Below are 115343 nucleotides of genomic sequence, written 5' to 3' on the forward strand. Positions count from 1 at the left end.
ATCCCGAGCGGGAGGTGGCCTTCCCGCTGGTGCTGCGCGTGCCCGGCTGGGCACGATCGGCGAAGATTTCGATCAATGGTGCGCCAGCCCACGCCGCCTCGAGCCGAGGCTTCGTCACCATCCGTCGATCGTGGCGCGCAGGCGACCGGGTCGAGGCCTCGTTCGACGTCGCCACGCGCAGGGTCGAAACGGCGGACGGCGCGAGCACCGTCGAGCATGGCGCCCTGCTCTACGTGCTGCCGATCGAGGAGAATTGGGAGAAGTGGCGCCCGCGCGGGCTAACGGCGGACTGGCAGGTCTATCCGGCCAGCCCATGGAATGTCGGCCTCGCGCCCGATGCCTCTTTGCACCGGACCGAGCGCGCCGTCTCACCGACCCCATTCTCGCGCCGCAGCCCCGCCGCAGTCGTGACGACGTCGGGTCAGGCCGTTCCGGAATGGATCGAGGCGCACGGCGGCTATGCCGAGCCGCCGCCCAGGGGGCTGACAGGCAACGGGGATCAGCGCCCGTTGACGCTGATCCCGTACGGCGCAGCGAAGCTGCGGATCACTGCCTTTCCGACGCTGACTGTCTGAAAGCGGACGCCGCCCGGATGCCTTGGACATCCGGGCGGCGGGCACGATCAGAACGGATAGTAACGGAAGGTCACGAACGCCATGTTGTTGTGGGTCTGCGGCATACCGGCATAAGCGGGCAGACCAGCGCTGCTGCCGGAGCCGTCGAACAGCTGGCGCTGCGTGTAGCTCCACTGCAGGCCGATCTGCGCACGGCCGAACGAGCCGTTGTAGATCTTGTCCCAGGCGCCCAGCGTCAGCTGGCGGATGCGGCGGGTATTGCCGCCGCAGGCGTCGGTGGTGGCGGTGGTCGCGGTCTCGACGAAACAGCCCGAATTGTCGGCGGTCGCCACGCCGAGGCCGGCGGTGCCGCCGTCATACAGCTGGCGCTGCTCCTGCTCTTCGCCGGCGAAGGCGTAGAGGTCGAGCTTCGGGGTCGCGTGCAGCGTGGCACCGGCCAGCAGCATGAACTCCTTCAGCGGATGGAGATTGCCTTCCTTGTCCGACGTCACGTCGCCGAGGCCGGCGGAGCCGTAACGGCCGATGCCGCGACCGCCGATCCCCGAGAACTGCACGTCGAGGAATTTCGGCACGACGTTCAGGTTGATGCTGCCGCCATAACCCCAGGCCTGCGCGTCGCGGTTGGTCGGCGTGCCGTCCAGATGCTCGGAGAAGGTGCGGTGGATGGCGAAGGCCTCGATGTGCAGGGCGTGGCCGGCGATCTGGTCCTCATAGGCGACCTTGCCGATGAAGTCCGGCACGTGGCTGAGCGACAGCGAGGCACCCGCGCCGTTGTAGAATTGCTGGAAGGCGCCGGCCGGGTTGACCTGGTTGGCGCTGGTCGAGGTGCCCTGGCCGCTGATCGCGGCAACGATGCCCGCCGGAACGCCGGTGCCGGCGAAGGTCGTCTGCGGATTTTCGGCCGACAGACCCGCCCACAGGTGGTGATCCATGAAGTCGCCGACGACACGAATGCCGGGCTGGCGCGCCCAGGCGAAGCCGGGGACGTACTGCGCGTCGATCTGCGGCGGAGTGACTTCGGCGCGCGGGGTCATGCCCTTGCCCTGCATGGTGAGCAGCGACCAGTTCTGGCCGGCGAGAACGTGGATGCCGTAGCTGCCCTCATCCCAGTCGACCGTGCCGTAGAGGTTGCGGATGCGCGGCACATAGCTGTTCGACTGGTTCGAGTTCGATGTCTGGGCGCCACCCTGGAAATCGAACTCGCCGTACATGGCGAGGTTGGTGTGCGGGTTCGGCTTGCCCTGCGCCAGGAAGGACACGCGGCTCTGGCGGGCCGAGAAGCGGCCTTCCGACGCGTGCGAGGCGTGGCTCTGGCCGGGGAACGGCACGTTGAAGCTCGACGCGATGTCGTCGCCCTGGAAGCGGTCGCGATAGATGCCGGACAGTTCGAGGAAGCCGCCGGGCGTGATCGTGATACCCTTGAAATAGAACTTGTCGTTGTGATGCTCCTTGTCGATCGCGGAGGCGATCTGGGAGTTCACCTGATCCTTGGTGACCGGCGGCGTCGCGGCGACCTGCTGCTGCACGGCCTGAACCTGCGTCTGGGTGGTCTGGAGGGCGCTTTCCGTGGTGTCGACGCGCGCGGCGGTCGCGGTCTGCGCAGATTTCTGCGTCTCGACCTCGCCCCGCAGATTCTCAACTTCGGCCTTCAGCGCCTTCACCTGCGCCAGCAACTCGGCGTTGGCGGACGGCGCGGCGTGATGCGCCTTCTTGTGGACGGCGGCATCGGCCGCGCCCGCGATAACGAGATTAGCCGCCGCGGTTGCGAGCAGCGCAGTACGGATGTTCATGGTGTCTTGCCCCTTGGAAGGTTGGAACCCGCCAAGCGCCGCTAGGAAGATGCGGTGACACTTATGTTACACCCACAGTCACTGATGAGTAGATTGAGAGCGAAACATCGACATTTGGCCAAATCTCCCAAGTGAAATTAATTTCACTTTGTAATCACTCTAAATAATCATACCGATTTCCACAAACGCGTGAGGGCGGTTCGCGCGCGATTCATTGCGCCATGGCGCCAGCCCTCCGAGTCCACGATGATTCACGCCGAATCCGATGCTGGCTGACAGGCTGCGCATCCGCGACATCCGCAACACCAGCACCTTTCGGCTCACCCTGCTGTTCGGTGTGGTCTTTCTGGTGGGCGTCACCATCCTGCTCGGGCTGATCTACGGCCTGTCGGCGCGCGAACTGACCCGACGCAGCGATCACATTCTCCGCCAGGAGGCCGCGATGCTCGAGAAAGCTCCGGCCGCCGCCCTCCCCAGCCGCATCCGCAGCGAAATCGAACGCAGTGCCGGCGGCCTCAGCTATTTCGAGCTACGTTCGACCGACGGCGACCACGTTGCGGGCAATCTCCGCGTCGCGTCGATGCCCCCGCTCGATACGCCGGTGGAGCGCGAAGAGGGCGCCGTCGCAAAACCCGTACGGCTCCTGGCGGTCGAGACACCCTCTGAGGAGACGCTGCTGATCGGCCGCGACATCTCACCGGTGGTCGATCTTCGTAACCACGTGCTCATGATCCTGATCGCCAGCGGACTGCTGACGGCGATCGCGGTGCTGGTCTGCGGCATCTTGCTGAGCATCGCGCCGCTGCGCCGAGTGCGCGATCTGCAACGCGCGATCGAAACGATCTCGGCCGGAGACATGGAGGCGCGCATGCCACTTGCCGGGCGCCACGACGAGCTCGATCTGTTCGCCGGCACTGTCAACCAGATGATCGACGAGATCGAGCGCGCCATCGCGCAGGTGAAGGGCGTAACCGACGCCATCGCACACGATCTGCGCACCCCGCTCACGCGTGTGCGCAGCCAGCTTTATCGGTTGAGCCAGTCGCCCGACATGCAGTCCCCAGCCGCCCGCATGGTCGGGGCGGCGACCGCCGATCTCGACATCGTGCTCGATCGTTTCGCGGCGCTCCTGCGCATCTCCGAACTCGAGGCGAGCCGCCGCCGTGCCGGCTTCGCGCCGGTCGATCTTCACCTCCTGCTTGCCCGCACGCACGAGCTGTACGAGCCACTCGCCGAAGATCAGGACATCGCCTTGTCGATCGAGTCGACCGGCCCCGTGATCATCGCAGGCGACGAGAAGTTGCTGTTCGAGGCGCTCAGCAACCTCGTCGACAACGCGCTGAAGTTCACGCCTGCGGGCGGAACGGTCGAGCTGGCCCTGCTCGAAACGGTGCGTGGGCCAATGATGGAGGTGCGAGACAGCGGCCCCGGTATCGCGGCCGACGAGCGTCAGGCAGTGATCCGTCGCTTCCACCGCGGCAGCAACGCCGCCGACGTGCCGGGAACCGGCCTGGGGCTCAGCCTCGTCGTCGCCATCCTGCACCTGCACGGGTTCGAGCTGGCGTTTCGGGATCGCCGGCCGGGGCTTGTCGTCGAGATACGCTGCACCACGCCTGAGGAGGCGGGGGCGGTGAAATTCATTTCACTAGCCCCGTCAGGCCAACAGGCCCATCTCGACGACGCCGGCCAGAAAGCAGAAGCGGTTTAAGCCCCGCCCTCTGCTTGCGAGCTGGCCCCATATCATGGGTCGCCGACCCGCTCGTCGGCGAGAACTCGTCGCCGGCAGTCCGCTCGACTGCCGGCGACGAAACCTTTTCACGGAGTTTTCTTGTCATGAAGAAGGTTCTGCTTGCTCTCGCCTCGGCGGGAACCGTGATCGCGTGCGCCGGCGTGGCCACGGCCGCCCAGCCCGGCCTGAGCTTCGCGACGCTGGAATATCAGCAGCCGCGCGATCCGCTGCTGCCCTCCAACCAGTCCGCCGACATCGTCGAACACACCTCGGCCGATCGCCTTGCCCCGGCGCAGGCCGCCATCGCGCAGGCAATCCCCGCCGGCACGTCGCGCGCCACTGCGGAAGCCGTGCTGATCAGGGCCGGCGCGCATTGCCGTGCACAGGGTGCCGCCGCCGAGCGCTGCAGCTATTTCGATGTGAAGACGCGCGACCCCTATGTCGACGCCGTTCACTGGAACGTCGATCTCAGCCTCGCCAACGACTCGGTGAGCGGCGTGCAGGTGAACCGGACCTGGGTTCGCGACCTGTGATCCGGGACGGGCTTCGGCTCGGCTCGTTCTTGCAGCTCCCGCACCAGTCTCTATTCTAGATTCATGGCCCGCATATTGGTGATCGAGGACGATACTGCCACCGCGCAGGAGATCGTCACGGAATTGGGCGCCCACGGTCACGAGACGCTCCATGCCGACAATGGCGATCTGGGGCTCGAAAAGGCCACGCGTGAGCCGTTCGACCTTATCACGCTCGATCGTATGCTGCCGGGCATCGACGGGCTTACGCTGGTCGAACGGCTTCGTGAGCGACGCATCCATGTGCCCGTGCTGATGATCAGCGCGCTGTCCGACGTGGACGAGCGCATCGCCGGTCTGCGTGCCGGCGGCGACGATTATCTGACCAAGCCCTTTGCCTCCAACGAGATGGCGATGCGCGTCGAGGTGCTGCTTCGCCGCCAGGCCCAGCAGCCTGCCGAGGAGGCGGTCCTGCGGGTCGGCGAGATCGAGATCGACCTGATCCGCCGCAAGGTGAAGGTGGATGGCGAACCGGTCCGCCTGCTGCACATGGAATTGCGCCTGCTCGAATTCCTGGCGCGCAACGCGGGCGACATCGTCAGCCGCAAGATCATCTTCGAGAAGGTCTGGGGCTATTACTTCGATCCCGGCGCCAACCTGATCAATGTCCACATCGCGCGCTTGCGCAAGAAGCTGGATCGGCCCGGCAAGCCGTCTGCCATCGTCACCGTGAAAGGTGAAGGCTACCGCCTCGACGCGGTTTGACTATACGGGCCTGATGCGCCCCTCGCCGCGATCCAGAACACCGTACGAGCGGCTGCAGCTGCGGGATATTCGCAACACCAGCACCTTCCGGCTGACGCTGCTTCTCGGGCTGGTCGCACTGGTCGGCGTGGTGATGCTGACGGCACTGATCTACCTGCTCTCGGCCCGCGAGCTCAGCGCCCGCAGCGACAGCATCCTGCGCGCTCAGGCCGCACAGCTGATGACGAATCCGGTCGCATCGATGCCGGGCGCGGTCCGGTTGGCGATCGCGCGCAGCGGCGGCAGCGGGTTCAACTATTTCGGCCTGCTGGATGCCGACCGGCGACGCATCGCGGGGACGCTGAGCGGTGCCTCGGGCTTCCGCATCGACCATCCCAAGGAGATCCCGGCCCGTCCGGGTCATCACGGCCCGATCCGCGAACTCGCCGTGCGCCTGCCGACCGGGGAGATCCTGCTGGTGGGGCGCGATATTACACCAATCGTCGATCTGCGATGGCGGGTGACGCTGGTGCTGATCGCCAGCGCCGGCGTGATTGCCCTGTCGATCGTGACCGCCGCGATCCTGCTCAGCGTAGCACCCTTGCGCCGAGTCGCCACGCTGCAGCGCACGGCGCAGGAGATCGCGGCCGGTCATCTGGACCGACGCATGCCGGTCCTCGGTCGCGGCGACGAGCTCGATCTGCTGGCCGGTACGGTCAACTCAATGATCGACGAGGTCGGCCGCGTCATCGGACAGGTGAAATCGGTGACCGATGCCATCGCGCACGATCTGCGTACCCCGCTCACCCGGATGCGCAGCCACCTCGATCGCGCGCGCCGCAGTGATGACATCGCCTCTGCCACCGCCGAGCGGCTCGATCTCGCGATCGCCGATCTCGACACCGTGCTCGAACGCTTCACCGCGCTGCTGCGCATCTCCGAGATCGAGGCCGGCAGCCGCCGCGCCGGCTTTGCGGACATCGCGCTCGATCCGCTGCTGAAATCGCTGGTCGATCTCTACCGGCCGCTGGCCGAGGAACGCGGCATATCGATCGGACTGCAGCGCCTCCCCGGCCTCGCCGTCCACGGCGATCGGAGCCTGTTGTTCGAGGCGCTGAGCAACCTGATCGACAATGCCATCAAGTTCGCGCCGCAAAACGGCCATGTCGCGCTCTCCGTCACGTCCGAAAAGGGATCGGTGGCCATCGAGGTTCGCGACAACGGCACCGGCATTCCGACCGATCAGCGACAGTCGGTGCTTCGTCGTTTCGACCGGGGAAGCGCAGCCAACGAAATACCCGGATCGGGGCTTGGACTCAGTGTCGTGGCCGCCATCCTTCATCTTCACCAATTCACCTTGGCGCTGGATGACGCGGCCCCCGGCCTCATCGTGCGCATCCTCGTGCCGGATCAATCCAGGCCGCTGATTCAGCCGTGAAATTCATTTCACTAGCCTGATCCGGCCCCCCGGCCGATGAGGCCATGGTCGGTGGTGCGCCGCAGCGTAACCCTCTCGCATCCGCGCCGCCGATACTGTGTCCGCCATCGGGATGGCCATGCTTCAGCTCGTCAAACTTGCGCTCAGCAAGCCCTACACCTTCGTCGTTCTCGCGATCCTGATCCTGCTGTCGGGCTCGATCGCCTGGGAAGAGACGCCGACCGACATCTTTCCGGACATCAAGATCCCGGTGATTGCGGCGGTGTGGACCTATCGCGGCCTGCCGCCGCAGGACATGTCCGGCCGCGTCGTCTATTATTACGAGCGCCAGCTCTCCACGACTGTCAACGACATCGATCATATCGAGAGCCAGTCGCTGAACGGCATTGGCATCGTGAAGATATTCTTCCGGCCGAGCGTGGATATCCGCACCGCCACCGCGCAGGTGACATCCGCCAGTCAGACGGTGCTGAAGCAGATGCCGCCGGGCATCACCCCGCCGCTGATCCTGAACTACAACGCCTCGACAGTGCCGATCCTGCAGCTCGCGCTGTCCTCCGGCGATCTGTCCGAGCAGAAGATCTTCGATCTCGGGCAGAATTTCATCCGTCCCTCGCTCGCCTCGGTGCAGGGCGCCGCGATCCCCTCGCCCTATGGCGGCAAGGAGCGGCAGATCCAGATCGATCTCGATCCCGATCTCCTGCAGGCGCGCAAACTGTCGGCGGTCGATGTCGGCGCGGCGCTGGCGGCGCAGAACCAGATCGTGCCGGCCGGCACCACCAAGATCGGCCAGTATGAATATAACGTCCGCCTCAACAACTCGCCTGAGGTGGTGGACCAGCTCAACAACCTGCCGATCAAGACGGTGGACGGCACCACCGTCTATATGCGCGACGTCGCCCACGTCCGCGACGGATCGCCGCCCCAGCGCAACGAGGTGCGCGTCGACGGCCGCCGCGCAGTGCTGATGACGGTGCTGAAGGCGGGTTCCGCCTCCACCATCGCGATCGTCGATCAGGTGAAGGCGCTGCTGCCCAAGCTCAAGGAAACGCTGCCGGCGGGCCTCCATGTCCAGCCGCTGTCCGATCAGTCGCTGTTCGTGAAGGCGGCGGTGTCGGGCGTGGTGCGCGAGGGCGTGATTGCCGCGACCCTCACCAGCCTGATGATCCTGCTGTTCCTCGGATCGTGGCGATCGACGGTGATCATCGCCGCGTCGATCCCGCTCGCCATCCTCGCCGCCGTGGCGATGCTGTCGGTGACCGGCGAGACGCTCAACATCATGACGCTGGGTGGCCTCGCGCTCGCGGTCGGCATTCTCGTCGATGACGCGACCGTCACTATCGAGAACATCAACTGGCATCTGGAGCAGGGCAAGAACGTCCGCGATTCGATCCTCGACGGCGCGCGGCAGATCGTCGGCCCCGCATTCGTCTCGCTGCTGTGCATCTGCATCGCCTTCGTGCCGATGTTCTTCCTGCCCGGCATCGCCGGCTACCTGTTCGCGCCAATGGCCAAGGCGGTGGTGTTCGCGATGATCGCGAGCTTCGTCCTGTCGCGCACCCTGGTGCCGACGATGGGCAATTACCTGCTGCGCGACCACGGCACCGAGCATACCGCCGAGATCATGTCGAGCCACGACGCGATGGCCGGCCGGCCCAAGAGCCGAAATCCGCTGCGCCGCTTCCAGCAGGGTTTCGAGCATCAGTTCGAGAAGGTGCGGACCTACTACGTCGCGATCCTCGAATTCGCGCTGGCCCGTCGCAAGCTGTTCGTGCCGGCCTTCCTCGGCGTGGTGCTGATCTCCTTCGCGTTGATCCCGCTGCTCGGCCGCAACTTCTTCCCGACCGTCGATGCCGGGCAGATCAATCTTCACGTCCGCGCCCCGGTCGGCACGCGCCTGGAGGAGACAGCGGCGCTGTTCGATCATATCGAGGATCACATCCGCGGCACGATCCCGCCGGGCGAACTGGTCTCGATCGTCGACAATATCGGCCTGCCCGTCTCCGGCATCAACCGCGCTTACTCCAACACCGGTGGCGTCGGCCCGCAGGACGGCGACATCTTGATCACGCTCAGCAAGGATCACCATCCGACCGCCGGCTACGTGAAGGCGCTGCGCAAGGCGCTGCCCGATGCCTTCCCCGGATCGACCTTTTCCTTCCTGCCCGCCGACATCATCAGCCAGATCCTGAACTTTGGCGCGCCCGCCCCGATCGACGTGATGGTCACCGGTCCGAACGTGAAGGCCAACGAGGGCTATGCGCACGAACTGGTCGAGAAGATGGGCCATGTCGCCGGCATCGCCGACGTCCGGCTCCAGCAGGCGGACGACTATCCGGAGCTCGGCTTCGACGTCGATCGCACGCAGGCGAACCGCCTCGGCATCACCGAAAATGACGTGACCAAGAGCCTCGCGGTCAACCTCGCCGGCAGCTTCCAGGTGGCGCCCGCTTTCTGGCTGAACCCGAAGAACGGCGTCTCCTACCCGATCGTCGTCCAGACCCCGCAATACCGCACCGACACGATGGCCGACATGTCGAACATTCCGGTGACGGGATCGAAGCCCGGCGATTTCCAGGTGCTCGGCGCGCTCGGCACGATGCACCGCGAGCCTTCGCCGGCAGTGATCTCGCACTATGCGGTGCAGCCCGCCTACGACGTCTATGCGACCACCCAGGGGCGCGATCTCGGCGCCGTCTCGGGGGACATCCAGAAGATCCTCGACGCCACCAAGAGCGATCTGCCCAAGGGCGCGACCGTCAAGCTGCGCGGCCAGGTCGAGACGATGAACACCGCCTTCACCGGGCTGATCCTCGGGCTGCTCGGCGCGATCGTGCTGATCTACCTGCTGATCGTCGTGAACTTCCAGAGCTGGGTCGATCCCGCCGTGATCGTCTCGGCGCTGCCGGCGGCTCTCGCCGGGATCGTGTGGATGCTGTTCGCAACGCACACGCCGCTTTCGGTGCCGGCGCTCACCGGCGCGATCATGTGCATGGGCGTCGCCACCGCCAACTCGGTGCTGGTGACGAGCTTCGCCCGCGATCGCCTCGCGGAACTCGGCGACAGCGTGAAGGCGGCCGCCGAAGCCGGGGCCACCCGCTTCCGCCCGGTGCTGATGACCGCGCTCGCGATGATCATCGGCATGGCACCGATGGCGCTGGGCCTGGGCGAAGGCGGCGAGCAGAACGCCCCGCTCGGCCGCGCCGTCATCGGCGGGCTGATCTGCGCGACCATCGCCACGCTCGTCTTCGTGCCCGTCGTTTTCTCGATCGCGCACCGCAACCACGGCCGCAAGGCCGACCCCTCTCCCGATCTGCCCCAGGGAAATCTCGTTTATGCAGAGTGACACCATGGCCGAGACCCCGGCCGCTCCGAAAGGACTGAAAGTAGCCGGCGTCGTCGCGGCGGTCGTGGCCGTCGGCGTGGTCGTCGCGGGCACGATGAGCCGCGCCAGCGACACGCATGAGGCGCAAAACTGGTCCAATGCGCGATCGGTGCCTACCGTACACCTTGTCGACGTGAAGGATTCCGCTGCAACGGACGGGCTAACCCTGCCCGGAACGATGGCCGCATGGAACGCCGCCAAGCTCTACGCGCGGGTGGGAGGCTATGTGCAGGGCTGGTCCGAGGACATCGGCGCAGAGGTAAAGGGCGGTACATCGCTCGGCCGGATCGACACTCCTGAACTGGACCAGCAGATCGTCCAGGCGCGTGCTGCTCTGGCCAAGGCGAAGGCCGACGCCTCTCTCGCCAAATCGACGGCGGCGCGGTGGAACGACCTGCTCACCGATCACTCGGTATCCGAACAGGAAGCCGACGAGAAGAATGGCGATCTCGCCGCCAAGAATGCGTCGGTGCAAGAGGCCGAGGCCGATCTAGGCCGGCTGATGGCGCTCAAGTCCTACGCCACGGTGCGCGCGCCCTTCGCGGGCGTGGTAACGGCCCGCAACGTCGATATCGGCGATCTCGTCGGCCCCGGCGCCAGCACGCAGCAGCCGATGTTCTCCGTCGCCGACGTGCGCCGCATCCGTCTCTACGTCAGCGTACCGCAGACTTATGCGGCGGCGATGACGCCCGGCCTCGATGCGACATTGAGCGTGCCGGATCAGCCCGGCCGCACCTTCGACGCGAAAGTGATCGGCACGTCGGGATCGATCAACCCGCAGACCGGTACGCTGGAGGTCCAACTCGTTGCCGACAACCCCGGCGAGGTGCTCAAGCCCGGCGGCTATGCGCAGGTGAAGTTTTCCGTGCCGGGCCAGGCCGGCACGGTGACGATCCCGTCGAGCAGCCTCGTCTTCCGCGCAGCCGGCACGCAGGTCGCGATGGTCGACGCAGACGACCATATCCACATGCAGCCGGTGACGCTCGGTCGCGATCTCGGCGGCACCGTGGAGGTGGTCACCGGTCTCGGTCGCAACGCAAAGATCGTCGACAATCCGCCCGACTCGATCGCGCAGGGTGAACTCGTCCGGGTCGGCAACGATCATGGCTGAGGCGCGCCGGCTGCTGGCGCTGGCGGGGCTGTCGGCACTGGCCGGCTGTTCCTTCGCGCCGGCCTATCATCCGCCCGCGACGATCGCGCCTGTCGCATACAAGGAAGCCGGGCCGTGGCAACCGGCCGCGCCGGCCGACCTGTCGGCAGCGGGCGACTGGTGGACGCTCTACGACGATCCGACGCTGAACAGCCTCGCCGCAAAGATCGGCACCGACAATCCGACGCTCGCCGGCGCGCTCGGCCGCTATGACGAGGCGCGGGCCTATCTGGCGGAGGCGCGCTCCGGCCTGTTCCCGCATATCGGGCTCAGCACCGACATCACCGACAACCGCCAGTCAGACAACCGCCCGCTGCGCGGTTCCAACCAGCCCGATCTCTACCCGGCCGATACGGTGGGCGGGGACATCGGCTACGAGCTCGATCTGTGGGGCCGGGTCCGCAACTCGGTCGCCGCCGGCAAGGCCGAGGCGCAGGCGAGCGGCGACGATCTCGCCGAACTTCGCCTCAGCCTGCAGGCCAGGCTCGCGACAAGCTATTTCGCGCTGCGCGGCTACGACCGGCAGATCGATCTTCTCCAGAAGACGGTCGACGCCTTCTCCAAGGCCGACGCCATGACGCGGCGCCGCTTCCAGGGCGGCATCGCCAACGGCATCGCCACCGGCCAATCCGGCGCCGAACTGGCCGAGGCGCAGGCCCAGCTGGAAGACGTACGCAACGCCCGCGCGCTGACCGAGCACGCCATCGCGAGCCTCGTCGGCACGCCGGCTTCCACTTTCACGATCGCGCCCGAACCGGTCGACCTCGCCATTCCCGATGTGCCGGTCGGCCTCCCCTCCACGCTGCTCCAGCGCAGACCCGACGTGGCGGCAGCCGAGCGCCGCATGTATGCCGCCAACCGGGAGATCGGCGTGGCGAAGGCGGCCTTCTTCCCCTCCATCTCGCTGAGCGGACAGGGCGGCTTTCAGAATACCGGCCTGCCGAGCCTGTTCACCGCGCCCAACATCTTCTGGTCGGTCGGGCCGAGCGCGGTGCTCAACCTGTTCGACGGCGGACGCCGCCGCGCGCAGGTCGCAGTCGCGCGCGCCAGTTGGACGCAGGCCACGGCCGACTATCGCGGCCGGGTGCTCAAGGCCTTTCAGGATGTCGAGGACGGCCTTTCCGAGCTGCACCATCTCGGAGCCGAGAGTGCGGCAGAGGATCGCGCCGTCGATCAGGCAGCGCAAGCCGAGCGGCTGACGCTCAACCGCTACGTGAAAGGGGCGGTGAACTATCTCGACGTCGTGACTGCCCAAACCACCGCGCTGCGTGTCCGGCGCCAGGCGATCGCGCTCGATACCCAGCGGCTGCAGGCCAGCGTCGGGCTGATCCAGGCGATCGGCGGCGGCTGGACCGCACACAATCCGGCATCGCCCCCGACCAGCAAGGGATGAGGATATGACGAAGCGTTTTCCGGTTATCGGCGCAACCCTTGCCGCCGCTCTTGCCACGCCCGCACTGGCGTTGCCTCCGCTTCCCGACTGGCAGCAGCTCGAAGCCTATCATCAGCAGGATAAGGGCATCGAACTGGCACAGCGGAGTGTCGTCACGGCACTCCCGGTCGGAACGCCGGTCGAAACGGCCCGCGCGGCCTTGGCGGCGGACGGCGCGCGGTGCAGACCGGCCCGCCACCGGCCGAATGCCGAAACCTGTCTGATCCATCAATATTCCCTGCTCGACGGCGCTGCCGATGACGTGCGCTGGACGCTGACGTTGATCGAGGATCAGGGGCGGGTTTCCGGCATCCTCGTCGATCGCTCGATCGATCGCCACGGCTCCGCCTAGCGATCGCTATTTCGTCTGGCGTCGCGGCGACGTCCCGAACCGTCTCCGGAACCGGCGTGAGAAATGCGCGGGGCTACGGAAGCCCGATGCCATGGCGACCTCGGTGACGGACATGCCGGTCGATCGCAGCAATTCCATCGCCCGATCGAGCCGGATGGAAAGATAGGTTTCCGCAACGCTGGCGCCGAGATGGGCGCTACTCAGGCGCTCCAGTTGCCGGAGCGACACGCCCGCGCGCCGGGCGAGATGTTCGCGCTCGATCGGTTCCTCGATCGCCTGTTCCATCGCCTCGAGCATCAGCAGCAGGCGGGGATTGGTGCTGCCGTGGCGCGCCGCGAGATCGGTGCGCTGCGCCCGGTCGGGATCGCGCGGGCCTGCCCCGATGAACCATTCCCCGACACGCGCCGCCAATACCGAACCCTGATCGCGGGCGATCAGCCACATCGCGAGATCCAGCCCCGCCGTACCCCCGGCGCAGGTCATCCGGTCGCGATCGATCACGTAGAGACCCTGCTCCAGCATCAGATCCGGAAACTCGCTCTGGAGCGCGACGACATGCTCCCAGTGGATGGTGGCCCGCCGGTTGGCCAGCAGCCCGGCCCTCGCGAGCAGGAAGGGGCCGCCGGACACACCCCCGATCGGGACTCCGCGCCGCGCCATCGTGCGCAGCCAGGCGAAGCAGGCGTCGTCCCGAAAGGCGGCGGGATCACCGGCCGCGAAGACGAACAGCATGTCGCAGTCGATCGCCTCACCGATACCGGCATCCGCAACCAGCCGGGCGCCGTTCGACGCCAGGGCGCCTTCGCCACCCGGCGCGATATGCACCCACTCGTAGAGTGCTCTTCCCGCCAGGCTGTTCGCAGCACGAAACGGCTCGATGAAGGACGCATAGGACATCAGTGCGAAGCCGTCGATCAGCAGCAGGCCGATACGGGTCGTCACCGAAATGAGGTGATTGTCGTGCGTGGGCATGAAAACGTCGCATAGAGACGAGCCGATCAATTTTGAAGAAGCTAGTTTTCCTATCAGTCACCACGGATGCCCGACTCGACCATGCGTTATTCTCTCCTCTCTCTCGCCGCGAAAGCATTTGGCGGTCATCGCGGATGGGCACCAACCTGGCGCGATGCGGCGCCGGCCGAGGGCTATGACATCGTCATCGTCGGTGGCGGCGGGCATGGGCTGGCGACGGCTTATTATCTCGCGAAGGTGCATGGCATCCGCCGCGTCGCGGTGATCGAGAAGGGGTGGATCGGCGGCGGCAATGCCGGGCGCAACACCACGATCATCCGCTCCAATTACGGACTGCCGGGCAACGAGCCCTTCTACGAATGGTCGATGAAGCTGTGGGAGGGGCTGGAGCAGGAGCTGAACTACAACGCGATGGTCAGCCAGCGCGGCGTGCTCAACCTCTATCATTCGGATGGCCAGCGCGATGCCTATGCGCGCCGTGGCAACGCGATGCGGCTCCATGGCGTCGACGCAGAACTGCTCGATCAGGACGGGGTGCGCAAGCTGGCCCCTTTCCTAGCCTTCGATCATGCCCGCTTCCCGATCCAGGGCGGACTCTACCAGGGTCGCGGCGGCACCGCGCGGCACGATGCGGTGAACTGGGGCTATGCCCACGCCGCCTCCGCGCTCGGCGTCGACATCATCCAGAATTGCGAGCTGACCGGCTTCGTCCGCGATGCCTCCGGCGCCGTCACCGGGGTCGAGACGACGCGGGGCACCATCCGCACCGGCAAGGTCGGCGTCGCGGTGGCCGGCAACAGTTCGCGCGTCGCGGCGATGGCGGGGTTACGCCTGCCGATCGAGAGCCATGTGTTGCAGGCCTTCGTCAGCGAGGGGCTGAAGCCGGTCATCCCCGGCGTCGTCACCTTCGGCGCGGGCCATTTCTACATCAGCCAGTCGGACAAGGGCGGGCTGGTCTTCGGCGGCGATATAGACGGCTACAACAGCTACGCCCAGCGCGGGAACATGCCGGTGGTCGAGGATGTGTGCGAGGGCGGCATGGCGATCATGCCGATGATCGGCCGCGCGCGCCTGCTGCGTAGCTGGGGCGGCATCATGGACATGTCGATGGACGGTTCCCCGATCATCGACACCACGCCCGTTCCCGGCCTCTATCTCAATGCCGGCTGGTGCTATGGTGGCTTCAAGGCGACGCCGGCCTCGGGCTGGTGCTTCGCCCACCTGCTCGCCACAGACGGCCCGCACGAGACTGCGACCGCCTACCGGCTGGACCGGTTCCGCACCGGCCACCTGATCGACGAAAAGGGCGTCGGCGCCCAACCCAACCTGCACTGAGGCAGCACAGATGCGCATCCCCTGCCCCTATTGCGGCGACCGGGACTCCCAGGAGTTCGTGTATCGCGGCGACGCCAGCCTCCAGCGCCCGGACGGCGAGGACGGCTTCTTCGACTACGTCTATCTGCGCGACAATCCGGCCGGGCCGATCGCCGAGCATTGGTATCATGCGCAGGGCTGCCGCAGCTGGATCGTGGTGACGCGCGACACCCGCACGCACGCCATCCACGGCGCGGTGCTGGCGGCGGAGGCCGCGCGATGAGCCGCCGCGCAACAGGCGGCCTGATCGATCGATCGAAGCCGCTGGCCTTCGCCTTCGACGGCAAGCGCTACGCCGGCTTCGAGGGCGACACGCTCGCCTCGGCGCTGGTCGCCAACGACGTGAAGCTGGTCGGCCGCTCGTTCAAATATCACCGGCCGCGCGGCATCCTCACGGCGGGGAGCGAGGAACCCAACGCGCTCGTCACGCTGCGCACCGGCGCCCAGGCCGAGCCGAACACGCGCGCCACCGTTACCCCCCTGTTCGACGGGCTGGAGGCGACCAGCCAGAATCGCTGGCCGAACCTGCGCTTCGACATGATGGCGGTGAACCAGCTGTTCGCGCCGATCTTCGTCGCGGGCTTCTACTACAAGACCTTCATGTGGCCCGCCGCCTTCTGGGAGAAGCTGTACGAGCCGCTGATCCGCCGCGCCGCCGGCCTCGGCGAGCTTTCCATGCTGCCCGACCCGGACAGCTATGATCGCGAGCATGGCTTCTGCGACCTGCTGGTGATCGGCGGCGGCCCCGCCGGCATCGCCGCCGCACTCACCGCCGGTCGGGCCGGCCTGCGCGTGATCCTCGCCGACGAGGACGTCCGCCCCGGCGGCCGCCTGCTCGCCGAGCGCCACGAGATCGACGGCGTGCCGGGCGCAGTGTGGGCGGAGGATGCCGCCGCCGAGCTGGCGACGCTCCCCAATATTCGCGTGCTGAGCCGCACCGCCGTCTTCGGCGTCTATGACGGGCGGGAATATGCCGCCGTCGAGCGCGTATCGGATCATCTCGCGGTCACGCCCACGGGCCAGCCCCGCCAGCGGCTGTGGAAGATCGTGGCGAAGCGCGCCATCCTCGCCACCGGCGCGATCGAGCGGCCTTTGGTGTTCGGCGGCAACGATCGCCCCGGTGTGATGACCGCATCCGCCGTCTCCACCTACGTCAACCGCTTCGCCGCATTGCCGGGGCAGCGCGCGGTGGTGTTCGCCGCCAGCGACAGCGGCTGGCAGACCGCGATCGACCTGATCGACGCGGGCGTGGAGGTCGCCGCCGTGGTCGATCCGCGCGAGACGGCGCCGGCCCTAGCCGAGACGCTGCGCAAGGCGGGCACCGACATCCTGCTCGGCGCGGCGGTCCGCGACGCGATCGGCGCGCCGGTCCGCAAGGTGGGGATCCGCATCTCCGATGGACGCATGCGGGTCATCGCCTGCGACCTGCTCGCCATGGGTGGCGGCTGGAACCCCGCCATCGGCCTCGGCAGCAACATGGGTGCGCGCCCGGTCTGGTCCGAGGCGGCGCAGAGCTTCCTGCTCGATCAGACGCCTCCCGGCTTCGCGCCGGCCGGCGCTGCAGCGGGCCATTTCGCGCTGTTCGAAGCGCTTACGGACGGCGCCACGCAGGCGGTCGCCGCCGCCGAAGCGCTCGGCAAATCCGCCACCGCCCCGCGATTCACCGCCAGCGACGAGCCGGCCGGTGTCCGCCCGCTCTGGCACGTGCCGGGTCGCGGCAAGGCGTTCGTCGATTTCCAGCACGACGTCACCGACAAGGACGTTCAGCTCTCGGCGCGCGAGGGCTTCACCTCGATCGAGCATTTCAAGCGCTACACCACGCTCGGCATGGCGACCGATCAGGGCAAGACCAGCCAGATGAACGGCCATGCCCTGCTCGCCGCCGCCACCGGCAAGTCGATCGCCGAGGCCGGCACGATCCTGTCCCGCGCGCCCTACCAGCCGGTCGCGATCGGCGTGCTCGCCGGCCATCATCGCGAGGAGCATTTCCGCCCCGAACGTCGAACCGCCGGGCACGACTGGGCGGCGTCGCAGGGCGCCACCTTCGTCGATGCCGGCCAATGGAAGCGTGCGCAGTGGTTCACGCGCCCCGGCGAGAAGGACTGGCTGGAGACGGTCAACCGCGAAGTCACGATGACGCGGAACGGCGTCGGCATCTGCGATGTCTCGACGCTGGGCAAGATCGACGTCCACGGGCCGGACGCCGCCACCCTGCTCGACCGGCTCTACATCAACATGTTCTCCACACTGCCGGTCGGCAAGGCCCGCTACGGCGTGATGCTGCGCGAGGACGGCATGGTGATGGACGACGGCACCACCACCCGCTTCGCCGAGGACAGCTTCTTCGTCACGACGACGACGGTGAACGCCGCGCGGGTGATGCAGCATATCGACTATGCCCGCCACGTGCTGTGGCCGGAGCTGGACGTGCAGGCGACCTCCGTCACCGAGCAATGGGCGACCTACGCGGTGGCAGGGCCTCGTTCCCGAGCGCTGCTCCAGCAGGCGCTGCCGGAGATCGACCTATCCAACGAGGTCTTCCCCTTCATGGCGGCCGCGAAGCTCCGCTGGAACGGCGTGCCGGCGCGGATCTACCGCCTCTCCTTCTCCGGCGAGATGGCCTATGAGGTAAGCGTTCCGGCCAATCACGGCGACGCGCTCATCCGCCATCTGTTCGAGGTGGGCCGCGCCTTCGATGCCGTGCCCTATGGCACCGAGGCGCTGGGCGTGATGCGGATCGAGAAGGGCCACCCCGCCGGCAACGAGCTGAACGGCATGACGACCGCCGCCGATCTCGGCATGGGGCGGATGATGTCGAAGAAGAAGGATTATATCGGCCGGATCATGGCGGCACGGCCTGGCATCGCCGATCCGATGCGGCCGGCGCTGGTCGGCCTCAGGCCGGTCGATCCCGCGCACAAGATTCGGGCCGGCGCGCACCTGCTTGGCGTCGGGGCACCGCGCACCGCCGCGCACGACGAGGGATATGTCACCTCGGCCTGCTGGTCCCCTACGCTGGGCCACGCCATCGCGCTCGGCCTCTTGGTCGACGGGCCGAACCGCCATGGCGAGCGCATCGCCGTCCACGATCCGGTGCGCGGCGCCGATGTCGAGGCGGAGATCTGCAACCCCGTCTTCGTCGATCCCGAAGGAGTGCGCGTCCGTGGCTGACGGCCTCACCATCAACACGCGCGACGGGCTCGGTATCGCCAGCATCATGGCGCGCAAGGGCGTAGACACGGCCGCGATCGGCGCGGCGCTGGGCAGCGACATGCCCACCAGCCCGCGCGCGGTCTTCAGCGGCACCCGCACCGTGATCGGCACCGGACACGGTACGTGGCTGGTGATCGACGACGACGCCACGCCCGATTTCGCCGAGACGCTGGCGGAGCAGCTTGCCGGCATCGCCTCGGTATCGGATCAGTCGAGCGGCTATAGCGTCGTGCGCCTCTCCGGCCCCGACGCCCGCACGCTGATGCGGCGCGGCGCCGCGATCGATGTCGATCCATCCGTATTCGGCCCCGGATCGGCCGCGACCACGGTGATCGCGCATATCGGCGCCCTGTTCTGGCAGGTCGACGACCAGCCCACCTATGACGTGGCGACCTTCCGCAGCTATGCGGGCAGCTTCCGCCACTGGCTCGATCTCGGCGTCGCGGCGCTCTGATCTTCAACGCTTGCCCAAGAGGACATGATGACCGCCGCCTATCTGCTCACCCTTTCCTGCCCGAACCGGCCCGGCATCGTCACGCGCGTCACCGCCGCGCTGTTCCACCACGGCGCCGACATCAAGGAAGCCCATCAGTTCGACGATGTGGAGACCGGTCGCTTCTTCATGCGGATTGTAGCGACACTACCGTCTCCGGGTGCGTCGGAAGCCTTCCGTGAGGGGTTCGGCGCGCTCGCGGCCGATCTGGCGCTCGATTGGTCCTTCCGGCCGCGCGACGAACAGCGCAAGGTGCTGATCCTCGCCTCCAAGTTCGATCACTGCCTGGTCGACCTGCTCTATCGCAACCGCATCGGAGAGTTGAGCATGGAGGTGGTCGGCATCGTCTCCAACCATCCGCGCGAAACCTATGCGAGCACCGATTTCGGCACGATACCGTTCCACCACCTGCCGATAAACAAGGACACGAAGCCGCAACAGGAGGCGCAGATCAAGGCGCTGGTCGACGAGACCGGAGCCGAGCTGGTCGTGCTCGCCCGCTACATGCAGATCCTGTCGGACGACCTCGCCGCCTTTCTCTCCGGCCGCTGCATCAACATCCACCACAGCTTCCTGCCGGGCTTCAAGGGCGCCAAGCCCTATCACCAGGCCCATGCGCGCGGCGTGAAGCTGATCGGTGCGACAGCGCACTACGTCACCGCCGATCTCGACGAAGGCCCGATCATCGAGCAGGACGTCGAGCGGATCAGCCATCACGACAGCCCGGAAGACCTCGTCCGCAAGGGCCGCGACATCGAGCGCCGCGTGCTGGCGCGTGCTGTGGCCTTCCACCTCGATGGCCGTGCGCTCGCCAACGGTCACAAGACCGTGGTGTTCAGGGACTGATCCGATGGCGGTGCTGATCGACGGGGCCAAGATTGCAGCGGGCGTCCGCCAGCGCGTCGCCGACGAGGCAGCGCGGCTGGCGACGCAAGGCATCGTCCCCGGCCTCGCCGTGGTGCTGGTCGGCGAGGATCCGGCGAGCCAGATCTACGTCCGCTCCAAGATCCGCCAGACGAAGGCCGCCGGTCTCGCCTCGTTCGAGCATCGCCTGCCCGCCACCGCCGCGCAGGAGGAATTGCTGGATTTGGTCCGCGTGCTCAACGCGGACGATCGGGTGGACGGCATCCTCGTGCAGTTGCCGCTGCCCCGTCACATCGATTCCGATCGCGTGCTGGATGCGATCGATCCGGCCAAGGATGTGGACGGCTTCCATCCGGTGAACGTCGGGCGCCTCTCGTCCGGCACGGGCGGACTGATCCCCTGCACCCCGCTCGGCTGCATGATGCTGCTCGATACCGTGATCGACGACTATCGCGGGCTGAAGGCGGTGGTGATCGGCAAGTCCAACATCGTCGGCAAGCCGGTCGCCATGCTGCTGCTCGAACGCGAGTGCACCGTCACCGTCACCCACATCGCCACCCGCAACCTGCCCGACATCGTGCGGACAGCGGACATCCTGGTCGTCGCAGCCGGCGCGCCGGGGCTGGTGCGCGGCGACTGGATCAGGCCGGGCGCGATCGTGATCGACGTCGGCATCAACCGCATCCCCGATGGCGACGGGAGCCGCATCGTCGGCGACGTCGCCTTCGACGAGATGGATCTTGCCGGCGCGATCACCCCCGTGCCCGGCGGCGTCGGCCCGATGACGATCGCCTGCCTGCTCGAAAATACCGTGCGGGCGGCCGAGCGCAGGCGCGCGGTGGCGGGTGACTTTCAGCCCGTCCCCGCTTAGGCTCTGCCTGTATTCCGGCAATCGAGGGTCTCAGCCATTCCCCCCCGCACCCAGACCGCAGAAACCGAAGACGAACTGGCGACCGGATCGGCCGCGCCGGCCGTGCCCGAGCGCAGCCTCGAAAAGGCGCTCGGCAACCAGATCCGCACGATCCGCCGTCAGCACGATCTCTCGGTGGCGGATCTCGCCAGTGCGGCGGGTATCTCCAACGGCATGCTGTCCAAGATCGAGAATGGCGGCATCTCGCCCTCGCTCTCTACGCTACAGGCGATTTCGGGCGTGCTCCAGATCCCGCTCTCCTCGCTCTTCGCTTCGTTCGAGGAGCGGCAGGATTGCTCCTACGTGCCCGCTGGCAAGGGCCTGAGCATCGAGCGTCGCGGCACCAAAGTCGGCCATGTCTACCAGCTGCTCGGCCATGTGCTGCGCGGCGACGTGGCCGTGGAGCCTTATCTGATCACGCTGCGCGAGAACGCCGCGCCGCACACCAGCTTCCGCCATTCGGGTGTAGAGTTCCTCTACATGCTGAAGGGCGATGTCCATTACCGCCATGGCTCGGAGGTCTATCATCTGACGCCGGGCGACGCTTTGCTGTTCGACAGCGCCGCGCAGCATGGCCCGGAGAAACTGAGCGATCAGGAGACCAGCTATCTGTCGGTGATCGTCTATCCGCGCACCGAAGCCTGATATTTCTTCATAAGAAAAATTTGTTCCCATGGATTGACGATTCGAGACCCTCCTCATAAGACGGTGGAAACCCGATCACGGAAGGTTTCCCCCCGAAATGTGCGGAATCGTCGGACTGTTTCTGAAGGACAAAGCGCTGGAGCCGCAGCTGGGATCGCTGCTCGCCGGCATGCTCGAAGTGATGACCGATCGCGGGCCGGATAGCGCCGGTTTCGCCGTCTATGGCGGCGGCAACGCCGATCATGTGAAGCTCACCGTGCGCGGCGCGGGGCTGGACCGCATCGTCAACCAGTTCGGCAAGGCGGTGACGGTGACGGTGCGCGACACCCACGCCATTCTCTCCGTGCCAATCGATCTCGAAGAGCGGGTGCGCGGCTGGCTCGCCACCGAACGCCCCGATCTGGTGGTGATCGGCACCGGCCAGCGCATCGAGCTCTACAAGGAGGTCGGCCTGCCGGCGGACGTTGCCACCCGCTTCGGTCTGGCCGGCATGAGCGGCACGCACGGCATCGGCCACACCCGCATGGCGACCGAGAGCGCCGTCACCACCGATGGCGCCCACCCCTTCTCGACGGGCGCCGACCAGTGCCTCGTCCACAACGGCTCGCTTTCCAACCACCGCTCGCTGCGCCGGATGCTGGAGCCGCAGGGCATCCACTTCGCCACCGACAACGACAGCGAAGTGGCCGCCGGCTACCTCAGCTGGAAACTGCGCGAGGGCGCCACCTTGGCGCAGGCGCTGGAAGCGAGCCTCGACGATCTCGACGGCTTCTTCACCTTCGTCGTCGGCACCGAGAGCGGCTTTGCCGTCGTGCGCGATCCGATTTCCTGCAAGCCCGCCGTCATGGCCGAGACCGACCAATATGTCGCCTTCGGCTCGGAATATCGCGCGCTGGTCGGCCTGCCGGGCATCGAGAATGCCCGCGTGTTCGAGCCGGAACCCGCCCGCGTCTACGCCTGGGAGCGCAACTGATGGCCCCGTCTGATTATAACGTCGTCGACCTCGCCACCTCCACCAAGCGGGAGCTGAACCAGCAGCTTCACGCGCTGGCCGCCAACACCAACGAGACGCTGTGGCGCGTCGAGAACCCGCAGGGGCAGCATGCGCTGGCGGTCGGCCTCGACAGCCCCGTCACCGTCGAGATCGCCGGCCATGCGGGCTATTACTGCGCGGGCATGAACAAGCAGGCGACCATCGTGGTCGAGGGCAATGCCGGCGTCGGCGTCGCTGAGAACATGATGTCCGGCAAGGTGCATGTGAAGGGCGATGCCAGCCAGTCGGCCGGTGCCACCGCGCATGGCGGTCTGCTGGTGATCGACGGCGATGCGTCCGCCCGCTGCGGCATCTCGATGAAGGGCATCGACATCGTCGTGAAGGGCTCGATCGGGCCGATGAGCGCCTTCATGGGCCAGTCGGGCAATCTGGTCGTGCTGGGCGATGCCGGCGATGCGCTGGGCGACTCGATCTACGAGGCAAAGCTGTTCGTGCGTGGCAAAGTGAAAAGCCTCGGCGCGGACTGCATCGAGAAGGATCTGCGCGACGAGCACAAGGCGGACCTCCGCCGCCTGCTCGACGAGGCCGGCCTGCCTGACGTCCAGCCGGACGAGTTCAAGCGCTACGGCTCGGCCCGCACGCTCTACAATTTCCACGTCGACAACGCCGCGGCCTACTGAGGACTATTCCATGGATTTGGCGAACATCCCGCAGACCCTGCCGCGCCAGTCGGCGACCTTCGATCCCCATACCCTGTCCGAAATCCGCCGCGCGGCGGCGACCGGCATCTACGACATTCGCGGCGCCGGCACCAAGCGCGCGCTGCCGCATTTCGACGACCTGCTGTTCCTCGGCGCCTCGATCTCGCGTTATCCGCTGGAAGGCTATCGCGAGAAGTGCGCGACCGACGTGTGGCTCGGCACCCGCTTCGCCAAGAAGCCGATCCACCTGAAAATTCCCGTCACCATCGCAGGCATGAGCTTCGGCTCGCTCTCGGCGCAGGCGAAGGAAGCGCTGGGGCGTGGTGCGGGTGCGGCGGGCACCTCCACCACCACGGGCGACGGCGGCATGACGCCGGAGGAGCGTGGGCAGTCCAAGACGCTCGTCTACCAGTACCTCCCCTCGCGCTACGGCATGAACCCGGACGATCTGCGCAAGGCGGATGCCATCGAAGTAGTGATCGGCCAGGGCGCCAAGCCCGGCGGCGGCGGCATGCTGCTCGGCCAGAAGATCTCCGATCGTGTCGCTGCGATGCGCAACCTGCCCAAGGGCATCGACCAGCGCTCCGCCTGCCGCCACCCCGACTGGACCGGCCCCGACGACCTCGAGATCAAGATCGAGGAATTGCGCGAGATCACCGACTGGGAGAAGCCGATCTACGTCAAGGTCGGCGCCACGCGGCCCTATTACGACGTCGCGCTGGCGGTGAAGTCCGGCGCCGACGTGGTGGTGCTGGACGGCATGCAGGGCGGCACGGCGGCGACGCAGGACGTGTTCATCGAACATGTCGGCATCCCGATCCTCTCCGCGATCCGCCCGGCGGTGCAGGCGCTGCAGGATCTCGGCATGCACCGGAAGGTGCAGCTGATCGTCTCGGGCGGCATCCGCAACGGCGCGGACGTCGCCAAGGCGCTGGCGCTCGGCGCCGATGCTGTGGCGATCGGTACGGCGGCGCTCGTCGCGCTCGGCGACAACGATCCGGCACTGGAAGCCGAATATCAGAAGCTCGGCTCCACCGCCGGCGCCTATGACGACTGGCAGGAAGGTCGCGATCCGGCCGGCATCACCACGCAGGATCCGGAACTGGCCGCACGGCTGGATCCGGTGGCGGCGGGCCGGCGCCTCGCCAACTATCTCGCCGTGCTGACGCTGGAGGCGCAGACCATCGCGCGCGCCTGCGGCAAGAGCCACCTCCACAATCTCGAGCCTGAGGATCTTGTCGCGCTCACCATCGAGGCCGCCGCCATGGCGCGGGTGCCGCTGGCGGGCACCGGCTGGATACCGGGCCAGGGCACCTTCTAAGAGTCTCGCAAACCACCCAGACTCCCCTTCGCAGGCAGGACGAGTTTCACGAGGCGCGGCAGGTTCAAGAGGGCCGCCGCCCCTCACCGGGCAAGGACATCGACCATGACCATCGATCTCGCGGACGTCGCCCAGAAGAAGGGCATCAAATATTTCCTGATCTCCTACACCGATCTGTTCGGCAGCCAGCGCGCCAAGCTGGTGCCGGCCGCCGCGATCGGCGGCATGCAGAAGGCCGGCGCGGGCTTCGCCGGCTTCGCCACCTGGCTGGACATGACGCCCGCCGATCCGGACCTGTTCGCCAAGCCCGATCCGGAAAGCCTGATCCAACTGCCATGGAAGCCGGAAGTGGGCTGGCTCGCCGCCGATCTGTGGATGAACGACGCGCCCGTCGAGGCCTCTCCTCGCAACGCGCTCAAGGCCCAGATCGCACGCGCGGCCGAGCAGGGCCTCCAGATGAAGACCGGCGTGGAGTGCGAGTTCTTCCTGATTGCGCCCGATGGCTCCGGCATCGCCGATACCGCCGACACGCAGGTGAAGCCCTGCTACGACCAGCAGGCGCTGATGCGGCGCTACGAGGTGATCACCGAAATCTGCGACTGCATGCTCGCGCTCGGCTGGAAGCCCTATCAGAACGACCATGAGGACGCGAACGGCCAGTTCGAGATGAACTGGGAATATGACGACGCGCTCGTCACCGCCGATCGCCAGGCCTTCTTCAAGTACATGGTCAAGAGCATCGCCGAGAAGCACGGCCTGCGCGCGACCTTCATGCCCAAGCCGTTCGTCCACCTGACCGGCAATGGCTGCCACATGCACGTTTCGGTGTGGAAGGGTTCGGAGAACGCCTTCGTCGGCACCGACGGCGGCCTCTCCCCGCTGGGTCTCAGCTTCATCGGCGGCGTGATCCATTCGGCCGACGCGATGGCGGCGATCACCAACCCGACGGTGAACAGCTACAAGCGGATCAACGCGCCGCGCACGCTCTCCGGCGCGACCTGGGCGCCCAATTCGGTGACGTGGACGGGCAACAATCGCACCCACATGATCCGCGTGCCCGAGGGCGACCGCTTCGAGCTGCGCCTCGCCGACGGTGCCGCGAACCCGTACATGATGGCGGCGACGACGCTGGCGGCGGGCCTCGACGGCATCGCCAACGGGCGCGATCCGGGGCCGCGCCTCGACATCAACATGTATACCGAGGGCCATACGGTCGCCGACGCCAAGAAGCTGCCGCTCAACCTGCTCGATGCGCTGCGCGCGTTGGAAGCGTCGACGGTGCTGAAGGATGCGCTCGGCCCGCTGGTGCCGGCCTATCTCAAGCTCAAGCACGGCGAGTGGAACGATTACGCCCGCCATCTGACCCAGTGGGAGCGCGACACCACGCTCGACTGCTGAGGTCCGCCCCGATGTCCGCGTCCGTGCCATCCCCCTCATCCGGCACGGGCGCGGGCGCCTAATCGGCGAGGGTTCCCAGCGCCTTAGCCAATGGGTCCAGCGCCGCGCCGTAACGCCGCCATTTCTCGACCGAGTTCCGGTGGATCGGCTGGCGCACCTGCACCGCGCTGGCGCTCGAAACGCTACCCTCGCTTTCATGGAAAGCGAGGCACGCCGGATCCCACGCCAGCCCGCAATAATCGAGCAGTTTTCGTGTGTTTGCTTCCGGATCTGCGACCAGATCCTCGTAGCGCAACGTCAGCATCCGAGGGCCGAGCGTCTCCTGCCAGTGCGCCATCAGGCCGTGCCAGGCGACCATGTAGCGCCCGAGTTCGCCGAGATCGTAGCTGAACGGATAGGCCTGCGCGAACAAAGTCGAGAACATCGCGAAGCCGTTGGCCATCGGATCGCGCGTCACCAGCACGATCCTCGCTCCCGGCAGCGAACGCGCGATCAGCCCGACGTAGAGACCATTGATCGGTAGCTTGTCGGTGAAGCGCGGGGTCCGCCCCGCCCGTGCGCCCACATGATCGCCATAGGCCCGCGCCAGCGTTCCGGGTGGCACGGCCAGCGAGCGCGCGACGAACTCCTCCTTGCTGGACACCGGCCCCGTGGTCGCTACGGCGGCGCGGGGGAAGGCGTCGAGTTCCCCGCCGGCAGTCACGTCAGGGTGTGCCGCGAGGATGCGCTCGACCAATGTCGTACCGCTGCGCGGCAGGCCGACGATGAAGATGGGCGCATCGGCGTCCTCACCGCTCCGCAGGTCGAGCGAGGCCGTGTCATGCTGCGCCGCCAGCGCCTCCATCGTCGCGACATCGCCCGCGACATCGTAGCGGAACGTGGTGCGGCGCAGGCGTCCGCCCGCCTCGAAATGGTGGAAGGCCTCCTCGAAGCGGCCGATATCCTCCAGTTCCTTACCGAGCGCGAAATGGAGCGGCACGTCGGCGGGCGTCGCCCTGCCCCCGTGCCTCGCCAGCGCCGCCTGCAGTTCGCCGACATGGTTGCGCGCCTCGGTCTGGCGACGCAGGCCGGCGCGCAGATAATGCGCCTCGCCATCGTCGGGCCGCAGCAGGATGACGGCATCGATGCTGCGCTCGGCCTCATCGATCCGGCCGTTGGTGCGCTGCGCCGTCGCGAGATTGTAGAGGACCGACGGATCGCCGGGTGCCAGCGCGGCCGCCTGCTCGAACAAGGCCAGCGCCTCCTCGCCCGCGTCGCAATGGGCGAACACCGAACCGAGCTGGAGTAGCCCCGGCACGTCCCTGGGAGAGCGCTCGACAGCATCGCGCGCCGCCTTCAGCGCGCCGATGCTGTCGCCGGTCATCAGTCGGTGGTGCGCGAGGTGGATCAGCGGCGCCGGATTATCATGCCCATCCGCCGCCCGCTCGAAACACGCCGAGGCTTCGGCGATCCCGAGCCTCGCCCCCATCCGGCCGAGCGCGAACCAGCCGGAGACATCGGCGGCGCCTTGCACGAAGCATGCACGCCAAACCACCCGCGCCTCGTCGAGGCGGCGGGCGGCGATGAGCGCTTCGATTGGGTTCAGGTCCGGCATCGTCTCATTCCGACGCCGGACCCTGCCCGGATCAGAAGTGATAGTGCAAGCCCACACCGACGGTGCGCGGACGCTGCACGATCAGGCCGGTCCAGCTCGACGGCATGTTCTGGCGTCCGACGGAGGCCGAATAGCCGATCTCGTTCGTGATGTTGTTGACGAACAGGTCGGCGCTCCACGACTTGCCGCTGTCCAGCGTGATCCGGCCGTTCATCGTGAAGGCGGACGGGATGATCCAGAAGCTGGTGTCGGCCGGATTGATCGCGCCCAGTTCCTTGCTGTGATAGGCGCCGTCGACGTGGAACGACAGGCTCCGATCGCCCAGCGGCGTCGTGTAGTCGAGCGAGCCGTTGATCGTGTGCTTGGGCACGCCCGGCAGCTTGGCGCCCTTCTGCAGCGTCAGATAGACGTAGGGCGCCGCACCGGTGATCAGCGAATAGACCGGATAGTCGGTCAGCGAACTGGTCTTGCTCACCTTCGCATCGGTGTAGGTGTAGGCGAGCGAGGCGCTGAGGTTGCGGGTCAGCCGTGCGTGCAGCTCGATCTCGCCGCCCTTGGAGCGTGCCTGGTTACCGTTGAACACGCCGCTTTCATAGGATGGCGTGCTGGTGGTGAACTGGAAGTTGTCGAGGTTGATCAGGTAGAGATCGGCCGAATACTGGAGCTTCCGGTCGAGCAGGTTGCCCTTCACGCCCACTTCGTAGGTCTTGGCGAAATCGGGCTGGTAGGTCGTGTATTGCGGCAGCGAGCGGAAATAGCCGGCGATCGGAATGCCGTTGGCGCCGCCGCGACGGAAGCCTTCCGCATAGGTGGCATAGAATTTCAGCCCCGGCGTCACGTCGTAGGAGGTGTTCACCTTCACGATATGATCGTTGACCTTGCTGGTGTTGTTGGCCACCGCGATGCCGAGATGCGATGGCTCGGTCACGCCGTCACCGCACGACGCGCCGCAGAAGGGCGATTCCTGCACGAAGCCGCTATCGAAGGTCTGCCAGAAGAAGCGGACGCCGCCGGTCACCTGCCACTTGGGCGTGATGTGCCAGGTCAGTTCGCCGAACACCGCGCGATCCTTGAAGTTGGTGTGACGCGCGATGTAGTAGATCTGGTCGCCATTATCCGGACTCTGGCTCGGCTGCCCGATATAGGTGCCGAAGTCGGCGATGCCCGGCGCGACCTGATTGTAGATGTTGCTGGTCTTCTGGTGCTGGAAATAGCCACCGACGACATAGTCGATCGGCAGATCCCAGTGCGACACGAGCCGCAGCTCCTGCGTGAAGGCGCGATCCTTGTTGTCGCTGGTCGTCACCGCGATGAAGCGCGGATAATTGGCGTAATAGCTGATGAAGCCCTCGCGCCCGGTATAGCCACCATAATAATTGGAGGTATCCGAAACGCCGGACGTCTTGTTGTCGTAGTAGGAGGTAACCGAGGTCAGCGTCGCCAGGCCGAAGTCGACGCTCGCGGTGCCGCTCACCAGATCGATCGAGTTCTCGTATGGCTCGAGGATCGGGAAGGTGCTCTCATACTTGCCGGCGCTGCGCGTCTCGTAGGCGCTGTTCGGCAGACCGATCGCGGTGCCGAAATCGACCGAGGTGCCGGTGTAGCCCGCATTCGTCGCCTGGATATCGTCCACCTTGGTGTTCTGGTGGGTGTAATCCAGCTCGAAATCGAAGCGATCGCTCGGCTTCCAGCGCAGTTCGGCGCGCACGAAGCTCTGGTTCGAGGTGTTGGTGTCCTTCTTCACAGGCCCGATGACCGGCGCGCTCGCCGGGTCGGACGGGTTGGCGGATACGACGCCGGCATGAACGGCGCTGCTCGTCCGTTCCAGCAGGTCGACATCGTCGATGAAGCCGCCCTGATGATCGATGCCGCCGACCAGACGGAAAGCCAAAGTATCGCCCAGCGGAATGTTGAGCACCCCGTCGAAGCTGCCATTGGGCTTGCCCGAATGTTCGGTGATGCCGCCCGTCGCGTTGAATTCACCGGAGAGCTTGTCGAAGTTCGGGCGGTTCGGGATGAAGCGGATCGTGCCGCCCTCCGCGCCGCTGCCGTAGAGCGTGCCCTGCGGGCCGCGCAGCACCTCGACGCGGTCGATGTCCTTGAACACCATCGGGAAGAATACCGGCACGTCGCCCAGATAGGTGGAGACCGACGAGACGTTCTGCGGCGAACCGTCGCCGCCGCTCGGGCTGTCGGTACGCAGGCCGCGCAGCGTGTAGTTGTTGGCGCCGCCGCGCGAGGCGGGGCCGGCATCGATCGTCACGAGGCCGGGCACGACCTGCGACAGGCTGTTGGCGCTGACCCCCGCCTTGGCGAGATCGGCGCCGCGCACGGCGGTGATGTTGTAGGGGATCTGCTGGAGGTTCTGGCTGCGACGCTGCGCGGTGACGACGATCTCGCCGGGCTGCAGCGCGGACGCAGCGGCCTCGGGTGCCGGCGCGGCGGCTTCCGGAGCAGGTGCGGACTGGGCGAAAGCCGGCGCCACGCCGGCCAGCAACATGAGGGCGGCCGCCGAAGCACCGCCGCGCAATCCGGTCCGCAATGGCATCGTTCGTGTGATCATGTCATTCCCCGCATGTTGGACCCGATAGACGAAACGCCTTCAGGCTTTGCCAACTGGACCTCCCGATCCATTGATCGTAAGATTGTATTCCATCTTACAACATGTCAACATAGTTTCCTGAGAGTGATCGACCGATTTCACGAAGGTGACGCAATCATGGCTATCGTTCGGAGAATGTGGACTTTTCGGGCGATCGCCGCTTCCGCCCTGGCGCTGGGCGGTGCCACGATGGCGCAGGCGACGGCGCGAAACTTCGACGAAAGTTGCCATGCTCTGAGCGGCAAAACGATCGCCGGAGCGACCATTGGCGCGACATCCTCGGAACAGGGCCGATTCGCGGGTGGCGACCAGAGCTTCACCGACCTCCCCGCCTTCTGCCGCGTGCAGGCGCGGATCGCGCGGCCGGACGGCGGACATATCGAACTGGAGGTCTGGCTTCCCGAAGATTGGAACGGCCGCTATCTTCAGGCCGGCAATAGCGGCTTCGCGGGATCGATCGCCTATCGCGGCCTCGCCTCGGGCGTGCGCGACGGGTTCGCGGTGGCCAATTCGGATGGGGGGCACCAGTCGGTCGGTTCCGACATGCGCTGGGCGATCGACCGGCCCGGCCGCGTCGCCGATTTCGGCCACCTCGCGCTTCACGACACCGCCATCGCCGCCAAGGCGATCGTCACGCGCTATTATGGACGCGCCGCCGCCCACGCCTATTTTGCAGGCTGCTCCGATGGCGGACGCGAGGCACTGATGTCGCTGCAGCGCTATCCCGATCAGTTCGACGGCTGGCTGGTCGGGGCGCCGGAGAACGATTTCACGGGAGAGCTCACGGCCGAACTGGCGCTTGCGCAGGCGAGCCGGGGCCGCTTCAGCAGCATCACGCAAACGCAGCTCGACGCCGTATCGAAGCTGGCGCTCGCCAATTGCGATGCGCTGGATGGCGCGAAGGACGGGGTGATCGAAGATCCGAGACGTTGCGGCTCCAACCTCGCGGCACTCGCCTGCGACAACCCAACCGGCGCGGCCTGCCTCGATCCCGGCCAGATCGCCGCGATCGATCGCGCACGGAAGGATTGGCGCGATCCGTCCGGCACGCCGGATATTCCCGGTCTCGCCTGGTCCGTCGGCACCGAGGCGGCGCCCGGCCAGTGGAGCGGCTGGATGTCCCACATCGCCGGCGCCGGCATCGGCGGGCACGAGGATTATGCCCAGCAGTTCTTCGGCACCTTCCTGCACCGCGACGCCGCGCTCGACCTCGCCACGCTCGATCCGGGCGACGCGTGGCGTGATGCGCGGCAGAAGACCTCTGCGGATGTCGACGCGATCGATCCTGACCTGAGCCGCCAGCGCGCCCTGCACCGCAAGGTCATCCAATATCACGGCTGGGCCGATGTCGGCATACCGGCTCAGTTCACGCTCGCTTACTATGGAGCCGTGCAGAAGGCGATGGGCGGATCGGTCGAGGATTTCTACCGGCTGTTCATGGTGCCGGGCATGGGCCATTGCGGCGGCGGCACCGGCGCCAATGCGTTCGGCGGCTTCGGCGATCTCGCGACGCCGTTCGAGCCGGATCGCAACCTGCTGGCCGCGCTGGTCCGCTGGGTGGAACAGGGCAAGGCGCCGGACCGAGTCACCGCCACCCACTACCGCGACAACGATCCGGCGAAAGGCGCTGATCGTACCCACCCACTCTGTGTCTTCCCGCGCCAGGCGCGCTATGACGGCAAGGGCAAGATCGACCAAGCATCCAGCTACCATTGCAGCTAGACGATAAAACAGGGACTAGGGATCGCCGACACGCGGACGATCTCGCAAACGGGGACATTGAATGGCCGGCGCCGACGACATGCGCATCACCGAACTGCCCACCACGCTGCGCGAGATCGCGCTCGAACGGCTGCGCACCGCGATCATCGAGGCGCGCTTCAAGCCGGGCGAGCGGCTGACCGAGGCCTATCTGTGCGATCTGCTGGGCGTCAGCCGATCGGTGATCCGCGAGGTGCTGCGCCATCTGGAGGCCGAGCATCTGGTCGTCAGCGTGCCCCATCACGGCCCCACCGTCGCCAAGCTCGACCGCGACTCCGCCGTCCAGATCTACGATCTGCGCGCACTACTCGAAGGCGCGGCCGCGAAGGCCTGCGCCGAACACGCGACCAAGGCGCAGATCGACGCCATCGGCAAGGCGCTGGAAGCGATCCGCCGGGCCTATGAAGGGCACGATCCCCGCGCGGTGCTGACGGCCTCGCAGCGTTTCTATCAGGCGATCTTCACCGGCGCCGGCCACGGCATCGCCTGGGAGATCGTGCAGCGGATCAACGGCCGGATCAGCCAGTTGCGCGCGCTGACCATCGCCCAGCCCGGCCGTTCGACCTCCGGCCCCGTCCAGCTCGGCCGTATCTTCGAGGCGATCGAAGCCCGCGACGGCGATCGCGCCTCCGCCGCCTGCCACGATCATGTCCGCGCCGCAGCTGAGACCGCGCTCGCCAAGATCGCCGAGCTGGAGGCCGAGCTGGAAGAGGCGGCTCCTGCCAAGCCTGCCCGACAGGCCCGCCGCCCCCGCACCGCGCGGGCCTGATTTTCGCAAATCCGCGAAGGGCGCCCCAAGCCCACTTGCGTCACGTATTCTTGTATACCATAATACGAACAACGAAACGCCTTGGGGGTCTCATGCCGTTCACCGTCCGCAAGTTCGTCACCTATTCGGATGAGACGCTGATCGAGGGCGGCCGTGCCGCCGATACGCCGATCATGATGGTGTGCGTCGCCGCGATCCTGCCGAACCCGTGGGCCGGGCGCGGCTTCGTCGAGGACCTGTCGCCGGAGATCAAGGCGATCGCATCCGATCTCGGCGCCGAGATGGTCGCGCGGCTGACCAAGGCGATCGGCGGGGCGGAGCGGATCGAGGCTTACGGCAAGGCGGCGGTCGTCGGCGCCAATGGCGAGGTGGAACACGCCTCCGCGCTGATCCACACTTTGCGCTTCGGCAATCACTATCGTCGCGCGGTCGATGCCAAGTCGTACCTCAGCTTCACCAACAAGCGCGGTGGGCTCGGCACCTCGATCCAGGTGCCGATGATGCACAAGGACGACGAGGGCCTGCGCTCGCACTACATCACCGCGGAGTTCAGCATCTCCGATGCGCCGCTGGCCGACGAGATCGTCGTCGTTCTCGGCGCGGCGGACGGCGGTCGCGCCCACCCGCGCATCGGCAACCGCTATCTCGATCTGGAGGCGATCGCCGCCGAGGAACGGGGCGAGGCGTGATCCACCGCGAAGGCGTGGCGAGCGGCCGGACGTGATCACCTTCCATACCGATACCGGGAGCGGCGACGCGCTCGTGCTCATCCACGGCGTCGGCCTGTCGCACGCCATGTGGGCCGCGCAGGTGGAGGCGCTGGCGGAGAGCCACCGCGTCATCACCTACGACATGCTCGGCCACGGCGGCAGCTCCGCCCCGTCCCCCGACGCGACGCTAGGCGATTTCGCCTATCAGTTGCTCGATCTGCTCGATCGGCTCTCGATCGAGCGCGCGACGCTGGTCGGTTTTTCGATGGGGGCGCTCGTCGCCCGTGCCTTCGCGCTCGGCCATCCGGAGCGACTGGCCTCGCTGGTGCTGCTCAACGGCGTGTTCCGGCGCGACGCCGATCAGCGCCGCGCGGTGCTCGCCCGTGTCGCGGATGCGCAGAGCAAAGGTCCGGCCAGCAACGCCGACGCCGCGATCGAACGCTGGTTCAGCGCCGACTATCGCACCACCCATGCCGACGCGATGGTGGCATTGCGTCAGGCGATGGCCGCCAACAATCCCGCCGCCTATGCGATCTGCTATCGGCTGTTCGCGACGGAGGACGACTATGGCATCGACAGGCTCGCCGAGATCCGGACGCCGACGCTCGTCGCGACCGGCGAGCATGACGTCGGCTCGACCCCGGCGATGACGCGGGCGCTCGCCGATGCGATCCCCGGTGCCCGCGCCGTCGTGGTGCCGGACGCGCGGCATATGATGCCGGTGGAGTTGCCCGATGCGGTCAACCGGCTGCTGATCGATCATTGTTCGGCCGAAGCGGCCGTCTCATCAGGGGAAACCCGCGCATGACCCTCGAACGCCTCCACATGCTGATCGACGGCGACTGGACGGAGGCGGCCTCGGGCAGCGTCTTCACCTCGCTGAACCCCGCCAATGGTCAGGCATGGGCCGAGCTGCCCGATGCGGGCGAGGCCGATGTCGATCGCGCGGTGCGCGCGGCGCAGACGGCGTTCGATCGGCCAGAATGGCGCAACCTCCCCGCCGGCGCGCGCGGCAAGATGCTGCGCCGGCTCGGCGATCTGGTCGAGCAGAATCGCGAGCGGCTGGCGGTGCTGGAGACGCGCGACAATGGCAAGCTGATCCGCGAGACGCGCGGCCAGCTCGGCTACCTGCCCGAATTCTTCCACTATGCCGCCGGCCTCGCAGACAAGGTAGAGGGCAGCACGCTGCCGATCGACAAGACGGACATGTTCGCCTTCACCCGGCCCGAGCCGCTGGGCGTGGTCGCCGCGATCATCCCGTGGAACAGCCCGCTTTATCTCACCGCGATCAAGCTCGCCCCGGCGCTGGCCGCCGGCAATGCGATCGTGATCAAGCCGTCCGAACATGCCTCGGCCAGCATTCTCGAACTCGCGCGGCTGGCCGGCGAGGCGGGCTTCCCGGCGGGAATCGTCAACGTCGTCACCGGGCTCGGCCCGACGGCGGGCGCGGCGCTGACCAGGCACCCGCTGGTGCGCCGCATCGCCTTCACCGGCGGCCCCGAGACCGCGCGCCACGTCGTACGCGCCAGTGCCGAGAATTTCGCGCAACTCTCGCTCGAACTCGGCGGCAAGTCGGCAAACATTGTGTTCGACGATGCCGAACTGGAGAGCGCGGTGAACGGCGTGGTTGCCGGCATCTTCGCCGCATCGGGCCAGAGCTGCGTGGCGGGCGCCCGGCTGCTGGTGGAAGACGGCATATACGACCGCTTCGTCGCCGCGCTGACCGAGCGCATGGCGCGCATCCGCATCGGTGACCCCATCGACCCGGAATCGGACATGGGGCCGATGGCCACCGAAGCGCAGCTCGGCGTGGTCGAGCGGATGGTGGCCGAGGCGAAGGCCGAAGGCGCGACGGTGCTGGCCGGCGCCCAGCGCCCCGCCGGCCACGACGCGGGCTGGTATTACGAGCCGACTTTGCTCTCCTGCCCCAGCGCCGACCTGAGCGTGGTGCGCAACGAGGTGTTCGGGCCGGTCGCCGCGATCCTGCGCTTCAAGGGCGAGGCGCAGGCCGTCGCCATGGCCAATGACAGCGCCTATGCGCTCGCCGCCGGTATCTGGACCCGCGACATCGCGCGCGGCCACCGCATGGCCCGCGACGTGCGCGCCGGCATCGTCTGGGTGAACACCTATCGCGCCGTCTCCGCCATGGCGCCGATCGGCGGCTTCGGCCTCAGTGGCTACGGGCGCGAAGGCGGGATCGAGTCGGTGCTCGACTATACCGCTCTCAAGACCGTGTGGATCAACCTGTCGGAACAGCCGATGGGCGATCCCTTCGTAATGCGCTGAGGCTCCCCATGGACATCAGCCCGATCGACGGCGCGCTCTTCCGCCGCGCCATGGCATCCTTCGCGTCCGGCGTGACGGTGGTCACCACCTTCACCGAGGACGGCACCGTCGCCGGCCTCACCGCCAGCGCGTTCAGCTCGCTCTCGCTCGATCCGCCGCTGGTGCTGGTCTGCCCGGCGCTGACCTCGCGGACGCTGCCGCACATCCTCGCGCGCCGGCAGTTCGCGATCCACATCCTCGCCGACGGGCAATCCGGCCTCGCCACCACCTTCGCGCGCAGCGGCGCGGACCTGAGCGGCATCGGCTGGACCCGCAGCCTGCTCGGCAACCCGCTGCTGGAAGGGGCGGCCTGCATCATCGAGTGCAGCCTGTGGGCCAATCATGACGGCGGCGATCACGCCATCCTCGTCGGCCAGGTGCAGGCGATCGACCTGCCGGAGCCGGCGGCAGGAACACTGCTCTACCATCGCGGCGCGCTGACCGACCTGCCCGCCCCTGCCTTGGGGGCTGACCGATGATCCGCGACCTCTCCTGCTTCCGCGACAAGGCGTTCATCGATGGCGCATGGATCGATGGCGACGCTCGCGAGGCGGTCACCGATCCGGCCACCGGCGCAACGATCGCGGAAGTTCCCGTGCTGGGCGCCGACGCGACCCGCGCCGCCATAGCTGCTGCCTCTCGCGCGCTGGTCCAATGGCGTGCCCGACCCGCCGGCGAGCGCGCCGACATCCTGATGACTTGGTATCGCCTGATGCTCGACCATCAGGACGCGCTCGCCCGCATCCTCACCGCCGAGCAGGGCAAGCCACTGGCGGAGGCATCCGGCGAGATCATCTATGCCGCGAATTTCCTGCGCTGGTTTGCGGAAGAAGCCCGGCGCATCGATGGCGAGATCATCGCGGCACCCCGCACCAACCAGCGCATCCTCGTCTGGCGCGAGCCGGTGGGCGTCGTGGCGGCGATCACGCCGTGGAACTTCCCGGCGGCGATGATCACCCGCAAGGTCGGCCCCGCGCTCGCTGCCGGATGCACGATCATCGTCAAGCCCGCGCCCGAGACCCCGCTGACCGCGCTGGCGCTGGCCGCGCTCGCGCAGGAAGCCGGTGTGCCGGCAGGCGTACTGAACGTCGTCACCGGCGATGCCGCCGCGATCGGCGGGGCGCTGATGGAGAGTGCCGAGGTCCGCAAGCTCTCCTTCACCGGCTCCACCCCGGTCGGGCGGATGCTCTACGCGCAGTCGGCGCCGACGCTGAAGCGGCTCTCGCTGGAACTGGGCGGCAATGCCCCCTTCCTCCTGTTCGACGATGCCGATCTGGATGCCGCGATCGACGGCGCCATGCTCGGCAAGTTCCGCAATGCCGGGCAGACCTGCGTGTGCGTCAATCGATTCCTCGTGCAGGACGGCATATACGACGCGTTCGTCGAGCGCCTGAAGGCGCGGATCGAGGCATTGGTGATCGGACCCGGCACCGAAGCCGGCGTCACCACCGGCCCGCTGATCAATGCGAAGGCCGTCGCCAAGGTGGAGCAGCACGTCGCCGATGCGCTGGCCCATGGCGGGCGGCTGGTGACGGGCGGCGATCGTCCGGAAGGCCTGTTCCTCCGCCCCACGCTGATCGCCGACGTGCCGGCCGAGGCCCTCGTCGCGCGCGAGGAGACGTTCGGGCCGCTCGCCGCCGTGATCCGCTTCACCGATGAGGCGGAGGCGATCCGCATGGCCAACGACACCGAATTCGGCCTCGCCGCCTATCTCTACACGCGCGACATCGGCCGCGCGATGCGTGTCGCCGGGGCACTCGAATATGGCATGGTCGGCCTGAACGATGCCGCCATCTCGACCGAGGTAGCGCCGTTCGGCGGCATCAAGGCGTCCGGCATGGGCCGCGAGGGATCGCGGCACGGCATCGAGGATTATGTCGAGATGAAATACGTGATGATGGGCGGCCTCTGATCGGGATCAGCCCGCATCGATCTCCGCGAACACCTCGCGTGCCAGCCGGAAGCTGTCGACGCCCGCCGGAATACCGACATAGACCGCGATCTGGAGCAGGATCTCCTTGATTTCCTCCCGGCTGAGGCCGTTGGAGAGGGCACCGCGGATATGCGCCTTGAGCTCGTGCGGCCGGTTGAGCGCCGCCAGCATTCCAAGGTTGAGGATCGATCGGCTGCGGCGATCCAGCCCCGGCCGGTTCCAAATCGCATCCCAGCAGCTTTCCGTGGTGAGCTGCTGCATCGCCCAGCCGAAATCGTCCGCCGCGTTCAGCGCCCTGTCGACATAGGCATCGCCCAGCACCTCGCGACGGGTCGCGAGGCCCCGCTCGAAGGATTCGCTGCGCTCGCGGTCCGCCGCCATCAGTCCAGCCCTTCCACGATCAGGATCTCCACCTCGGCCGCACCGGCCCTTTTCTCGCGCGCGGCCCGATATTCGGGGGAATCGTGGCAGGCGAGCGCCGCCTCCATGCTGTCGAACTCGATCACGACGTTGCGCTGGCGCGGTTCGCCTCCCTCCAGCGCGACGGCACGGCCGCCGCGCGACAGCAGGCGCCCACCATTGCCGATCAGCGCGGCCGGACCCAGCGCCATATATTCGGCGTAGCGATCCGGGTCGGTCACGTCGACGCGGGCGATCCAATAGGCCTTGGGCATCAGAACCTCACGCGAAAGCCGGAGCGACATGATCGATGAAGAGGCGGATCGAATCCCGCTTGTCCTCGAAGCTCAGGCTGTTATCGACCCAGATGCTGTATTCGTCGACGCCCATCGCCTCGTAGCTCTTCAACCGCGCGATGATCTCGTCGGGCTTGCCGATCATCATGTTGCGGCGGACCGCATCGGGCGCGAGATCGGGGAACTTCTCCGTATCGAGCGGCGGCACATCCTTGTGGAAGCCGTTGACCGGCGGCTTTTTGTTGCCCGCCCAGGTGCCGAAGGCGCGGTAGAAGAAGGAGATGCCCTCCGCCGCGCGCTGCCAGTCGTCGTCTCCGGTGTGGACGTGGGCGTGCTGCAGCACCATCAGTTGCGGCCGATCGACCGTGGGGTTGGCGGTGCAAGCGTCCTCGAACTTGCGAACGAGATCGGCGACCTCGGCATCGCCCTTGAAGAGCGGCGTCACCATCACGCTGCATCCGTTGGCGACGGCGAAATTGTGCGAATCCGGATCGCGCGCGGCGATCCAGACGGTCGGTGCCGGCTGCTGGACGGGCTTGGGCACGCTGGTCGAGACCGGGAACTGCCAGATCTCGCCATCGTGCGCGTAGTCGCCTTCCCACAGCTTCTTCACCACCGGCACCATCTCGCGCAGATACTTGCCGCCGGCATTGGCGGATTCACCGCCCAGCATCCGGTCGAACTCGAACTGATAGGCACCGCGCGCCAGACCGATCTCGGCGCGGCCGTTGCTGATCACGTCGAGCATCGCGGCCTCACCCGCCAGCCGGATCGGATGCCAGAAGGGCGCGATGAAGGTGCCGGCGCCTAGACGGATGTTCTTGGTCCGCTCCGCCACCGCCGACAGCAGCGCGATCGGGTTGGGCGAGATGGTATATTCCATCGCATGATGTTCGCCGATCCAGACCTTGTGGAGACCGCCCTCCTCGGCAAGATCGCACAGCGCCAGCAACTCCTCGTAGAGCCGGCGATGCGATACCGTCTCGTCATAGCGCTCCATGTGCAGGAACAGCGAGAATTTCATGCCATAGACCTCCTGATCCGGGCCGGGGAGACACCGTAGGCAACGGTGATTCCACGGTTGCAAGACTCAAATATCGTCTTATTGTATACAGCATTGAAGCGGGCACAAGGGGGACTTGCATGGCGGCGGATCAGGATGGCGGCCAATGGGTCGAGTCCAGCAGCATCGAGGCCGTTCCCGCCTCCAAACGGCACGGCCACGTGCGCGATCTCTTCACACTCTGGTTCACCACCAACATCGCCCCCCTGCCGATCGTGACCGGTGCGATGGCGGTGCAGGATTTCGGGCTCCCCCTGCTCGGCGCGGCGAGCGCGATCGTGCTGGGGCATGGTGTCGGCGGCATCTTCCTCGCCGCCTGCTCGGCGCAGGGGCCGCGCCTCGGCCTACCGCAGATGATCCAGAGCCGCGGCCAGTTCGGCCGCTACGGCGCGCTGGTGATCGTGATCGTCGCCGCCCTGCTCTATATCGGCTTCTTCATCTCCAACATCGTGCTGGCCGGAAAGTCGATCGTCGGGCTCGCACCGGCCTTTCCGATGAGCGTCGCGGCGATCGCGGCGGCGATCGCGGCGGCGGCCATTGGCATCCTCGGCTACGACGTCATCCACCTGCTCAACCGGATCGGCATGTGGGCGATGGGCGCGGTGCTGATCGTTGCGCTGGCGATCATCGTAGACAAGATGCCCGCGCCCGCCTGGCACGCCGGCACAATCACCGCGATCGGCTGGTTCTCCACCTTCTCGCTCGCCGCCGTCTGGCAGATCTCCTACGCCTGCTACACGTCGGACTATTCGCGCTATCTGCCGGAGGATGTCGGCTTCGCGCGACCTTTCTGGGCGAGCTATTGCGGATCGGTGCTGGGCGCCTCCGCCTCCTTCCTGTTCGGCGCGCTAGCGGTGGCCGGTGCGGCGCACGGGGCGGATGCGATGACGACCGTCTCGGCCGTCACCGGCATCGTCGGACCGGTGGTGATGCTGCTGTTCGTGCTGAACATCATCAGCCACAACGCGCTCAACAATTATGGCGCCACCCTCTCGCTGATCACGATGGGCCAGACCTTCGCGGCACGCTGGCATCCGGGGCGGAGGGCACGAATCCTGCTCTCGGGCATCGTGCTGGCGGGGGCGGTGAGCGTCGCAGTGCTGGCGACCGGGTTCGTCGCCGGCTTCATCGGCTTCGTCGTTGCGCTGATGATCGTGCTCGCGCCGTGGGCGACCATCAATCTCGTCGATTTCTATCTGCTCAAGCACGGGCGGTACGACATTGCCTCGCTCTTCGCGGAGGATGGCGGCATCTACGGACGGGTCTCGCCGGCCGCGATCGGCGCCTATGCGATCGGCATCGCGGTGCAGCTTCCCTTCCTCAGCATAGGAGCGTTCAAAGGCTGGTTCACGGCCTCGCTGGGCGGCGTGGACATCGGCTGGCTGATCGCCATTCCCGCGACCGGCCTGTCCTTCATCCTGCTGAGCAAGGCGTTCGCGCGGACCGATCGGGCGGCGGCGTAAAGTCAGTTCAGCGCGGCAACGCCCGGCGCACCGCCGGCAGGATCTTCGCCACGATGATGTCCACGCCCTGCGCGTTGGGGTGGCGCCCGTCCGCCTGGATCAGGCCCGGATGGCCGGCGACCCCATCAAGGAAAAAGGGATAGAGCGGCGCCCGATACCGATCGGCGAGCCGGGGATACATCGCCTCGAAGGTACGGGCATAATCGGCACCGAGATTGGGCGCCGCCTTCATGCCGACCACCAGCATCCGAATCTTCCGCCGATGGAGATCGGCCAGCACCAGATCGAGATTCTTCTCGGTGGCCGACGGCGGAAGGCCGCGCAGCATGTCGTTGGCCCCGAGCTCGACGATCACGAGATCGGGCTTCACGCCCAGCCCGCGCAGCCCCCAGGCGAGCCTCGCCCGGCCCTGCGCGGCCGTGTCTCCGGCGATGCCGCCATTCCTCACGGTCGCGGGAATACCGCTTTTTCTCAGCGCCTGCTCCAGCCGGACGGTGAAGCCCTGCGCCGGCGGCAGGCCGTAACCGGCGGTGAGACTGTCGCCCAGTGCCCAGATCAGCGGCCCTTGCGCGAACACCGGCGTCACGAAAAGGAAGGCGAAGCAATGGACAAGCGCGCGGATCGCACCATATCCGGAAGACCGTGGCTTCATCCGCTTCTCCTTCATCGGCAGCATCCGATAGCATCGTCATCGACGCGCGCAATCTGACGCTCGCGCTCGGCCGCCCGCCAGCCCGCACGGAAATCCTGCGTGGCATCGACCTGACCGTGCGGACGGGCGAGAGCGTGGCGCTGCTCGGCCCTTCGGGATCGGGCAAATCCTCGCTGATGGCGTTGCTGTCCGGCATGGAGCGGCCAACGGGTGGCAGCGCGAAGGTCGCCGGTCTCGAGTTCGAGACACTCAATGAAAACCAGCTCGCCATAGCGCGGCGCAGACGGATCGGGATCATCCTGCAGGCCTTTCACCTGCTGCCGACCATGACTGCGCTTGAAAATGTCGCGGTGCCGTTGGAGCTGGCCGGAGAGCGCGACGCCTTCGGCCGCGCCGAAGCCGAACTGACGGCGGTCGGCCTCGGCCATCGCCTCCGCCATTACCCCGCCCAGCTTTCGGGTGGCGAGCAGCAGCGCGTCGCCATCGCCCGCGCCATCGCGCCACGCCCTGCTTTGCTCTTCGCCGACGAACCCACCGGCAATCTCGACGGCGCGACCGGCCACGCGATCATGGACCTGCTCTTCGCCCGCCATGCCGAGACGGGCGCGACCCTGTTCGTCATCACCCACGATCCGACCCTGGCCGCCCGCTGCGGCCGCGTGATCGAGCTGGCCGACGGCCGCATCGTCAAGGACAGCGCCGCCGCATGAGCAACGCGTGGCGGCTCGCCATCCGCGATCTGCGTGCCGGGGGGCGTGGGCTCTGGCTCTTGCTGATCTGCCTGTTCCTCGGCACCGCCGCGCTCGCCGGGATCGGCAGCCTCTCCACCTCGATCCTCGGTACGCTCGACGGGCAGAGCCAGCAGATGCTGGGGGGCGACCTCGAGATGCGCGTTTCGCAGCGCCGCGCCACCGTGGAGGAAAGCGCCGCGCTCGCCGCCTATGGCAAGACGTCCGAGGTGATCGCCACCAACTCGATGGTCACACCGCTTTCCGGCCACGCGCCCGCGCTTGCCAACCTGCGTGCGGTGGACGACGCTTGGCCGCTGATCGGTCGCTTCACGCTCCAGCCGGGCGCACTGGCCGCCCGACCGCACGGAACCGACATCGCCATCGCCCCCGCGCTTGCCGACCGGCTCGGCCTGCATGTCGGCGATCAGGTGCGGATCGGCATGGCGACCATGCGGGTGATCGGCCTGATCGACGACGAGCCCGATCATCTCGGCGCCGGCTTCAGCTTCGGGCCGACCGTGCTCACCGACATGGCCGGACTCGACGCGACGCAGGTGATCCAGCCCGGCAGCCTCTACACCAGCGCCACCCGTATCGTGTTGCCAACCGGCGCCGATGCGGGAGCGATCGGGGACAGGATCATCCATCGTTTCCCAAGCGCCGGCTGGACCGCCAGGACGCCCGATCAGGCCGCCGGCAACCTCAAGAAGGGGATCGCCCAGCTCGGCCAGTTCCTGCTGCTGGTCGGCCTCGCCGCGCTCGCCATAGCGGGCGTTGGGGTGGGTAGCGGGGTGAGCGCCTATCTCGGCCGCAAGACGCGGATGGTCGCGACGCTCAAGGTGCTCGGCGCCGAGGCCGGGACGATCGCGGGCCTGTTCCTGATCCAGCTCGGGCTGGTGGCGGCGGTGGCGATCGCTGCGGGTCTCGCGCTCGGCGCGGCGGTGCCGGCGATCGTGACGGCCATCGCCGGCGATGCCCTGCCCGTGCCGCCGCGCCTCGCCATTTACCCGGAACCGCTGGCGGTGGCGGCCACGCTGAGCCTGCTGGTGGCGCTGCTCTTCGCGCTGCCCGCGCTGGCCCGCGCGCGATCGGTGCCGGCCGCGACGCTGCTGCGGGATGCGATCCTGCCGCTCCGCCGGCCAAGCCTCGCGGTACTTGCGGGCATGGTGACCCTGCTCGCCTCCCTCGTCGCGCTGGCGGTGCTGACCGCGAGCGACCGGCCCATCGCGCTCGGCTTCGTCGGCGCCACCTTTGCGCTGGTCCTCGCGCTCTGGCTACTCGGGTTGGCGCTGCGCTGGCTGCTCGCGCGCCTGCCCCGCCCGCGCCGGCCGCTCTTCCGCATGGCGCTCGCCAACCTCCACCGCCCCGGCTCGCAGACCGATCGTCTGGTAGTGGCCCTGGGCCTCGGTTTCTCGCTGTTCGTGGCACTGGCGGCGATCGACACCAGCCTGTCGAGCGAGCTCGCCAATGCCGCCCCCGCCAAGGCACCGCGCTTCTTCGCGATCGACCTCCAGCCCGAAGATGCCGCCACCTTCCGCAAGGCGGTGACGGCGGCTGCGCCGGCCGCGACGATCGAGGCGGTACCATCGCTGCGCGGATCGATCGTGGCCCTGAACGGCCGGCGCGTCGCCGACATGAAGACGCTGCCGGACGGCGCCTGGATCCTGAAGGGCGACCGCACGATCACATGGTCCGCCACCGTGCCCCCGCGCAATATGGTGGTCGCAGGCCATTGGTGGCCGGCCGGCTATGACGGCCCGCCGCTCGTCTCGATGGAGGACAAGGCTGCCGAGCTTCTCGGCCTGCATGTCGGCGACACGATCACGGTGGCGGTGCTGGGCGTCGAGGTGCCGGCGAAGATCGCGGCGCTGCGCAAGGTGGATTGGGGTGGCCTCGGCCTCAACTTCGCGCTCGTCTTCTCGCCCGGCTACATTCAGGAGGCGCCGCACGCCTTGCTCGCCAGCGTCTACGCGCCTCCCGCCCGCGACGGCGCGATCGCCGGCGCGGTGGCGACAGCCCTGCCGTCCGTCACCATGCTTCGGACCGGCGACATCATCGGCCAGATCGGCGACCTGCTCGGGCGCATCGCCCTCGCCATCCGCGCGGCGGCGGCGGTGACCGTGGTGGCGGGCATCGTCGTGCTGATCGGTTCGATCACCGCATCGGGCCAGGCCCGCCGCTACGACGTGGTGATCCTCAAATTGCTGGGCGGCAGCCGTGCCCAGCTACTGGCCGGTCAGGCGATCGAATATGCCCTTCTTTCGCTGCTGCTGGGCGGGATCGCGCTGGCGGTGGGTGGTGCGGGTGGCTGGTACGTCGTCACCCGCGTGCTGGCGCTGCCGTGGGCGCCCGATCCGGCCGTCATCGCGATCACCATGACGCTGGCGGCCGGCGCGACGCTGGCGACCGGCGTTCTGGGCAGCCTGCCGGCCCTGCGCGCTACGCCCGCCGAGGGGCTGCGCTCCAGCTAGCTGGAGCAAAGCGACCAGTGGAGGCTCCGGCGGGCTTGGCGCGGGGCAAGGCCGCCTCGTCGCCCCTGACGGTCGGACCGCCAAGGCAAGACCGACTGCGGTACAGTCCCTTAACCATTCGTCATTCGATCTCCGGTAGACGGCATCGATCATGCGCTTGGCGACGATCACGAACTGGGCTTATGGCGCGACCGTTGCGCTCACCTTGGTGTCCGCAACCGCGATGTTGCTCGCCTCATCCGCACAACAGCGGGAGCGGGACGCCGTGGCCGAACGCTACGCCCTCGACAGCGCGACCTCTCATGCCGACGAGGATGTCGACACGCTGAGCGGCCTCGCCCGCCAATATGCGGTCAGCGGCGATCCCGCCGACCTCATCGCCTATCAGCGCGAGGCGGGCGCCCTCCAGGCCGTCGAGCAGCGCACCGCGCATATCCGCGACGCGGGCGCCGGCCCGGAGGAACTGCGCGAGCTCCACGACGCCATGCGCTGGGCCGATGCCCTGCAAGTCCAGCAGCGGGCCGCGATCACGGCTCGGCGCGGCGGCGACCGGACGGCGGCGATCGCCATCCTGTTCGCGCCCGAATATGAGCGCGAGTTCGATCGCATACGGGCCAGCGTCGATCATTTTCAGGATCGCATCGACCAGCGCACCGCGAACGCGCTCGACACGGCGACATCGACCTCGCGCACCTGGCGCGGCATTTCGGAGGGCGTGCTCGCCGCGACAGGCCTGCTGTTCCTCGCCGTCCTCTATTTCGTGTTCCGCCGGCGGGTGCTGCGCCCCGTCGTCAAGCTGAGCGACGTCGTCACCCGGCTCGCTGCGCAGGATTACGACGCCGAACCGCCCCGCTACGAGCAGATCGACGAGATCGGCGACATGGCCCAGGCGCTGCGCGTGTTCCGCGACAACGGCCTCGCCCGTCAGCGGCTGGAGCAGGAGCGCGATGCCGATCGCGCGCTGCGTGATCTCCTTTCCCGCATGACCCAGCGGATGCAGGGCTGCGACAACGTCGCCGATCTCGAACGCGTCATCCGTCGCTTCGTACCGGAAATCGTGCCCCAGCTCGCCGGTCGCCTCTATCTGCTGGATCGCGAACGCAATGCGCTGGTCGAGGCCTGTTCATGGCTTGATCCGCGTTGCTCCGCTCCCGAATTCGCGCCGACCGCCTGCTGGGCGCTGCGCCGCGGCAGCGAGCACCGCGCGACGGGTGCGGCGATCGACGTACCGTGCGCGCATGTCGCGCCGGGCAGCGACACCGCGCCCGAAAGCATCTGTCTGCCGCTGGCCGCGCAGGGCGGGACGCTGGGCCTGCTCTATTTCGAGCTGCTGCCCGGTGCCGCGCTCGCCGAGGTTCCCGACGCGCATCTGAAGATGCTGGCCGAGAATATCGGCCTGGCGCTCGACAATCTTCAGCTGCGCGACGCGCTGCGCGCGCTGGCGATGGCGGACCCGCTCACCACGCTGGCGAACCGGCGCCATCTCGAGGCGGTGCTCGAAACTCTGTCGGTCACGCCCGAACGACCCGCCAGCTGCATCATGATCGACATCGATCATTTCAAGCGCTTCAACGACGAATATGGCCATGAGGCCGGCGATGTCGTGCTGCGCGCCGTTGGCAAGGCGCTGCGTCATGCCGTGCGCGAAGGCGACCTCGCGTTCCGCTACGGCGGCGAGGAGTTCCTGCTGCTGCTCGGCGGGATGCACGTCGACCAGGCGGTCGCGCGTGCCGAGCAGCTGCGCGCGCATATCGCCGGCCTGCGTGTACGCTTCGCCGGCCGGGATCTCGGCCCCATCACCGTATCGGCGGGCCTGGCCAACGCGCCCGACCATTGCCAGCCGGATCAGCTGATCCAGTTCGCCGACGCGGCGCTCCTTGCCGCCAAGCGGGGCGGCCGCGACCGGGTCGTCGTCGCGCCGGAATTCCCGGCCACCTCGAACGTTTCCCTGGGACGGTAAAGCGTGACCGTCCTCATGCGATTTGCCGTTATGCGACGCGATCCAAGTCGGCCGAAAGGGCATCGCGACACAGGATTCCGCCGCGCGCCGACGATGGTCCGGAAGCGCGATGCCGTGCTTCCGGACCCGCACTCCCTTCAGGCGGCCGCCTGAAGCCCGGACTGGTCGTCCAGCGCTCGCCCGCGAATGGCGGCAGGCCGGTTCTGGCATCGCTCGATATAGGCGTCGATCATGTCGTCGGCCGGGAAGGCCTGCCGACCGAAAGCGAGCGCGCTGCTGATCAGGAAATCCGGCCCCATGAAGCGATCGTCCATCACGTACGGACTGTCCACGAGTGCATTGCGGAGCCTCCCGACAACGGCATCGTGATTGCGCTGCTTCTGCGGCGATCCGGCCAGCTCGCCCGACATGCCTGCGAACAGCGCAGGTTCCAGCTCGGCGACATACCATGCGATCCAGGTGAGATAGTCGCCGCGACGTGGATCTCCGGGCAGCGGAGCAAGCCCGGCATCGGGAAAGGCATCGAGCACATGCAGCACGATGGCGACCGATTCCGCCACCAGCGATCCGTCGTGAAGCAGAGCGGGCACGCGCTTGTCGGGGTGCGGGTTTGCCGGATCGGGATGACCCTCGCCGGTCATCGGGCGGAAGATCGAAACCGGGCGGATCTCATAGGCGACGCCCACTTCCTCGAGCAGCCAGATCATCCGCGACGAGCGGGATTGCGGGGCGTGGAACAGGGTGATCATGGTGTCTCCTCGAGGCAGCGTTACAGCCGGGCGATCAGCGCCGCGGCCCGATTTCGCTTGTAGCGCGCCCCTGCTGACAGCATTCTGTCAGCAGGAGTTCACGCCATGCGCCGTGCCGACAGACTGTTTCAGATCATCCAGATCCTGCGGCGATCGACCCGCCCGGTGACGGCCGGCGGGATCGCGACCGAACTCGAAGTGTCGGCCCGCACCGTCTACCGCGACGTCGCCGACCTCATCGCCCAGCGCGTTCCCATCCAGGGCGAAGCCGGGTTCGGCTATATTCTGGACGACGCGTTCGACATGCCGCCGCTGATGCTGACGCCGGACGAGATCGAGGCCGCGATACTCGGTGCCCAGTGGGTCGCGGGCCGGGGCGATCCGGTGCTGGCGAATGCGGCACGCGATCTGATCGCCAAGATCACCAGCGTCGTGCCCGAGCGGCTGCGTCCGTTCATCGTCGATCCCACGATCGGGACGCGTCCGTGCGGATTTCTCATCCCAGACAGCATCGATCTGGCCCAGGTCCGCGCCGCGATCCGCGAGGGGCGCAAGATTCGGCTCCATTATGGCGACGAGCGAGGCGAGCGGACCGACCGGATCGTCTGGCCCGTGATCCTCGGCTTTCTCGACGATGTGCGGATGCTCGCGGCATGGTGCGAGCTGCGGCAGGATTTCCGGCACTTTCGCACCGACCGCATCGTCACGGCCGAATTTCTGGACGAGCATTATGATGACCGGCCGAATGTCCTTCGGCAGCGGTGGAAGCGGCATCTCGATGATAAACATGCCGTCGGCACGCGCGCATCACCGTCCCGCGGGCCACGGCCGCCGATCGCAGGCTCGCCCTGACGACGAGACTGGCCCCTGTCTCGCCGACATCGAAGCGGGCGTTATTCGCTCCAGTATAACCGCAGCGGATTGTCCACCAGCAGGCGGCGCTGCAACGCGATCGTCGGGGCGATGTGCGGGATGATGTCCACCAGTCCGCCATCGTCGGGCATGTGGCTCTTCATGTTGGGGTGCGGCCAGTCGGTGCCCCACAACACGCGATCCGGAAAGCGCTCCACCAGATGGCGCGCGAAGGGGATGACGTCATCGTAGCGGGGCGGTCCCTGCTCCGACAGTCGCTCCGGGCAGCTTACCTTGGACCAGACGTTGTCGCGCTCCATGAAACGGACGAAGCGGCCGAATTCCGGCCCGTCGAGCGGCTGGGTAACGTCCGGCCGCCCCATATGATCGACCACCACCGTGGTCGGCAGGCTGGTGAAGAAATCCCAGCGCTCCTCCAGATCGGCCGCCTCGAAATAGATGACGATATGCCAGCCGAGCGGCGCGATCCGTTCGATGATGTCGTGATAATAAGCGTCGGGTTTCGCATCGACCAGCCGGCGCACGAAGTTGAAGCGCACGCCGCGCACCCCTGCCCCATGCAGCTCGGCCAGCGCATCGTCGGTGATGTCGGGTCGGATCGTGGCGACACCGCGTGCGCGTCCGCCAGCGGCGATCAGGGCATCGACCAGCGCGCGATTGTCGGCACCGTGGCAGGTCGCCTGAACGATCACGTTGCGATCGAAGCCGAGGAAGTCGCGCAGCGCGAACAGCTTCTCCTTGCCCGCGTCGCACGGCGTGTATTTCCGCTCGGGCGCATAGGGGAAGACGTCGCCGGGGCCGAAGACGTGGCAATGCGCGTCCACCGCGCCGGGCGGCAGTTGGAAGGTCGGCTTCGACGGGGCCGGATCGTAGCACAGCCAGTCCGCGTCCATCGTGAAGTCGCTCACAGGCCGCGCGCCTTCAGCTGGGCGTCAAGGCGCGGATAGACGCGGCGCGCATTGCCCTCGAACACCTTGGCCTTGTCGGCGTCGGAGATCGGCAGCGCGTCGATATAGCGCTTGGTGTCGTCGAAATAGTGGCCGGTCTCGGGATCGATGCCGCGCACCGCGCCGACCATCTCGGATCCGAACAGGATGTTGTCGACGTCGATCACCTCGAACAGCAGGTCGATGCCGGGCTGGTGGTAGACGCAGGTATCGAAATAGACGTTCTTCATCACATGCTCGGCCAGCGGCGGGCGCTTCAGCATGTCGGCAAGGCCGCGATAGCGCCCCCAGTGATAGGGCACTGCGCCGCCGCCATGCGGGATGATGAAGCGCAGGCTGGGGAAATCCTTGAACAGATCGCCTTCGATGAACTGCATGAAGGCGATGGTGTCGGCGGCGATATAATAGGCGCCGGTGGCGTGCATCGCCGGGTTGCACGAACCCGAGACGTGGATCATCGCCGGCACGTCCAGCTCCACCATCGCTTCGAAGAAGGGGTACCACGCCTTGTCGGTGAGCGGCGGCGCGGAGAATCTGCCGCCCGACGGATCGGGGTTGAGGTTGCAGCCGACGAAGCCGAGATCGGTCACGCAGCGCTTCAATTCGTCGATCGACTGGGCGATCGAGAGATCGGGGGTCTGCGGCAGCTGGCAGACGCCGAAGAAGGTCTCCGGATAGAGATCGACGACGCGCTTGATGAGATCGTTGGACCGCTCGGCCCATACCCGATTCACCGCCGCGTTCCCGACATGCGGCGCCATCGCCGAGGCGCGCGGGCTGAAGATGGTCATGTCGGCGCCACGCTCGCGCAGCAGGCGCAGTTGGTTCGCCTCGATCGTCTCGCGGATCTGGTCGTCAGAAATGTCCGGATAGGCCGGATCGATATCGCCGCCCGCCTTGAACGCGGCCTTCTGCGTCTCGCGCCATTCGGTATGCGCGGCAGGCGCCGTCGTATAATGGCCGTGGCAATCGATGATCATGGCAAGGGGTCCTCGTCCGCGCCTGGCGCGCCCGGCGGATCATGTCCGCGCAGCGCCTTTTCGTGGGCGAACCACTAGCCATTCCTGCCGGCGATCGCGCATCGAAAGCCGGAGCGACCTATTCAATTTTGCGAAGTTCTGCGCCGACCAGCAATGATGAGCGCACCCATCAGCGCGGATTGAGCGGCCGTCGGCCGCCAGTCGGCACGGACGGTCACGCCGATGCGGCGGCGATATCCCGGCAACGGACCGCCCACGGTGGTGAGCAGCCCAGCCCTCTGCTCGATGTCGAACACGTCGGGCGACATCAACGCCAGCCAGTCCCCCTCCATCAGCAGCTTGCGCAGGGTGAGGATCGATCCGCAGTCGGTTCGCGTGGTCGGGCGATTGTCGGCGAACATGCCTTCCCAGATCGTCCGCATCGGCGAGCCGACGTTGCCAACGATCCACGGATATTCCGCCAGCGTCCCGATCGGAGGAATCGTGTCGCCCGCCAGCGGATGGCCCGTGCGCACGACGATGTAGAAGACGTCGCTGAACAGCTCCTTCTGCACCACGTCCGGCGATGGCTCGGGATCGCGCAGGTCCGACAGCGCGAAGTCGATGTCGCCGACGCGCAGGCGCGCGATCAATTCCAGATACGGGCCTTCGACCACTCTCACGTCGGCCGCCGCGTGATCCCGCGCGAACAGAGCGAGCGCCTCGGGCAGCACGCCGGCGCGCGGCAGAGGCAACGCGCCGACGACGATACGCCCGGCGCCCGCCTGCTCGAGCGCGGCCAGTTCGTCGAAGCCTGCCTGCAGCTCGCTCGCCATCAGACGCACCGCACCAACGAGGCGCTGGGCACGCTCGGTGGGAAGCGCGGTGCGTCCCGATCGGATCAGCAATTCGATGCCGAGCACGGCCTCCAGTTCCTTGACGGCGCGGTGGACGGTGGGCTGGGACAGATCCATGTTGCGCGCCGCCTGCGCATAGCTGCCGGCCCGCTCGACCATCGCGAAGGCGCGGATCTGGTTCATCGTCACGCTGCGTTCGATGTGCGCGATCGGCGTCAGACGCGCGGAGCGACGGAGGCGACGGCCGCCTTCCGCCAAGATCGCCAAGGCCCGTTCCGCTCTCGAAACGAAGAGCGTGCCGGCGCGGGTTGCCGCCGTGCCCCGCGCGTGTCGTTCAAAAAGCCGATGGCCGATCTGCTCCTCCAGCTTGGCCAGCGCATGGGTGAGCGCGGGTTGTGACAGGTTGATGGCTGCGGAGGCCGCACTGATGCTGCCTTCGCGATGCACGGCAACGGCCGCATCGAGATGGCGCAGGCTGAGATCGAAGGGCGTCAACATGGCTCCATCTATAGCTTATATCGATGGCCTGTGCAGGATTCCGACTGGTACGTCCGGTCCGCGTCCGCCAACTGTCCGCCCAATGGATGAGAGGATAGTCGGAATGGTCGCACGAGTGGTAACCGGGATCGAGCGCGCCGACGCGGCCGTCATCGATGGCCTCGGCGCGGCCGGCGTCGCGACCGTGCACGAGGCGCAGGGCCGCACCGGCCTGCTCGCCAGCCATATGCGCCCGATCTATCCCGGCGCGCGGATCGCCGGCTCGGCTGTCACCATCTCCTCTCCCCCCGGCGATAACTGGATGGTCCATGTCGCCATCGAGCAGCTGAAGGACGGCGACATCCTCGTGCTGGCGCCGACCAGCCCGTGCGAAGACGGCTATTTCGGCGATCTGCTCGCCACCTCGGCGATGGCGCGCGGGTGCCGTGGCCTCGTCATCGACGCCGGTGTGCGCGACGTGCGCGACCTGACCGAGATGGGCTTCCCGGTCTGGTCCAGGGCGGTCTCCGCGCAGGGGACGGTGAAGGCGACGCTGGGTTCGGTGAACGTGCCGGTGGTCTGCGCGGGCGCGTCGATCCTGCCGGGCGACGTGATCGTCGCCGATGACGATGGAGTCTGCGTCGTGCCGCGCGCCGATGCCGCCGCCGTGCTGGAGAAGGCGCAGGCCCGCGAAGCCAATGAGGAGGCCAAGCGGCAGCGGCTGCGCGCCGGCGAACTCGGCCTCGACATCTACGACATGCGCGGGAAGCTCGAGGCGATGGGATTGCGCTATGAGTAACGGCGTCCCCTGCATGTGGATGCGGGGCGGCACGTCGAAGGGCGGCTTCTTCCTCGCCGACGACCTGCCCGCCGACGTCGCCGAGCGTGACGCCTTCCTGCTCGGCGCGATGGGTTCGCCCGATCCGCGCCAGATCGACGGCATGGGCGGCGCCGATCCGCTGACCTCCAAGGTCGCGGTGGTGCGCCGGTCGGATCGCGAAGGCGTCGACGTCGACTATCTCTTCCTGCAGGTGTTCGTCGATCGGGCGATCGTCACCGACAAGCAGAATTGCGGAAACATGCTGGCGGGCGTCGGCCCGTTCGCGATCGAGCGCGGATTGGTGAAGGCCGCCGAGGGCGAAACCCGCGTCGCGATCCACATGGACAACACCGATCAGGTGGCGGTCGCGACGATCGCCACGCCGGGCGGCCGGGTCAGCTACGTCGGAGACGCGCGGATCGACGGCGTGCCGGGCACCGCCGCACCGGTCCCGCTCGCCTTCCGCGACACCGCCGGATCGAGTTGCGGCGCGCTGCTGCCGACCGGCAATGCCGTCGACACGATCGAGGGTGTTGCCTGCACGCTGATCGACAACGGCATGCCCTGCGTGATCCTGCGCGCCGAGGATGCCGGCATCGCGGGCGACGAGGATCGCGATACGCTGGATGCCGATGCGGACTTCAAGGCGCGGGTCGAGAAGATCCGCCTCGCCGCCGGCCCGCTGATGAACCTCGGCGACGTGTCCGAACAGTCGGTGCCAAAGATGGTACTGGTCTCGGCGCCGAAGCAGGGCGGCGCGATCGCCACGTGCTGCCTGATCCCTCACCGCGTCCACGCCACGATCGGCGTGCTCGCGGCGGTGACGGTCGCCACGGCCTGTATGCTCGATGGCAGCCCGGCGGCAGAGTTGGCGGTCGTGCCAGACGGCGCGCGCAAGACGCTGGGCATCGAGCATCCGACCGGCATGACCGATTGCGTGGTGGAGGTCGACGAAGCCGGCACCGTCACCAGCGCCGGCATGATGCGCACGGCGCGCAAATTGTTCGACGGACAGATTTTCGCGTGAAGATATAAGATCATGGAGCGGGGAATGCATGCAAGGACGAGCCTGTCGTCAGGCGAGAGGAGCGATATGAATCCAGCGTCGGAAACCCGCCGGTTCGGCGTGTTCGGCCAGCTCTGGTTCCAGGTGCTGGTGGGAACCGCCGCCGGCATCGCGCTCGGCCACTTCCTCCCCACGACCGGCGCCGCGATGAAGCCGCTGGGCGACGCCTTCATCGCGCTGATCCGCATGATGATCGGGCCGGTGATCTTCTGCACCGTTGTCCACGGCATCGCCGGCATGAACGACATGAAGAGCGTCGGCCGTATCGCGCTGAAGTCGATCGTCTATTTCGAGGCGATCACGATCCTCGCTCTGTTCGTCGCGCTGGTCGCGGTCGATCTGTGGAAGCCCGGCGCGGGCATGAACATCAACCCCGCCAACCTCGATGCGAAGTCGGTCGCCACCTACCTGCACACCGCGCAGGAGCAGACCGTCTCGGGCTATTTGCTGCACATCATCCCCAAGACCTACGCCTCCGCCTTCACCGATGGCGAGGTGCTGCAGGTGCTGTTCACCTCCGTGCTGTTCGGCATCGCGCTCGCCGCGATGGGGGAGCGCGGCAAGCCGGTCTTCTCGCTGATCGAGAGCCTGTCGGGCGCCTTCTTCAAGATCGTCGGCTACGTCATGTATTTCGCGCCGATCGGCGCCTTCGGGGCGATCGCCTTCACCGTCGGCAAGTTCGGCTCCGCCTCCTTGCTGTCGCTGGGCGAGCTGATCGGCGAGTTCTTCATCGTCTGCGCCTTGTTCACCGCCGTCGTGTTCGGGCTGGTCTCACGCCTGGTCGGCGTCAGCCTGTGGCGCCTGCTCGTCTACATCCGCGACGAGATCGTCGTCGTCGCGGCGACCACCTCGACCGAGACCGTGCTGCCGCGCGTGATGCAGAAGATGCGCGATGCGGGCTGCAAGGAGAGCGTGGTCGGCTTCGTCGTGCCCGCCGGTTACTCGTTCAACCTCGACGGCACCTGCCTGTATCTCGTCACGGTGGCGGTGTTCCTCGCGCAGGCAACCAACACGCACCTGACGCTCTGGCACGAGCTGGCCCTCATCGCGGTGCTGCTGCTCACCTCCAAGGGCGCGGCGGGGGTTGCGGGCGCGGCCTTCGTGGTGCTGGCTGCGACGCTGAGTGCGACGGGCACCATCCCGGTCGCCAGCATCGCGCTGATTCTCGGCATCCATCGCATCCTGGCGGAGGGGCTGACCTTCGTGAACCTTGTCGGCAACTGCCTGGCCGCCGTCGTGGTGGCGCGCTGGGAGGGAGCGGTCGACGACCGGCGCCTGGCCGAGACGATCGGCACGGCGGCGCTGCGCCGCCGGCATCTCGCGGTCGCCTGATCGACCGATACGATCGGGCCTGAGGCCCGAACCCGCAAACAAAAGCCGCACCGACCCACAGAGGGCCGGGCAGGAGAGGATTTGTGCCCAGATTTCTGACCACCGCCGCCGCCATGCTCGCCGCCACGGCCTCCACGGCCGCCTATGCGCAAATCTCGTCGAGCGCGCCGACCACCGCCAAATCCCCCAGGCTGGATGCCGACGGCGAGCCGGTGACCGGCGGCGTGATGAGCCGCTTCCAGAAGAACAACCCGCTCGGCAACGTGCTGCGCGATCTGCGCGAGAAGGGGATCAAACTGGATGGCGCCTATGTCGGCAACCTGGCCGCCAATCCGGTCGGCGGGGTCAGCCACGGCTTCGCGGAATCGCACTGGATCGACTTTTCTGCCGATCTCGATCTCGACAAGCTGATCGGCCTGCCCGACACGCACATCTACGCGCGCGGCGCCGATTTCGAGGGCGACAGCCTCGGCAAGACCAACATCGGCAGTTCGATCAGCTTCCAGCAGACCTGGCGGCCGGTGCCCGGCTGGCGACTGACCCAGCTCGACATCGAGCATCAGTTCGGCCGCCTCAAGGTCATCGCCGGGCGATCGGCGCTCAACACCTATTTCGGCGCGTCGCCGCTCAACTGCGTGTTCATGAGCAACACGGCCTGCCTCACGGCCTATGGCCCGATCACCGCGATCGGCATCACCGCCTTCCCCAATTCCTCATGGATGAGCCTCGCCCACTATAAAATCTCCAAGACGGTCTACGCGCAGGTCGGCGTGTTCGATTACAACAACGACCTCAATCTGGCGGGCAAGGCCGGCACCGATTTCTCCTTCTTCAAGGGAAGCGGCACGCTGATCGCCGCGGAGACGGGCTACGAGAACAACGATCGCTATCCGCGCCGCTACCGCATCGGCATCGACATCAACACCGATGGCGGCACCAGCCCGCTCTACGACAAGAACGGCAACCCGGCCGGTATTTCCGGGCTGGCGCGCGCGACTCAGACCGGAACGCGCGTCGGCATCTACGCGCTCGCCGACCAGACGATCCTGCGCCCCGATCCGAAGAGCCCGCGCAACCTCGCGGTGTTCGGCCGCGTCTTCTACAATGCAGGCGCCACATCGACGATCGACTGGTTCGCGTCGGCCGGCTTCGTCAAGACCGGGACGTTCAAGGGCCGCGACAACGACACGATCGGCTTCATCGTCTCGAACACCCATTTCTCGGACGACGAGGTCGAATATCTGCGCGAACTGCGCGCCAAGGCGGGTGGCAGTGGCACGCCGCATCGAAACGAGATCATCGGAGAAGTGAATTACGGCTTCGCGGCCGCCCCCGGAGTCCGGCTGCTGCCCAACGTGCAGTATGACATCAACCCAGATCCGATCTACGCGACCAAATATCGCAAGGACATTCCGTCGGCGATCGTTGTCGGCCTGCGGATCGACGTTCGGTTCGCGCAATTGTTGACGGGATCGAAATAGCCCAAGCGCCCCGCCCTCTTCCTGCAGCCGAAAAGAAGCCGGCGGCAATGCTTTCGCACGGACCGCCGGCAGGCTTGGGGGGAAGGATCAGAAGTTGTAGCGGATGCCGACGCGATACATGCGGCCGAGCACATCGTAGAGCTGCGGGTTGATGTCGACGCCCGTGTTGGTCTGCGGCGAAGCAGTCGGGCTGCGGTTGAAAAGATTGTCCACCTTCATGTAGAATTGCCACATCTTTGTGACATTGTAGGACGCGCCCAGGTCGAAATAGAAGGCGCCCTTCATCTTGTTGTAGTTGATCGTCGGGTTGTTGTTCGTCGAGACCGGGCAGTCCGTCTGGCAGACGATATACTGGTTGCCGAAGGTGCCGTCGCTGAACCAGCGCTGCGTGAAGGTGACGCTGAACGTGTCGGTATCGTAGCTTTCGGTGCCGAGCAGCTTCCATTTCGGCGTGGCGCCGGTGTTGACGCCCGCCTGCTGGATCGGGATCGCGCCGGGCAGGCCGGTGTTGGTGATGTAGTTGCGCACATTCGTCGCGAGCGCGCGGATCGAGAAGCGGCCCGGCAGGCCGAGCGGCTGCGCCCACTGGTAGCTCGCCTCGATATCGAAGCCGTCCGTGAAGATCGACGCGAGGTTGAACGGCTGGATGTTGACGTAATTGCCGGTGTTGTCGGGCGAATCCAGGAAGAAGGATCCGCACAGCTGGGTCACGCCGGCGTTGCAGTAGTTGATCTGATCCTGCGCGGAGAGGCTGGAGATCGCGCCCTTGATCTTGATCCGGTAGTAATCGAACGAGAAGCTGAAGCCCGGCAGCCAGCTCGGCCGCGAGAGGGTGAAACCGGCTTCCGTGTTGCGCGCGATTTCCGGCTTCAGGTTCGGGTTGCCGACGGTGTTCTGCGAGACGTTGACCGTCTTCCCGTTGAACGGATCAAAGATGTTCGGCACGTTGACCGAGACAGGCGCCGCGAACAGTTCCGACAGGTTCGGCGCGCGAACGTCGCGTGAGGTGACGGCCCGCAGCCGCAGGCCGCTGATCGGCGTGTCCCAGGTGCCGCCAATCTTCCAGGTATAGACAGTCCCCGACGTGCTGTAGTCGGTCCAGCGGCCGGCGACGTTCAGGTTGGCCTTGCCGATCGCTCGGGAGTCGAACAGCGGCGCGTTGAGCTCGATGAAGGCTTCCTTGACGTTATAGACGCCACGGCCGTTGTGATAATTGCCGGCATACCAGTTGGCGCCCGCCGTGGAGAGCACCGGATCGGCCGGATAGGCATCGTCATAAGGACTCTCGTCGCTCACGCCGTTGCCGTAGGGATCGGCTGTGACGTGGTAGAATTCGCGGCGATATTCGCCGCCGAACGCCACCGAAAGCGGCCCGGCAGGCAGCTTCAGCGGTTCGCCGCTGAAGCTCAGGCTCGCGGCGTTCTGAGTCTGGCGGGTGTGCTGGAACGGCCCGTTCTTCGGCTGAATGTAGGCGAGTTGCGCGGCCGTCAGCGGTGCGCCACCGATGATGTTGATCGGCACGCAGCCATTGGCCCGCGCCACCGCGTTCGCGCAGACGGTCTGGCCGTCGAGGTCGATCGCCTGGATCGCCGCGTTGTAGCGCGACACCAGGGTCATATTGCTGACCTTGATGTCGGTGATGTTCTCGCCGAACTCGTAATAGGCGTCGTAATGCCAATCGCTGCCCAGCACGTTGAATCGACCGTCGGCGCCGCCTACGAAGCGATACTGGGTGCGCGTCGGCGAGACCCGGATGTTGGGCAGGATGGCGTTGCTGACGCCATATTGGAACTGGGTGATCCCGGCCGCGGCGCAATCCTGCTGGATGACGTCGGGCACGAAGGGATTGTCGCACTGGAGCGTGATGCCCGAACGCGCCATGCCCGGATTGGGCTGGTTCGAGGTGCGGACCCGCGCGACGTTCACCGTCGTGTAAATCTCGTTGTCCGGATCGAGATCGAAGCCGATCCGGCCATAGCCGTCGATGCGCTGGAGCCGGGACTGAAGCGAGGTGCCGATGCCGACATTGCCCGAAAGATCGCCGCCGGTGCAGAAGTTGGCGCAGCCGGTGACGGTGCCTGCCGCGTTCTTGGCGGGCGTGCCGTTGGAGCCGTAGACGAAATTGAACGGGTTGCCGTTCTTGTCGAAGGCGATGCCCTGCAGGGGGCCTGCGGTGATCAGGCCGTATTTGGTATATTGATAGGCCTGCGCGTGCTCGGCGTAGGTATATTGCGGCGAGCCGTCGCTGGTGACGCCGTGGTTGAGCAGCGTCGCGGTATTGTACCAGTCGCGTCCGCCCGGCGCCTCCTCGCCGAAGCCGCCGGCGGGCACGCCGTTCTCGTGATCGTATTCGCCGCTCACCTCGACATGCAGGCGCCCGTCCATGAAGGATTTGCCCGCCGCCGCCTGGAACAGATACTGGCCGTCGTCGCCATAGGTGGTGACGCCGCTCTGGGCGTTGGCCTTGAAGCCTTCGAAATGCTTGTCGGTGACGAAATTGACGACGCCGCCGACCGCGTCCGATCCGTAAGAGGCGGACGCGCCGCCCGTCACCACGTCGACCCGCTGGATCAGCAGCTGCGGGAACTGGCTGATATCCGGCACGCCGGTCACGTTGGCGCCGACCACCCGCTGGCCGTCGAGCAGCGTCAGCGTGCGGATCGTTCCGAGGCCGCGTAGCGAGAAGGAGCTCAGACCCTGCGTGCCGCTCGAGGTGCTGTTGGTGCCCGTCGTCGCGCCGGTCGATCCCTGCAGCGAGGGCAATTGCGCGATCGTCGTGAAGATGTTGGGCTGCGCGTTCTTGGCGATCGCGGCGGCGCTCAGCACCTGGGTTGGCGTCGGCGCGCTGAAGCCGCTCGACACGATGCGCGATCCGGTGACCACGATCTCGCCGGCCGCCGGCTGGGCGGGTGCCGCAGTGGCCGGGGCGGCAGGCGGCGCGTCCTGCGCCATGGCCGGCATCGCCAGAGCCAATGTCGCCAGCGCGGTACTGCCCGCCAGCCAGGTGCCGAGCCGCGAGGCGTAATGGAATCGGGTCATCAGTCTCTCCCCAAAGATCTGTTCTTGGATGTGGATCATGCGCGCACCGCGTAGAGCGCGTGGTGCGTCAGGATGAACAAGGTGCGCCTGCCCGGCCCGCCGAAGATCAGCTGGAGCGGGCGTTCGGGCACGTCGATCCGGCCCAGCGCGCGGCCCGCGGGATCGAAGACGAATACCTGCCCGTTGGCGACGTACACGTTGCCGGCCGCATCGGTCGCGACGCTCTCCCCGCCGCGATCGGCGAAGGGCTTGAGATCGGTGACGGCGCCGCCTGCGCCGACCAGCCCGGAATAGGTTTTGTCCTCCGAACCGTTGCTCAGATAGACGCGCTCGCCCACCTTCGCGGTCACGAAGCCATAGGTGTCGAGCGTGTCGGAAAAGCGCCAGCCGAGATGCGTGTCCGGCCCCTGCTGGAAAACGCGGTAGGCAGGCAGGACGATGCTGCCGTCGGGCGACACATATTCGCGCGCCTTGGGCGTACCGACATCGCGCGCGAACATCTCGGCCAGCGTCGTGAAATGGTCGGTCGCCGGATCATATTGATCCTTGAACTCGCCATTGACCCACAGATTGCCGGGCAGCGACACCGTGGCATCCGGGCGAGCCTTCACAGGTGTCGGCGCGATCAGGTCGAGGCTGCCGTCCTGCGTGCCGGGGCGGATGCTGTAGACGCTGGCCTCCGGCCCCAGCGAGGACAGCACCAGCAGGTTGCCGGAACGATCGACCGCGAGGTTCACCGGATCGACCGGATTGTCCCGCACAACGGCGAGGCCTGTCTTCTCCGTCCAGCTGTAGATGCGCTGGAAGCGGTGATCGACGAAGTAGAGCGTTCCGTCCGCCGCCACCGCCGCGCCGGAGATCGACCAGAAGCCGTCCTCCAGTTTCTCCACCTTCGCGCCCGCCGGGAATGTCGCGGGCGTCGGCGCGACGGGATCGGCCGGTACGTCGAGCACCGCGAATTCGTGCTCGCGGACCGCGAGCTTGTGCGTCACGTCGGTGATCGCATCCTCGAACGGGAACTTGCTGGCGCGCAGATAGGTGCCGCAGCCGTTCGCGTCGCAGGTGGCGTAGCCGCTCTCCGCATTCACGTGCACGTTGCGGAAACGGATGTCGGCGGAATTGTAGAGCTTCACTGCGGTCGGCGCCGGCTTGAAGTTCCGGGTGACGCGATAGGCGTGGTAGTTGGCGATCAGGATGTTGCGCGAATTGCGCACCTCCAGCGACACCGCATCGCCGCCCTCCCCCACCTCCTGCTCGGTCTGCGGGGCGAGCAATTCCCAATTCTCCACGCCGTCCAGCACGATCTCGTTGCGGACATGATGTTCGTTGGAAAACTCATAGACGTGGCCGGGCGTCTTCGTGTTGGAGACATAGAGGCCATTCTGCGCCTGCGTGTCGGGCGCCCAGATCGCGGCGAAGGTACCCCCGCCGCCGTCCGTCACCCAGAGGCCGGGATATTGCGCGTCCCAATGGTTGTTGGCGACGGGATCGCCGCCGGCCCGGCTGTAGAGATCGAGCGGCTTGCCGTCGGCGATGAAGGTGCCGCCGCCGCCCTGGATCTTCACGTCGTCGATCAGCGAGTCCGCGCCCGCCTTCCACAGCACCGGATTGACGCGCGGATTGATCCGCCCGCCGAAGATACCGATGCCGGAGAGAATATTGTGGCCGCCCTTCGGCGCCTCCACCATCGCGATGGGGCCGCCGATGCCGGCGAAGGCGGGCGTGTTGTCGGGCAGCTGGAGCTGGGTGAGGCTCGGGTGCAGGCCGATCAGCACCGTGTCCGGCTTCAGCTTCAGCGTGTCGGTGATCCGGTAGAAGCCGACCGGCAGATAGAGCACGCGGTGCGTGTCGATCGCGTGCTGGAGCGCGGCGGTATCGTCGGTGGTGCCGTCGCCCTTCACGCCGAGCGTGCGGACGTTGGTCCACTGGCCGACGTCGGGCAGCGCGCGGATCGCAGGCGCCCCCGGCTTCGGCAAGGCGGCGATGCGCGCCTGATCGATGCGGGTCCGGTAGGTACCCGGCACGCCGAGCCCGTCGAGCGTCAGACCGTATGTGAATTCCTTGACCCGATAGACTGGCCCGGCTCCCGCCACGGTCTTTCCGCTATCGCGGAACTGAGCGAAGACCGGCGTGCCGCTGGCCACCGCATTGTCGAAGCCGATCTGGGTGTAGGCGTTGCCCTCGTTGGAGATGACCACGCCCGCCTTCGATACATTCTCGAAACGGACATCCTTGCCCCACAGCCAGTCGCCATAACCCTGATCGATATCGATGCCGACGGGCACGTCGCGCATCGCGACGTTCACCAGTGTCAGCCCCGCCTCATGCTCGCGGATGGCGGCGTCGCGCTGGCCGTCGAAGGTGGAGTCGATCAGCGTGAACTGCCAGGCGGGCGACGTCTTCTCGGTGACGATGCCATAGCGGCCGCCGTGGAAATGCAGGTCCTCGCACTCGTTGCCGGCCTGATAGATGCCCGCGAAGCCCGATCCCAGGCGGAAATCCATGTGGCTGAGGAAGGCGTGTTGCGCGACGCGGAAGCGCACGCCCGCCGCCGCCGGATTGCCGGCGCCGATCTCGATGTCGACGTTGCTCATCGCCGAATAGAATGTCGCCGAATTGGCGTCCCGGATGTGCTCGTCGAACGGCACGGCGGTGGGCACCGGCTCGGGCACCTTGCCGACCTCGTACTGGTCGCCGCCCATGAAGACCACCATCGTGGCGACGCCCTTCTGGAAGCCGGGCGTGGTATCGCCCAGCACCAGCACCGGGCGGGTGCGGCCGACGCCGAACAGGCGCACGCCCTGCGGCAGGAGGATCGAGCGGCTGATCCGATAGCGGCCGGAAGGCAGGAAGACGATGCCCTCCCCCGTTTTGCCGCGCGAAGCCGCAATGGCGGACTGGATCGCGGCTGTATCGTCGGCACGGCCGTCTCCGACGCCGTGCACGGTGACAGCACGCGGATCGGTGGGCAAAGCGCTCAGGCTGGACGACGCCAGGCACGCGGAAGCAGGCAGAAACGCCGCCACCATGACCGTTAGCGCTACCCCTTCGAGCCGCATCCCTATCCCTTCGTTCGACGAAGCGGTGCTCGCATGGCCCGCTTCTTGATGTCCCACGATAGACAGGCGGTCCGGCCTCGACAGCCGCGACCATGGTCCTAATTGGGCGGATGCGATCGCCCCTCCTAAAAGGTGTCGCGATCCGCTTGCCGCCGCGCATATGCGCGCCGTGGGGCGGAAGTCGCACGTGTGAAGGGAAGCCGGTGTCGAGCGCAGTGGAGAAAGACCGGATCGCCCCGCTCGCGATTGTCGTCATGGGGGTCAGCGGCAGCGGCAAGTCCACGCTCGGGGCGCTGCTCGCCGCGCGGCTGGACGCGACGTTTCTCGAAGGCGACAGCTTCCATTCCGAGGCCAATGTCGCGAAGATGCGCGGCGGCATCCCACTGACCGACGAGGATCGCTGGCCCTGGCTGGACAGGCTGGGCGGCGCGATGGCGGAGGGCGTGGCGCGCGACGGGCTGGTGGTCGCCGCCTGCTCGGCGCTCCGGCGCGGCTATCGGGAACGGCTCGCTGCGGCGACCGGCACGCCGATCGTCTTCGTCCTGCTGGATACCGCCCAGACGGAACTTGCCCGGCGGTTGGGCAACCGGCCCGGCCATTATATGCCCGCGAGCCTGCTCGACAGCCAGCTACGCACGCTCGAGCGGCCGTCCGGCGACGAACCCGCCGTCATTTTCGATTCAAGCGAGGCGCCGGAGGCGCTGTGCGACAAGGTGCTGGAATGGCTCCCGCGCCGGATGATGGAGACACGCTGACATGACCCGATGGCTGGCGCTCGCACTCTTGCTTTCCGCCGGTGCCGCGCAGGCCGAGGCCGGGCCGGCCAGCGTTCCGCTGTGGCCGAACGGAGCACCGGGCGCCGAGGCGCATCATGGCGAGCCGGAGCAGGTGGTCGACACCTATGTCCACCATGTCAGCGATCCGTCGCTCACCGTCTTTCGGGCCGATCCGCGCCACGCCAATGGCGTCGGCATGATCGTGGTGCCGGGCGGCGGGCATCGGATGCTGGTGTGGGTGAACGAGGGCGTGATGCCCGCGCACCGGCTCAACCAGGCGGGGATCACCGCCTTCGTGCTCAAATACCGCCTCTCGCGCGAACCTGGCTCGCCTTATTCAATCGAGCGGGACGCCGCCGCCGATGCACGCCGCGCCGTCCGCTGGGTGCGCGCCCACGCGGCGGAATATGGCGTGGATCCGAATCGGATCGGCCTGATGGGCTTCTCTGCGGGCGGTGAACTCGTCTCGCTCACGGCGGACAATCCGGAACCGCCCCGGCTGGGCCACGACGACGCGATCGACGCGGTGAGCGCGCGGCCCGATTTCCAGGTGCTGATCTATCCGGGGCCGCTCGGTATCCCGGCCGCCAAGCCTGCTGGCGCACCGCCCGCCTTCCTCGCCGCCGGCACGCTGGATCAATGCTGCGCGATGCCGACGCTGACGCTCTACCAGCAGTTGCGCGCAGCCAACGTCTCGGTCGAGCTGCACCTCTTCGCCGATACCGACCACGGCTTCAACGTCGCCATGCATTCGCAGCGCCTCTCGCTCCAGCACTGGCCGGATCGCCTGATCGACTGGCTGGGCGACGGCGGCTGGCTGACCGGCGGGCAGACCCGCACGGCCAAACCCTTCGAATAAGCGCAGCGCCCCATCAGGGCCGCGCCGAATAGAGCGCGTGGTGGCATAGGATGTAAAGCGTCCGCCCGTCCGCGCCGCCGAACAGCAATTGCAGCGGGCGTTCGGGCACGTCGATGCGATCGATCGCCTTGCCGGACGGATCGTAGACGAACACCTGCCCGTTCGCGACATAGACGCGGCCGTCCGGCCCCGTCGCCACGCTCTCCCCGCCGCGGTCGGCGAAGGGCTTGAGATCGGTCACCGCGCCGCCCGCGCCGACGAGGCCGGAATAGGTCTTGTCCTCGGATTCGTTGGACAGGAACACGCGCTTGCCCTGCTCCGCCGTCACGAAGCCGTATGCGTCCAGCGTGTCGGAGAAGCGCCAGCCGATATGGTCCGCCGGTCCCTGCTGAAAGACGCGGAAGGCGGGAATGACGAGGCTGCCGTCGGGCGAGACATATTCGCGCGCCTTCGGCACCGCCATGTCGCGGGCGAACATTTCGGCAAGCGTCGTGAAATGGTCGGTCGCGGGATCGTACTGGTCCCTGAACTCGCCGTTGTTCCACAGATTGCCGGGCAGCGCGACGCGGCCGGCGGCATGTTGGGCGACCGGTGTCGGCGCGATGACGGTCAACTCCTCCTCGGACGATCCCGGCCGGAAGGCGTAGACGGTCCCCTCCCGGCCGTAGGAAGACAGCACGATCAGATTGCCGGCGCGATCCATCGCGAGATTGACCGGATCGAGCGGCGTGTCGCGTTCGGTCGTCAGCCCCCCGGCCTCGCTCCAGCCCAGGATGCGCTGCTGGCCGTGATCGACGAAATAGAGCTTGCCGTGCGCATCCACCACGCCGCCGCTCGCCGAGAAGAAGCCGTCGGCCAGCTTGCGCACCCCGATCGCCGTCGCAGGTGGAGCGGCCGGGTTCGCCGGCACGTCGAGCGCCGCGAACTCGCGCTCGCGCACCTGCAGCCCGTGGGTCACGTCCAGCACGGCATTCTCGAAGGGGAACTTGCTGGCGCGCAGATAGGTGGCGCAGCCATTCTCGTCGCAGGTGCCGAGTCCGCTCTCGGCATTCACGTGCACGTTGCGCAGCCGGATGCCGGACACGTTCTGCATCCGCACCGCCGCCAGCGCCGGCTTCACCGATCGGGTGACGCGATAGGCGTGCAGGTTGGCGATCAGGATGTCGCGGGAATCGCGGATGTCGAAGGAGACGGTATCCTGGCTCTCGCCGCTCTCCTCCTCGGTCTGGGGGGCGAGGAATTCCCAGTTCGACACCCGATTCAGCCCGAATTCGGTGCGGACGTGATGTTCGCTCGAGACTTCGTAGACATGGCCCGGCGTGCTCGTGTCGGACACGTACATGCCCGTCTGCGCATAGGTGTCCGGCGTCCAGAGGTTGGCGAAGGTGCCGCCGCCGCCGTCCGTCACCCACAGGCTCGGATACTGGCCGCCCCAGCGCTTGTGCGGATCCTTGTCGGCGCTGTGCGTGGCGTCGTAGGGATCGAAGCGGCTGCCGTCCGCCTGCGCGGTACCGTGGCCGCCCTGGAACTTCACGTCCTCCACCAGCGAGCCTGCGCCCGCCTTCCACAGCAGGGCGGTGGCGCGCATGTTGATACCGCCGGTAAACAGGCCGATTCCGGTGACGATATTGTCGCCGCCCTTCGGCGTCTCGATGAGCGCGCGCGGTGCGCCGACGCCCTGGAAGCCGGGCGTCCCGTCCGGCAGCACGATCTGGGTGAGATCGGGGTGGAGGCCGATCAGCACGCTATCCGGTTTCAGCGTCAGCGTGTCGGTGACGATGTAGCGGCCGGCGGGGAAATAGAGCACGCGATGCGTGTCGATCGCGTGGCGGAGCGCGGCGGTGTCGTCGGTGGTGCCATCGCCTTTCACGCCGAGCGTGCGGACGTCGGTCCATTGCGCGGCATCGGGAAGCGCGCGGATCGCGGGCGGCGCCGGCTTGGGCAGCGCCGCGATCCGTGTCTGGTCGATCCGGGTCTGGTAGGTGCCGGGCACGCCCAAGCCGTCCAGCGTCAGGCCATAGGTGAACGCTGCCATGCGATAGACCGGCCCGGCCCCCGCTATCGCCTTCCCGCTGTCGCGGAACCGGGCGAAGATCGGCGTGCCGCTGGCGACGGCATTGTCGAAGCCGATCTGGGTGTAGGCGTTGCCCTCGTTGGAGACGATCACGCCCGCCTTCGACACATTCTCGAAGCGGACGTCCTTGCCCCATAGCCAGTCGCCATAGCCTTCGTCGATGTCGATGCCGACAGGCACGTCACGCATCGCAACATTGACCAGGGTCAGGCTCGCCTCATGTTCGCGGATCGCGGCGTCGCGCTGGCCGTCGAAGGTGGAATCGAGCAGCGAGAATTGCCAGGCGGGCGACGGCTTCTCGGTCAGGATACCGTAGCGCCCGCCGTGAAAATGCAGATCCTGCCCCATGTTCGCCGTCTGGTAGATGCCGGCGAGGCCCGATCCGATGCGGAAATCTATATGCCGCAGATAGGCATGCTGCGCGGCATGGAAGCGCACGCCCACCGCAGCCGGATTGCCCGCGCCGATCTCGAAATCCACGTTGGCCATCGCCGAATAGAAGGTGCCGGGATTGGCATCGGCGATATCCGGGTTGAACGGCACCGCGTCGGGCGGCGGGAACGGCACCTTGCCATGCTCGCCGGCATGGCCGCCGCCGGGGCCGCGCCCCGCGAAGATCAGCATCGTCGCGACGCCCGTCTGGAAGCCCGGCGTCGCGTCGCCCAGCACCAGCACGGGCCGCGTCCCGCCCGTGCCGAACAGCCGCACGCCCGGCCACAGGAAGAGCGAGCGCGTGATCCGGTATCGGCCGGAGGGCAGGAAGACGATCCCCTCGCCCTTCGCTCCGGCTCGGTCGATCGCCTGCTGGATCGCGGCGGTGTCGTCCGCCCGCCCGTCGCCCACCGCGCGGACGGTGACGGCGCGCGGATCGTCGGGGGCGCGGCTCAGCATCGAGGAGGCAGGCACTGCCGCCATACTCGCGGTCGACAGCGCCATCGCCAGTAGGCTCGAACCGATCACCCAGACATGCCGCGTCACGCAGACTCTCCCTTGTCGTTGCCCCGGCGATACCGCGTCGCGCCGCGACCGACAGGCGCGACCATAGTCCCGGTCGGCTCAGGGCATCAGCCGCTTGCGGCCCTGCGAGAGGTGCCAGCGCATCGCCAGCGCAGCGGCGTCCCCGTCCTGCGCGCGGATCGCATCAACGATCGTCTCATGCTCCTCGATCATCGCGTTGATCGCCTCGGGCGGGCGCGAGCGCGAGATGTCGACACCGGCGCGCAGGATGCGGTCGATCTCCTCGTGCAGGTGATCGAAGCTCGAAAGGAACACCGGATTGGCCGTCGCCGCGAAGATCGCGCGGTGGAGGTCCATGTCCTCGACATTGGCCGGGCCGCTCGCGCGCAAGGCAGTGCTGAGCGATTCCATTGCCCGTTCGATCGCCGCCATCTGTTCGCCGGTCCGGCGGATCGCCGCCAGCCGGGCCGCTTCCGCCTCCAGCACGAAGCGCACTTCGTAGCTGCCGATCGCGGCGGCGATCTCCTGCATCGGCATGTGCGAACCCAGGCGGACGGACGGCCGCCGCTTCACGAAGGATCCGGCGCCCCGCCTCGCCTCCGTAATCCCATCGGACGCCAGCCGCACCAGCGCCTCGCGGACGATCGTGCGCGACATCCCGAACATGTCCGCCAGTTTGGTCTCAGACGGCAGGCGATCGCCGATCCGGATATCCTCGACGTTGATCAGCTCGACGATGCCGGCATAGGCGCGGTCAGCCAGCCTTTCTTCCTGCATCCCACCTCCCCCATTCATGTCAGCGCGCTTCCTGCAAGGATGAGGAGCAATGCGACAACCGAGACGATGCTCTCCAGCACCGACCAAGTCTTGAACGTGTCCTGCGTACTGGTTCCGAGATAGCTGCGCACCAGCCAAAAACCGGGATCGTTGACGTGGGAGAAGAAGACCGATCCCGCGCCGATCGCCAGCACCGCCCATTCCGGGGATGTGCCGGTGGCCGCGACGACACCCGGCATGATGCCCGCTGCCGTGATGGTGGCGACGGTGGCGGATCCGGTCGCGAGACGGATGCACACCGCCACCGCCCATGCCATGGGGATCGCCGGGATCGCTCCATGCGCGGCGACGTGCGCCAGGAAATCGGCGAGTCCGGCGGAGACCAGCACCTGCTTCAGCGCGCCGCCCGCACCGATGGCGAGGACGATCGCCCCCGCAGGCCGCATGGCATCCGACCACAAGGCCGCCTGCACGCCCGCCTCCCCCATCCGTCGCCCGAACAGCAAAGGCATGGCGACGAGATTGGCGATCACCAAGGCGAGCACCGGATTGCTCAGCGCATCCATCCAGGCGAGATGCGGCGCAATACCGGCCGGGGCGGCGGTCGCGATCTGCCCGGCGGAGATCAGCAGCACGGGCAGCAGCACGCTCGCAAGCGCACGCATCACGCCGGGCGCCGCGACCAGCGGTTCGGCCGGCTCGATCACCGGTGCGGACGGCGATATGCGGCGCGCGATCCATCCGCCGAAGATCGGCCCCGCGACGATGGCGGTCGGCACGCCCACCGCGATGCCGTAGAGCAGGGTCCGCACAAGGCTGGCGTGAAGCGCGTCGATCGCGATCAGCGGACCGGGATGCGGCGGGACCAATGCGTGAAGCGTGGTCAGTCCGGCGAGCGCGGGCAGCATCAGCCGCAAGCGAACGCGCGGCTCGTCGCCGGATCGCGCCATCGTCGCGGCGGCTGCCGCCGCGATCGGCAGCAGCAGGACGACGCCGGTCTCGAAGAAGAGCGGCAGGCCGATCAGCAGCGCGACCGCCATGCTCATCCAGGGCGCGGCCACGGGCCGGCAGCGCCGCAATGCCGAGCGGGCGAGCGTGCCGGCCCCGTCGGAAAGCTGCAACATCGATCCCAGCGACAGACCAAGCGCGACGACGAGGCCGGTGCCGCCGAGCACGTCGCCCGCTCCCTTCTGGATCGCCTTGGCCGCGTCGGCCATCGGCATCCCGTCCAGCAGGCCGACGAGAAACGCGCCGCACAGCAGCGCGAGGAACGGATGGAAGCGGCCCCTTACAATGAGACCGATGGCCGCAATGATCCCGACAAGCGCGGACAGGACGAGGCGGAGATCCTCGCTCATCGCGTGACCCGCGTTACGCAAGCGCCGTTCGATCGCAGTCTTGCAGGATTGCCTGTCACCCCATCCTCCCTTCGCGCCGGGCGGTGTGCCGCCTGTGTCACGCAAAAGCTGTATAACAGATCACACGACTAAACAGCCATAAAACGCATATTGACAGCAAATTTCGCACGAAATACTAGAAATCTGTCCAACCGATTCCAGCTTCGCGCAGAGTGGAACGGGTTTGCGGACGGCCGATCGGCTCGTGGTGTCCAGCCGGTTGCGAAAGGGAGAGACACGATGAGCAATCCGATCGGCGCCGTTGATGCGACGGCCCATGGCGATACCCAGATCCGGCTGACCCCCACGCAGCTCAAGGTGATGCGCGGCGTCAGGATGGGCCAGTTGAACAAGCAGATCGCCTTCGATCTCGGCATCGCCGAAAAAACGGTGAAGGCCCATATGACGGCGTTGATGCGCAAGCTGAACGTCCACAATCGGACGCAGGTGGCCGTCGCCGCACAATCGCTTCTGCTGTCCTGACGACCCCTCCTCCGCTGTAGGAGGCATTTCGCGTGTAATCTCGAGCCGATTCTCGATACCCGCCCGGATTTTTCCGGCGTTGCGCCGCCTTGCGGCACTTCAGATCGCGAACAGGTTGCTCAACCATTTTCTTGAATGACGCACGCACTCCAGGCGCCGATCGCAACTCGTCGCCAGCCTGAAGGTGCGGGCCGTCAGTCACCTGCCTCGGCATGGAGGAGACCCAGCGCACCGGCGTGCATGATGGCAGCGGCAGCAAGGGCGTTTCCGGCCCTTCCCGCCTCTTCCGGCGCACGGCCATGGAGGCGGGCCGCGAGATAGGCCGCATTGAAACTATCCCCTGCGCCCGTCGTGTCGACCGGCAAGACCTCCCGATCCGGGCGGATGGAGACCTCCGGCGAATCGCCGCCGATCACGCATCCGTCCCGCCCGACCTTCACCACGACTTCCCGCACACCCAGTGCTTTCCAGCGCTCGATCGTGGCGTGAGGATCGCCGTCCCCATGCAGCAGGCGTTCGTCATCGAACGTCGGCAAGGCGATGTCGATCTCTGAGGCGAAATCCGCCATCGCGTCCCGCGCCTCCGCCTCGTCGCTCCAGCCCTTTGGCCGGAAATTGGGATCGAACGCGACCCGCCCGCCCCGTCGGCGCACATCCTGCGCCAGCCCTCTCAGCCGACTGCGCCCCTCTGCGCCGAAGAGCGAAAGGGTGATGCCCGACAGGTACAGGAGATCGGTCTGCACCGCTGCCTCGAATAGCTGTTCCACGGCCGGATGATGCAGAAGCGACCGGGCAGCGGCCTCCTTGCGCCAGTAGAAGAAACTGCGCTCGCCCGCCTCGTCCGTCTGGATCGCGTACAGTCCCGGCAATGCCGTCGGATCCCGCAGGATCAATCCGCAATCGACGCCGTGGCCGGCAATCCGCCGCAGCATGTCGGTGCTGAACGGGTCCTCTCCCAGCATCGTGAGATAGGCCGTCGAAAGCCCGAGCCGAGCGCAGAATGCGGCCGTGTTGAAGGTATCGCCGCCCAGACCAAGCTGCCAGGCGCCGCCGTCCGGCCGAAGCTCCAGCATCACCTCGCCAATCGCGATCATCCGACGCTTCATCTCAAACTCCCTGCCATCGGCACTGCACCCACGTATTGGCATGACATCTTTTGCATGACACCTGAAAATTGGTAAGATAGGAGAAGGGCGTGCCGTCCGTGCTTCTGATCTGCAGCCTCTCGGCACCGGGCATACTCCCCTCGCCCGCATTCGCCTTGTTGGAGCTTCGTATATGCCCATAATCACGTCGGCCAAGGTCATCGTCACCAGCCCCGGCCGAAATTTCGTCACGCTCAAGATCGAGACCGACGAGGGCATTTACGGGCTGGGCGACGCCACGCTCAACGGGCGCGAGCTGGCGGTGGCGAGTTACCTCACCGATCACGTCACCCCCTGCCTGATCGGCCGCGACGCGCACCGCATCGAGGATATCTGGCAGTTCCTCTACAAGGGTGCCTACTGGCGGCGCGGCCCGGTGACGATGAGCGCGATCGCCGCCGTCGACACCGCGCTCTGGGACATCAAGGGCAAGGTGGCCGGCCTGCCGGTCTACCAGCTGCTCGGTGGCGCTGCGCGCGAGGGCGTGATGGTCTACGGCCACGCCAACGGCGCGACGATCGAGGAGACGATCGAGGCGGCGCTGATATACCAGTCGGAGGGGTACAAGGCGATCCGCATCCAGTCCGGCGTGCCGGGCCTCGCCTCCACCTACGGCGTCTCCAAGGACCGCTATTTCTACGAGCCGGCCGACGCCGACCTGCCGACCGAGAATGTCTGGTCGACCGAGAAATATCTCCGCTCCGTGCCGCCGCTGTTCGAGAAGGCGCGCGAGGCGCTGGGCTGGGACGTGCATCTGCTCCACGACGCGCACCATCGCCTGACCCCGATTGAGGCGGCGCGGCTGGGCAAGGATCTCGAGCCCTTCCGCCCCTTCTGGCTGGAGGATGCGGTGCCGGCCGAGAACCAGGCCAATTTCCGCCTGATCCGCCAGCATACCACCACGCCGCTTGCCGTCGGCGAGATCTTCAGCTCGGTGTGGGACTGCAAGCAGCTGATCGAGGAGCAACTGATCGATTATATCCGCGCGACCGTGGTCCATGCCGGCGGCATCACCCACCTGCGCCGGATCGCGAGCTTCGCCGACATGCACAATGTCCGCACCGGCTGCCATGGCGCGACCGATCTCTCGCCGGTCTGCATGGCAGCGGCGCTGCATTTCGATCTGTCGGTGCCCAATTTCGGCGTGCAGGAATATATGCGCCACACGCCCGAGACGGACGCGGCCTTCCCGCATGCCTACACGTTCGATCGCGGCATGATGCACCCCGGCGACAAGCCCGGCCTCGGCGTCGAGATCGACGAGGATCTGGCCGCGAAATACGAATATAAGCGCGCCTTCCTGCCGGTGAACCGCCTGGAAGACGGGACGATGTTCAACTGGTGACGCCGGTGGACGCCTCCCAGAAACCCGCCGGACGCATCCGCTGGATCGTCTGCGGGCTGCTCTTCGCCGCCGTCGTGCTGAGCTATGTCGACCGGCTGGTGCTGCCGGTGCTGAAGCCCACGCTGCAGGCGCGCTACGGCTGGAGCGAGACGGGCTATGCCGATCTCGCCATCTGGTTCCAGGGTGCCTACGGCATCGCCTATGTGCTGTTCGGGCGGCTGGTCGATCGCGTGGGAGCGCGGATCGGCTATGCGATCTCGGTGACGTTGTGGACCATCGGCCATGTCGCCCACGCGCTCTTCACCTCGACCACCGGCATGCTGATCGCGCGGGTGCCGCTGGCGATCGGCGAGGCGGGCGCCTTCCCGGCGGCGCTGGCCGCGATCGGGGAGTGGTTCCCCCGGCGCGAGCGGGCGCTGGCGATCGGCATCTTCAACGCCGGATCGAATGTCGGCGCGATCGTGACGCCGCTGATCGTTCCGGTGATCGCGGTCGCCTTCGGCTGGCGCATGGCCTTCGTCGCCACCGGTGCGCTGACCTTGATCTGGCTGGCGGCGTGGCTGGCCTTCTACCGATCGCCCCGCCGCAACCCGCGCGTCAGCCCTGAGGAACTCGCCTGGATCGAGAGCGAGCCGGCCGAGGCGCAGCGCCCGGTGCCGTGGCGCACCCTGCTCGGCTTGCGCCAGACCTGGGCCTATATGGCGGGCCGCTTCCTGATCGATCCGGTGTGGTGGACCTTCCTGTTCTGGCTGCCCGATTTCTTCAACCGGCAATACGGCATCAAGATGCTCGATTTCGGACCGCCGCTGGTCGCCGTCTATGTGCTGGCGGATGTCGGCTCGGTAGCAGGCGGCTGGCTCTCTTCGCGCTGGCTCGGCCGGGGCTGGAGCACCAACCGTGCGCGCAAGACGGCGATGGGCGTCTGCGCCATGTTCGCGCTGCCGATCGCCTTCGCCACCCACGCGCCGGGCATGTGGTGGGCGGTGCTGCTGATCGGCCTCGCTTGCGCCTGCCATCAGGGCTTTTCCGCCAACGTGTTCGCCTTGCCGGGCGATCTCTTCCCGCGCGGCCAGTCCGGATCGGTGATCGGCCTCGGCGGGCTGGCCGGCGCGCTCGGCGGCATGCTGATGGCGAAGTTCGCCGGCGCGATCCTCGCCACGCTCGGCAGCTATCAGCCGATCTTCGTGGTTGCCGCCCTCGCCTATGTCGTCGCATTGGGCGTGATCCACCTGCTGGTGCCGCGCTACACGCCCGTCGATCCGGAGCAGCTCGCATGACCCCGTTGACCCTGCATCCGGACCGGCTCTTCCCCGCCGACCCGGCCACCCGTGCCATCGCCCGATCGATCTACGAGGGCATCAGGGGCCTGCCGATCGTCAGCCCGCACGGCCATACCGATCCGGTCTGGTTCGTCACCAACGCCCCCTTCACCAACCCGACCGAGCTGCTGATCGTCCCCGATCATTACGTGCTGCGGATGCTCTCCAGCCAGGGCATCCCGCTTTCGGCGCTGGGCGTGCCCACCCGCGACGGCACCCCGCACGAAACCGATCCGCGCGCCGCGTGGCGGTTGTTCGCGCGGCACTACCACCTGTTCCGGGGTACGCCCTCGCGGCTGTGGCTGGACTGGGTGTTCGCCGAGGTGTTTGGGCTTTCCGTGCGGCTGGGGGAGGCCAGCGCCGATCTCTACTACGACACGATCGACGCCGCGCTGAAGACCGATGCCTTCCGCCCCCGCGCGCTCTACGAACGGTTTGGGATCGAACTGATCGCCACCACCGAAAGCCCGCTCGATCCGCTCGACCATCATCGCGCGATCCGCGAGAGCGGGTGGAGCGGCAAGGTCGTCACCGCCTACCGCCCCGATCCGGTGATAGATCCGGAAGCACCCGGCTTCGCCGACAATCTCCGCCGCTTCGGCGAGGTTTCGGGCGAGGACATCGCCACCTTCGACGGCTATCTGCGTGCCCACCGCATACGCCGCGCGCATTTCCGCCAGGCGGGCGCGACCTCGACCGACCACGGCCACCCCTCCGCCTTCACCGCGAACCTGCCCGCCGCCGAAATCGAGGCGCTTTACGCCAAGCTGCTGGGCGGCGCCGTCACCCCGGCGGAGGCCGAGCTGTTCCGCGGCCACATGCTCACCGAGATGGCGCGCATGTCGATCGAGGACGGGATGGTGATGCAGCTTCACCCCGGCGCGTATCGCAACCACGATCCCGCGCTGCTCGCCCGCTACGGGCGGGACAAGGGCGCCGACATCCCTCTCGCCGGGGAATTCGTGCGCGGGCTGAAGCCGCTGCTCGACGCACACGGCCGCGATCCGCGCCTGACGCTGATCCTCTTCACGCTCGACGAGGACGTCTACGCGCGCGAGTTGGCGCCGCTGGCGGGCCATTATGCCGCACTCCGGCTCGGCCCGCCCTGGTGGTTCCACGACAGCCCGGAAGGCATGCGCCGTTTCCGCGAGCGGGTCACCGAGACGGCGGGTTTCTACAACACCGTCGGCTTCAATGACGACACACGCGCCTTCCTCTCGATCCCCGCGCGGCACGACGTCGCGCGACGGATGGACAGCGCCTTCCTCGCCCGCCGGGTCGCCGAGCATCAGCTGGACGAGGCCGAGGCGCACGCGATCGCGCGCGCTCTCACCTACGATCTGGTGAAGCAGGCCTACCGGCTGTGAGGCGCCTCTCCGCCGCCGTGCTGGCCGATCTGCCGGAGGATGTCCGCCGCCCCTCCTACGATCGGGGAGCGATACGCACCGGCGTGATCCATCTCGGCATCGGCGCCTTCCACCGCGCGCATCAGGCAGTGTTGTTCGAAGCCGCGCTGGAGGCCGGGGACATGCGCTGGGGCGTGTGCGGCGTGTCGCTGCGCTCGGCCGCCGTGCGCGACCAGCTAGAGCCGCAGGACGGCCTCTACAGCCTCGTCGAGCGCGATGCCGCGGGCGAGCGGGTGCGGATCATCGGCGCGGTGCGGAATGTATTGGTCGCGCCGGAGAATCCCGAAGCGGTGATCGCGGCGCTGGCCTCGCCCGACGTCCATCTCGTGACGCTGACGATCACGGAGAAAGGCTACAGGCTCAACGGCGGGTCGCTCGATTTCTCCGATCCCGAGATCGTTCACGACCTTGCCGAGCCGGCCGCCCCCAAAAGCGCGGTTGGCTTCCTTGTCGCAGGTCTCGCGAGGCGACGTGCCGGGGGTCTTCCGCCCTTCACCGTACTGAGCTGCGACAATCTTCCCCACAATGGCCGCCTGCTGCGCGATGCGGTGCTGGACTTCGCCGGGCGTATCGACAGCGCTCTCGCCCGCTGGATCGCGGCCGAGGGCGCCTTCCCGCAGACCATGGTCGATCGCATCGTCCCCGCCGCCACCGACGCGGACGTCGCCGCGCTCGCCATTCGTATCGGTTGCGAGGACCGGGCTATGGTGAAGACCGAACCCTTCTTCCAATGGGTGATCGAGGATCGCTTCTGCAGCCCCCGCCCGGACTTCGCCGCGTTGGGTGCCCGGCTTACGACAGCCATCGCGCCATGGGAGGAAGCAAAGCTAAGACTGCTCAACGGCGCTCATTCCGCGATCGCCTATGCGGGCGGGCTGATCGGCATCGAGCATGTTCACGAGTTCGTGGCGCTTGAACAGGGGCGCCGCTTCGTCGAAAGCCTGTGGGACGAAAGCGTGACCACATTGTCTCCGCCACCGGGGCTGGACCTCGATCGCTACCGTGCCGCGTTGATGGCGCGCTTCGCAAATCCGGCGCTGCGTCACCGCACCGCCCAGATCGCAATGGACGGCACGCAGAAGCTCCCTCAACGGATCATCGCCCCGCTGGTCTCGAGGCTGGAGCGGGGCGATGCCTCCCCTATGCTGACGATGGTGCTGGCGGCCTGGATGCGCTGGGTCGGCGAGCGCGTGGCCCATGGTGGCGAGACGGTGCTGGCAGATCCATTGGCAAAGCGACTGGCGGTAATCCAGATGGCACAGAGCGCGCAGGCGCGGGTCGATGCGACCCTCGCGCTCGATATGATGTTTCCGGCATCGCTGGTGCCGATGCTGCGCCCCGTATTGACGACCGCCTATAGCGAGCTGATGGACGGCCGCGTGCGCGATATGCTGTTCGCGGCGGACAAGCGCTAGAGCCGCTTACACGGCCCGGCGCGCCAGAGCCTTCCGGCGCTGCGACACCTCGGCCCTTGCCCGTTCCACGGCCTCGGTCTCGGTGACAGTCAGCAGATGATCGATCACGCGGTTGAGATGATCTCGCATGGCAATGCGCGCCGCATCCGGCGCTCGCGCTTCGAGCGCTGCGAGGATATGGCCATGTTCAGCCAGCCGCTCATCCACGCCCAGGCTGCCGGCCTTCATCAGCGTTTCCCGCGCCAGCGGGGAGCGGTGCCGCATGTCCCAGAATTCGGTCACCGTGCCGGCGATGACGGAATTGCCGGTCGATTCGGCGATCAGGATGTGAAAGCGGCGGTCCGCCGCCTCGGCAGCGGCCTCGTCGGTCTGGTCCATCTGGGCCAGCAACGCGCGAAGCTCCGCTATCTGCTCGTCGCTGATCTCCATGGCAGCGACGGCTGCGACTTCACCTTCCAGCAGACGCCGTGCCTCGATGATCTCGAAGGCCCCGATATCGAGTTCGTCGGCCTGCTTGGCGGTGTTGGTGGCCAGAACGAACACCCCCGCGCCCTTGCGCGCCTCGACCAGCCCCTGCAGTTCCAGCGCGATCATCGCTTCCCTTATGGTGGGACGACTCACGCCAAAGCGCTCGGTGAGATCCCGTTCGGCAGGAAGCCGGCTGCCGATGCGATAGCAGCCTGCGGCAATGTCTCCGGCAATCGCGTCGTAAACACGCCGATAGAGCTTGCCACCCTTGTCTGACATCAATGCGCCCGCCCGTTAGACCAATCTGGCGAATATATGGCGGCGAAGCGGACTTGAATATAGGCCATTTTCGTTCGCACCAAAGCACGTCCCCACGGCTCCGGTCGGCCGGCAAAGGCAGATCGGACGGTAAAGGGCGGCGCGCAGGCCCAAGCCACCCAATCCGCTTCGTCGAAAAAGCCGGGGCCACGGGATGCGTGCGACGGACGCATCAGGCCACGGCCGTCGATATGTCCCATGTCCGCATCGTCATGTGGTTGCCCGCCGCGCCATGCGTCCGGATCGCCGGCGCGCGTTGTGGCCCCTGATAGTAGAAACGGCGCGTCCACATGGCCCGACCATCGAGCGACAGTTCGACGATGGATCCATCGATGAAGACCCGTATCGCCCAGTCTCCGGCGCCGGGAACAACCGCCAGCGGCCTGCCATCGATCCAGAGCAGTTCGGGCCGGTCCTTGAACCAGGCGATCGAGATGATCGCAGGGCTTCCGTCACGATCGGCAATCTCTATCCCGAAATCGGCTCGGGCCTCCCGCACGTCGATCTGGATTTCGGCGGCACCGCTCGCCAGTGACAGCCGCTCCGGAAGGACGGGGCCAAAAACACGCTGGCGGCTGCGCAGCGTCGACAATGCGGGCAGGTAAGACTGGATAAGACGCCCGTCGCTGTCCATCGTCAGTCGCCGCGGCAGCGACATCGCCCCGGCCCACCCGGCTGCGCGATTCTCCGCATCAGAACGGGTTTCCGGCACCCAGCCCCAGAGGATCCGGTTGCCATCCGCATCGAGCTGCGTCTTCGGCGCATAAAAATCGCCATAATCCAGAATGCCCGACCGTTCTGGGTGAAAGGTCAGGCTCTGCTCGTCGAAGTGGCCGCTTTGCCAGAATGCTTTTCGGGCTGTCGAAAAAATGAGGACATGGCGATCGCCCAGCGGAAAGAATTCGGGACACTCCCAAACCTCCCAGGGGTCCAGCGCAGCATCCTCCGCCCGCTCGGCAAACAGCTTCACGAACTCCCAGTTTAGAAGGTCGTCCGACCGGTAGAGCAATATCGCGCCGCCCAGTCCGGGCCGGCCGCTGCCCAGCACGGCCAGCCAGCCACCCCGGTACCGCCAGGGCGAGGGATCGCGGAACCCGTTCACCAGCATTCCTTCCGGCGGGGACGCCAGCACGGGGGATTGTCGCTTGTCCCAGACATCCAGGCTGTCGTCGCGCGCCGTTGCCAGACACTGCGTTTCGCGCAGGGGCCAAGGCTTGGCATCCTTGATCGTGGCCTTGTCCAGCGGGGCGCGATGGACGGCGGTATACATCATCGATACCCTGCCATCGGTCACCACGGCGGTGCCCGAAAAGACACCGTCCTGATCCGGCCCGCCCGGCGTTGGCGCGAGGGCGACGGGCCGGTGGCTCCAGTGCACCATGTCGCTGCTGACGGCGTGCCCCCAATGCGGCGCGCCCCAGACCGGAGCTTCCGGATTATACTGGTAAAACAGGTGGTAGCATCCCTTCCAGAAGATCGGCCCATTGGGATCGTTCATCCAGTTGGCGCGCGGATGAAAATGGTAGCACGGACGAAGCGGGTCACGCTGCAACCTGTCGCCGTTGCCGGACGCAGCCCGATCCGAAGCCATTGCCGGCACGGCACCCAGCGGTAGCGCCACGGCTGCCTGCAGGAACAAGCGACGGTTGGTGTCAGTCATGTCGGGCACGGAACACATCTCCGTCGATGAGGGAAGTCGGACTTTCCCGGCTCGGTCGCCCCAGAAGATGGGCCGGTCGAAAACGGGCAATTGGGTCGTACCAGCGGCACGGTCGGCGATGAAAGCCACGGGATTGGATCATCGGTACCTCCCCCATCGCGGATCCCACCTCGTTGCCGACCCCACTTATATGACCAATATGAAAAATGTTGTCGACTAAATGTGGATGACCAGTTATGCGCCGTGGTCTGATAATTAAAGGAGGGGTGAGATGACCAAAGGGCTGTTGCTGGCTTCCAGTGCGTTGCTTGTCGGATTGTCGACGACGGCGGCGTTCGCACAGCAGGCGAATGACGTTGGCGCCTCGTCGCCTGGATCAAGCCCTTCGCCCCAGAATCCCGCAGCGGCACCCGCCAGTCAGGAGATCGTGGTCAGCGGCGTTCGTGCCAGCCTGGCAAGCGCGATCGGAAGAAAGCGGCAATCGGCGGAAATCGTCGATTCGATCGTCGCGGAGGATATCGGCAAGCTGCCGGACAATAACGTCGCCGAGGCGCTCCAGAGGGTGACCGGCGTGCAGATCACGCGCAGCCAGGGCGAAGGCTCCGGCATCGCGATACGCGGCCTGTCGCAAGTCCAGCAGCTGATCAACGGCCGCAATTTCTTCACGACGTCCGGCCGAACCATCGCGCTCGGGGATATTCCGGCATCCATGCTCGCCGGTATCGACGTCTACAAGACGGCCGCCGCCGACCAGATCGAGGGCGGCATCGGCGGCCTCGTCGATATCCGGCTTCGCCGCCCGTTCGATTTTGCGGGACGCGAGCAGTCCGCCACCATCAAGGGCTTCTATGGGGACATCGCCAAGAAGGTCGATCCGCGCGTCTCCATGCTGCTCAGCAACCGCTGGGATACCGGCATCGGAGAAGTCGGCCTCCTCGTCAGCGGAGCCTATCAGCAGCGCCATTACGGATCCTATCGCAACGCCACCGGCGCCTACGAAACCCGCACCGATCTCTACGATGTGAACGGCAATGGCGTGCAGGATGCCGGCGATGCCATCACCGCCGTGACGGACGCAGGCACACGCTACACATATGGCAGCCGAAAACGCTGGGGCCTCAATCTTTCGGCGCAATGGAAACCGGCCAGCAATCTCGAATTCTATCTGGACGGGATGTTCAATCGCGAGTCGAATCGCGAAGACGATCTGACGGCCTACGTCCGCACCGGAACAAGCGGGTTCCGGGCGTCGCCGGCGACCGCGGTGCCGCCGTTCACCTTCGATGACGGCACCAACTATTTCAAATATGGCTCATATGCGAATGCCAAGTTCGCGCCGGCAACTTACGCGCAGGACAGCGCATATACGACCTATCAGTTCGCTCTGGGTGGGAAGTGGGATGTCGGCCGGCTCAAGCTATCCGGCGAAGGCACCTATACCAGCAGCTCCGGCTGGGACAGCTTCAAGCAGATCGGCATCTATGCCAACGCCCCGTCCTACACGCTCGACCTGGGAAACTTCATTCCCAATCCGTCGGTATCCGGTTTCGATCCCAACGATTTCTCGGCCTATCGCTTCGATAACTTTCAGGATGAGCATCACTTGAACAAGGGTGACGAAAAAAGCGTCCGTCTCGACGCGACGTACGAAATGGGCTCGATCCTCACGAGCATCAAGGCGGGCGTCCGTTTCGCCGATCGCACATCGCATCACAGCGGTTACACCAACGATTATTCGCTCAGCGGAGATGAGAGCCTGCCGCTGCCCGGCAGCATTCCGGGGCTTCTGACCACGACTCCGGACCAGGTGTTCAGGGGCGACTACAATCTGAGCCTCCAGCAATTCGCGCTGCCCCGCATCGATCTGGTCCGCAACATCGAATATGCTCGGCGGATCCTCGGTTTCAGCACAGGCACCCCGGCAAACGACCCTGCCCAGCTCTACAACATCACCGAAAAGACCTACGCCGCCTATGTGATGGCGAACTATGCCTTCACGCTCTTCGGAATCGATTTCGATGGCAATGCCGGCGTGCGGTACGTCAAGACAAAGGAAAACGTCGCGGGATTCCAGAATCTGGCAGGTGGCGGCTTCGCACCGCTGACCGCCAACAGCAGCTATGGAAACTGGCTGCCGAGCGCCAATATTCGGGCCAAGCTCACCGACAGGCTCTATCTTCGCGGGGCCGTCTCCAAAGTGGTGACGCGGCCAGGCTTCAGCCAGCTCACCCCGGCGGAGAGCCTGTCTTACCCCTTCCTCACCGGAACGGCCGGCAATCCCAACCTCAAGCCGCTCAAGGCGGACCAGTACGATCTCTCACTCGAATGGTACATGTCGAGGACGAACATTCTGTACGCGGCGGCTTTCCTCAAGAATGTCGACGGTTTCATCCAGAATATTTCGACGGAGGAAACAGTCAATGGTCTGCCATTCCTGATCACCAGGCCCTCCAATGGAAATAATGGCACCGTAAAGGGAGTGGAGGTCGGCTATCAGACGTTCTTCGATTTCCTGCCGGCGCCCTTTGACGGCTTTGGCATCCAGGCGAACTACACCTATGTCGAAAGCAATGCGCCGAGTCCCATACCCGGCCAGAGTGTGCCGCTGGAGAACCTGTCCAAGAACAGCTACAACCTGATCGGCATCTATGAGAAAGGTCCGATCTCGGTCCGCCTCGCTTACAACTGGCGCAGCAAATATGTCGAAACGACATCCGGAGATGCCGCTAACCGGCCGCTGATCGCCAAGCCGATCGGCCAGCTCGATGCCTCGATCAGCTACGATCTCACACCGAACATCTCCATGACGTTCGATGCGACAAACCTGACCCGCAACACGCTCAGCGATTATTATGCCACGCCCCTCCTGCCGAAATCGGTCAACGCCTACGATCGAACCTTCGAATGGGGTGTCCGCGCGCGTTTCTAGGCTCCCACTGGCCGGGCGCGGTTTCGCTCCCGGCCTTTTTTTTTCTGCCGGCGCTTTTCGCGCTATCGAGGCTCTCGCCATCGTTCAGAACAATGACAGGCACAGTATCATGCGTTTGAGCAAGCGGCAGGTGGTTCAGGGTTTGTCCGTCATGGCATCGATGGCTGCGGTGCCCGCCGCCGCCGCCGCCCGGAAGCGACCTTCAGCGCCCCATCCTCCGGTGACGATCCGCCTGTCCACGCCCGCCGCACCCGTGCTGACGGCCGCGAAGGACCTCGCCCGCGATATCGAACTGGTGCTCGGCGCCCCGCCCGTATTCGCTTCGCAGCCCGCCACGAGAGGCGGCCTCCTGATCGAGATCGAAACCAGGCCCGGCGACCGCGAGAGCTTTTCGCTGCGGCGGCGCGGACAGGCCATCACGCTGACGGGGGCAGACCTGCGCGGCACGATCTACGCCGTCTATCAATTCAGCCAGGACTATCTGGGCGTCGATCCGATGTATTTCTGGACCGACCAGATACCGGAACCGCGCGCCGGGATCGACATGGCCGACGGCACCGAACGGACGTTCCCGACGCCGCTCATCGAGTATCGGGGCTTCTTCACCAACGACGAGGATCAACTGACCGGTTGGGCACCGGCGCGCGCGGACGAGCAGACCAACATCGCGCCGGCCGTGATGGACAAGGTCTACGAAACGCTGCTGCGGCTCAAGGCCAACATGGTAGTGCCCAGCACCTGGCCGTTTCCCGACGACCTCCAGATCAAGGCGGCCAGCGCCCGCGGGCTGATCGTCAATCAGCATCATGCGACGCCGGTCGGAATGAACGCCGCGCGCTGGCCGGAACATGCGCCCTATAACTTCACCGATCACCCGGACGTGCTGCGTAATGCGTGGCGCAACGCGGTCGATCTCTATGACCGCGACCAGGAGATATTGTGGACGGTCGGCCTGCGCGGCCTGTCCGACATGCCCTATTCCGCGCACGACCCCAGTGTCGCCGGCAGCGACCAGAAGATGGGCGCGATCATCGCGAAGGCGATTGCCGAGCAGATGCGGATCGTGCGCGATCGTTTTCCCGACGCGAAGTTCGTCACCAATCTCTGGTCCGAAGGCGCCCGGCTGATGCGGGCGGGTCATCTGCAACTCCCGCCGGAAGTCATCATCGCCTGGCCGGACGAGGGATGGGGCCTGGTTCGCGACGATGGGCAGGTGTCTCGGGGCCAGGGCTTTTATTATCACGTCGCCATGCTCAACGGACGGGCGAACCAGCTCTCGGAAATGGTCCCGGCCGAGCGCATCCGTTCCGAATTCGAACGCTTCATCAAGGCCGGCGCGACACGCTTCGCACTGGTCAACGTCAGCGACCTGCGAGCCGTGACGATGACCGCCAAATTCACGATGGATCTGGCGTGGGGAGACACAAGGCCGGATCGAAACGCCGAGGACTATTACCGAGACTGGGCGACGATCCAGTTCGGGCCGAAGGCCGCCGCGCCGCTCGCGGACTTCTACGAGGCTTATTTCGCAGCCATCCCTCATGCGCCTGCAGGCAAGAATTACGGCGACGGCATGGAATTGGGCGACCAGCATTATCACCAGACGGCGCGGGAACTCCTGCTCCGCGCCATGGTCAACCCGCCTTATTATCGCTCGTTCGGCCAGACGCCAAAATGGCGCGCGATGCAGCTGTATGATGAAAAGGATGCCGACCCCGGCAAATGGATCGACGCGACGATCGCTCGCGAGCTGCCGAGTTGCAGATCGGCTGCACGGCGTTGGGACACGCTGCTCGGCATGGCCCTCCCAATCGAACGGCTGGTGCCACCGAAGCGGCGCGCATATTTCCGCTACGCCGTTCTCACCATGATTGCCGCCAATCGAAACAGCAACGCCATGCTGATGCGCGTCTGCGAGGCAGTGATAGCGGCGCGTGCCGGCCGAACAGGCGATGCAATACGCGCCACCGCGGCGGCGATCGCCCAGATCGACGAGCTTGATCGCTATCGAGCGTTCGGCGCCTATGGCAAATGGCAGCATTGGTGGCGTGGAGATTGGCTCACCAACGTTGCGTCCACGCGGGCGCAGTTGGTTGCGTTCCGGACGTGGGTGACAGATCCCGCAGGCACTTCGCCACTGCCGGTGCTCGATGTGGATTGGTATGCTTACTATAAAATCCTGAAATATCAGGGCGACAGAGTTGTCGATATTTCCTGAGATATTTGTTTCGACATCGCTTTACCCGGCGCCAAGATGAATGATCGGCCGGGATGCGCGCGACGATCCCGTCAAGCGCCTCGCCAAGGATGGCGCCGGTGTTTCATCCTGTCGCCTGTCGCGAGTTCCGCCGCCGCCGGCTCGATAGCAGCGCGTAACTCGGTAAACTGCCGCAGCGGGGTTAGTGAAAACTTCCGTTCCAGACGCCAGTGCAGGACATCGGTGTCGAACAGGCTCCAGGCCGTCTCGGGTTCGACGATCGCCCCTTGCCGTGGCCGCGCGCTCAGCAATCCTTGGCCGTCTGCATCTCGACCGCCTCGCGCGTCACCGTGCGACTCACGATGAATGTCGTGGCCAGATCCGCCTCGGCAGGGAATGGCTTGTCGAGAAATTCCTTCGTCACTGCGACGAAGCCCAAACCCTCCTTATTTCCCAGTCGCTACTCTGTGCCATTGGTGCTGACGACGAACACGCACGGTCGCCCGCGGCGAAATGATCAAAGTGGCCCTTGGTCCCCGCGAATCTCCAGACCCCACAGGGATCACAGAAATGGAGATCGCAGCGATACTCGGCATCAATTCACCGACAAGGATTATGCAGAGATATCGAAATTTCTCTGTGTCACATCCTTTTTAGGCACCATCCGCATCATCGCATCCCCCTTTATAATGCCCGACAGATCGGCATGCTCGATTGCGCGTCATCATGCTCCATGTTTGTCTACCTCTCGATTTCTCAATCGATGCGGGGGTCTGCCATGAAGAGTCACGTCGCCTTGTGCCGGCATTGCAACAGCAAGCTGGAGATTTGCCTCGCCGATTTGGGGTTGATGCCGATCGCAAACGATCTGCCGGATACGCAGAACATTCCGGAGCGCCTTACCCCATTGAAGGTCATGGTCTGCAGTCAATGCAGGCTTGCACAGACTGTCGACTATAAGAATCCCGACGAGATCTTCCGCGACGACTACGTCTATTTTTCCTCTGAATCGACGTCATGGCTCGAGCATGCGAGGCGTTATGTCGATGCCATGATCGCGCGTTTCGACCTCACGCCCGGATCCAGGCACATCGAGATCGCGAGCAACGACGGATATCTCCTGCAATTTTCGAAGGCGCATGGCCTGTCGGCGTTGGGGGTCGAACCCTGCGGATCCGTTGCCGACGCCGCGCGCGCGAAAGGCATCGAAACCTGGCAGGACTTCTTCGGCGCCGAACTCGCCGACAGGATCGTATCATCCGGCGGCCCGGCCGACCTCGTGACCGCGAACAACGTCTTCGCCCACATTCCCGACGTGAACGGCTTCGCGAGCGGTATCCGCAAGATCCTCAAGCCGGAAGGCGTCGCCACGATCGAGGTCCAGCATCTCCTGCGCCTCATGCAGCGCAACCAGTTCGACACGATGTATCATGAGCATTTCTCCTATCACTCGCTGATCGCGGCCAGCCGGATATTCCGTGCGGCAGGGCTTCGTGTCTTTGACGTCGAGGAACTGGAGTCCCATGGCGGATCGATCCGTTTCTTCGTCTGTCGGGATGACGCCGATCATCCGATTTCCGCGAACGTCGATCGTATCCTGCAGGAAGAGCTCGATCACGGGCTCGACGGGGATGATGTCTATCTGCGTTTCGCCGGCCAGATCGAAACCCTCAAAGGCCATCTGGTCGATCTCGTCACCGGCATACGCGCCGAGGGGAAGCGGATCGTCGCCTATGGCGCTCCCGCCAAAGGAGTCACGCTGCTGAACTATTGCGGCATCGGTGCCGACATGATCGACTTCACCGTCGACCGGGCACCATCGAAACAGGGGAAGTTCCTGCCCGGCGTCGACATACCGATCCTGCATCCGAGCGCGATCGCGGAATCGGATGCCGACTTCATCATGATCCTGCCCTGGAATCTTTCCGATGAGATCATCGCCCAGGTGGTCTCCGCATCCGCGTACCGGGGAGGCTTCATCGTCCCGATGCCGACGCCCCATGTCGTCCACGCGCTGACGCGACAGGCCGCCTGAACGAGAGCCGGGACCGCCCCCGCTTATCGGCGGGGGCGAACCATCCGCCATCGCCGTAACCGGATTGCGGGCGATCGCCTCGCGTTTCACCCGGCTCGCTTCGACACATCCTCCAGAAGCCCCGCCCCATGGAGCGCATCGGCCGCCATCCTGATCTCCGAGAAAGGCTGCCCCGAGCGTTGGGCGATATCGAGCAGCGAATTGCGCCCGTCGCTGAGATTGAGCACCCAGAGCATCGCCATTTCCGGTACCTTGCCGCTCTGCCCCGCGACCGTCCGATACAGGCCGTATTTGCCCAGGCGCGGCTCACCCTTCTGATTCGTCGAGCGATAGGTGCGATCCTGATCGATCACCGCGATGATGTCCTCGATCGCGACGAGGGCCTCCTCAAGCGCCTCCGCCGATACGAAAGTCAGATCGTCCGCCGAACTGTGATATTCTGGGAACTCGCCATGGGGCGAACGGGTCAGTCGACCTACGGGAAGGTTGAGGCCCGGCGAGCAATATTGCCGTTCGTCATAACCCCAGGGGCTGAAATCGATGATCTTCGGATCGCCGCCACATCCGCTCAGGACGTGCACGGCCGCCCGGTCGATCCTGGCATTTCCCAGCCGGCTGCGCTTGTAGGTGAAATCGCCCCGGTCACCCAGTCCGGTGATCACCAGCCCGTGCGCGATCCGCCATGTCTCAGCGTCGTTCAGCGCAAGCCATGCCAGCGACCCGATCGTTCCGGGAACGAACAGCACCCGCAACGAGTGGCGCAAACCGGCCCGCTCCGCGCGGGCGGCGATGAACGCCGCGATGGCCAGCCCGGAGCAATTGTCGTTCGCCATCGAAGGATGGCAGATGTGGGTCGAAATCAGGATCTCTTCGGCGATCTCGCCCGGAATGAAGATTTCGCCGATGGTCAAGCTGCCAGGCTCCAGCGTTGCATCGATCCGGACCTCGAAAGGGCCGTCTCCCATAGCCTCGAGCTGGTTCCGGCTGAGGCAGAAACCCCAGTTCCGGTTATAATAACTCGTGCGATACGGAATGAGATCCGGCTGGTCGGGCAGGATATGAAGATGCGGGCGTAGCTCGCTCATGCTCATGATCTGGTGAACGGGCACGCTGTAGCTGACGACATGCAACGAATTCGCGCCGAAATCGACGATACGGCGGCCCAAAAGATCGGCGATATAGGCATCGCGGATATTCCATTCTTCTGGGATCGTCCAATCGAACACCTCCATCCCCGTAGGGATTTCGATTCGACGAATCGCGATATGTTCCGACAGGATGGAGAGCGTCTTGCGGACGCCGTCGCCGGTAATGCTGCGGCAGATCGGATAGAGCCGCCCGACGAGCGCCTCGATGTCCGCGCCGACGGTCTGTTCGCCGGCCGAGGATATCGGGTTCAGCTCCATCGCCATCGCACCCTGCCTCGCCATATGCCAATCCCCCTTGAGATACGCAGCCTCGCCATCAGCTCTTGAGCATTGGCCGCACTTGAATGTCGGTGACTTCCGCCGTTCTCGGGAGGCTGAGCGCCGCGCATACCATCTGCGCGACATCCTCCGGTTGAAGCAGGCGCTCCGGTCGATACTCGCGTTCCGCCTGGGCAAAGATGCGCGCCTGCCGCGGCGTCGCGGTGGTTCCCGGCGTGACCATCAGAACCCGAACGTCACGATCGTTCACCTCATCGCGCGTCGCATCGGCCAGTGCCTTGAACGCGGCCTGCATCGCGGCATATCCACCACGCCCGGCAAGGTTGGCCGCCCGGACAATGGATGATCCGATGAACACGATCTGGCCCTGCTCTCGGATCAGCACCGGCAGGGCCGCTTTCGTCAGCGCGAAGGGTGCGCGAACATTCACCGCGTAGAGGCGATCCAGTTCGCTCAGCGGAGTCTGCTCGAGGGACCCGCTCACGAAGATGCCGGCACAGTGGACGAGGATGTCGAGGCCGCCGAGATGGTGCGCCACCTCGTGCATCAGCCTGTCGCCGGCGCCCGCATCGCCGATGTCGCATGAAACCGCGATCGCGCGGTCGCCCGCGCCGGAGACGGTTTCATCGAGTTCGCTCTGGGTGCGTGCCACGCAGAGCACGGCCGCCCCGCAATAAGCCAGCTCGCGCGCGATCGCCCGCCCGATCCCGCGCCCCGCACCCGTCACCAGTGCACGGCACCCCGTGAAATCCGGACGGGCCGATGCCTCCATGACCTAACCTCTCTACGGTTGATGCAGGGATTGCGATGGAGACGGATTGGCGAAGCCCTCGACCGCCTCGATGGCCGGGCGAAAGCGCAAGCCGGCAAATGTCGCCGAGACCACGACCCAGCATCGCTTCAACCGGCCATGCATCGCGAGCTTCAAGGCGGTATAGGCCTGCTGCGCCAGGTGATAGGCGAACTGCCGCTTGCGTTCGTATCTCAGCACCGTCGATGTCGTGTTGCGATGCAGATACCATTGGTATCCCAGCCGCGTCCGATCTGTTTCCGTCCAGATGTCGAGCACACCCTCGATCTTGCGTGCGTGGACCACCTTGCTGCGGCCGACCAGGAAGCCCGGTCGATCCTGCGTGACGCGGACCGTGAATTCGCGATCCTCGCCGAAGATGAACATCGATGCGATCGGCAAGCCGTGATGCCGCAGCGTCTCGCGCGGGAGCAGAATCGACGCGAACGTCGCCCCGCGAACCGGGATCAACGCATCTTCGATCAGTTCGGGCCAGCCTGGGAAACCGATGCGGTTGGGACGGCGATCGATATCCGGAACCTCGGTGAGCTGGCCGCCGGACGACCGCGCCACCGACACGAGGAAGGCGAACGACGCCGCCCGCTCGACAAGGCTCGCCTGGGCCCGCAGCAATTCTTCCAGCGCATCGGGGTCGGGAAAGACATCGTCGTCCATCACCCAGATGCCATCGGCGCCGGTTTCGTAAGCGCGCCTCACGCCGGTGCTGAAGCCTCCGGCCGCCCCTGTATTGACCGGCAGCGACGTCACCAGCAGGTTGGCCTCCTCGCGCTGCGCCAGCATCGCGGCGGTTCCGTCCGAACTGCCGTTGTCGATCACGACGATATGTTCAACCGGGATCGTCTGCGCCGCCAGCGCGGTCAGGCAGCGCTCCAGCATCAGCTTGCGATTGTAGGTCACGACGACTGCGCACACCGACGTCATCACGATCCCCCGCTGGTCGATATCCCAAGCTCTTTGCAAGATGCCCGTCTGCGCAAAGCCGTGCTCGCGTCTTGCCCCGCAAGTACCGGAAAATGACCACGCCATATCGGCCGACGCAATAGACCTTAAGATGGCGCCTAATCCCTTCTAACTATATCCGATGAATGAACGTCTCGCCTCATCTTAATCGAATGCACCTTGGCATCGCCTCGATTTACCGTCGACAACGAAACGGAAGACAGGCGCTGCCAGCATGAAACACGAGCAGATCGGTTTTGTGGGGGCGGCGCCGTCTTCCGGGGAAAGGACAAATCTGCGGAGGCGACCGAATGTGGACTCCCTATATCACGATGCCAGACGCTGGCAGGGCGCCCGCCTCTGCCCCCATGCGGAGCAGATCCGACCGCGGCGGCGAAGCGGGGAACGTGAAATCCGGGACGGAATCGAATGAAGCGGAAATCGACTACCGCATCGTCATCATCCTGCTCGCTGCTCTCGGTTACAACGCCCTGCTGGCAATCGCCAATGCGCACGTCTCCGCCGCATCGCTGACGCAGGTGGCGCTGATCGAATTCGTGATCCTGGCCGCTGGAGCCGCGCTCATCCTTTCCGACGGGCTTCGCCCCTTCGACACGCCGGTCGTGGTCTTTGCCGTCGGGTCGTTGCTGGGCACGCTGCTGCTTTCGATCGTCAATCAAACGCCGGTAATCGGCATGATGCGCAATGTGGCCGATATCGTCATATTCACGATGCTGGGATTGCGATGCAGCCGGGCGACGCTGCGGACCTGCTTCATGCTTAGCGTGATCCTGGTGGGCAGCGTCATGATCATCGAGATCGTATCGATCAAGACCTATTCCAACCTGTTCAATCCTTTCTCTTATTACGTCAACACGCGAAGCCTCGGCGAGAACGATTTCGACAATACCGGATTGTTCGGCAATGCGCTCGGATTCGAAGGACGATTCAGCTACGGTATTTTCTCCACCCCGAGAACGTCCTCGATATTTCTCGAGCAGACCTCGCTGGCGAATTTTGCGACCTTCTGCACGATCTACCTGACTTCGGTCTGGTCCAGCGCCAAGCACCATGAGAGGATCATCGGCATCGCCCTGATCCTGTTCGTCCTTCTATCGAACAACTCCAGAACAGCATCTTCGATCGCCGTCATCTGCGCGGCCGGATATTTTCTCTTTCCCCTGTTACCGCGATTTGGAACCATCATCCTGCCGCTGCTGATGATCGGCCTCGCGCTGGCGGTCACGTATCATCTGGGCGATTCGAAAGAGGACGATCTCGCGGGACGTATCGGACTCTCGATCAGGATGCTCTCCCAGACGGATATCCAGGGTCTGCTCGGCCTGCGCGCGGTGTCCGCGGCAGATACCTTTCCCGACAGCGGCTATTCCTACACGCTCTATGCGGCTTCGATCTTCGGAGCGATCGCCGTGTGGCTCTATATCGCATTGATCGTTCCGGCGACATCGCCCGATCGCAAACGATGCAGCTGGGGCATCGGCATCTTCTTTTTCATGAACCTGCTCATCGGCGGCAACGCGGTCTATACAATCAAGATCGCGGCCCCCTTGTGGCTACTTGCAGGATATATGCGGCGCGGCGCCTGCACCGCTTCGGATCCGCTCCAGCCGGCGACCGCTCCGCGAGAAGCAGCCTATGCGACACCCAGCGCCCGGCTCCACCAGGCCGTGACCGGCCGCTCGATCCGATAATGGACGCACATGCCGACACCGACCGACGCCACGATGGCAAGCGGTACGAAGACGAGCGGCTGCATCATCCACCCTGCCGCTCCCGATAGCTGGATGACTATTCTCGCAGCGGCGATGACGAAGACGTGGCTCAGATAGATGCTGTAGGTTCCGGCGCCGATCCGGCCCAGCCAATCCGCCCGTGGCATCCAGCCCGCATTTTCCATTCTGACCAGCGCGGCGACCAGCACGGCGGCCGGAATGCCCAGCCACAGCCACCGACTCTCGACCGGCTGGACCAGATCGGCCCAGAGGAGGACGGGAAGCGCCGCCAGAACGAGAGCTACGGCTATGAGCCGCATCGGCGGCCGGTAATGGGCATTGATGATCGCCACAGCCACCCCGAACAGGAATTCGAACATCACGCCCTGCGCATAGAATTGCGCAAGCGGTGCCTGCCCCCCGAGCGCGACGGCGCAATAGTGCAGCAACACCATTTCCAGGCATAGCGCCAGGAACATCAGGTATCGCGGCAACATCAGGATCGACGCGAACATGGCGTAAAAGAGCATCTCGAAATTGAGCGTCCACCCCGGAGTGACGACCGGCGTCAATCGTTCGATCAATTCAGGGCTCGACGCGGCCGGGTTGATCCAGGGGATGAATGCGAGCGACGCCGCCAGATGCGGAAGACTGAAGATCGTCGAACGGAGGAGCCCCGGCATCAGGAGCGCAATCAAGGCGGCGATCAGCGTGAAGCCCCAGTAAAGCGGCACGATCCGGCAGAACCGTTTCTTGAGGAATATGACGGGGCTCGTCGGGCGGCCGGATACCCCGGTCCACATGACGAATCCGCTGATGACAAAGAATATGTCGACGCCGAATTTGCCTGAGGCCGGGACATACAATCCCGATATCGCGGCCGATTGGATGGCCGCATGATAGAATATCACCATCACGGCCGAAATACCGCGCAGATATTGTATGGATTCGTAGTTTCGGACGCGTCGTGCCGCCGATGGCCCCGCATCCCGTGCACCGGCACTGGCACGAACATCTCCGGCCGCTCCTGCCTGCCCCGCGCCTCGCCACCACCAGACAACAGATGCTTGTGGATCGGTCTGCATAAATCCCCCTGGCATCACGGACGCGGGTTTCGCGTCGCGGCATCATCTGTGCGGTCATGGTCGAGCCGGGCCACGATCGAAGCCGGCCACGCTATCCGTGAGCCTAACCGGGCGCGACGCTTCGCCAACATCCGCTTATTGGCGAACGGCCACGCATCCGGATTATCCCGACCATCGAAATGATTATCGGAGCGCCGACGGCTGCGCGACGCCAGGCCATCTCAGTTGGCGATGCCGAGCCGGGCGGCAACGACCTCGGCGATCGCCAGCGATGCGGTGAGCCCCGGAGATTCGATGCCGTAAAGGTTCACGAGGCCGGCAAGGCGGTGATCGTCCGGCCCCTGGATCTGGAAGTCGGACGCCGGCGCCCCCGCCCCACCCAGCTTCGGCCGGATGCCGCAATAATCCGGTTGCAGCAAATCGGCGCGGAACCCCGGCCAGAACCGGGCGGCAGCGGCCCTGAACCGATCGGCCCGGTTCGGGTCCACGCTGTAATCGAGGCTGTCGATCCACTCGACGTCCGGCCCGAACCGCGCCTGTCCACCCATGTCGAGCGTGAGGTGCGTCCCCAGCCCGCCGGGAACCGGAACCGGATAGATGAGGTGGGAGAATGGCACCCGGCCATGATAGAGAAAATAGGAACCCCGCGCGAAATGGCGGGTCGGCACCAGGTGCGGGGTCAGATCCTCGATCCTGCTCGCGAGTTCGCAGGCTCCGTGTCCGGCGGCGTTCACCACGAAACGAGCCGATACGACCGCATCGTACTCCCCCTCGATGAAGACCCGCCAGTCGCCGGTATCGCTGCGCGCGAGAGCCGAGACATGGGTGCGCTTGACGAGTTGCGCGCCCGCCGCCTCGGCATCCGTCAGGAGCGCGAGCATGTAAGCGTGGCTGTCGATGATGCCTGTGGATGGCGAATAGAGCGCGGATGCGCATGCCAGCTCCGGCTCCATATCGCGGGCGCGGGAACGGTCCAGCATCTCCAGATCGTCGACCCCGGCCGTACATGCCTGCCGATGGATGTCCTCCAGCGCCTGGAGCTCCCGATCAGAGAAAGCCACGATCAGCTTTCCGATCCGCCGATGCGGCACGTCTCGCTGGATGCAATAATCGTAGAGCATCTTCCGGCCGGCGATGCACAGCGACGATTTCAGCGGCAATCCCGCATAATAAAGCCCGGCGTGGATCACTTCGCTGTTGCGGGAACTCGTTTCCATCCCGATCGCGGAATTGGCTTCCAGGACCATCACGTCGAGGCCCGATTGTGCCATCCGGCGCGCGATGGCGAGCCCGATCACGCCGGCGCCGATCACAACGACATCGGTATCGGCCATTGTCCTATCCTTCGCCTGGGCCGGGTCGATCGCGCAACGACTATGCCGCCGGGGCGATCGCGCCGGCCAGCGGTGGCCAGCCCAGGTCCCTCTGCGAGATCGGGCCCACCGGAAGTGGCCATTCGATCCCCAGCACCGGATCGTCGAACCGGAATCCCGCCTCGGCGCCGGGCCGGTAGAAGTCGGTCATCAGGTAGGTCATCTCGACATCATCGACCAGAGTCTGAAATCCATGCGCGAATCCGCGCGGTATATAGAGTTGATCCCTAGTCGCGCTGTCCAGAACATAGGATTGGCTTTGGAGATAGGTCGGCGAACCGCGGCGCGCATCGACGATCACATCGTAGACGGCGCCCCTGATGCATCGGATCAGCTTTCCCTCGCCGTAGGGCGGACGCTGGAAATGCATGCCACGGATGGTGCCGGCGTGCGCGGATAGCGAAATATTCTCTTGGACGAAGGTTTCGCTGATCGAATGCTCGGCCAGTTCCCTCCGGCACATCGTCCGCGCGAATGCGCCACGTTCGTCATGATGCAGGTCCAGCCGGATGAGGAAAGCCCCTTCCAGCCTCGATGGTTCGAAGATCATCGTTGCTTCCATGCTTGCGGAAATCAGTCATGCTAGGAGATCGGCCGCACACAGGGCCGACGCACATTCGCTATGCCGAGCGTCGCAAGATCGACAGATTGGGTTCGCGCACATCCGGCCAGATCTTCCAGGGTGCCCGGCCGCTCGCCCAATGCGCCTCCAGCACGTGTCGATCCCGCAGCGTATCCATGCTTTGCCAGAAACCGGTGTGGATGTGGCAGCCGAGCTTGCCATGGGCGATCAGCCGGCTCATCGGCTCGGCTTCGAACACCGTGTCGTCGCCGTCGATCAGGTCGAAGATTTCGGGGCTGCAGACGAAGAAGCCGCCGTTGATCATACCGCCATCGGTGGCGCCCTTCTCGCTGAACCCGTGGACCTGTCGCCCCGTATCGCTGACACGCAGCGCCCCGAAGCGGCCCGGTTGGGTGACGGCGGTGAGCGTGCACCAATCGTCAGAGGCTTTGTGCGCGGCAATCAGCTCGGCGAGGTTCACGTTCGCGACGCCGTCGCCGTAGGTCAGGCAGAAGGGGCCGTCCTGCAGGAGATGGCGAGCGCGCTTGATGCGCCCTCCCGTCATGCTTTCGAGCCCGGTGTCGAGGATCGTCACCTGCCAGTCATCGGACGCGTAGCTCAACCAGTCGACCCGGCCGCTGCGCAGATCGATCGAGACATCGCAGCTCTTCGCCTGATAATTCAGGAAATAGGATCGGATGTAATCCACCTTGTAACCGCCGAGAATGACGAAATCCCGGATGCCATAGTGCGAATACATCTTCATGATGTGCCAGATGATCGGCTTGCCTCCGATTTCCACCATGGGCTTCGGGGTGATCGCCGTCTCTTCGCTCAGTCGGGTACCGAACCCGCCGGCCAGAAGAACCGCCTTCATGCGTGAATCTCCTCGAGAACCTTGGGTTTCGAACTCGGCTTCCAATCGGCCCAGCCGAAGTCGTCCGACAGTGTTCCGCGCGCGATCAGGCTCTTGAGAACCTGCAGGCGGATGAAATCGGACGTCCGGAAATCCTCGTCCGCGAAATGGATGTCGCGCAGTCCCGCCACCAGATTGGCGATCGAGTCCGTCAGCGTCACCTGGGGAAGATGGTTGGGCGCCAGCTTCGCAAACAGGCTGAAATCGACGCGATAGGATCGCGAGTCCACCGGCGCCTGCTCGTTGATCGAGACGGTGCAACCCTCGACGGCACCGGCCACGGCGCACGCCAGGTCGCGAACCTGATAATTGGCGCTGTCCGCCCCGGCATTCACCACCAGATATCGACCGCCGTTGCTCGCCGGCCGGGTCGCCGCCCATTCGATGGCGCGCGCCATGTCCGCGACATCGATCAGCGGCCGCCACGGCGTTCCATCGGAGAGCACCGTGATCTGCCCGGTGGTGAGCGCGCCCGCCACAAAGTCGTTCAAGACCAGATCCAGGCGCAGCCGATCGGACATGCCGCAGGCGGTCGCGAAGCGCAGGCAGGTGATCGTCATGTCCCCGCCGATCCCGGCGAGGCCCTGTTCTGCCCCAATCTTGGAAATGGCGTAGGCCGTCATCGGATTGACCGGATCATCCTCGCGCCGAGCACCGCCTTCCGCGACGCCATAGACGCTGCAGCTGGATGCGAAGACGAGGTTGCGCACCCCGGCGCGCGAAGCCGCATAGCCGATCTCGACGGCCGCGTCCCGGTTGATCGCGAGTGTGATGTCGCTGAAACGCTCGCCCATCGGATCGTTGGAGATCGCCGCGAGCAGGATGACCGCGTCATAGTCGGCGAGATCGCTCTCGGTCAGGTCCCGCACATCGCGAAAATACTGCCGATCCAGATGCCTCTCCGGAATTGCGCGGCGTGTCGTCAGGCATTGAGCGAAGAAGGCAACATCAACGCCATCGATTGTCGCGTCCGGATAGCGCTCCCGCAACTGTTTGACGACGGAAGGCCCGACATAGCCCATGTTTCCGGTGATCAGAAACTTCATGGCAATCCCCCGATGCTGAAGTCATCCGGCATTTTAGATGACGGCTTCAGTTCGGAAGAAGAACACGACGACAAAAATCTGTCGCTTCGTCTTATGGGGAAGATACCTTATGATTAAGCGCCTCGAATTACCTCCAATGGAACGGGATCGATCGACACGGCCTCGATCGCGACGATGCAGCGCCGGCCATCGACACGCCCCAGTTGCACGACGACGTCGATCATCCGCCGGGCGTAGGCGATGGTGTCGGCATAGGACAGGCCCAGCCCCGATTGCATGACGATGAGGCCGAGTTGATCCAGGGCGGCGGCAGGACTGTTCGCATGAATCGTCGAGAACGAGCCGGGATGCCCCGTATTGATCGCCCGCAGGAACGTCACGGCTTCGCGGCTTCGCAACTCGCCGACGACGATACGGTCCGGGCGGAGACGCAGGGCCGCCTGGAGCAGGTCATCCGCGCCGATCCTCGCTTCGCCAAGCTCGCCCTTCACCGCCACGAGCCCGAGCGCGTTTGCATGGCGAAGGCGGATTTCCGGGGTATCCTCCACCAGGATAACCCTCTCCGCGGCCGGCACTTCGCCGAGCAGCGCATTGAGAAACGTGGTCTTGCCGGTGGATGTGCCACCGGACACCAGGATGGTCCGCCGATCCCTGACGGCCCGACGCAGATAGCCGATCGGATCGGATCGGTGATCGATCGGCTCCTCCCGCGCGATTTCGGGCAGCGCGCCATGATCGTAGGCCGAAAGGGGCAGATCGACCAGACGGTGACGGCGGATCGCCATGGCCCAATGACCGCGCGTCGCAGTCGGCGCGACGAGTTGGACGCGGGCGCCCCCCGGCAGGGTGGCGGCCAGCAGCGGTGCGGCACGATTGATGCCCTGATGGCTGATCCTCGCGACCTGTCCCGCGAGACGGGCCAGGTGGCGATCGTCGATCTCCGGCAACGCGATGCGCTCCATCCGCGCGGCGTTGGCGGATTCGATCCAGATCTCGCCGGGTCGGTTCACCAGGATCTCGCTGACGTCGTCACGTTCGAGCCAGGGCGAGAAGGGCGCGAGATAGGATTCGAGATAGACCCCCTGGGCGGGAAGACGCGCAGAGGCATCCGGCACGACGGCGAGAGTCACTTTTCGTTCGCCATGCCGGAGGGGCTGAAATCGAGATCGCGAGCGGTGAATATCCGGATCGGCTGGCCTTGCGGAACGCGGATTGTGGGCGGGATCTGCGTATCCCGCTGCGCCGCGACGCTCGCCGCGCTCTGCCCCCCGGACAGGACAACGGAGGCGTTTCCGATCGCCGTCAATCCGCCCACGACGGACAACAAGGCGGCCGATCCGAAGCGCTTCAGGAAATGGCTGTCGACCTCGCCGCCCAGCCCCGTCCGCCCCGAAAAATCGATCGCCGGGGATGCAAGGGCGATCGTCACGCCATCCGGCCGTACCAGTCTTTGCCAGACGATGTAGACCCGCGTCTGCCCAGCCTGAAGGCCCGATTTATACTGACCGATCACGCGTGAGAAACGCGGGATCAGGACGCGGGAACCGTCGAAGGATCGGATGTCGCTGGTCACCGACGCCCGGACATAGCCCGGCAGATCCGTATCGATCGCCGTCTCCAGCACGGCGGGGACGATCGTTCCCTGTCCGACCGTCATGCCGGGATCGCTCATCCGCTCGGCCGTTGCGGTGTCGTCGCCCTCGCCCGCGATCCGCACGGCGAACTGGTCGTTCTCGTTGGTGCCGGCGTCCGGGCGCGCGGGCTGCTTGGTGCCGCCAGCGCCAGCCGTTCCCGCCTCGACGGGTGTCGATCCATCGAACACCAGAGCGACGGAGTGGGCGGCGTCCACGCCGGCGGGCGCCTCCTGGAGGGGCGGTTGATGCGCGGCAACGGGATTGGCGTTGACGACGGGTATCGCCCGATCGCCTTCGGGCGGCGCCGGAGAGGGTAGCGGCACGGTTCGGATCACATCCTGGCTCGGCTCCGGCACGGATGACGGAGGTACCGGCACACGCGTCCGATGGCTGACCAGAGAGGCGAAAGTCAGCCCCCCCAGCAAGGCAGCGATCACGCCTCCGGTGAGCAAGCCCGCGGCGTTCGTGCGCCGGGTGCTGTTCGCGACGACAGGATAGGCGTTCTGGCTGGCCAGCACCAAAGCATCGGACGACGCATGGGTGCGCGGATCGACCAAGGCGACTTGGGTCCCAGTGCCCATGGCCGGAAATACAGGAGTGTCACTCATGGGCGGGCATCCGCAACGGTGCCCGCCGGCAGGCGGGACGTGTTCCCGCGTCGGTCGGCACCTCGGCGTTTCTCCACGGCGGCGTCGGGCGCCCGGACGGAGGTCAGGCGTGCGACGGCATGTCCTCGTCGCAGGATGATCTGGCCGGGAACGCTGTCGAGAACGACATAATCGCCATGGACGGAATAGTTCATCGGCCCCTCATCGCCTTCCGGTCCCTCGGTCAGGATCGCCGGGAGCGGCACGTCCTTGGCCCATTGCAGCCACGTCGACCGCCCGTCGTCGAAGACGCGGCCAGGCAGAAGGCCTTTCGCGCCGGACGGTTTCCACGCGAAATTCAGCGCATCGGGCGTGACGGTGGGCAAGTTCGCGGCTGCCGGAGAAGCCGCAGTAGCGACCACGGGCGGGCTGACGACCTTGGGATAGGTGAAGCGCAGAGAATAGATCGGAGCCTCTCTCGTACGGGTGACCAGATCGAACAGATAGGTCCGCTTGTCCGTGACAACGGTCATGTTCGTCCGGGCCGTGGCGGACACGGGCTTCACGAAAAGCAGGTTGGCATGTTTGTTCGGCGTCACCTGCCAACTGGCGGAATCCCCGACAGCGACATTTTCGATATGCTCGTCGGGCGCGAAGGCGATGGTGGACTGGATGCCGACCCGGCCGTTCACCAACGCGATGGCGGATGGATCATAGCCCAGCGTAGCGATCCTCGGATCGGCCAGCGCCGGATCGACGAAAGCCATGGCAGCCAGCAGGATGGGAAGCGATTTCAAGTCAAACGGTCCTTGTCGATGACATGCACCGGCGCGCGAAAGCGGCGGCCGATGGCCGAGGCGCGGTCGGGGCTTGCCGAAGCCGCAGCGGAAGGCCCGGCGGGGGCGCCCTGCTCCAAACGCGTAACGGTGCTGGTGAGTATCGCCGAACGGCGATCGGCGGGCATTGAGGAGGGCAGCGCGCCCAACATTGAGCGAACCCGATCATCCAGCATCGGACGCGGATTCCCAGGCCCGGCATGACGGGTATGCACCTGCGCACCCTGCGGAGGTCCCTCAGCCCGATACCCGTCGACCGAGCGCGGCGAGGGCGAGATCGGGAAGCGCCACCCCCCTACGATGGTGGCGGCCATCTTGATCACCATCAGGATCAGCGCGCAGTAGATGCAGGCCGCCAGGAACAGCATGACGGCGGCACGCCTGATGTCGTCGTCATGCCCGCTCACCGTGCTGGCGATCACGGGCATGATCATGACGAGCGCCCCGCCGCCGATCAGCACCACGAACAGGGGAACGAGCATGAGGAATACGACGCTCTTCAGCCATCCCTCGAACAGGCCCCAAGTGGAGCGGAAGAGTGCAAGCACGACGAACAGCGGGCCAAGCGCGACCAATCCGGCCAAGGCGATCTTGGCGGTGATCAGCGCCCCCACCGTGCTCAGCAGCAGGATGATGGCGGATAGCCATAGCAGCGAGCTGCCCGAGGGCATCCCCGCCTCCGCTCCGGGAACCGCGCTCTTGGAGAGATCCGCGGCGGGATGCGCCTGCTGTTCCTGAGCAGCGACGGCGATGGCGCGAAAGACACGATCCAGCCCGCGGGCGAACATGCCGGTTGCCGACCCGTGGCTTCCGGTCATCAGCGTCGCCACCTGATCGGGGGCTCCCGCCGCGAGCGTCCAGACCACATTCTGGTAGGCGGCCCAGCTTGTCGCGAAGGTCAGCACCATCCCGAGCGTGAGCATGCGGGGGGTGAGCGCCGAAATCCCCAGGCGGCTCCGTCCCGTCAGAAGCCCGATGGCGAAGATCGCCACATAGAGGGTGAGCAGGATGGTCAGTGCCGGCAGCAGCGCGCCCTGTGTCCCGAAAAGCCGAGAAAAAGCACCAGCGATGGCCTGTCCGCTCCGGCAGTCGACCATGTTGAGCGCGCTCGCGAAGCCGGAAGAGTCGCTCATCCGCAATGCCGGGCAATTCATTCCGCGGCCTCTGCATAATCCTGGTCCGGCTCCGGTTCCTGTCCCGGCCAGGCGCCCCCCGTCAGCAGGCCGTACCAGTCGCGAGGCCGGTCGCCGACTTCGCTCCGCAGCTGATCCAGGCGCCGCACGCTCGCTTCGCGACCGGACAGGACGGTGAGCAGATCGGGTTGGTCGCCGAGATCGAGCCTCGCCACGACGGAATGGTTGGCATGCCGGACGAGAAAGCATCGGCTGTGGATCGGCAACTGCCGGATGAGATCGAGCTCCTGCTCGGACAGGCCGAAGCCCTGACAATAATCCTCCGCCCTGGCCTTCGGATTGGGCGTGAAGATCATCGTCGCCGTCTGCTCGACGATCGCCGAGGCAATGCGACTGTCGAGCGCGTCGCGGGCCGACTGCGTGGCGAAGCCGACGAGGGCGTTGCGTTTGCGCAGCGTCTTCAGCCAGTCGCGCAGCCGCGCCGCGAACACGGGGTCGTCGAGCGCCTTCCAGCCTTCGTCGATCAGGACGAGCGTCGGTTCGCCGTCCAGCCGCTCCTCGATGCGGTGGAAGAGATACATCATCACCGGCGTGCGCAGCATGGGGCTGTCGAGCAGGGACGTCATGTCGAAGCCAAGCATGTTCTCGGACATGTCGAGCGCGTCGGTGGCGTTGTCGAACATCCAGGCATGTTCGCCGCCCTCGATCCAAGGCGCGAGCAGCGAAGCGAGATCGCCTTCTTCCGGCCGTCGGCCGCCGCCGAGCAATTCGGCGAAATAGCGCAGGCGGCGAAAGGCCGGATCGCCATCGAAGCAGGCATCCACCGCAGCGGCGATCGTAGCCCGTTCGTCGTGCCGCTTCACGCCCAGCAGAACGGCCAGCCACTCCCGCAGGAAACCGCGATTGACGGGGTTATCCTCGAGCGCGAGCGGGTTGAAGCCGGTCGGCTGCCCGGGCACCAGCCGCGCATAGTGACCGCCGCTCGCGCGCAGGAATATCTCGGCACCGCGATCCTTGTCGAAGAATATGGTGCGCGGTGCGAACTTCTGGGCCTGCGCGACCAGGAAATTCAGGACGACCGTCTTGCCGGATCCGGAAGGGCCGATGACCGTGAAATTGCCGAGATCGCTCTCGTGGAAATTGAAGAAATAGGGCGTCGAGCTGGTCGTTTCGAAGACCGTCACGGCTGGCCCCCAATGGTTGCCGGTCGCCCGCCCGCCGGCCATTCCGTGCAGCGACAGGAATCCCGCCGCATTCGCGCTGGAGATCAGCGCCTTGCGGGCCAGATAGGCTTCGTTGCCCGGAAACTGCCCCCAGAAGCAGGGTTCGAGATTGATGTCCTCGCGCACCGCGATGACGCCGATGTCCGCCAGGGCCGCCCCGGCCTGGGCGCAGGCGGCATCGAGCGCGGGGAGATCATCCGATCGCACCAGCAACGACAGATGGTGGTCGCCGAAGCCGACCTGGCCCGCGCCAAGGGCATCGCGCGCTTCCAGCATCTCCCTGCGCTCGGCACCGGCCTCCTCGTCGGCGGACCGCAACCGCCGCAGAGCAAGATCGATGCGCTCGCGAGCGGACTGCCGGTCCGCCGGGGCGAAGCTTTCGGTCAGAGTGAGTTCGAACGGCAGTCTCAGAAGATTGTCGATGATCCCGGCACGCGTCGTGTCGGGATAATCCTTGACCGACAGGATCGCGCTGAACGAGCGCCCGTCCGGCCGGCGCGTCTCGATCGTGTCGAGACCGAAGCTGACCCGTGCATAAGGCAGATGGTGACCGAGATCGACCTGCTCGCCGGGAAGCAGCACCGGCCGCATCTCGCCATTGTAGAGCGCGGACAGAAGCTCGAGCGGTTCCGAGCAGCGCCCACCCGGCCCGTCATAAAGGCCGAGCCGGCGCGCGCCATAAGGCTCCAGCGCCGTTTCCAGCGCGGTCACGGCGGCGGTGAGCGCCCGCGTATCGGCGTGTGCGGGTTCCTGCACCCGGCCCGACATGCGCCTGCTCAGGCGATCGGGCAGACCGGATTTTCCCCGCGCCGGCCGCCGGACGATCGTCAGCACCTGCTCGTTGACGAAGAGCTGGCGGTGATCCAGCCGATCCTGCCAGCGTTGCTGAAGCAACGAGGCGAAGGCGACCTCCGGCTCACCCTCCAGCGCGACGCGCACGCGACGGCGGATGACATGGTGGTAGACGACGAACCGGGCATCCAGAACCGACCGCAGCATCGTCTCGCGAACCGAAAGATGGTGGTCGAGCGAGAGCGCGTCCTCGGTTTCGAACGGCAGGCCGGGTACCTGGATCATCTGCATGAGGGCACCGTCCCTCAGCCGGATGGTGTTTTCATCGAGGTGGCGGGCGAAAGGCAGCCGGTCCCCCGCTTTGGCTTCGCGACGCCCCCATGCAGCGGGGCCAAGCCATCTCGGCATGCGCCTTCCCCTCGTCATGGCGTATAACTGTTGCAGCCCCACCGCTTCCAGTTGGAAACGTGCGGGGTGCGGCTGACCTTGGTCAGCCACAGGTCGAAGATGCGGGGCTCACGCAGGCACGCGACGTATCCGACGCCGTGCCCGACGACCGCCGCGGCAAGCGACCAGAAGCTATGGCTGATCAGAAAGACTTCGGTCGTCACCGCCAGGTTCAGCACGAAATAGCTGTATGTCACGCCCGCGAACATCTGCGGGCGGGTCAGCGCGCGGAAGACGGTGGATCGGCCGAGGCTCATCGTGCCACCTGTGCGGCGGTCTGGATGCCGGAAACGATGGCGCTTGCTCCGAACAGGACGAAGCAGCCCAGGATCACCGTTGCGCCGAAGCGCCAGTTCATGCGCCCCGTCAGCATCATGAAGCCGATCATCGCGACGGCGATGACCGCGACGGTCGTCGCCACATTGCCCAGCAGCGTTCCCTGCAGCCAGTCCAGTGCGGCCACGATCGGGCCGGATCCCGCCGGATCGGCGCCGCTTTGCGCAAGAGCGCTGGAAGAATAACCCAATGCGAGGCCGGTACTCACAACACGCCTGATCACGGCACAACTCCTTGTAGTGCGACGGACCGGATCGCCGTCAGCCGATCCAGAACCTGATTTACGTAGCTTTTCGTTTCGGTGATCGCCGGCACCGCACGGGCGCGCGCAACGCGCGCAGGCCCGGCATTGTAGGCGGCGAGCGCGAGATCCAGTTCGCCGTCGAACCGGTCGAGCATGTTACGCAGATAGCGGGCACCACCAATCAGGTTCGCTGCGGGATCAAGCGGATCCACCCCCAGCTGGCGCGCTGTGCCCGGCATCAGCTGCGCCAGGCCGATCGCGCCCTTGCCGCTCCGTACACCGGCCCGCCACCCGCTCTCCTGATGTACCAGCGCCGCCAGAAGGTCCGGGCTGATCCGCGCCTTCGAAGCGGCCGCCATCAGAGCCCCGCGCCACGCCTGCGGCACGTCCGGAGCGCCTATCCGGGTGATGGCCTGTTCCGGCACAGCCTGCGAGGGCGCAGGATCGCGGAGGGGGCAGGATGGATCGCACGGCATTGCCGCGTCCGCTGCGGGCAGGATGACGGCCGTTCCGTTCTGATCGACAATTTCGAAGACGCGCGCCGACACATGGGCCGCGGTTCCGCCCAGCAGAAGGACGAAGATCCGAAGCAACCGCCCAGCGCGGCGGCGGGCCCATTTCAAAATACGATCGCGCAGCAATGCTGCACTTCGTGCGTATGCGTCCAAGATCTATAGACCCTTTCCAATATTCATGAAACTTCTCGACCTTGTCGTTCTGAATCCGATGATGTTTTTATTTCCTGGAAGCCTTATTCGATGAAAAACCCAAATCCGGCTTCGATTACGGCTGCCGTGCGGCGCCACCCCCTAACCCTCAATAACTAGACCTTTATTCGACAAGTCGCTCTTCCGAATCGTGGTATTCCGGGGCGGGGAGGAGGATCAGATTCTAAGGGGAATTCATGTCCACGCGCAGCTTCGACTTTGCAGCGCCGTCCGGCCGACAACGCTGGACCGACAGCCGGGCTACGATCACCTCTACTCCGCCGATACCGGAGCTCGCGGGCTCTCGCTTGACGCCCACGGTCTTTCACGAACGCTGGTGGCTCGACGCGGTGACGGGCGGCGATTATCGCGAGGCCAGCGTTCGCTCCGGCAACAAGGTCATCGGGCGTCTGCCCTACCAATACAGGCGCTACGCCGGGATGACCGAATGCATCCTGCCGCAGCTCACCCCGCTTCTCGGCCCCGCCATCGACGACGGCGATGGTCGCGAGACAGTGCGGCGCCAGATCCAGCGCACCGTGACCCTCGATCTGCTCGATCAGATCCCGACGTGCAGCCGGTTCCGGCAACGGCTCCATGGCGGCATCCCAGACACGCTCGCGTTCCTCGAGCGCGGCTTCAGGACCGAAACGGAGTTCACCCATCTCATAGCGCCAGCACCGGTCGATCAACTCTGGAAGAACGTGCGGGATACGACGCGCCGGGTGATCCGCCGTGCCGGAGATCAGGGCCGGATCGTCGATCTCGATCCCGGCGACTTCACGCGCCTCTACATCGCGAACCTCCGGGGTCGCGGCAAAAGCTACAATTATATGTGGCAATCCAGCATCCAGCCTGCGCTTCGGGACGCAATCGACCGAGACCGAGGGCGATTGCTCGGCGCGGAAGACGCGACCGGCAAGATCGTGGCCGCCATCTTCACGCTCTGCGACGACCGGGTGACGCATCTCGTCCTGACGACCCGGTCCCCAGACAGCCATAGCGGCCAGATCAGCAAGCTCATCTGGCAGGCCATGAAATCGAGCGCCGAGCAGGGCCGGACGTTCGATTTCGGTGGCGTCAACACCGCCGGAAGCGCGTTCTTCTACGCAAATTTCGGAGGCCTCACGCAGCCGCGCTATCTGGTTCACAAGGAAACATCCGTGTTCAACCTGCTGGATTTCTCCCGTCGCAAGCTGCTGAGCTTGCGAGGCAGGATGGCGGCACTCATCTAGCGCCCCACGGCGCACCAAGCGCACGCCTGCCCCAGATAAGCGCGGCCGGCCCGACGATCACAGCGCGGAAAACTGCTTGATGATGAAATGATCCGCACCGGTGATGACGCCTGATGACGTCGTCGTGGGAAACAGGTTCATCTGATATGGATCGTTGAGGTACGGAATATCCTGATGCGCCGTGAGCGCGATGCCATTGCTCTTCGCATTGACGATAAAATTCTTGACGATATTCTGCCATTGCGTCTGGTCCGGCGCACCGAATTCACCGACATGGCCATAGCCACTGAAGCCATGCTGCTTCAGCCAGCTCAGAAACGGCGCCAGTCGTTCCACACCGATATTCTGATCGGCGGTCGCGACCTGCGTCCCGTTGTTGTAAGTTCCGCTGCCATCCGAATCGAAGTAAAGATGAGCCGACCAGATGATGGCGTTGTTCGGATCGGACAACGTGTGAAGATCCGGATTGACGTTCGGCCACACCTGGGCGCTGGCCCAATTATAGCCTTCGACCATGATCGGTATTTTGGTGTTCACCTTGCGGATCGCAGTGATGGCGGCCTGCGCGGCCTGTCGCCAGCCCGTCGCCCCGGTCGGCATGTCGTGCGGCTCGTTCATCAGATCGATGGCCGCCACGGCTGGGTGGCTACCGAAAGCCTGGACGATCTTCACGCAATAATCCGCAAAGGCGTCTATCGGCAGCTGCGCGGATCCCAGGGCGACCTGGGTCTTGTTGGCCCATGAGCCGTTGTAACCGATATATCGCCGGCCGTAATTGTGACACAGATCGAGAATGACCTTGAGATTGTTGGATTTCGCGCGATCCAGGTCATACTTGACCAGCGCCACCGGATTGCGCAGCGGATCGTTTGGATTGCCGGGGCTGTCGAGCAACTGCTCACCCAGCGCGCCATAGAGACTGGGCTGGAGGCGTTCCCACGCTCCTTCGAGCCGGATGTGATCGAGCCCCTTCGACTTGTAATAGCTGAAGTGGTTATCCGGCGTCACGAACACCGATCCACCCAGCTGGCCGGGCAGGCTGTCGGGCGATCCTTCGAGCGTCGTCAGCGCGACACCATATTTGAACAGGCTGATCGATGTCTGCTGCCCGGTCGGCGTGGCCGGCGAAGTGGTGTTGCCGGTGTCGCCCCCCGTCGACGTGTTCGTTCCCGCGCCTGCGTTTCCGGATGAATCACCGGCTTGGCCGTCCGACGACGGGTCGGCATCCGCTGCAGAGCCGCCACTTCCGCCACTGCACGCGGCCGCCATGACGAACGCCGTCGTACTGAGCCATCCCAGCAAGCTGCGCCGATTCAGGCCATTCCCGGATGCACCCGCGTCCGACTTATCAATGTTATAACCGCCGTGATCAGTCATTACTTTTCCGTGTTAAGGTGGAGAGATCGATGCTCGCGCATCGGCAATGGCGCAGGATGCCCATTCGCAGCAGCTGGATAGTCGGCACGATGCGTACCGATCAGACCGTCCTGGTACGGATGGAGAGCATCGAATGACGATAGGGAGGGGGTACGCACACACGATCATCCACTTCTGGAGTTACGATCGCGGATGTGAGGGAACCTTTCGACGCAGGCAAGTAACCCGAAATAGGTATAGCCGCCCTATCTCCTTCGATAAGGGCGGCTGTTTACCTTTATTAACAACGATTTAGTTGTTACTGAATTGACCAGAACTACGCCGACTGTATCAGACGATTCTACCCCAATAATCAAGGCGTTCGGTCGCAGCGACATCTGGCCATTGGCAGATGCAGCGATGCGCGATGACTTTGGCGATCTTCCCGGATGACGAAATATGTTCGGAGTTGGCGACGCTATCGATCCATAAGGTCTTTGCGCCGAAAAGACGGCCAAGCAGGATGAACGGAAGCATGGGAGCGGATCCCGTCGTCACCACCGCATACGGTCTCTCCCGCAGGAGGATCCAGATCGCCCGGATGAAGATGACGGCGAATCCCCGAACGCTGAATCGCGAAGCATCGGGCACGGCATGGTAGCGATGGCCGCCCACCACCGAGGCATAGCCGGGAAGGGTCGAGACATAGACGCTTTGAAACCCGTCGAAGGCGGGTTGCAAGCGGCGCAATTCTATCCAGTGTCCGCCGCCCGATGCCCCCAGCAGCAGCTTGCGTGGCCGCGTGCGCTCCGCCGCGCGCGGCACCGGCGAGCTGGCCTGCCGCCGAAAGCCCATCGCGCTTCTCAACGAGATCCGGACCACCATTTCTCCGGCCCCTCGATCAGAAATATCGCTGCCCGACGCGGATCGTGTCGCCTGGGCTGATCGGCGTCGATGCCGTCATCCTGACCGCCTGCTCCCGGTTCGATCTGTCCGACGTGATGAAGATCGTGCGCGCGTTGGCGCGGTAGGTGAAGCCCTGCGCGGTGGCGACTGCCTTGAGCGCGGTCAAACCGTTGGTGAACGCATATTGCCCCGGCTTGGAGACCTCACCCAGTATGTAATAAGGCCGATATTCGATGACTTCGGCGACGACGTTGGGACGGTTCACGAGGTCGCGCTCCGCCAGCAGTCCCGTCAACCTCCGCTCGAGCTGGTCGGCAGTCAATCCACGAACATCGACTGGCCCGAGCAGCGGCAGGGCGAGGCTTCCGTCTGCTCCCACCGAAAACTCGCCGCTCAGATCCTTGAACCCGAAGGTGGTGATCCGCAGCTTGTCGCCAGCCCCCAGCGTATAGGCTTGGGCTGCCGATACCTCGATCCCGGCAGGAAGCGGGTTGTTCGCGCAACCGCCGAGCGATAGCGCGCACATCGCGATGGCGGTCAGTCTCATGCGCATGATCGTTCCCCTTTCACGAATTCCATCTCGATTCTCACGCCGGCTCGGATAACGGCGCCGCGATGGGGCGCTGTTCGTCCGGCCGATCCTGCAACGCCTTCGCGTAGAGAGTCTGGGTCTCGACGAGCACGCGCTCCCAGCGAAACGGCGCGAGCCGCTCGCGCAATTGCGCGGGCGACGGCGGCCGGCTTGAAAAGGCCGCGAAGGCGATGAGGAAATCCCGTGCGGTCTCGCTCGATGCGAAGTCCAGGCACAGGCCCTGGCCGCAACGCTCGATAGTCCTTTGAAACGGTGCGATCTCGCTCAGGACCGGAAACAGACCCGCGCCGATCGCCTCGACTGCGGCGATACCGAAGCCCTCGAAGCGCGATGCACAGACGAAGGTGCTGCATTCGGCGATCAAGTCCCGCAGCGTCGCATCATCCGGCTCTCTGCAGAATTGCACAGCCTGATCGACCCCGAGTGTGACCGCGAGGGCGCGCAGCGACGCGATCTGCGTCCCCATCTCCTTACCCGCTATGGTCAGGGACCATTCGGGCGCGAGCCGGCGAACCGCGGCGAACCATGTGATCAAGGTCTCGAGGCCCTTGTTGGGCGCCAGCCGACCAAAATAGATCATCCGCCTGGCACCCGCGCTGGAAGCGTTTGCGAAGCGATCGATATCCACGGCATTTTCTACCAGCTTCACCTTCGCACCGGCGATACCGGCGAACATCCCGTGATCCTGCAGGCTCGACGCCAGGACGAAGCGATAGCGGCGCAGCGTCGCGCGCGTGATCGTGCGAAACCAGAGCATCTTGAGCGGCCACGCGAAGCGCGTGTGGAAAATGCCGCCATGCGTGGAAAGAACGAGCGGCCGGCCGTGGACCGCGCCCGTGAGCGCCGCAAAGTCGGCGAAGAATTCCACGCCATGCACATGGATGATATCGGCATCTCGGAAATGCCGGAGCGCGCCGGGCGCCAGCGGGTAGCGGCGCGATCCGAGGAACGGCACGCGCATCACCGTGACGCCGTGCTGCACATCCTCCAACGGCAGGCGATGGCCATCGCCATCGATGATCTTGTCCAGCGTGACGACACGGACATCATGCCCGGCGCGCACCTGCAAGGCGGCGAGCTGGGAAACATAGCTCTCGATGCCCCCCACCCCCGGCGGATACTGGCGGACCGCATGAAGGATCTTCACGCCAGCCCCCCGTCCCGAAGCGAGGATCGACGATCAATAGGCATGGGTGTCGCGCACCATGAGAGGCAGAGTCCGGCAGAGAATGCCGATGTCGGCCCCCACGCTCCATCGCTCGATATATTCGCAGTCGGCCCGAACCCTCCGCTCCATGCAGCTGAGGCCGTGGATCTCCCCGCGCAGTCCCCGGATCTGCGCGAGTCCGGTGATACCGGGTTTCACTGCGAACCGCCTCGCATAATCCTGCAGGAGCGTGCCGTAGAGACGGTCGTGCGCGACCGCGTGCGGCCTCGGGCCGACCAGCGACATGTCGCCGAGCAGCACGTTGATCAGTTGCGGCAATTCGTCGATGCTCGTCGCGCGGAGGAAGGCGCCGACCGGTGTCACCCGCGAATCCCGTCGCGTGGCGTGACGGATGGCGTCGCCATCCTCTGTGACGTACATCGTCCTGAATTTCAGGATCTGGAACGGCGTGCCGTGCAGGCCGGTCCTGGTCTGTCTGAAAAGGATGGGACCATCGCTGCTGGCCCGTATCAGGATCGCGGCGACCGCCAGGATCGGCAGTGCCACCAATAGCGCGGCAAGCGCGATCGCGAAATCCAGCCCGCGCTTCAGCGGGGACACCGCCGCCGCCGCCGCGCATTCGTCCCACCGCGATGGCGGCAATGCCTGGATGAGCACGGTGTCGTAGGCGTCAGGATTATTTTCGCTCACTTGCCTGTCCCCTTCTCGAAGCCAACCCTCCGGCACGAAAGCGAGCGCCCAGCGATCATGCGGCAATGCCTCGTGCCGGCGCCCGCCCCGAAGCGACACGCGACCCGAGCGCCAAATCGCGACGCTCATTGAATTTTACGAGACAACGTGGCGACAATTCATCGTCGCCTGAAATCATCATCGATTAATTATCAATAACGATATCAATTAATCCTCGAAGATCCATATGTCGTAGGTATATACGACCCATTGCTTCATTCGATCTTTATAGAACTTATGGATAGATCAATCGGGATATGACGGGTCGCGGATCTGGCGCCGGATATGCGATGGCGTCAGGTCGCTATGACCGACCCCACGACGCGCACGTTCATTTCCTCGAATCGACCGACGAGGCACCGCATATCCTCGATGGAGGTGACGTCCCGCCGGACGACGACGATGGCCGCGTCCAGGGCCTCGCACAGGGTCGGAGGCTCGTTGAACGCCATCCCGACATCCACCACCATCATCCCGAACGCATCCAGAAGCGGCATTGCGCGTCGGTGGAAGCGTTCGCCATCGAGCAGCATCATGGCGCCATCCCGCACCACGCCCGTGGTGACGATCGACAGACCGCGAACCGCGCTCGGCTCGACGATCGAGCGCACGTCCTCCTCTCCGTTCAGGATCTCCAGCAGGCCGCTCCCGTGCCTGGCGTTCAGCAGCTGGCGCTGGAGCGCTTCACCGGGATTGGCCTCCACAAGAACGGTCTGCGTCCCGAGTTGCGCATAGGAGATGGCCAGATTGGCGGCGAGAATCGAAGCCTCCGTCGCGGCGTGAAGCCCTACCACCGCCACCGATCTGATCGGCCTGGTTCCACCCTGGGCGGCGCTGGCGATGATCGATCCACGCAATGCGCGAGCCATGCGGGCCAGCGGATCCTCGGGATCGAAGGCGGCCCGCGCGAGGTCGTGCACGCGGGGATCACCCGGAGCGAGCAGGACATCGGCGCCCTCCGCCCCCTTGAGCATGACGACATGCGGTGCCGGGCCGACTTCTGGGTCGGAACGGACTGGCTGTGCTGTCGATCTGATACGCATCAATATCCCCCCAACCGCAGGACTCGCGCCGGCTTGAGCGCGCTGAACTGGAAATTGCCGAGGACGACCACGCCGGTGGCATGCACCATTCCTTCGGGCGTTCGGATGAGGGGGCGCCGCCATTCGAGGATCAAAGCGGCGATGATTCCGGCCGCGAGGCCCAGCAGGCTTGCGAACAACATGACGATCGGGATGTTCGGGCTGGTGGGAAGCAACGGCGGAAACGCCCGATCGACCTGTTGCGCGTTGGTCGTCGGCAGGCCGCTTTGCAAACGCATCAGATCGAGGCGCTGCGCAACCCCGTCATAGGCCTTTTGCGCCGTATTGACCTCATTCTGCAGGATATCGAGCTGGCTCTGATTGCCCGTCATGTCGAGCATCTTCGCACGCTGCGAATTGACGAGCCCCTGAAGCTGGGCCTGCCGCGAGGATGCGGCCGAACTCGCCACCCGCACCGTCTGGCTGGCGGCGGCGGTTTCCGTGACCAGCTTGTCGCGCAGCTTGTCCAGTTCCGCCTGCGCGGCCACCATGTCCGGATGGTTGCGGCCATGCGTGGACGAAAGCTCGGCGACCTTCGCCTCGGCCGTAGCCATTTGCTGACGCAGGCTGCCAACGACGAGGCTCGACTGGACATCGGGCGATTGCGATACGGAAGGGCCGGCACGGGCACGCAGATCGGCCGCCGCGCTTTCCGCATCGGCGAGCTGCGTGGAGAGGGAGCTCAGCCTGTCTGCCTCGAGCGCCAGCGAATTGCCCGACACCATGCCGTGAGAACTCTGAAACTGGGTGAGCGCGGTCTGGGCACGCTCCAGCTTCGTACGCACCTCGGTGGTGCGCGCCTGGAACCAGGCGGCATATTGCTTGGCGGCATCGGTGCTGATCTGGAGCCGCGCGGCCACGAATTCGGCGGCGAAGGCATTGGCGATACGAGCGGCGAGCTTCGGGTCCGGCGCCGTGAAGCGCACGGCCAGCACGTTCGTGTCCCGCTCGGGCACGACCTCGAGATGAGCGAGCAGTTCTGCCGTCAGCTGTCTCTGGAGCGCCGGACCGCTTTTTTTCGCTTCATTCCAATGAGCGAGGACGACGGGATCGGTCGCGAGGCCAGCACTCTGGATCACGCGGTGTGCGACCGCATCGCTCTTGATCAGGTCGGCTTGCGTTCCGAGCAGCGAACGGCTGTCCGATGGTGCCGCATTCTCCTCCACACTCGGATTGGGACCACGGTCGTCGAACAGAAGCGACGCGCGCGCCGTATAGGATCTCTGCGACAGCGCGAGCCCCGCGATGGCGAGCGCGATGGTCGCCAGAAAGATCGCAAAAACCTGTTTCCAGCGCCTCTTCAACGCGGCGGTCATGTCGTGAGACAACATCCCTCGCTCCTTCGCGAACAAAGTTCGACGCGACCGGTCACCGGCCGTCGTCCGCACGGCCCGCCCCGCTTGCGAGCATCGCCAGCAACAATTGCGGCGCCGCGCTGTCCCGGAAATAGAACCTGCCCGCCTCGTGATCCTGAAGCAGTGCCGGACCAAGCAGACGAACTCCGGGGCCATCCTCGGCCAGGCAATCGTGGGTCGCGGCTTCCAGTGCGGCGGCACGCACGGCCTCCACCTGCTCGTCGCTGCCGGAAGCGAGCGTGCCGAACAGCGCGGCATCGTCCGGATTGAGCTTCGACCATGTGTCGAAAGCGCGCCGCATGCCGATCCGGGTCAGCTCCAGGTCGATGGTGTCGCACTTGCGTCGCACCGCTTCGAGCGCGGCGACATAGCAAAATAGCTGTGCATGATACGGCGACCCGCAGGAGATCGCCGTGATTTCCGCTCTGCTGTCCTCGCTGAACTGCACGCCGGCGCGCGCGGCGCCCTTCTCGATCAACGCGAAAGTATCCTGGGACGATATCCGGCCGATCGGTATCGGCACCAGATGCCGGCGAAGCGAGGGATGAGCGACGATGATCTCATCCACCGTGCGGGCGATACCCACCAGCAGAAACTGCACTGGCGAGCGCGCGTCCGACAACAGCTTCATCAAGGTCGCGACCTGATCGTTGACCTCCGGATCCGTGACGCGATCGAATTCATCCAGGATCAGGATGATCTGGCAATCCGGCGCGAGACAGGACAGGAAATCGACGATCGCTCGGGGGCCTATGTCTTTTGGCAGATTATCCCGTTCCGTCCGGAACGTCGCCTTGTCCTGGAGCGGCACGCAGGAATCGGGCAGGAAAGGGATGTAGGCGCCGATCAGATCCGCGAACGACGCTTGCGCTTCGCACGCCGTGTAGAGCACGATTGCGCCCTGTTGATCCGCGCAGTCGCCGAACACCTGCGACAGAGATGTCTTTCCGGATCCTCTGGCACCGTGGATGATGGCATGTTGCCGCCCGAACAGGACCGCGTCGCATAGCGACTCCAGCTTGTCGTCGCGGCCATGGAGATTTTCGCGATGCCGTACCGGATGCGCGGAGTCGAAGGCTTCGACGATCCGCGAGGTGATGGCGCGCGTCCCCTTATCGGGCGCCGCGCGCGCACGGGCGACGTTCGCCGCTTCAAGGGCCTCCGGGGCCTCTGCGGCATGGTTCTGCCGGCCGTAGTCATGTTCGATGGCCGGAAGGCGTGGCGTTCCCAGCAGCCAGTTCCACCATGTCCCAAGGAGGGTCCCCAGGGATACCGATCCAGCCGAACGCGGCCGCTGAAGCGCAAGTCTCGCCTGCTCAGCCACGAGGCGTACCTCCGATCGGCAGCACCGGTTTTGCCTGCGAGCCATGCGACCGGCCGCGCAGCAGCCTTCTTTGAACGGCTATCGAAAGCATGCCGGTCCCTCCACCGCCCTGAATGCGAGTTTTCGAGCGCCTATACTGGCCCCACATCGCCCTGATCGAATATCTCACCGGTCCGATGATCAGCAATAATCCGTTCGCGAGCCAGTCCGTCTTAGGTTGGCTAGACCAAATGGGTAGTCAAAACTCCACGGTCGTATGAATGGTGTACGCGAGTCCTTTATGGATGATCCGTACAATGATGAGATGCGCACTCAAGAAATTGAAGGATACTCGATTTGGCATCTCGAACCCTGATGTTCAAACGACTTCGTGTCACGAACAGCAGGATTCCAGAAGGGGAACTCCGCCGTGCAAACGACAGACGCGAAGCGTGCGCAATGCGCCATGCCTGCCTTGAAGCTTGTCCAGGCACCGGTGTCTGGGGAAATCGGCACGCACCCGTCCGACGCGCCTTCTGCCACGGCACCGCGTCCGAATGGCGAACCGCACTCATCGCCGCTGCACGTCGTCGCCCTGCTGGTGATCGATCGCGAGTCCGAGGCTTTCGCGAACCTGAAGAGCCCCCATGGCGCCAGCGACATCTATATCGGGTGCGCCGCGCTCCTCGCCAAATCCGCCCACGCGGCAGGCTATGAAATCACCCTGTTCACAAACGAGGAGGCGCTGGTCCGGCGGCACTTCGATGCGCTCGACGTCGTCGGTTCCGTACGGATCGAGCAGAGAGCATTCGTCTCGCGGCTGGATCGCTCGGTGCAACACCGCTCAGCCCACCATAAGCTCGACGTTATCCGGGAACTCGCCCAAGGCGACGATGGCCGTACGTCGATGCTTGTCGATCTCGACGCTGTATTCCTGCGCCCCTTGCGCCTGGGCGAACTGCCCAACGCCCGCCAGATCGGATGCTACGACATTTCGGGCGCGATGAGGGCGGAGTCCGCCGGACGATCGGACGACGACATTCGCCATCTCACCCAGCGCTTCAGGGACGGCAGCCCACGATGGTTCGGCGGCGAGGCGATCGCGGGCAACGCCGCCAAGTTTCGAGAATTCCTCGAATATCTGGACGAAGTCGAGCCGCGCTATTGGGAACTGAGGGATCGCCTCTACCATACCGGCGACGAAGCCCCCGTCTCTTCCGCGCTCAACCTCTATCTCGCCAAGGGCGGGGCGATCAGCGAGATGGGAGATCGACGGACCATAGCACGGTGGTGGACGGCAGGCCGGCCCTTCCGGCAGCCGGATTTCTCTGCGGTGGTCGATCGTGCGATCCTCCATCTGCCCGCCGACAAGGAATTCCTCGCCTCCATGGCGAGCGACGCCTTCGATCCCCGCACGTTCATCGCCGCCTATCGGCGCTACGCACGGGTCAAGCTGTTCGGACGCCGGATCAAGAGCCTGCTCTTCGATCGACTGCGGCGCGGCCAACCCAATTTCGTCGCGAGATTGTGACCGCTTCCCGACCGCGACCCGAGACAACCCCATATCAGGAGCACATTGATGATCGTCCAATATGATGTCGCGCTGATCGGCCTTGGCAAAATGGGCATTTCCCACCTGGCGATCGCCAATGCGACGCCTGGAATCAAGGTGAGCGCCATCGTGGACAGTTCCTCGATGATCGGGAATCTCGTGGGGAAATACTGCTCGATCCCTTTTTTCGACACGTTCGAGCGCGCAATCGATCTTCCCGGCCTGCAGGGCGTGATCATCGCGACGCCGACGCGCCTTCACGAGCATATGATCAGGCAGGCGATGGCGCGCGGG

General features: G+C 65.8%; 94 protein-coding genes and 1 pseudogene (2 of these 95 running past the window's edge). 50 read left to right on the forward strand and 45 right to left on the reverse strand.

Features of this window, described 5'->3' with window-relative positions; translation table 11 throughout:
* Positions 1-575, forward strand: the end of a protein-coding gene (locus QGN17_RS10180; RefSeq protein ID WP_281044363.1) for a beta-L-arabinofuranosidase domain-containing protein. Its footprint begins 1486 nt before the window's first position; only the last 575 of its 2061 coding nucleotides appear in the window; its start codon lies off the left edge, out of view; the stop codon is at positions 573-575.
* A gap of 47 nt (positions 576-622) precedes the next feature.
* Here QGN17_RS10180 and QGN17_RS10185 read toward each other — a convergent pair whose 3' ends face one another.
* A complete protein-coding gene (locus QGN17_RS10185; protein WP_281044364.1) occupies positions 623-2365 on the reverse strand; it encodes a hypothetical protein in 1743 nt (580 codons plus the stop codon).
* 265 nt (positions 2366-2630) lie between these two features.
* Here QGN17_RS10185 and QGN17_RS10190 point away from each other — a divergent pair, with 265 nt between their 5' ends.
* The 8 genes from QGN17_RS10190 to QGN17_RS10225 all read left to right on the forward strand — a co-directional run bounded on the left by QGN17_RS10190 (position 2631) and on the right by QGN17_RS10225 (position 13107).
* Complete coding sequence (locus QGN17_RS10190; protein WP_281044365.1) at positions 2631-4073, forward strand: sensor histidine kinase; 1443 nt, start codon at positions 2631-2633, stop codon at positions 4071-4073.
* 125 nt (positions 4074-4198) lie between these two features.
* On the forward strand, positions 4199-4627 hold the full coding sequence (locus QGN17_RS10195; RefSeq protein WP_281044366.1) for a hypothetical protein: 429 nt from the start codon (positions 4199-4201) through the stop codon (positions 4625-4627).
* A 63-nt stretch (positions 4628-4690) separates the two neighbouring features.
* Positions 4691-5371, forward strand: a complete 681-nt coding sequence (locus tag QGN17_RS10200) for a response regulator transcription factor (protein WP_281044367.1) — start codon at positions 4691-4693, stop codon at positions 5369-5371.
* Positions 5372-5384: 13 nt separating this feature from the next.
* The gene (locus QGN17_RS10205) at positions 5385-6788 is read left to right on the forward strand and encodes a sensor histidine kinase (RefSeq protein WP_281044368.1); all 1404 of its coding nucleotides are present in this window, start codon (positions 5385-5387) and stop codon (positions 6786-6788) included.
* A 118-nt stretch (positions 6789-6906) separates the two neighbouring features.
* Positions 6907-10134, forward strand: a complete 3228-nt coding sequence (locus tag QGN17_RS10210; RefSeq protein ID WP_281044369.1) for an efflux RND transporter permease subunit — start codon at positions 6907-6909, stop codon at positions 10132-10134.
* Positions 10124-11284 (forward strand): efflux RND transporter periplasmic adaptor subunit, encoded by a 1161-nt coding sequence (locus tag QGN17_RS10215; protein ID WP_281044370.1) that lies wholly within the window; start codon positions 10124-10126, stop codon positions 11282-11284. The genes QGN17_RS10210 and QGN17_RS10215 overlap by 11 nt, the downstream gene beginning before the upstream one ends.
* Complete coding sequence (locus QGN17_RS10220) at positions 11277-12716, forward strand: efflux transporter outer membrane subunit (protein ID WP_281044371.1); 1440 nt, start codon at positions 11277-11279, stop codon at positions 12714-12716. Before QGN17_RS10215 ends, QGN17_RS10220 begins: the two co-directional genes overlap by 8 nt.
* 4 nt (positions 12717-12720) lie before the next feature.
* Complete coding sequence (locus QGN17_RS10225; RefSeq protein ID WP_281044372.1) at positions 12721-13107, forward strand: hypothetical protein; 387 nt, start codon at positions 12721-12723, stop codon at positions 13105-13107.
* A 6-nt stretch (positions 13108-13113) separates the two neighbouring features.
* Here the strand turns inward: QGN17_RS10225 and QGN17_RS10230 are convergent, their stop codons facing one another.
* Entirely contained in the window at positions 13114-14079 is a 966-nt protein-coding gene (locus tag QGN17_RS10230) for a GlxA family transcriptional regulator (protein WP_281044373.1), read from the reverse strand.
* An 81-nt stretch (positions 14080-14160) separates the two neighbouring features.
* On the opposite strand from QGN17_RS10230, the gene QGN17_RS10235 reads away from it, so the two are divergent.
* From QGN17_RS10235 to glnT, 11 genes are all read left to right on the forward strand, one after another.
* Positions 14161-15414 (forward strand): sarcosine oxidase subunit beta family protein, encoded by a 1254-nt coding sequence (locus QGN17_RS10235; protein WP_281044374.1) that lies wholly within the window; start codon positions 14161-14163, stop codon positions 15412-15414.
* Positions 15415-15424: 10 nt separating this feature from the next.
* Positions 15425-15676, forward strand: a complete 252-nt coding sequence (locus QGN17_RS10240) for a sarcosine oxidase subunit delta (protein ID WP_281044375.1) — start codon at positions 15425-15427, stop codon at positions 15674-15676.
* Entirely contained in the window at positions 15673-18624 is a 2952-nt protein-coding gene (locus tag QGN17_RS10245; RefSeq protein ID WP_281044376.1) for a sarcosine oxidase subunit alpha family protein, read from the forward strand. Before QGN17_RS10240 ends, QGN17_RS10245 begins: the two co-directional genes overlap by 4 nt.
* Positions 18617-19120: a sarcosine oxidase subunit gamma gene (locus QGN17_RS10250; protein WP_281044377.1), complete on the forward strand. Its 504-nt coding sequence runs from the start codon at positions 18617-18619 to the stop codon at positions 19118-19120. The genes QGN17_RS10245 and QGN17_RS10250 overlap by 8 nt, the downstream gene beginning before the upstream one ends.
* A gap of 27 nt (positions 19121-19147) precedes the next feature.
* Complete coding sequence (purU, locus tag QGN17_RS10255; RefSeq protein ID WP_281045195.1) at positions 19148-20005, forward strand: formyltetrahydrofolate deformylase; 858 nt, start codon at positions 19148-19150, stop codon at positions 20003-20005.
* Positions 20006-20009: 4 nt separating this feature from the next.
* Positions 20010-20894, forward strand: coding sequence for a bifunctional methylenetetrahydrofolate dehydrogenase/methenyltetrahydrofolate cyclohydrolase FolD (gene folD / locus QGN17_RS10260; protein WP_281044378.1), 885 nt, complete (start codon positions 20010-20012; stop codon positions 20892-20894).
* 102 nt (positions 20895-20996) lie between these two features.
* Positions 20997-21578 (forward strand): helix-turn-helix domain-containing protein, encoded by a 582-nt coding sequence (locus tag QGN17_RS10265; RefSeq protein ID WP_281044379.1) that lies wholly within the window; start codon positions 20997-20999, stop codon positions 21576-21578.
* 97 nt (positions 21579-21675) lie between these two features.
* A complete protein-coding gene (locus QGN17_RS10270; protein ID WP_281044380.1) occupies positions 21676-22551 on the forward strand; it encodes a class II glutamine amidotransferase in 876 nt (291 codons plus the stop codon).
* Positions 22551-23252 carry a GltB/FmdC/FwdC-like GXGXG domain-containing protein gene (locus tag QGN17_RS10275; RefSeq protein WP_281044381.1) on the forward strand — a complete coding sequence of 234 codons (702 nt, stop codon included), beginning with the start codon at positions 22551-22553 and terminating at the stop codon, positions 23250-23252. Before QGN17_RS10270 ends, QGN17_RS10275 begins: the two co-directional genes overlap by 1 nt.
* A 10-nt stretch (positions 23253-23262) precedes the next feature.
* Positions 23263-24594 (forward strand): FMN-binding glutamate synthase family protein, encoded by a 1332-nt coding sequence (locus tag QGN17_RS10280; RefSeq protein WP_022692582.1) that lies wholly within the window; start codon positions 23263-23265, stop codon positions 24592-24594.
* Positions 24595-24699: 105 nt separating this feature from the next.
* Positions 24700-25992, forward strand: a complete 1293-nt coding sequence (gene glnT / locus QGN17_RS10285; RefSeq protein ID WP_281044382.1) for a type III glutamate--ammonia ligase — start codon at positions 24700-24702, stop codon at positions 25990-25992.
* 58 nt (positions 25993-26050) lie between these two features.
* Here the strand turns inward: glnT and QGN17_RS10290 are convergent, their stop codons facing one another.
* On the reverse strand, positions 26051-27586 hold the full coding sequence (locus QGN17_RS10290) for a tetratricopeptide repeat-containing sulfotransferase family protein (protein WP_281044384.1): 1536 nt from the start codon (positions 27584-27586) through the stop codon (positions 26051-26053).
* 31 nt (positions 27587-27617) lie between these two features.
* Positions 27618-30086, reverse strand: coding sequence for a TonB-dependent receptor (locus QGN17_RS10295; RefSeq protein ID WP_281044385.1), 2469 nt, complete (start codon positions 30084-30086; stop codon positions 27618-27620).
* A 219-nt stretch (positions 30087-30305) separates the two neighbouring features.
* Here QGN17_RS10295 and QGN17_RS10300 point away from each other — a divergent pair, with 219 nt between their 5' ends.
* The 7 genes from QGN17_RS10300 to QGN17_RS10330 all read left to right on the forward strand — a co-directional run bounded on the left by QGN17_RS10300 (position 30306) and on the right by QGN17_RS10330 (position 37665).
* Complete coding sequence (locus tag QGN17_RS10300) at positions 30306-31910, forward strand: tannase/feruloyl esterase family alpha/beta hydrolase (RefSeq protein ID WP_281044386.1); 1605 nt, start codon at positions 30306-30308, stop codon at positions 31908-31910.
* 61 nt (positions 31911-31971) lie between these two features.
* Positions 31972-32718: a GntR family transcriptional regulator gene (locus tag QGN17_RS10305; RefSeq protein WP_281044387.1), complete on the forward strand. Its 747-nt coding sequence runs from the start codon at positions 31972-31974 to the stop codon at positions 32716-32718.
* 92 nt (positions 32719-32810) lie between these two features.
* Positions 32811-33407 carry an amino acid synthesis family protein gene (locus tag QGN17_RS10310; RefSeq protein WP_281044388.1) on the forward strand — a complete coding sequence of 199 codons (597 nt, stop codon included), beginning with the start codon at positions 32811-32813 and terminating at the stop codon, positions 33405-33407.
* Positions 33408-33438: 31 nt separating this feature from the next.
* Positions 33439-34236 carry an alpha/beta fold hydrolase gene (locus QGN17_RS10315; protein WP_281044389.1) on the forward strand — a complete coding sequence of 266 codons (798 nt, stop codon included), beginning with the start codon at positions 33439-33441 and terminating at the stop codon, positions 34234-34236.
* Positions 34233-35714, forward strand: coding sequence for an aldehyde dehydrogenase (locus tag QGN17_RS10320; RefSeq protein ID WP_281044390.1), 1482 nt, complete (start codon positions 34233-34235; stop codon positions 35712-35714). Before QGN17_RS10315 ends, QGN17_RS10320 begins: the two co-directional genes overlap by 4 nt.
* Before the next feature lie 8 nt (positions 35715-35722).
* Positions 35723-36232 carry a flavin reductase family protein gene (locus QGN17_RS10325; RefSeq protein ID WP_281044391.1) on the forward strand — a complete coding sequence of 170 codons (510 nt, stop codon included), beginning with the start codon at positions 35723-35725 and terminating at the stop codon, positions 36230-36232.
* Complete coding sequence (locus tag QGN17_RS10330; RefSeq protein WP_281044392.1) at positions 36229-37665, forward strand: NAD-dependent succinate-semialdehyde dehydrogenase; 1437 nt, start codon at positions 36229-36231, stop codon at positions 37663-37665. The genes QGN17_RS10325 and QGN17_RS10330 overlap by 4 nt, the downstream gene beginning before the upstream one ends.
* A gap of 6 nt (positions 37666-37671) precedes the next feature.
* Here the strand turns inward: QGN17_RS10330 and QGN17_RS10335 are convergent, their stop codons facing one another.
* From QGN17_RS10335 to QGN17_RS10345, 3 genes are read right to left on the reverse strand one after another with little or no spacing between them, the layout of a single operon-like run.
* Positions 37672-38067 carry a carboxymuconolactone decarboxylase family protein gene (locus QGN17_RS10335; protein ID WP_281044393.1) on the reverse strand — a complete coding sequence of 132 codons (396 nt, stop codon included), beginning with the start codon at positions 38065-38067 and terminating at the stop codon, positions 37672-37674.
* On the reverse strand, positions 38067-38360 hold the full coding sequence (locus tag QGN17_RS10340; RefSeq protein WP_281044394.1) for a DUF1330 domain-containing protein: 294 nt from the start codon (positions 38358-38360) through the stop codon (positions 38067-38069). The genes QGN17_RS10335 and QGN17_RS10340 overlap by 1 nt, the downstream gene beginning before the upstream one ends.
* Before the next feature lie 7 nt (positions 38361-38367).
* Positions 38368-39405 (reverse strand): LLM class flavin-dependent oxidoreductase, encoded by a 1038-nt coding sequence (locus QGN17_RS10345; RefSeq protein ID WP_281044395.1) that lies wholly within the window; start codon positions 39403-39405, stop codon positions 38368-38370.
* Positions 39406-39524: 119 nt separating this feature from the next.
* Between QGN17_RS10345 and QGN17_RS10350 the strand changes: the two genes are divergently transcribed.
* Positions 39525-40907, forward strand: a complete 1383-nt coding sequence (locus QGN17_RS10350) for a purine-cytosine permease family protein (protein WP_281044396.1) — start codon at positions 39525-39527, stop codon at positions 40905-40907.
* Positions 40908-40914: 7 nt separating this feature from the next.
* On the opposite strand, the gene QGN17_RS10355 is transcribed toward QGN17_RS10350, so the two are convergent.
* A complete protein-coding gene (locus tag QGN17_RS10355) occupies positions 40915-41559 on the reverse strand; it encodes an arylesterase (RefSeq protein WP_281044397.1) in 645 nt (214 codons plus the stop codon).
* Here QGN17_RS10355 and QGN17_RS10360 point away from each other — a divergent pair.
* From QGN17_RS10360 to QGN17_RS10370, 3 genes are all read left to right on the forward strand, one after another.
* Positions 41550-42269, forward strand: a complete 720-nt coding sequence (locus tag QGN17_RS10360; RefSeq protein WP_281044398.1) for an ABC transporter ATP-binding protein — start codon at positions 41550-41552, stop codon at positions 42267-42269. The genes QGN17_RS10355 and QGN17_RS10360 overlap by 10 nt on opposite strands.
* Positions 42266-44761: an ABC transporter permease gene (locus QGN17_RS10365; protein WP_281044399.1), complete on the forward strand. Its 2496-nt coding sequence runs from the start codon at positions 42266-42268 to the stop codon at positions 44759-44761. The genes QGN17_RS10360 and QGN17_RS10365 overlap by 4 nt, the downstream gene beginning before the upstream one ends.
* 151 nt (positions 44762-44912) lie before the next feature.
* Complete coding sequence (locus tag QGN17_RS10370; RefSeq protein WP_281044400.1) at positions 44913-46721, forward strand: diguanylate cyclase; 1809 nt, start codon at positions 44913-44915, stop codon at positions 46719-46721.
* 137 nt (positions 46722-46858) lie between these two features.
* Here the strand turns inward: QGN17_RS10370 and QGN17_RS10375 are convergent, their stop codons facing one another.
* Complete coding sequence (locus tag QGN17_RS10375) at positions 46859-47470, reverse strand: glutathione S-transferase family protein (RefSeq protein ID WP_281044401.1); 612 nt, start codon at positions 47468-47470, stop codon at positions 46859-46861.
* Positions 47471-47575: 105 nt separating this feature from the next.
* On the opposite strand from QGN17_RS10375, the gene QGN17_RS10380 reads away from it, so the two are divergent.
* The gene (locus tag QGN17_RS10380) at positions 47576-48322 is read left to right on the forward strand and encodes a helix-turn-helix transcriptional regulator (protein WP_281044402.1); all 747 of its coding nucleotides are present in this window, start codon (positions 47576-47578) and stop codon (positions 48320-48322) included.
* Positions 48323-48363: 41 nt separating this feature from the next.
* Here the strand turns inward: QGN17_RS10380 and QGN17_RS10385 are convergent, their stop codons facing one another.
* The 3 genes from QGN17_RS10385 to QGN17_RS10395 all read right to left on the reverse strand — a co-directional run bounded on the left by QGN17_RS10385 (position 48364) and on the right by QGN17_RS10395 (position 51604).
* On the reverse strand, positions 48364-49236 hold the full coding sequence (locus QGN17_RS10385; RefSeq protein WP_281045196.1) for an amidohydrolase family protein: 873 nt from the start codon (positions 49234-49236) through the stop codon (positions 48364-48366).
* Between the two features lie 11 nt (positions 49237-49247).
* Positions 49248-50270: an amidohydrolase family protein gene (locus QGN17_RS10390; RefSeq protein ID WP_281044403.1), complete on the reverse strand. Its 1023-nt coding sequence runs from the start codon at positions 50268-50270 to the stop codon at positions 49248-49250.
* A gap of 122 nt (positions 50271-50392) precedes the next feature.
* Positions 50393-51604, reverse strand: coding sequence for a LysR family transcriptional regulator (locus QGN17_RS10395; RefSeq protein WP_281044404.1), 1212 nt, complete (start codon positions 51602-51604; stop codon positions 50393-50395).
* Positions 51605-51707: 103 nt separating this feature from the next.
* On the opposite strand from QGN17_RS10395, the gene ligK reads away from it, so the two are divergent.
* The 4 genes from ligK to QGN17_RS10415 all read left to right on the forward strand — a co-directional run bounded on the left by ligK (position 51708) and on the right by QGN17_RS10415 (position 56282).
* Complete coding sequence (gene ligK, locus QGN17_RS10400) at positions 51708-52382, forward strand: 4-carboxy-4-hydroxy-2-oxoadipate aldolase/oxaloacetate decarboxylase (RefSeq protein WP_281044405.1); 675 nt, start codon at positions 51708-51710, stop codon at positions 52380-52382.
* Positions 52375-53430: a 4-oxalomesaconate tautomerase gene (locus tag QGN17_RS10405; RefSeq protein ID WP_281044406.1), complete on the forward strand. Its 1056-nt coding sequence runs from the start codon at positions 52375-52377 to the stop codon at positions 53428-53430. The genes ligK and QGN17_RS10405 overlap by 8 nt, the downstream gene beginning before the upstream one ends.
* A gap of 66 nt (positions 53431-53496) precedes the next feature.
* A complete protein-coding gene (gene dctA / locus QGN17_RS10410) occupies positions 53497-54801 on the forward strand; it encodes a C4-dicarboxylate transporter DctA (protein WP_281044407.1) in 1305 nt (434 codons plus the stop codon).
* A gap of 83 nt (positions 54802-54884) precedes the next feature.
* Positions 54885-56282: a carbohydrate porin gene (locus QGN17_RS10415; RefSeq protein ID WP_281044408.1), complete on the forward strand. Its 1398-nt coding sequence runs from the start codon at positions 54885-54887 to the stop codon at positions 56280-56282.
* A gap of 87 nt (positions 56283-56369) precedes the next feature.
* Here QGN17_RS10415 and QGN17_RS10420 read toward each other — a convergent pair whose 3' ends face one another.
* A complete protein-coding gene (locus QGN17_RS10420) occupies positions 56370-59321 on the reverse strand; it encodes a TonB-dependent receptor plug domain-containing protein (protein ID WP_281044409.1) in 2952 nt (983 codons plus the stop codon).
* Between the two features lie 35 nt (positions 59322-59356).
* A complete protein-coding gene (locus tag QGN17_RS10425) occupies positions 59357-62350 on the reverse strand; it encodes a glycosyl hydrolase family 28-related protein (RefSeq protein ID WP_281044410.1) in 2994 nt (997 codons plus the stop codon).
* 284 nt (positions 62351-62634) lie between these two features.
* On the opposite strand from QGN17_RS10425, the gene QGN17_RS10430 reads away from it, so the two are divergent.
* Both QGN17_RS10430 and QGN17_RS10435 read left to right on the forward strand, forming a co-directional pair.
* Complete coding sequence (locus QGN17_RS10430) at positions 62635-63135, forward strand: gluconokinase (protein WP_281045197.1); 501 nt, start codon at positions 62635-62637, stop codon at positions 63133-63135.
* 1 nt (position 63136) lies between these two features.
* Positions 63137-64015, forward strand: coding sequence for an alpha/beta hydrolase (locus QGN17_RS10435; protein ID WP_281044411.1), 879 nt, complete (start codon positions 63137-63139; stop codon positions 64013-64015).
* A 13-nt stretch (positions 64016-64028) separates the two neighbouring features.
* On the opposite strand, the gene QGN17_RS10440 is transcribed toward QGN17_RS10435, so the two are convergent.
* The 3 genes from QGN17_RS10440 to QGN17_RS10450 all read right to left on the reverse strand — a co-directional run bounded on the left by QGN17_RS10440 (position 64029) and on the right by QGN17_RS10450 (position 69181).
* The gene (locus tag QGN17_RS10440) at positions 64029-67025 is read right to left on the reverse strand and encodes a glycosyl hydrolase family 28-related protein (protein WP_281045198.1); all 2997 of its coding nucleotides are present in this window, start codon (positions 67023-67025) and stop codon (positions 64029-64031) included.
* 120 nt (positions 67026-67145) lie between these two features.
* The gene (locus QGN17_RS10445) at positions 67146-67823 is read right to left on the reverse strand and encodes a FadR/GntR family transcriptional regulator (RefSeq protein WP_281044412.1); all 678 of its coding nucleotides are present in this window, start codon (positions 67821-67823) and stop codon (positions 67146-67148) included.
* Between the two features lie 14 nt (positions 67824-67837).
* Positions 67838-69181 carry a GntT/GntP/DsdX family permease gene (locus QGN17_RS10450; RefSeq protein ID WP_281044413.1) on the reverse strand — a complete coding sequence of 448 codons (1344 nt, stop codon included), beginning with the start codon at positions 69179-69181 and terminating at the stop codon, positions 67838-67840.
* 279 nt (positions 69182-69460) lie between these two features.
* Here QGN17_RS10450 and QGN17_RS10455 point away from each other — a divergent pair, with 279 nt between their 5' ends.
* Positions 69461-69703: a helix-turn-helix domain-containing protein gene (locus QGN17_RS10455; RefSeq protein WP_281044414.1), complete on the forward strand. Its 243-nt coding sequence runs from the start codon at positions 69461-69463 to the stop codon at positions 69701-69703.
* A 194-nt stretch (positions 69704-69897) separates the two neighbouring features.
* Here the strand turns inward: QGN17_RS10455 and QGN17_RS10460 are convergent, their stop codons facing one another.
* A complete protein-coding gene (locus tag QGN17_RS10460) occupies positions 69898-70809 on the reverse strand; it encodes a sugar kinase (protein ID WP_281044415.1) in 912 nt (303 codons plus the stop codon).
* A gap of 172 nt (positions 70810-70981) precedes the next feature.
* Here QGN17_RS10460 and manD point away from each other — a divergent pair, with 172 nt between their 5' ends.
* Genes manD through QGN17_RS10480 form a run of 4 tightly spaced genes read left to right on the forward strand, consistent with a single transcriptional unit; the run spans position 70982 to position 76333 of the window.
* Positions 70982-72193: a D-mannonate dehydratase ManD gene (manD, locus tag QGN17_RS10465; RefSeq protein ID WP_281044416.1), complete on the forward strand. Its 1212-nt coding sequence runs from the start codon at positions 70982-70984 to the stop codon at positions 72191-72193.
* Positions 72194-72198: 5 nt separating this feature from the next.
* Positions 72199-73470 carry an MFS transporter gene (locus QGN17_RS10470; RefSeq protein WP_281044417.1) on the forward strand — a complete coding sequence of 424 codons (1272 nt, stop codon included), beginning with the start codon at positions 72199-72201 and terminating at the stop codon, positions 73468-73470.
* Positions 73467-74879, forward strand: coding sequence for a glucuronate isomerase (uxaC, locus tag QGN17_RS10475; protein ID WP_281044418.1), 1413 nt, complete (start codon positions 73467-73469; stop codon positions 74877-74879). Before QGN17_RS10470 ends, uxaC begins: the two co-directional genes overlap by 4 nt.
* A complete protein-coding gene (locus QGN17_RS10480) occupies positions 74876-76333 on the forward strand; it encodes a mannitol dehydrogenase family protein (protein ID WP_281044419.1) in 1458 nt (485 codons plus the stop codon). The genes uxaC and QGN17_RS10480 overlap by 4 nt, the downstream gene beginning before the upstream one ends.
* A gap of 6 nt (positions 76334-76339) precedes the next feature.
* On the opposite strand, the gene QGN17_RS10485 is transcribed toward QGN17_RS10480, so the two are convergent.
* Both QGN17_RS10485 and QGN17_RS10490 read right to left on the reverse strand, forming a co-directional pair.
* On the reverse strand, positions 76340-77080 hold the full coding sequence (locus QGN17_RS10485) for a FadR/GntR family transcriptional regulator (protein WP_281044420.1): 741 nt from the start codon (positions 77078-77080) through the stop codon (positions 76340-76342).
* A 706-nt stretch (positions 77081-77786) separates the two neighbouring features.
* Positions 77787-78779, reverse strand: a pseudogene (locus QGN17_RS10490) (glycoside hydrolase family 32 protein); the annotation flags it as partial.
* A 271-nt stretch (positions 78780-79050) separates the two neighbouring features.
* Here QGN17_RS10490 and QGN17_RS10495 point away from each other — a divergent pair.
* Together QGN17_RS10495 and QGN17_RS10500 are read left to right on the forward strand one after the other, a co-directional pair.
* Complete coding sequence (locus QGN17_RS10495) at positions 79051-81708, forward strand: TonB-dependent receptor (RefSeq protein ID WP_281044422.1); 2658 nt, start codon at positions 79051-79053, stop codon at positions 81706-81708.
* Complete coding sequence (locus QGN17_RS10500; RefSeq protein WP_281044423.1) at positions 81632-83926, forward strand: glycosyl hydrolase 115 family protein; 2295 nt, start codon at positions 81632-81634, stop codon at positions 83924-83926. The genes QGN17_RS10495 and QGN17_RS10500 overlap by 77 nt, the downstream gene beginning before the upstream one ends.
* A 283-nt stretch (positions 83927-84209) precedes the next feature.
* On the opposite strand, the gene QGN17_RS20890 is transcribed toward QGN17_RS10500, so the two are convergent.
* On the reverse strand, positions 84210-84344 hold the full coding sequence (locus QGN17_RS20890) for a hypothetical protein (protein WP_313790157.1): 135 nt from the start codon (positions 84342-84344) through the stop codon (positions 84210-84212).
* A 90-nt stretch (positions 84345-84434) separates the two neighbouring features.
* Between QGN17_RS20890 and QGN17_RS10510 the strand changes: the two genes are divergently transcribed.
* Positions 84435-85940: a class I SAM-dependent methyltransferase gene (locus QGN17_RS10510; protein WP_281044424.1), complete on the forward strand. Its 1506-nt coding sequence runs from the start codon at positions 84435-84437 to the stop codon at positions 85938-85940.
* A gap of 86 nt (positions 85941-86026) precedes the next feature.
* Here QGN17_RS10510 and QGN17_RS10515 read toward each other — a convergent pair whose 3' ends face one another.
* Genes QGN17_RS10515 through QGN17_RS10525 form a run of 3 tightly spaced genes read right to left on the reverse strand, consistent with a single transcriptional unit; the run spans position 86027 to position 89099 of the window.
* Positions 86027-87370, reverse strand: a complete 1344-nt coding sequence (locus tag QGN17_RS10515) for a DUF4910 domain-containing protein (protein WP_281044425.1) — start codon at positions 87368-87370, stop codon at positions 86027-86029.
* A gap of 34 nt (positions 87371-87404) precedes the next feature.
* Positions 87405-88139: an SDR family oxidoreductase gene (locus QGN17_RS10520; protein WP_281044426.1), complete on the reverse strand. Its 735-nt coding sequence runs from the start codon at positions 88137-88139 to the stop codon at positions 87405-87407.
* Between the two features lie 12 nt (positions 88140-88151).
* Entirely contained in the window at positions 88152-89099 is a 948-nt protein-coding gene (locus QGN17_RS10525; RefSeq protein WP_281044427.1) for a glycosyltransferase family 2 protein, read from the reverse strand.
* A 386-nt stretch (positions 89100-89485) separates the two neighbouring features.
* Between QGN17_RS10525 and QGN17_RS10530 the strand changes: the two genes are divergently transcribed.
* A complete protein-coding gene (locus tag QGN17_RS10530) occupies positions 89486-90829 on the forward strand; it encodes a hypothetical protein (protein WP_281044428.1) in 1344 nt (447 codons plus the stop codon).
* Here QGN17_RS10530 and QGN17_RS10535 read toward each other — a convergent pair.
* The 13 genes from QGN17_RS10535 to QGN17_RS10595 form a co-directional block, all read right to left on the reverse strand.
* Positions 90772-91935 carry an acyltransferase family protein gene (locus QGN17_RS10535; RefSeq protein ID WP_281044429.1) on the reverse strand — a complete coding sequence of 388 codons (1164 nt, stop codon included), beginning with the start codon at positions 91933-91935 and terminating at the stop codon, positions 90772-90774. The genes QGN17_RS10530 and QGN17_RS10535 overlap by 58 nt on opposite strands.
* 221 nt (positions 91936-92156) lie before the next feature.
* Positions 92157-93269: an NAD(P)/FAD-dependent oxidoreductase gene (locus QGN17_RS10540; RefSeq protein WP_281044430.1), complete on the reverse strand. Its 1113-nt coding sequence runs from the start codon at positions 93267-93269 to the stop codon at positions 92157-92159.
* A 40-nt stretch (positions 93270-93309) separates the two neighbouring features.
* The gene (gene rfbC, locus QGN17_RS10545; RefSeq protein WP_281044431.1) at positions 93310-93858 is read right to left on the reverse strand and encodes a dTDP-4-dehydrorhamnose 3,5-epimerase; all 549 of its coding nucleotides are present in this window, start codon (positions 93856-93858) and stop codon (positions 93310-93312) included.
* Between the two features lie 70 nt (positions 93859-93928).
* Positions 93929-94792: a glucose-1-phosphate cytidylyltransferase gene (gene rfbF, locus QGN17_RS10550; protein ID WP_281044432.1), complete on the reverse strand. Its 864-nt coding sequence runs from the start codon at positions 94790-94792 to the stop codon at positions 93929-93931.
* Positions 94744-95832: an NAD-dependent epimerase/dehydratase family protein gene (locus QGN17_RS10555; protein WP_281044433.1), complete on the reverse strand. Its 1089-nt coding sequence runs from the start codon at positions 95830-95832 to the stop codon at positions 94744-94746. Before QGN17_RS10555 ends, rfbF begins: the two co-directional genes overlap by 49 nt.
* Positions 95833-95945: 113 nt before the next feature.
* On the reverse strand, positions 95946-96962 hold the full coding sequence (virB11, locus tag QGN17_RS10560; RefSeq protein WP_281044434.1) for a P-type DNA transfer ATPase VirB11: 1017 nt from the start codon (positions 96960-96962) through the stop codon (positions 95946-95948).
* Entirely contained in the window at positions 96959-98047 is a 1089-nt protein-coding gene (locus QGN17_RS10565; RefSeq protein ID WP_281044435.1) for a TrbI/VirB10 family protein, read from the reverse strand. Before QGN17_RS10565 ends, virB11 begins: the two co-directional genes overlap by 4 nt.
* Before the next feature lie 23 nt (positions 98048-98070).
* Positions 98071-98850, reverse strand: a complete 780-nt coding sequence (locus QGN17_RS10570; protein ID WP_281044436.1) for a TrbG/VirB9 family P-type conjugative transfer protein — start codon at positions 98848-98850, stop codon at positions 98071-98073.
* A complete protein-coding gene (locus QGN17_RS10575) occupies positions 98847-100022 on the reverse strand; it encodes a type IV secretion system protein (RefSeq protein WP_281044437.1) in 1176 nt (391 codons plus the stop codon). Before QGN17_RS10575 ends, QGN17_RS10570 begins: the two co-directional genes overlap by 4 nt.
* A 17-nt stretch (positions 100023-100039) precedes the next feature.
* Entirely contained in the window at positions 100040-102445 is a 2406-nt protein-coding gene (locus tag QGN17_RS10580) for a VirB4 family type IV secretion/conjugal transfer ATPase (protein ID WP_281044438.1), read from the reverse strand.
* 14 nt (positions 102446-102459) lie between these two features.
* Positions 102460-102741 carry a type IV secretion system protein VirB3 gene (locus QGN17_RS10585; protein ID WP_281044439.1) on the reverse strand — a complete coding sequence of 94 codons (282 nt, stop codon included), beginning with the start codon at positions 102739-102741 and terminating at the stop codon, positions 102460-102462.
* Positions 102738-103028, reverse strand: a complete 291-nt coding sequence (locus tag QGN17_RS10590) for a TrbC/VirB2 family protein (protein WP_281045199.1) — start codon at positions 103026-103028, stop codon at positions 102738-102740. The genes QGN17_RS10585 and QGN17_RS10590 overlap by 4 nt, the downstream gene beginning before the upstream one ends.
* 11 nt (positions 103029-103039) lie before the next feature.
* A complete protein-coding gene (locus tag QGN17_RS10595; RefSeq protein ID WP_281044440.1) occupies positions 103040-103732 on the reverse strand; it encodes a lytic transglycosylase domain-containing protein in 693 nt (230 codons plus the stop codon).
* Positions 103733-103968: 236 nt separating this feature from the next.
* Between QGN17_RS10595 and QGN17_RS10600 the strand changes: the two genes are divergently transcribed.
* Complete coding sequence (locus tag QGN17_RS10600) at positions 103969-105006, forward strand: GNAT family N-acetyltransferase (RefSeq protein WP_281044441.1); 1038 nt, start codon at positions 103969-103971, stop codon at positions 105004-105006.
* A 57-nt stretch (positions 105007-105063) separates the two neighbouring features.
* Here QGN17_RS10600 and QGN17_RS10605 read toward each other — a convergent pair whose 3' ends face one another.
* The 8 genes from QGN17_RS10605 to QGN17_RS10640 all read right to left on the reverse strand — a co-directional run bounded on the left by QGN17_RS10605 (position 105064) and on the right by QGN17_RS10640 (position 113518).
* The gene (locus QGN17_RS10605; protein WP_281044442.1) at positions 105064-106383 is read right to left on the reverse strand and encodes a glycoside hydrolase family 5 protein; all 1320 of its coding nucleotides are present in this window, start codon (positions 106381-106383) and stop codon (positions 105064-105066) included.
* Positions 106384-106713: 330 nt separating this feature from the next.
* Entirely contained in the window at positions 106714-107247 is a 534-nt protein-coding gene (locus QGN17_RS10610; protein WP_281044443.1) for a UDP-N-acetylglucosamine--LPS N-acetylglucosamine transferase, read from the reverse strand.
* 16 nt (positions 107248-107263) lie between these two features.
* Entirely contained in the window at positions 107264-107815 is a 552-nt protein-coding gene (locus QGN17_RS10615) for a polysaccharide biosynthesis/export family protein (RefSeq protein WP_281044444.1), read from the reverse strand.
* Between the two features lie 40 nt (positions 107816-107855).
* Positions 107856-109007: a glycosyltransferase family 4 protein gene (locus tag QGN17_RS10620; protein ID WP_281044445.1), complete on the reverse strand. Its 1152-nt coding sequence runs from the start codon at positions 109005-109007 to the stop codon at positions 107856-107858.
* A gap of 33 nt (positions 109008-109040) precedes the next feature.
* A complete protein-coding gene (locus QGN17_RS10625; RefSeq protein ID WP_281044446.1) occupies positions 109041-109718 on the reverse strand; it encodes a sugar transferase in 678 nt (225 codons plus the stop codon).
* 335 nt (positions 109719-110053) lie between these two features.
* A complete protein-coding gene (locus QGN17_RS10630) occupies positions 110054-110677 on the reverse strand; it encodes a hypothetical protein (protein ID WP_281044447.1) in 624 nt (207 codons plus the stop codon).
* Between the two features lie 122 nt (positions 110678-110799).
* Positions 110800-112170: a Wzz/FepE/Etk N-terminal domain-containing protein gene (locus QGN17_RS10635; protein ID WP_313790160.1), complete on the reverse strand. Its 1371-nt coding sequence runs from the start codon at positions 112168-112170 to the stop codon at positions 110800-110802.
* 37 nt (positions 112171-112207) lie between these two features.
* Positions 112208-113518, reverse strand: coding sequence for an ATP-binding protein (locus tag QGN17_RS10640; protein ID WP_281044448.1), 1311 nt, complete (start codon positions 113516-113518; stop codon positions 112208-112210).
* Between the two features lie 475 nt (positions 113519-113993).
* On the opposite strand from QGN17_RS10640, the gene QGN17_RS10645 reads away from it, so the two are divergent.
* Both QGN17_RS10645 and QGN17_RS10650 read left to right on the forward strand, forming a co-directional pair.
* Positions 113994-115028, forward strand: coding sequence for a hypothetical protein (locus tag QGN17_RS10645; RefSeq protein ID WP_281044449.1), 1035 nt, complete (start codon positions 113994-113996; stop codon positions 115026-115028).
* Positions 115029-115076: 48 nt separating this feature from the next.
* Positions 115077-115343, forward strand: partial view of a Gfo/Idh/MocA family protein gene (locus QGN17_RS10650; RefSeq protein WP_281044450.1) — the start only. It continues 858 nt past the right edge of the window; the window shows 267 of its 1125 coding nt (coding positions 1-267); the start codon lies at positions 115077-115079; its stop codon lies beyond the right edge, outside the window.

This window comes from Sphingomonas oryzagri, from assembly GCF_029906645.1.
Classification (GTDB): Bacteria; Pseudomonadota; Alphaproteobacteria; order Sphingomonadales; family Sphingomonadaceae; genus Solisphingomonas; species Solisphingomonas oryzagri.

Coding starts and splice junctions, on each gene's coding strand:
- dctA (WP_281044407.1), top strand. CDS start 53,497: ATGAATCCAGCGTCGGAAACCCGCCGGTTCGGCGTGTTCGGCCAGCTC.
- QGN17_RS10345 (WP_281044395.1), bottom strand. CDS start 39,405: ATGAAATTCTCGCTGTTCCTGCACATGGAGCGCTATGACGAGACGGTA.
- ligK (WP_281044405.1), top strand. CDS start 51,708: ATGGTCGCACGAGTGGTAACCGGGATCGAGCGCGCCGACGCGGCCGTC.
- QGN17_RS10575 (WP_281044437.1), bottom strand. CDS start 100,022: ATGAGCGACTCTTCCGGCTTCGCGAGCGCGCTCAACATGGTCGACTGC.
- QGN17_RS10235 (WP_281044374.1), top strand. CDS start 14,161: ATGCGTTATTCTCTCCTCTCTCTCGCCGCGAAAGCATTTGGCGGTCAT.
- QGN17_RS10385 (WP_281045196.1), bottom strand. CDS start 49,236: ATGGACGCGGACTGGCTGTGCTACGATCCGGCCCCGTCGAAGCCGACC.
- QGN17_RS10270 (WP_281044380.1), top strand. CDS start 21,676: ATGTGCGGAATCGTCGGACTGTTTCTGAAGGACAAAGCGCTGGAGCCG.
- QGN17_RS10540 (WP_281044430.1), bottom strand. CDS start 93,269: ATGGCCGATACCGATGTCGTTGTGATCGGCGCCGGCGTGATCGGGCTC.
- QGN17_RS10335 (WP_281044393.1), bottom strand. CDS start 38,067: ATGGCGGCGGACCGCGAGCGCAGCGAATCCTTCGAGCGGGGCCTCGCG.
- QGN17_RS10430 (WP_281045197.1), top strand. CDS start 62,635: ATGGGGGTCAGCGGCAGCGGCAAGTCCACGCTCGGGGCGCTGCTCGCC.
- rfbC (WP_281044431.1), bottom strand. CDS start 93,858: ATGATCTTCGAACCATCGAGGCTGGAAGGGGCTTTCCTCATCCGGCTG.
- QGN17_RS10610 (WP_281044443.1), bottom strand. CDS start 107,247: ATGGTGGTCCGGATCTCGTTGAGAAGCGCGATGGGCTTTCGGCGGCAG.
- uxaC (WP_281044418.1), top strand. CDS start 73,467: ATGACCCCGTTGACCCTGCATCCGGACCGGCTCTTCCCCGCCGACCCG.
- QGN17_RS10615 (WP_281044444.1), bottom strand. CDS start 107,815: ATGAGACTGACCGCCATCGCGATGTGCGCGCTATCGCTCGGCGGTTGC.
- QGN17_RS10210 (WP_281044369.1), top strand. CDS start 6,907: ATGCTTCAGCTCGTCAAACTTGCGCTCAGCAAGCCCTACACCTTCGTC.
- QGN17_RS10395 (WP_281044404.1), bottom strand. CDS start 51,604: ATGTTGACGCCCTTCGATCTCAGCCTGCGCCATCTCGATGCGGCCGTT.
- QGN17_RS10290 (WP_281044384.1), bottom strand. CDS start 27,586: ATGCCGGACCTGAACCCAATCGAAGCGCTCATCGCCGCCCGCCGCCTC.
- QGN17_RS10405 (WP_281044406.1), top strand. CDS start 52,375: ATGAGTAACGGCGTCCCCTGCATGTGGATGCGGGGCGGCACGTCGAAG.
- QGN17_RS10280 (WP_022692582.1), top strand. CDS start 23,263: ATGGATTTGGCGAACATCCCGCAGACCCTGCCGCGCCAGTCGGCGACC.
- QGN17_RS10435 (WP_281044411.1), top strand. CDS start 63,137: ATGACCCGATGGCTGGCGCTCGCACTCTTGCTTTCCGCCGGTGCCGCG.
- QGN17_RS10555 (WP_281044433.1), bottom strand. CDS start 95,832: ATGAAGTTTCTGATCACCGGAAACATGGGCTATGTCGGGCCTTCCGTC.
- QGN17_RS10230 (WP_281044373.1), bottom strand. CDS start 14,079: ATGCCCACGCACGACAATCACCTCATTTCGGTGACGACCCGTATCGGC.
- QGN17_RS10375 (WP_281044401.1), bottom strand. CDS start 47,470: ATGATCACCCTGTTCCACGCCCCGCAATCCCGCTCGTCGCGGATGATC.
- QGN17_RS10215 (WP_281044370.1), top strand. CDS start 10,124: ATGCAGAGTGACACCATGGCCGAGACCCCGGCCGCTCCGAAAGGACTG.
- QGN17_RS10275 (WP_281044381.1), top strand. CDS start 22,551: ATGGCCCCGTCTGATTATAACGTCGTCGACCTCGCCACCTCCACCAAG.
- QGN17_RS10340 (WP_281044394.1), bottom strand. CDS start 38,360: ATGCCCAAGGCCTATTGGATCGCCCGCGTCGACGTGACCGACCCGGAT.
- QGN17_RS10200 (WP_281044367.1), top strand. CDS start 4,691: ATGGCCCGCATATTGGTGATCGAGGACGATACTGCCACCGCGCAGGAG.
- QGN17_RS10195 (WP_281044366.1), top strand. CDS start 4,199: ATGAAGAAGGTTCTGCTTGCTCTCGCCTCGGCGGGAACCGTGATCGCG.
- QGN17_RS10325 (WP_281044391.1), top strand. CDS start 35,723: ATGGACATCAGCCCGATCGACGGCGCGCTCTTCCGCCGCGCCATGGCA.
- QGN17_RS10355 (WP_281044397.1), bottom strand. CDS start 41,559: ATGAAGCCACGGTCTTCCGGATATGGTGCGATCCGCGCGCTTGTCCAT.
- QGN17_RS10515 (WP_281044425.1), bottom strand. CDS start 87,370: ATGGCGAGGCAGGGTGCGATGGCGATGGAGCTGAACCCGATATCCTCG.
- QGN17_RS10440 (WP_281045198.1), bottom strand. CDS start 67,025: ATGGCGCTGTCGACCGCGAGTATGGCGGCAGTGCCTGCCTCCTCGATG.
- QGN17_RS10580 (WP_281044438.1), bottom strand. CDS start 102,445: ATGCCGAGATGGCTTGGCCCCGCTGCATGGGGGCGTCGCGAAGCCAAA.
- QGN17_RS10455 (WP_281044414.1), top strand. CDS start 69,461: ATGAGCAATCCGATCGGCGCCGTTGATGCGACGGCCCATGGCGATACC.
- purU (WP_281045195.1), top strand. CDS start 19,148: ATGACCGCCGCCTATCTGCTCACCCTTTCCTGCCCGAACCGGCCCGGC.
- QGN17_RS10305 (WP_281044387.1), top strand. CDS start 31,972: ATGGCCGGCGCCGACGACATGCGCATCACCGAACTGCCCACCACGCTG.
- QGN17_RS10420 (WP_281044409.1), bottom strand. CDS start 59,321: ATGACCCGATTCCATTACGCCTCGCGGCTCGGCACCTGGCTGGCGGGC.
- QGN17_RS10530 (WP_281044428.1), top strand. CDS start 89,486: ATGCGGAGCAGATCCGACCGCGGCGGCGAAGCGGGGAACGTGAAATCC.
- QGN17_RS10565 (WP_281044435.1), bottom strand. CDS start 98,047: ATGGGCACTGGGACCCAAGTCGCCTTGGTCGATCCGCGCACCCATGCG.
- QGN17_RS10535 (WP_281044429.1), bottom strand. CDS start 91,935: ATGCAGACCGATCCACAAGCATCTGTTGTCTGGTGGTGGCGAGGCGCG.
- QGN17_RS10500 (WP_281044423.1), top strand. CDS start 81,632: ATGCCACGCCCCTCCTGCCGAAATCGGTCAACGCCTACGATCGAACCT.
- QGN17_RS10600 (WP_281044441.1), top strand. CDS start 103,969: ATGTCCACGCGCAGCTTCGACTTTGCAGCGCCGTCCGGCCGACAACGC.
- QGN17_RS10225 (WP_281044372.1), top strand. CDS start 12,721: ATGACGAAGCGTTTTCCGGTTATCGGCGCAACCCTTGCCGCCGCTCTT.
- QGN17_RS10390 (WP_281044403.1), bottom strand. CDS start 50,270: ATGATCATCGATTGCCACGGCCATTATACGACGGCGCCTGCCGCGCAT.
- QGN17_RS10445 (WP_281044412.1), bottom strand. CDS start 67,823: ATGCAGGAAGAAAGGCTGGCTGACCGCGCCTATGCCGGCATCGTCGAG.
- QGN17_RS10495 (WP_281044422.1), top strand. CDS start 79,051: ATGACCAAAGGGCTGTTGCTGGCTTCCAGTGCGTTGCTTGTCGGATTG.
- QGN17_RS10365 (WP_281044399.1), top strand. CDS start 42,266: ATGAGCAACGCGTGGCGGCTCGCCATCCGCGATCTGCGTGCCGGGGGG.
- QGN17_RS10350 (WP_281044396.1), top strand. CDS start 39,525: ATGGCGGCGGATCAGGATGGCGGCCAATGGGTCGAGTCCAGCAGCATC.
- QGN17_RS10460 (WP_281044415.1), bottom strand. CDS start 70,809: ATGAAGCGTCGGATGATCGCGATTGGCGAGGTGATGCTGGAGCTTCGG.
- QGN17_RS10370 (WP_281044400.1), top strand. CDS start 44,913: ATGCGCTTGGCGACGATCACGAACTGGGCTTATGGCGCGACCGTTGCG.
- QGN17_RS10205 (WP_281044368.1), top strand. CDS start 5,385: ATGCGCCCCTCGCCGCGATCCAGAACACCGTACGAGCGGCTGCAGCTG.
- QGN17_RS10190 (WP_281044365.1), top strand. CDS start 2,631: ATGCTGGCTGACAGGCTGCGCATCCGCGACATCCGCAACACCAGCACC.
- QGN17_RS10605 (WP_281044442.1), bottom strand. CDS start 106,383: ATGACTGATCACGGCGGTTATAACATTGATAAGTCGGACGCGGGTGCA.
- QGN17_RS10485 (WP_281044420.1), bottom strand. CDS start 77,080: ATGTCAGACAAGGGTGGCAAGCTCTATCGGCGTGTTTACGACGCGATT.
- manD (WP_281044416.1), top strand. CDS start 70,982: ATGCCCATAATCACGTCGGCCAAGGTCATCGTCACCAGCCCCGGCCGA.
- QGN17_RS10525 (WP_281044427.1), bottom strand. CDS start 89,099: ATGACGTCGGTGTGCGCAGTCGTCGTGACCTACAATCGCAAGCTGATG.
- QGN17_RS10310 (WP_281044388.1), top strand. CDS start 32,811: ATGCCGTTCACCGTCCGCAAGTTCGTCACCTATTCGGATGAGACGCTG.
- QGN17_RS10300 (WP_281044386.1), top strand. CDS start 30,306: ATGGCTATCGTTCGGAGAATGTGGACTTTTCGGGCGATCGCCGCTTCC.
- folD (WP_281044378.1), top strand. CDS start 20,010: ATGGCGGTGCTGATCGACGGGGCCAAGATTGCAGCGGGCGTCCGCCAG.
- QGN17_RS10425 (WP_281044410.1), bottom strand. CDS start 62,350: ATGGTGGCGGCGTTTCTGCCTGCTTCCGCGTGCCTGGCGTCGTCCAGC.
- QGN17_RS10320 (WP_281044390.1), top strand. CDS start 34,233: ATGACCCTCGAACGCCTCCACATGCTGATCGACGGCGACTGGACGGAG.
- QGN17_RS10380 (WP_281044402.1), top strand. CDS start 47,576: ATGCGCCGTGCCGACAGACTGTTTCAGATCATCCAGATCCTGCGGCGA.
- QGN17_RS10635 (WP_313790160.1), bottom strand. CDS start 112,170: ATGTTGTCTCACGACATGACCGCCGCGTTGAAGAGGCGCTGGAAACAG.
- QGN17_RS10295 (WP_281044385.1), bottom strand. CDS start 30,086: ATGTTGCTGGCCGGCGTGGCGCCGGCTTTCGCCCAGTCCGCACCTGCT.
- QGN17_RS10240 (WP_281044375.1), top strand. CDS start 15,425: ATGCGCATCCCCTGCCCCTATTGCGGCGACCGGGACTCCCAGGAGTTC.
- QGN17_RS10450 (WP_281044413.1), bottom strand. CDS start 69,181: ATGAGCGAGGATCTCCGCCTCGTCCTGTCCGCGCTTGTCGGGATCATT.
- QGN17_RS10520 (WP_281044426.1), bottom strand. CDS start 88,139: ATGGAGGCATCGGCCCGTCCGGATTTCACGGGGTGCCGTGCACTGGTG.
- QGN17_RS10245 (WP_281044376.1), top strand. CDS start 15,673: ATGAGCCGCCGCGCAACAGGCGGCCTGATCGATCGATCGAAGCCGCTG.
- glnT (WP_281044382.1), top strand. CDS start 24,700: ATGACCATCGATCTCGCGGACGTCGCCCAGAAGAAGGGCATCAAATAT.
- QGN17_RS10585 (WP_281044439.1), bottom strand. CDS start 102,741: ATGAGCCTCGGCCGATCCACCGTCTTCCGCGCGCTGACCCGCCCGCAG.
- QGN17_RS10185 (WP_281044364.1), bottom strand. CDS start 2,365: ATGAACATCCGTACTGCGCTGCTCGCAACCGCGGCGGCTAATCTCGTT.
- QGN17_RS10330 (WP_281044392.1), top strand. CDS start 36,229: ATGATCCGCGACCTCTCCTGCTTCCGCGACAAGGCGTTCATCGATGGC.
- QGN17_RS10220 (WP_281044371.1), top strand. CDS start 11,277: ATGGCTGAGGCGCGCCGGCTGCTGGCGCTGGCGGGGCTGTCGGCACTG.